Origin of the sequence: Pseudonocardia thermophila (assembly GCF_900142365.1) — a bacterium.
In the GTDB taxonomy this organism is placed as follows: Bacteria; Actinomycetota; Actinomycetes; order Mycobacteriales; family Pseudonocardiaceae; genus Pseudonocardia; species Pseudonocardia thermophila.
This window is the reverse complement of the sequence record NZ_FRAP01000002.1, coordinates 1-113,407: the sequence shown is the minus strand read 5'-3', so window position 1 is coordinate 113,407 and position 113,407 is coordinate 1. Positions and strand designations below refer to the sequence as shown.

At 72.9% G+C, this 113,407-nt stretch carries 101 protein-coding genes and 1 pseudogene (1 of these 102 cut by a window edge); 48 read left to right on the top strand and 54 right to left on the bottom strand.

Annotated features, from left to right (window positions below):
• Nucleotides 1-280, bottom strand: partial view of an alpha-ketoacid dehydrogenase subunit beta gene (locus tag BUE41_RS02795; protein WP_073455255.1) — the 5' portion only. 704 nt of this gene lie to the left of the window's left edge; only the first 280 of its 984 coding nucleotides appear in the window; the start codon lies at nt 278-280; its stop codon lies off the left edge, out of view.
• A gap of 13 nt (nt 281-293) precedes the next feature.
• A complete protein-coding gene (locus BUE41_RS02790; protein ID WP_073455254.1) occupies nt 294-1,349 on the bottom strand; it encodes a thiamine pyrophosphate-dependent enzyme in 1,056 nt (351 codons plus the stop codon).
• Nucleotides 1,350-1,582: 233 nt separating this feature from the next.
• Here BUE41_RS02790 and BUE41_RS02785 point away from each other — a divergent pair, with 233 nt between their 5' ends.
• Nucleotides 1,583-2,026, top strand: coding sequence for a PPOX class F420-dependent oxidoreductase (locus BUE41_RS02785; RefSeq protein WP_073455253.1), 444 nt, complete (start codon nt 1,583-1,585; stop codon nt 2,024-2,026).
• Nucleotides 2,027-2,030: 4 nt separating this feature from the next.
• Here BUE41_RS02785 and BUE41_RS02780 read toward each other — a convergent pair whose 3' ends face one another.
• The 6 genes from BUE41_RS02780 to BUE41_RS02755 form a co-directional block, all read right to left on the bottom strand.
• The gene (locus tag BUE41_RS02780) at nt 2,031-3,269 is read right to left on the bottom strand and encodes an alpha/beta hydrolase (RefSeq protein ID WP_073455252.1); all 1,239 of its coding nucleotides are present in this window, start codon (nt 3,267-3,269) and stop codon (nt 2,031-2,033) included.
• Complete coding sequence (locus BUE41_RS02775; protein WP_073455251.1) at nt 3,266-3,514, bottom strand: hypothetical protein; 249 nt, start codon at nt 3,512-3,514, stop codon at nt 3,266-3,268. The genes BUE41_RS02780 and BUE41_RS02775 overlap by 4 nt, the downstream gene beginning before the upstream one ends.
• A complete protein-coding gene (locus BUE41_RS02770) occupies nt 3,511-4,137 on the bottom strand; it encodes a VOC family protein (RefSeq protein ID WP_073455250.1) in 627 nt (208 codons plus the stop codon). Before BUE41_RS02770 ends, BUE41_RS02775 begins: the two co-directional genes overlap by 4 nt.
• Before the next feature lie 484 nt (nt 4,138-4,621).
• Nucleotides 4,622-5,326 carry a TetR-type transcription factor C-terminal domain-containing protein gene (locus BUE41_RS02765; RefSeq protein WP_073455249.1) on the bottom strand — a complete coding sequence of 235 codons (705 nt, stop codon included), beginning with the start codon at nt 5,324-5,326 and terminating at the stop codon, nt 4,622-4,624.
• 43 nt (nt 5,327-5,369) lie between these two features.
• Nucleotides 5,370-7,004, bottom strand: a complete 1,635-nt coding sequence (locus BUE41_RS02760) for a (2,3-dihydroxybenzoyl)adenylate synthase (protein ID WP_073455248.1) — start codon at nt 7,002-7,004, stop codon at nt 5,370-5,372.
• Nucleotides 7,001-8,485, bottom strand: a complete 1,485-nt coding sequence (locus tag BUE41_RS02755) for an FAD-dependent monooxygenase (RefSeq protein ID WP_073455247.1) — start codon at nt 8,483-8,485, stop codon at nt 7,001-7,003. The genes BUE41_RS02760 and BUE41_RS02755 overlap by 4 nt, the downstream gene beginning before the upstream one ends.
• A gap of 100 nt (nt 8,486-8,585) precedes the next feature.
• Between BUE41_RS02755 and BUE41_RS02750 the strand changes: the two genes are divergently transcribed.
• Together BUE41_RS02750 and BUE41_RS02745 are read left to right on the top strand one after the other, a co-directional pair.
• On the top strand, nt 8,586-10,688 hold the full coding sequence (locus tag BUE41_RS02750; RefSeq protein ID WP_073455246.1) for a hydantoinase/oxoprolinase family protein: 2,103 nt from the start codon (nt 8,586-8,588) through the stop codon (nt 10,686-10,688).
• A complete protein-coding gene (locus tag BUE41_RS02745) occupies nt 10,685-12,976 on the top strand; it encodes a hydantoinase B/oxoprolinase family protein (RefSeq protein WP_073455245.1) in 2,292 nt (763 codons plus the stop codon). The genes BUE41_RS02750 and BUE41_RS02745 overlap by 4 nt, the downstream gene beginning before the upstream one ends.
• Before the next feature lie 36 nt (nt 12,977-13,012).
• Here the strand turns inward: BUE41_RS02745 and BUE41_RS02740 are convergent, their stop codons facing one another.
• A complete protein-coding gene (locus BUE41_RS02740; protein WP_073455244.1) occupies nt 13,013-13,660 on the bottom strand; it encodes a cytidylate kinase-like family protein in 648 nt (215 codons plus the stop codon).
• Between the two features lie 373 nt (nt 13,661-14,033).
• On the opposite strand from BUE41_RS02740, the gene BUE41_RS02735 reads away from it, so the two are divergent.
• Nucleotides 14,034-14,690 (top strand): LuxR C-terminal-related transcriptional regulator, encoded by a 657-nt coding sequence (locus BUE41_RS02735; protein ID WP_200803754.1) that lies wholly within the window; start codon nt 14,034-14,036, stop codon nt 14,688-14,690.
• Between the two features lie 97 nt (nt 14,691-14,787).
• Nucleotides 14,788-15,195, top strand: coding sequence for a response regulator (locus tag BUE41_RS02730; RefSeq protein WP_073455242.1), 408 nt, complete (start codon nt 14,788-14,790; stop codon nt 15,193-15,195).
• A gap of 3 nt (nt 15,196-15,198) precedes the next feature.
• Here BUE41_RS02730 and BUE41_RS02725 read toward each other — a convergent pair whose 3' ends face one another.
• The 6 genes from BUE41_RS02725 to BUE41_RS02700 form a co-directional block, all read right to left on the bottom strand.
• Nucleotides 15,199-17,523, bottom strand: a complete 2,325-nt coding sequence (locus tag BUE41_RS02725; protein ID WP_073455241.1) for a hypothetical protein — start codon at nt 17,521-17,523, stop codon at nt 15,199-15,201.
• A complete protein-coding gene (locus tag BUE41_RS02720) occupies nt 17,520-19,094 on the bottom strand; it encodes a sensor histidine kinase (RefSeq protein ID WP_073455240.1) in 1,575 nt (524 codons plus the stop codon). The genes BUE41_RS02725 and BUE41_RS02720 overlap by 4 nt, the downstream gene beginning before the upstream one ends.
• A complete protein-coding gene (locus tag BUE41_RS02715; protein ID WP_073455239.1) occupies nt 19,091-19,819 on the bottom strand; it encodes an ABC transporter ATP-binding protein in 729 nt (242 codons plus the stop codon). The genes BUE41_RS02720 and BUE41_RS02715 overlap by 4 nt, the downstream gene beginning before the upstream one ends.
• 143 nt (nt 19,820-19,962) lie before the next feature.
• On the bottom strand, nt 19,963-20,880 hold the full coding sequence (locus BUE41_RS02710; protein ID WP_073455238.1) for a DUF4333 domain-containing protein: 918 nt from the start codon (nt 20,878-20,880) through the stop codon (nt 19,963-19,965).
• Nucleotides 20,881-21,004: 124 nt separating this feature from the next.
• Entirely contained in the window at nt 21,005-21,229 is a 225-nt protein-coding gene (locus BUE41_RS02705) for a hypothetical protein (protein ID WP_073455237.1), read from the bottom strand.
• Between the two features lie 84 nt (nt 21,230-21,313).
• The gene (locus BUE41_RS02700; protein WP_073455236.1) at nt 21,314-21,766 is read right to left on the bottom strand and encodes an MSMEG_6728 family protein; all 453 of its coding nucleotides are present in this window, start codon (nt 21,764-21,766) and stop codon (nt 21,314-21,316) included.
• A 54-nt stretch (nt 21,767-21,820) separates the two neighbouring features.
• Here BUE41_RS02700 and BUE41_RS02695 point away from each other — a divergent pair, with 54 nt between their 5' ends.
• The 7 genes from BUE41_RS02695 (at nt 21,821) to BUE41_RS02670 (ending at nt 32,199) form a co-directional block, all read left to right on the top strand.
• The gene (locus BUE41_RS02695; RefSeq protein ID WP_073455235.1) at nt 21,821-22,852 is read left to right on the top strand and encodes an LLM class F420-dependent oxidoreductase; all 1,032 of its coding nucleotides are present in this window, start codon (nt 21,821-21,823) and stop codon (nt 22,850-22,852) included.
• Nucleotides 22,853-23,006: 154 nt separating this feature from the next.
• Entirely contained in the window at nt 23,007-23,786 is a 780-nt protein-coding gene (locus tag BUE41_RS02690) for a hypothetical protein (RefSeq protein ID WP_143171938.1), read from the top strand.
• A 315-nt stretch (nt 23,787-24,101) separates the two neighbouring features.
• Nucleotides 24,102-27,788 (top strand): multifunctional oxoglutarate decarboxylase/oxoglutarate dehydrogenase thiamine pyrophosphate-binding subunit/dihydrolipoyllysine-residue succinyltransferase subunit, encoded by a 3,687-nt coding sequence (locus tag BUE41_RS02685; RefSeq protein ID WP_143171937.1) that lies wholly within the window; start codon nt 24,102-24,104, stop codon nt 27,786-27,788.
• 81 nt (nt 27,789-27,869) lie between these two features.
• Nucleotides 27,870-28,046 carry a DUF6104 family protein gene (locus BUE41_RS31105; protein WP_200803738.1) on the top strand — a complete coding sequence of 59 codons (177 nt, stop codon included), beginning with the start codon at nt 27,870-27,872 and terminating at the stop codon, nt 28,044-28,046.
• 22 nt (nt 28,047-28,068) lie between these two features.
• Nucleotides 28,069-29,520 (top strand): MocR-like pyridoxine biosynthesis transcription factor PdxR, encoded by a 1,452-nt coding sequence (pdxR, locus tag BUE41_RS02680; RefSeq protein WP_073455233.1) that lies wholly within the window; start codon nt 28,069-28,071, stop codon nt 29,518-29,520.
• A 213-nt stretch (nt 29,521-29,733) separates the two neighbouring features.
• Nucleotides 29,734-31,149, top strand: coding sequence for an amidohydrolase family protein (locus BUE41_RS02675; RefSeq protein WP_073455232.1), 1,416 nt, complete (start codon nt 29,734-29,736; stop codon nt 31,147-31,149).
• 42 nt (nt 31,150-31,191) lie between these two features.
• Entirely contained in the window at nt 31,192-32,199 is a 1,008-nt protein-coding gene (locus BUE41_RS02670; RefSeq protein ID WP_073455231.1) for an LLM class flavin-dependent oxidoreductase, read from the top strand.
• Nucleotides 32,200-32,285: 86 nt separating this feature from the next.
• Here BUE41_RS02670 and BUE41_RS02665 read toward each other — a convergent pair whose 3' ends face one another.
• Genes BUE41_RS02665 through BUE41_RS02650 form a run of 4 tightly spaced genes read right to left on the bottom strand, consistent with a single transcriptional unit; the run spans nt 32,286 to nt 37,009 of the window.
• Nucleotides 32,286-33,368 (bottom strand): ABC transporter permease, encoded by a 1,083-nt coding sequence (locus BUE41_RS02665; RefSeq protein WP_073455230.1) that lies wholly within the window; start codon nt 33,366-33,368, stop codon nt 32,286-32,288.
• Nucleotides 33,365-34,450 carry an ABC transporter permease gene (locus tag BUE41_RS02660; protein ID WP_073455229.1) on the bottom strand — a complete coding sequence of 362 codons (1,086 nt, stop codon included), beginning with the start codon at nt 34,448-34,450 and terminating at the stop codon, nt 33,365-33,367. The genes BUE41_RS02665 and BUE41_RS02660 overlap by 4 nt, the downstream gene beginning before the upstream one ends.
• Nucleotides 34,447-35,988, bottom strand: coding sequence for an ABC transporter ATP-binding protein (locus tag BUE41_RS02655; RefSeq protein WP_200803737.1), 1,542 nt, complete (start codon nt 35,986-35,988; stop codon nt 34,447-34,449). Before BUE41_RS02655 ends, BUE41_RS02660 begins: the two co-directional genes overlap by 4 nt.
• A gap of 1 nt (nt 35,989) precedes the next feature.
• On the bottom strand, nt 35,990-37,009 hold the full coding sequence (locus BUE41_RS02650) for a BMP family protein (RefSeq protein ID WP_143171935.1): 1,020 nt from the start codon (nt 37,007-37,009) through the stop codon (nt 35,990-35,992).
• A 235-nt stretch (nt 37,010-37,244) separates the two neighbouring features.
• On the opposite strand from BUE41_RS02650, the gene BUE41_RS02645 reads away from it, so the two are divergent.
• The 4 genes from BUE41_RS02645 (at nt 37,245) to BUE41_RS02630 (ending at nt 41,803) form a co-directional block, all read left to right on the top strand.
• Complete coding sequence (locus BUE41_RS02645; protein ID WP_073455227.1) at nt 37,245-38,432, top strand: M20 family metallopeptidase; 1,188 nt, start codon at nt 37,245-37,247, stop codon at nt 38,430-38,432.
• A complete protein-coding gene (locus BUE41_RS02640; RefSeq protein WP_073455226.1) occupies nt 38,429-39,547 on the top strand; it encodes a pyridoxal phosphate-dependent aminotransferase in 1,119 nt (372 codons plus the stop codon). Before BUE41_RS02645 ends, BUE41_RS02640 begins: the two co-directional genes overlap by 4 nt.
• Entirely contained in the window at nt 39,511-41,022 is a 1,512-nt protein-coding gene (locus BUE41_RS02635) for an amidase (protein ID WP_073455225.1), read from the top strand. The genes BUE41_RS02640 and BUE41_RS02635 overlap by 37 nt, the downstream gene beginning before the upstream one ends.
• A 70-nt stretch (nt 41,023-41,092) precedes the next feature.
• Nucleotides 41,093-41,803: a GntR family transcriptional regulator gene (locus BUE41_RS02630; protein WP_084754277.1), complete on the top strand. Its 711-nt coding sequence runs from the start codon at nt 41,093-41,095 to the stop codon at nt 41,801-41,803.
• A 20-nt stretch (nt 41,804-41,823) separates the two neighbouring features.
• On the opposite strand, the gene BUE41_RS02625 is transcribed toward BUE41_RS02630, so the two are convergent.
• The 7 genes from BUE41_RS02625 to BUE41_RS02595 all read right to left on the bottom strand — a co-directional run bounded on the left by BUE41_RS02625 (nt 41,824) and on the right by BUE41_RS02595 (nt 47,803).
• Nucleotides 41,824-42,486: a TetR/AcrR family transcriptional regulator gene (locus BUE41_RS02625; RefSeq protein WP_073455224.1), complete on the bottom strand. Its 663-nt coding sequence runs from the start codon at nt 42,484-42,486 to the stop codon at nt 41,824-41,826.
• Nucleotides 42,487-42,510: 24 nt separating this feature from the next.
• Nucleotides 42,511-43,332, bottom strand: coding sequence for a dioxygenase family protein (locus BUE41_RS02620; RefSeq protein WP_073455526.1), 822 nt, complete (start codon nt 43,330-43,332; stop codon nt 42,511-42,513).
• Nucleotides 43,333-43,337: 5 nt separating this feature from the next.
• On the bottom strand, nt 43,338-43,685 hold the full coding sequence (locus tag BUE41_RS02615) for a putative quinol monooxygenase (RefSeq protein ID WP_073455223.1): 348 nt from the start codon (nt 43,683-43,685) through the stop codon (nt 43,338-43,340).
• A 35-nt stretch (nt 43,686-43,720) separates the two neighbouring features.
• Nucleotides 43,721-44,509: an enoyl-CoA hydratase/isomerase family protein gene (locus BUE41_RS02610; protein ID WP_073455525.1), complete on the bottom strand. Its 789-nt coding sequence runs from the start codon at nt 44,507-44,509 to the stop codon at nt 43,721-43,723.
• Nucleotides 44,510-44,520: 11 nt separating this feature from the next.
• Nucleotides 44,521-46,263 carry a CocE/NonD family hydrolase gene (locus BUE41_RS02605; protein ID WP_073455222.1) on the bottom strand — a complete coding sequence of 581 codons (1,743 nt, stop codon included), beginning with the start codon at nt 46,261-46,263 and terminating at the stop codon, nt 44,521-44,523.
• 22 nt (nt 46,264-46,285) lie between these two features.
• On the bottom strand, nt 46,286-47,131 hold the full coding sequence (locus BUE41_RS02600; RefSeq protein ID WP_073455221.1) for a mycofactocin-coupled SDR family oxidoreductase: 846 nt from the start codon (nt 47,129-47,131) through the stop codon (nt 46,286-46,288).
• 417 nt (nt 47,132-47,548) lie between these two features.
• Nucleotides 47,549-47,803: a hypothetical protein gene (locus BUE41_RS02595; RefSeq protein ID WP_073455220.1), complete on the bottom strand. Its 255-nt coding sequence runs from the start codon at nt 47,801-47,803 to the stop codon at nt 47,549-47,551.
• 869 nt (nt 47,804-48,672) lie between these two features.
• On the opposite strand from BUE41_RS02595, the gene BUE41_RS02590 reads away from it, so the two are divergent.
• The 9 genes from BUE41_RS02590 to BUE41_RS02550 all read left to right on the top strand — a co-directional run bounded on the left by BUE41_RS02590 (nt 48,673) and on the right by BUE41_RS02550 (nt 56,673).
• Entirely contained in the window at nt 48,673-48,993 is a 321-nt protein-coding gene (locus BUE41_RS02590; protein WP_073455219.1) for a hypothetical protein, read from the top strand.
• Between the two features lie 100 nt (nt 48,994-49,093).
• Nucleotides 49,094-49,858, top strand: coding sequence for an SDR family NAD(P)-dependent oxidoreductase (locus BUE41_RS02585; RefSeq protein WP_073455218.1), 765 nt, complete (start codon nt 49,094-49,096; stop codon nt 49,856-49,858).
• Nucleotides 49,855-50,619, top strand: coding sequence for a crotonase/enoyl-CoA hydratase family protein (locus BUE41_RS02580; protein WP_073455217.1), 765 nt, complete (start codon nt 49,855-49,857; stop codon nt 50,617-50,619). The genes BUE41_RS02585 and BUE41_RS02580 overlap by 4 nt, the downstream gene beginning before the upstream one ends.
• 9 nt (nt 50,620-50,628) lie before the next feature.
• Complete coding sequence (locus BUE41_RS02575; protein WP_073455216.1) at nt 50,629-51,807, top strand: thiolase family protein; 1,179 nt, start codon at nt 50,629-50,631, stop codon at nt 51,805-51,807.
• A gap of 19 nt (nt 51,808-51,826) precedes the next feature.
• Nucleotides 51,827-52,609 (top strand): enoyl-CoA hydratase/isomerase family protein, encoded by a 783-nt coding sequence (locus tag BUE41_RS02570; RefSeq protein ID WP_073455215.1) that lies wholly within the window; start codon nt 51,827-51,829, stop codon nt 52,607-52,609.
• Complete coding sequence (locus BUE41_RS02565) at nt 52,606-53,715, top strand: acyl-CoA dehydrogenase family protein (RefSeq protein WP_073455214.1); 1,110 nt, start codon at nt 52,606-52,608, stop codon at nt 53,713-53,715. Before BUE41_RS02570 ends, BUE41_RS02565 begins: the two co-directional genes overlap by 4 nt.
• Nucleotides 53,712-54,584, top strand: coding sequence for an acyl-CoA dehydrogenase family protein (locus BUE41_RS02560; protein WP_073455213.1), 873 nt, complete (start codon nt 53,712-53,714; stop codon nt 54,582-54,584). The genes BUE41_RS02565 and BUE41_RS02560 overlap by 4 nt, the downstream gene beginning before the upstream one ends.
• Nucleotides 54,581-56,137, top strand: coding sequence for a class I adenylate-forming enzyme family protein (locus tag BUE41_RS02555; RefSeq protein ID WP_084754276.1), 1,557 nt, complete (start codon nt 54,581-54,583; stop codon nt 56,135-56,137). The genes BUE41_RS02560 and BUE41_RS02555 overlap by 4 nt, the downstream gene beginning before the upstream one ends.
• The gene (locus BUE41_RS02550; RefSeq protein WP_073455212.1) at nt 56,134-56,673 is read left to right on the top strand and encodes a cupin domain-containing protein; all 540 of its coding nucleotides are present in this window, start codon (nt 56,134-56,136) and stop codon (nt 56,671-56,673) included. Before BUE41_RS02555 ends, BUE41_RS02550 begins: the two co-directional genes overlap by 4 nt.
• Before the next feature lie 83 nt (nt 56,674-56,756).
• Here BUE41_RS02550 and BUE41_RS02545 read toward each other — a convergent pair whose 3' ends face one another.
• Genes BUE41_RS02545 through BUE41_RS02525 form a run of 5 tightly spaced genes read right to left on the bottom strand, consistent with a single transcriptional unit; the run spans nt 56,757 to nt 59,700 of the window.
• Nucleotides 56,757-57,596: a LysR family transcriptional regulator gene (locus BUE41_RS02545; protein WP_073455211.1), complete on the bottom strand. Its 840-nt coding sequence runs from the start codon at nt 57,594-57,596 to the stop codon at nt 56,757-56,759.
• A gap of 4 nt (nt 57,597-57,600) precedes the next feature.
• Nucleotides 57,601-58,497, bottom strand: coding sequence for a LysR family transcriptional regulator (locus BUE41_RS02540; protein WP_073455210.1), 897 nt, complete (start codon nt 58,495-58,497; stop codon nt 57,601-57,603).
• A 4-nt stretch (nt 58,498-58,501) separates the two neighbouring features.
• Nucleotides 58,502-58,834, bottom strand: coding sequence for an NIPSNAP family protein (locus tag BUE41_RS02535; RefSeq protein ID WP_200803736.1), 333 nt, complete (start codon nt 58,832-58,834; stop codon nt 58,502-58,504).
• Nucleotides 58,831-59,247 (bottom strand): nuclear transport factor 2 family protein, encoded by a 417-nt coding sequence (locus tag BUE41_RS02530; protein WP_073455209.1) that lies wholly within the window; start codon nt 59,245-59,247, stop codon nt 58,831-58,833. Before BUE41_RS02530 ends, BUE41_RS02535 begins: the two co-directional genes overlap by 4 nt.
• Before the next feature lie 15 nt (nt 59,248-59,262).
• Entirely contained in the window at nt 59,263-59,700 is a 438-nt protein-coding gene (locus BUE41_RS02525; protein WP_073455208.1) for a nuclear transport factor 2 family protein, read from the bottom strand.
• A 192-nt stretch (nt 59,701-59,892) separates the two neighbouring features.
• Between BUE41_RS02525 and BUE41_RS02520 the strand changes: the two genes are divergently transcribed.
• Genes BUE41_RS02520 through BUE41_RS02510 form a run of 3 tightly spaced genes read left to right on the top strand, consistent with a single transcriptional unit; the run spans nt 59,893 to nt 62,512 of the window.
• A complete protein-coding gene (locus BUE41_RS02520; RefSeq protein WP_073455207.1) occupies nt 59,893-60,588 on the top strand; it encodes an ABC transporter ATP-binding protein in 696 nt (231 codons plus the stop codon).
• An 11-nt stretch (nt 60,589-60,599) separates the two neighbouring features.
• Nucleotides 60,600-61,472, top strand: a complete 873-nt coding sequence (locus BUE41_RS02515; RefSeq protein ID WP_073455206.1) for a TIGR03619 family F420-dependent LLM class oxidoreductase — start codon at nt 60,600-60,602, stop codon at nt 61,470-61,472.
• 5 nt (nt 61,473-61,477) lie between these two features.
• Nucleotides 61,478-62,512, top strand: a complete 1,035-nt coding sequence (locus tag BUE41_RS02510; RefSeq protein WP_073455205.1) for a phosphotransferase — start codon at nt 61,478-61,480, stop codon at nt 62,510-62,512.
• Between the two features lie 228 nt (nt 62,513-62,740).
• Here BUE41_RS02510 and BUE41_RS30640 read toward each other — a convergent pair whose 3' ends face one another.
• The 11 genes from BUE41_RS30640 to BUE41_RS02460 form a co-directional block, all read right to left on the bottom strand.
• Nucleotides 62,741-63,019: a hypothetical protein gene (locus BUE41_RS30640; protein WP_073455204.1), complete on the bottom strand. Its 279-nt coding sequence runs from the start codon at nt 63,017-63,019 to the stop codon at nt 62,741-62,743.
• Between the two features lie 88 nt (nt 63,020-63,107).
• Nucleotides 63,108-63,251, bottom strand: coding sequence for a hypothetical protein (locus tag BUE41_RS30635; RefSeq protein WP_159444848.1), 144 nt, complete (start codon nt 63,249-63,251; stop codon nt 63,108-63,110).
• Between the two features lie 150 nt (nt 63,252-63,401).
• Nucleotides 63,402-64,577, bottom strand: a complete 1,176-nt coding sequence (locus BUE41_RS02500) for an acyl-CoA dehydrogenase family protein (protein WP_327194729.1) — start codon at nt 64,575-64,577, stop codon at nt 63,402-63,404.
• Nucleotides 64,574-66,088: a class I adenylate-forming enzyme family protein gene (locus BUE41_RS02495; protein WP_073455203.1), complete on the bottom strand. Its 1,515-nt coding sequence runs from the start codon at nt 66,086-66,088 to the stop codon at nt 64,574-64,576. The genes BUE41_RS02500 and BUE41_RS02495 overlap by 4 nt, the downstream gene beginning before the upstream one ends.
• Nucleotides 66,085-67,716, bottom strand: a complete 1,632-nt coding sequence (locus tag BUE41_RS02490) for an FAD-dependent monooxygenase (protein WP_073455202.1) — start codon at nt 67,714-67,716, stop codon at nt 66,085-66,087. Before BUE41_RS02490 ends, BUE41_RS02495 begins: the two co-directional genes overlap by 4 nt.
• Nucleotides 67,713-68,633 (bottom strand): alpha/beta hydrolase fold domain-containing protein, encoded by a 921-nt coding sequence (locus BUE41_RS02485; RefSeq protein WP_073455201.1) that lies wholly within the window; start codon nt 68,631-68,633, stop codon nt 67,713-67,715. Before BUE41_RS02485 ends, BUE41_RS02490 begins: the two co-directional genes overlap by 4 nt.
• A complete protein-coding gene (locus BUE41_RS02480; RefSeq protein WP_073455200.1) occupies nt 68,630-69,538 on the bottom strand; it encodes an enoyl-CoA hydratase in 909 nt (302 codons plus the stop codon). Before BUE41_RS02480 ends, BUE41_RS02485 begins: the two co-directional genes overlap by 4 nt.
• Nucleotides 69,535-72,237: a branched-chain amino acid ABC transporter permease/ATP-binding protein gene (locus BUE41_RS02475; RefSeq protein WP_073455199.1), complete on the bottom strand. Its 2,703-nt coding sequence runs from the start codon at nt 72,235-72,237 to the stop codon at nt 69,535-69,537. The genes BUE41_RS02480 and BUE41_RS02475 overlap by 4 nt, the downstream gene beginning before the upstream one ends.
• Nucleotides 72,238-72,267: 30 nt before the next feature.
• The gene (locus BUE41_RS02470; protein WP_073455198.1) at nt 72,268-73,485 is read right to left on the bottom strand and encodes an ABC transporter substrate-binding protein; all 1,218 of its coding nucleotides are present in this window, start codon (nt 73,483-73,485) and stop codon (nt 72,268-72,270) included.
• 77 nt (nt 73,486-73,562) lie between these two features.
• Nucleotides 73,563-74,729: a CaiB/BaiF CoA transferase family protein gene (locus BUE41_RS02465; RefSeq protein WP_073455197.1), complete on the bottom strand. Its 1,167-nt coding sequence runs from the start codon at nt 74,727-74,729 to the stop codon at nt 73,563-73,565.
• Nucleotides 74,726-76,900, bottom strand: coding sequence for an acyl-CoA dehydrogenase family protein (locus BUE41_RS02460; protein WP_073455196.1), 2,175 nt, complete (start codon nt 76,898-76,900; stop codon nt 74,726-74,728). The genes BUE41_RS02465 and BUE41_RS02460 overlap by 4 nt, the downstream gene beginning before the upstream one ends.
• Before the next feature lie 104 nt (nt 76,901-77,004).
• On the opposite strand from BUE41_RS02460, the gene BUE41_RS31100 reads away from it, so the two are divergent.
• The 3 genes from BUE41_RS31100 to BUE41_RS02445 all read left to right on the top strand — a co-directional run bounded on the left by BUE41_RS31100 (nt 77,005) and on the right by BUE41_RS02445 (nt 79,701).
• The gene (locus BUE41_RS31100) at nt 77,005-77,934 is read left to right on the top strand and encodes an acyl-CoA-like ligand-binding transcription factor (protein WP_200803735.1); all 930 of its coding nucleotides are present in this window, start codon (nt 77,005-77,007) and stop codon (nt 77,932-77,934) included.
• The gene (locus BUE41_RS02450) at nt 77,931-78,710 is read left to right on the top strand and encodes an enoyl-CoA hydratase/isomerase family protein (protein WP_073455195.1); all 780 of its coding nucleotides are present in this window, start codon (nt 77,931-77,933) and stop codon (nt 78,708-78,710) included. Before BUE41_RS31100 ends, BUE41_RS02450 begins: the two co-directional genes overlap by 4 nt.
• A 73-nt stretch (nt 78,711-78,783) precedes the next feature.
• Nucleotides 78,784-79,701 (top strand): zinc-binding dehydrogenase, encoded by a 918-nt coding sequence (locus BUE41_RS02445; RefSeq protein WP_200803734.1) that lies wholly within the window; start codon nt 78,784-78,786, stop codon nt 79,699-79,701.
• Here the strand turns inward: BUE41_RS02445 and BUE41_RS02440 are convergent.
• Nucleotides 79,691-80,623, bottom strand: a complete 933-nt coding sequence (locus BUE41_RS02440; protein ID WP_073455519.1) for an alpha/beta fold hydrolase — start codon at nt 80,621-80,623, stop codon at nt 79,691-79,693. The two genes, BUE41_RS02445 and BUE41_RS02440, sit on opposite strands and share 11 nt — an antisense overlap.
• A 152-nt stretch (nt 80,624-80,775) precedes the next feature.
• Between BUE41_RS02440 and BUE41_RS02435 the strand changes: the two genes are divergently transcribed.
• The 3 genes from BUE41_RS02435 (at nt 80,776) to BUE41_RS02425 (ending at nt 84,172) form a co-directional block, all read left to right on the top strand.
• Nucleotides 80,776-81,492: a tyrosine-protein phosphatase gene (locus tag BUE41_RS02435; RefSeq protein WP_159444847.1), complete on the top strand. Its 717-nt coding sequence runs from the start codon at nt 80,776-80,778 to the stop codon at nt 81,490-81,492.
• Nucleotides 81,493-81,541: 49 nt separating this feature from the next.
• Complete coding sequence (locus BUE41_RS02430) at nt 81,542-82,381, top strand: metallophosphoesterase family protein (RefSeq protein WP_073455193.1); 840 nt, start codon at nt 81,542-81,544, stop codon at nt 82,379-82,381.
• Between the two features lie 804 nt (nt 82,382-83,185).
• Nucleotides 83,186-84,172 (top strand): alpha/beta hydrolase, encoded by a 987-nt coding sequence (locus BUE41_RS02425; protein ID WP_073455192.1) that lies wholly within the window; start codon nt 83,186-83,188, stop codon nt 84,170-84,172.
• A 584-nt stretch (nt 84,173-84,756) separates the two neighbouring features.
• Here BUE41_RS02425 and BUE41_RS29435 read toward each other — a convergent pair.
• Nucleotides 84,757-85,695, bottom strand: coding sequence for a MarR family winged helix-turn-helix transcriptional regulator (locus BUE41_RS29435; RefSeq protein ID WP_084754268.1), 939 nt, complete (start codon nt 85,693-85,695; stop codon nt 84,757-84,759).
• Between the two features lie 226 nt (nt 85,696-85,921).
• On the opposite strand from BUE41_RS29435, the gene BUE41_RS02410 reads away from it, so the two are divergent.
• Nucleotides 85,922-86,710, top strand: coding sequence for a FadR/GntR family transcriptional regulator (locus BUE41_RS02410; RefSeq protein WP_073455190.1), 789 nt, complete (start codon nt 85,922-85,924; stop codon nt 86,708-86,710).
• Between the two features lie 11 nt (nt 86,711-86,721).
• Here BUE41_RS02410 and BUE41_RS02405 read toward each other — a convergent pair whose 3' ends face one another.
• From BUE41_RS02405 to BUE41_RS02370, 8 genes are all read right to left on the bottom strand, one after another.
• Nucleotides 86,722-87,324, bottom strand: coding sequence for an NADPH-dependent FMN reductase (locus BUE41_RS02405; RefSeq protein WP_200803733.1), 603 nt, complete (start codon nt 87,322-87,324; stop codon nt 86,722-86,724).
• Nucleotides 87,321-88,784 carry an aldehyde dehydrogenase family protein gene (locus BUE41_RS02400; RefSeq protein ID WP_073455189.1) on the bottom strand — a complete coding sequence of 488 codons (1,464 nt, stop codon included), beginning with the start codon at nt 88,782-88,784 and terminating at the stop codon, nt 87,321-87,323. The genes BUE41_RS02405 and BUE41_RS02400 overlap by 4 nt, the downstream gene beginning before the upstream one ends.
• 34 nt (nt 88,785-88,818) lie before the next feature.
• Complete coding sequence (locus BUE41_RS02395) at nt 88,819-89,790, bottom strand: quinone oxidoreductase family protein (protein WP_073455188.1); 972 nt, start codon at nt 89,788-89,790, stop codon at nt 88,819-88,821.
• 106 nt (nt 89,791-89,896) lie between these two features.
• On the bottom strand, nt 89,897-90,505 hold the full coding sequence (locus tag BUE41_RS02390) for a nuclear transport factor 2 family protein (RefSeq protein WP_073455187.1): 609 nt from the start codon (nt 90,503-90,505) through the stop codon (nt 89,897-89,899).
• 13 nt (nt 90,506-90,518) lie between these two features.
• The gene (locus tag BUE41_RS02385; RefSeq protein WP_084754266.1) at nt 90,519-91,595 is read right to left on the bottom strand and encodes an MBL fold metallo-hydrolase; all 1,077 of its coding nucleotides are present in this window, start codon (nt 91,593-91,595) and stop codon (nt 90,519-90,521) included.
• 56 nt (nt 91,596-91,651) lie between these two features.
• Nucleotides 91,652-92,695, bottom strand: coding sequence for an NAD(P)-dependent alcohol dehydrogenase (locus BUE41_RS02380; protein WP_234996920.1), 1,044 nt, complete (start codon nt 92,693-92,695; stop codon nt 91,652-91,654).
• Between the two features lie 403 nt (nt 92,696-93,098).
• On the bottom strand, nt 93,099-94,553 hold the full coding sequence (locus tag BUE41_RS02375; RefSeq protein ID WP_200803732.1) for an MFS transporter: 1,455 nt from the start codon (nt 94,551-94,553) through the stop codon (nt 93,099-93,101).
• A gap of 174 nt (nt 94,554-94,727) precedes the next feature.
• Nucleotides 94,728-96,134, bottom strand: a complete 1,407-nt coding sequence (locus BUE41_RS02370) for a M14 family zinc carboxypeptidase (protein WP_073455185.1) — start codon at nt 96,132-96,134, stop codon at nt 94,728-94,730.
• Nucleotides 96,135-96,221: 87 nt separating this feature from the next.
• Between BUE41_RS02370 and BUE41_RS02365 the strand changes: the two genes are divergently transcribed.
• Nucleotides 96,222-96,857 (top strand): TetR/AcrR family transcriptional regulator, encoded by a 636-nt coding sequence (locus BUE41_RS02365; protein WP_073455184.1) that lies wholly within the window; start codon nt 96,222-96,224, stop codon nt 96,855-96,857.
• Nucleotides 96,858-96,970: 113 nt separating this feature from the next.
• On the opposite strand, the gene BUE41_RS02360 is transcribed toward BUE41_RS02365, so the two are convergent.
• Nucleotides 96,971-98,128 (bottom strand): MFS transporter, encoded by a 1,158-nt coding sequence (locus BUE41_RS02360; protein ID WP_073455515.1) that lies wholly within the window; start codon nt 98,126-98,128, stop codon nt 96,971-96,973.
• Nucleotides 98,129-98,335: 207 nt separating this feature from the next.
• On the opposite strand from BUE41_RS02360, the gene BUE41_RS02355 reads away from it, so the two are divergent.
• From BUE41_RS02355 to narI, 4 genes are read left to right on the top strand one after another with little or no spacing between them, the layout of a single operon-like run.
• On the top strand, nt 98,336-102,028 hold the full coding sequence (locus BUE41_RS02355; protein ID WP_073455183.1) for a nitrate reductase subunit alpha: 3,693 nt from the start codon (nt 98,336-98,338) through the stop codon (nt 102,026-102,028).
• Between the two features lie 2 nt (nt 102,029-102,030).
• Entirely contained in the window at nt 102,031-103,686 is a 1,656-nt protein-coding gene (gene narH / locus BUE41_RS02350) for a nitrate reductase subunit beta (RefSeq protein ID WP_073455182.1), read from the top strand.
• On the top strand, nt 103,683-104,303 hold the full coding sequence (gene narJ / locus BUE41_RS02345) for a nitrate reductase molybdenum cofactor assembly chaperone (RefSeq protein ID WP_073455181.1): 621 nt from the start codon (nt 103,683-103,685) through the stop codon (nt 104,301-104,303). Before narH ends, narJ begins: the two co-directional genes overlap by 4 nt.
• Nucleotides 104,300-105,034, top strand: a complete 735-nt coding sequence (gene narI, locus BUE41_RS02340) for a respiratory nitrate reductase subunit gamma (RefSeq protein ID WP_073455180.1) — start codon at nt 104,300-104,302, stop codon at nt 105,032-105,034. Before narJ ends, narI begins: the two co-directional genes overlap by 4 nt.
• Nucleotides 105,035-105,073: 39 nt before the next feature.
• Here the strand turns inward: narI and BUE41_RS02335 are convergent, their stop codons facing one another.
• Nucleotides 105,074-105,976, bottom strand: a complete 903-nt coding sequence (locus BUE41_RS02335) for a LysR family transcriptional regulator (RefSeq protein WP_073455179.1) — start codon at nt 105,974-105,976, stop codon at nt 105,074-105,076.
• Between the two features lie 116 nt (nt 105,977-106,092).
• Here BUE41_RS02335 and BUE41_RS02330 point away from each other — a divergent pair, with 116 nt between their 5' ends.
• The 8 genes and pseudogenes from BUE41_RS02330 (at nt 106,093) to BUE41_RS02290 (ending at nt 113,248) form a co-directional block, all read left to right on the top strand.
• Nucleotides 106,093-106,599 carry a VOC family protein gene (locus BUE41_RS02330; protein ID WP_073455178.1) on the top strand — a complete coding sequence of 169 codons (507 nt, stop codon included), beginning with the start codon at nt 106,093-106,095 and terminating at the stop codon, nt 106,597-106,599.
• Nucleotides 106,596-107,024 (top strand): VOC family protein, encoded by a 429-nt coding sequence (locus tag BUE41_RS02325; RefSeq protein WP_073455177.1) that lies wholly within the window; start codon nt 106,596-106,598, stop codon nt 107,022-107,024. The genes BUE41_RS02330 and BUE41_RS02325 overlap by 4 nt, the downstream gene beginning before the upstream one ends.
• Nucleotides 107,025-107,214: 190 nt before the next feature.
• Nucleotides 107,215-108,417: a sugar ABC transporter substrate-binding protein gene (locus BUE41_RS02320; RefSeq protein ID WP_073455176.1), complete on the top strand. Its 1,203-nt coding sequence runs from the start codon at nt 107,215-107,217 to the stop codon at nt 108,415-108,417.
• 1 nt (nt 108,418) lies between these two features.
• Nucleotides 108,419-109,918, top strand: coding sequence for a sugar ABC transporter ATP-binding protein (locus tag BUE41_RS02315; protein ID WP_073455175.1), 1,500 nt, complete (start codon nt 108,419-108,421; stop codon nt 109,916-109,918).
• A gap of 33 nt (nt 109,919-109,951) precedes the next feature.
• A pseudogene (locus tag BUE41_RS31640) lies at nt 109,952-111,031 on the top strand (ABC transporter permease).
• The gene (locus tag BUE41_RS02300) at nt 111,019-111,360 is read left to right on the top strand and encodes a putative quinol monooxygenase (protein ID WP_073455172.1); all 342 of its coding nucleotides are present in this window, start codon (nt 111,019-111,021) and stop codon (nt 111,358-111,360) included. The pseudogene BUE41_RS31640 and the gene BUE41_RS02300 overlap by 13 nt, the downstream one beginning before the upstream one ends.
• 7 nt (nt 111,361-111,367) lie before the next feature.
• Nucleotides 111,368-112,363: an NADPH:quinone reductase gene (locus tag BUE41_RS02295; RefSeq protein WP_234996919.1), complete on the top strand. Its 996-nt coding sequence runs from the start codon at nt 111,368-111,370 to the stop codon at nt 112,361-112,363.
• Nucleotides 112,364-112,456: 93 nt separating this feature from the next.
• On the top strand, nt 112,457-113,248 hold the full coding sequence (locus BUE41_RS02290) for an SDR family NAD(P)-dependent oxidoreductase (protein ID WP_073455171.1): 792 nt from the start codon (nt 112,457-112,459) through the stop codon (nt 113,246-113,248).
• Nucleotides 113,249-113,407: the final 159 nt, after the last annotated feature.

Sequence of the window (113,407 nt, the reverse complement as noted above, 5' to 3'; positions counted from 1 at the left end):
TCTGGCTGAACGCGGGGTAGACGAACCCGTCGAACTGGATCTCGCAGATCGGCCGGTAGCCGCGCAGGGCCAGCCCGATCGCGGTACCGACGATGCTCGCCTCGGCCAGCGGGGTGTCGATGACGCGATCACTGCCGAAGTCCTTCTGCAGGCCGTCGGTCACGCGGAACACACCGCCGAGACCGCCGACGTCCTGTCCCATGACGATGACCTTCGGGTCGTCCTCCAGCGCGCGGCGCAGGCCGGTGTTGATCGCCTTCGAGAGGGTGAGCTCGGGCATGTCGGGTTCCCCGTCAGTCGGCGTAGGAGACGACGAGGGCCTCGTGGCGGCGGCGTTCCTCGGCCAGCAGCGGGCTCTGCTGGGCGAGCACGGCCGAGAACATGCCGGTCATGTCGACCGGCCCGAACTCGCGGCAGACCCGCCGGGTCTCCTCGGCCAGCGCATCGCTCTCGCGGGCGATCTGCGCGCGGAGCTCCTCGTCGATCCAGCCCTGCGCGACCATCAGCGACTCCAGCCGGGCGATGGGGTCGCGGGCCTGCCAGCTGTCGAGCTCGCTCGCGGTGCGGTAGCGGGTGGGGTCGTCGGACGTGCTGTGCCCGGCCATCCGGTAGGTGACGGCCTCGATCAGCGCCGGGCCGCCGCCCGCGCGGATCTGCTCGGCGACCGCCCGGGTGACCGCGTGCACGGCCAGGACGTCGTTGCCGTCGACGACGTGGGCGTCCAGTCCGAAGCCGCGCGCCCGCTGGTGCAGCGGGGCGCGCATCTGGATGTGGGTGGGCGTCGAGATCGCCCAGTGGTTGTTCTGGCAGAAGAACAGCAGGGGCACGCCGGCGGCTGCGGCCCAGTTGAACGCCTCGTTGGCCTCGCCCTCGCTGCTCGCGCCGTCGCCGAAGTAGACGGCGACGATCTCGTCGGTGCCGTCGCGCTGCACGCCCATCGCGTAGCCGGTGGCGTGCGGGAGCTGGGCGGCCAGCACGAGCGTGTAGATGTGGAAGCGGTAGCGGGCCGGGTCCCAGCCCGAGAGCGCGTTGCCCCGCCACTGCACGAGCAGCTCGGCCGGGGTGAGGCCGCGGCACAGCGCCGCCGCCTGCTCGCGGTAGCTGGGGAAGACGTAATCGGTGTCGCGCAGGGCGAGGATCGAGCCGACCTGGGCGGCCTCCTGCCCGCGCGACTGCAACCACAACCCGAGCTCGCCCTGGCGCTGCAGCGCGAGCGCCTCGTCGTCGAAGCGGCGGGCGAGGACCATGCGCCGGTAGAAGTCCCGGCACAGCTGCGGCGTGACCTCCAGGGGCCACGCCGGGTCGGGGGTGAACGTTCCGTCGGGACTGAGCAGCTGCACGGGTTCCATGCGGTTCCTCCACAGACACGGGCGGCGCCGTCGGATCGCGACGGCGCCGTCCCGAGACCGGTGCGCTCAGCGTGTGCGAGCGCCGAACGAACGTAACACGGAACCAGCTCTGGGCAAACGATCGATCGATCTGAGTGCTGATTATCGGACAACCGATCGATGAACGACCGTCAGCCGGACGTCCGAGATCATCCCGCGAAATAAGCCGGGCCCCAGCTGGAGTTGGCTGGGGCATGACGCAGACCACGCCCGAGACGACGTTCGACCCGCGCGCCCTGCTCGCCGAGGCGAAGATCGGCGTCCTCGCGACGATCAAGGCGGACGGCCGCCCGCAGCTCTCCCCCGTCACGCCGGCGTACGACCCGGAGGCGAACGTCATCCGCGTATCGATGACGGAGGGCCGGGCCAAGACGCGCAACCTGCGCCGCGATCCGCGCGCCACGCTGGAGGTCACCAGCCCCGACGGCTGGGCGTGGGCGACCGTCGAGGGCACGGCGACGCTCATCGGCCCGGGCACGGATCCGCACGGGCCGGAGGTGGAGGCGCTCGTCGAGTACTACCGCAAGGCGGCGGGTGAGCACCCCGACTGGGAGGAGTACCGGTCGGTGATGGTGGCCGACCGGCGCGTGCTCATGGAGATGACGATCGACCACATCTACGGCGAGCGGATCCGCTAGGTGATCAGCGGATCGGGGCGAGCTCGACGCGGTCGGCGAGCCAGCGCACGATCTCGGCCGCGGCGAGCTCGTTCCCGGTCGGCTCCCCCTCGGCGATCGCGCCGCCGAAGTGCAGCCCCCGCACGGTGGCGGTGGTGAGGTCTCGGGAACCCAGCGCGGCGATCATGGCGCGGGTGTCGGCCGGGAACGCCGCCTGGTCGCCGGTCAGCTCGATGAACAGCGTCGGCACGGTGACCCCGGGTGCGCAGCGGACGAAGTCGGCGTTCGACGACAGGCCCGACCACGTCGAGAGCCACGCCTCCGGAGTGGTGAGCCGGCCGAAGCCGACCAGGCCGTAGTCGATGAGGTCGGGGCGCTTGCCGAACAGCGACCCGTAGGGGCGCTCGCTGGGGTCGATGGACAGGTCGACGGTGCGCGGATCGGCGTCGGTCCGGTGAACCGTGATGATCTTCGGGGCGAGCGCGCGGCGGCGGTCCTCGGCGGACCCGGTCCGCTTGAACGCGGCGCGCGCCTCGGCCGCCCGGGCCAGGTGAGCACGGGCGATCGCGTCGATGCGGGCGACCCGGGCGCGCTGCGCGGCCCGGTAGCGCTGCAGGAACTCGGCGGAGTACGACGAGCTGACCGGGGGCTCGGCGAACCCGTTGGCGGGGTCGTACAGGTTCAGCTCCGGCACGACCGAGAGCGGGTCGGATTCGTCGGCGACGGCCGGGTCTATGCACGCGAGCAGCAGCTTGCCCTGCCCGAGGTGGGGGGCGAGGAAGATCGCGGCGTCGGCAGAGGGCAGGTCCGCCTCGCGCAGCTGCGTCGGCCGCCCGCCGGGGGTGGTGGCGATCCTGCGTTGCGCAGGCAGCCCGGCCTGTTCCAGGTAGAACGCGTAGAGCGGGCCGCCTCCGGAGTGGCCGAGGGTGACGAGGGTGTCGAACCGCTCGCGCAGGAACACCATCCCGGCCGCGACGTCGAGCAGCGCCTGCTCGTGGACGAGGTTGAGGTCGTTGTTGACCGATCGGGTGTGCTGGGTCCACACCGCGGCCCCGGCGAGCAGCAGCGGCGCCACCATCGGGTGGTGGGTGAGGTCCTGCCGCGGGTGCGCGAGGCACACGACCGTGCGCGCGCCGGGCGGCACCGACAGCACGCCGCGCACGGTCGCGCCGTCGGCGGTGGTCAGCTCGTGCACCGTCGTGACGGCCTCGGCGGGCCGCTCCCCCGCCACGATGTAGCGCCCGGCGCCCAGCCCCGTCGTCATGCCGGCTCCACCCGCAGCGCGTCCTTGTCGTGCTGCACGATCCGCGAGTCCCGGGCCACGCCGGCCACCGCGGAGTACCAGACCGCGTGCCGGCAGCCGGTGGCGCGCCGGTCGACGACGATGGGACCGGCGCTGCGGATCTCGAAGTACGGCCCGACCCGGCCCACCGAGACCTGCGGGTCCTGGGCGGCGACCACCGGTACGGTCGCGTTCTCCGGGACGTCCAGCACGTAGAGCGTCGTCATCGCGCCGGCTCCCAGCTCGCGGCCCGCTCCACGATCAGCTCGGCCTTGCGCGCCAGCAGCTTGCCGAACGTCGGCTCCGGCCCGGCCACGACGTCGAGCAGCGCGTCGATCGTCAGGTTCGCGTCGAGATCCTCCTGCGGCGTGATCGGCCGCATCGCCCGGGTCATCTCGAACATGTAGCCGTTCGGGTCGTGGGTGTAGATCGACTCGATCGTCTCGTGCTTGACCTGCATCTCGCACGGCCACTCGCTCGCATCGAGCCGGCGGCGGTACTCCAGCAGGTCCTCCTCGGAGTCCACGTGGATCGCGAGGTGGCGGGACCGGATGAACCAGTCCGGCACGTGCTCCCCGAACCGGGAGTGCACGTCCCCCTTCGGCCCGCCGCCGATCGATCCCCGATCGAGGCCGAAGTAGTAGAAGAACGCGATCCGGTCGCCGTTGCCGATGTCGAAGAAGAAGTGGATGAAGTCGGGGTGGTCCTGCGGGCCCCAGCCGGCCGCGCAGATCGAGTGCACGACGGGGAAGCCGAGCACGTCGCGGTAGAAGCGCACGGTGGCCGCGGGGTCGAAGGTCGGGAAGGCGACGTGGTCGACACCCCGCACGCGGTGGTCCAGTTCGCTCATGACCCCACCGTAAGCGGGTTCAACACCAACGTCAAGACTTCTACAGTCTAGTCACTTCCGGTGGCGCCGAAGGCAACGAACGGCACTTTCGTGCACTCGGAGTGGACGAAAGGACCGTTCGTTGCGCCCGGGTGGGGTGGGGTGAGGCGGGGGCGAGGGACGAGGTGAGGCGGGGTGGGCCCGGCCGGGCGGCAACCAGCACTGTTCCGGTTGCCGCCCGGTCGGCGGTGCGGCGTCTCCAGAGGGCGCCCGGCGACGGTGGAGCCGGCCCGAGAGCACCACCGGAGGGAGGACCGGGGTCCAGGGGCGCGCCCCTGGCGGGGTTCGGCGAGCGCCCCGGGCGCACAGTCTCCGCGCAGCGCCCCGGGCGCACAGACCCCGACAGAGCCGGGCAGCACCCCGGCCCCCTACGATCACCTCGAGATCATCGGTCCCGCGTCGCCGACCCGTGGAAACCCACCTCGACGCGATCGTGGAGCCGCGGTCACAGATCCAGGATCCGCTCCAGATGATCGAGGTCCTGCCGCAGCATCTTGATCGCCGCGGCCGGCCCCTCCCCGTCCAGCACGTGTCCGTCCGGTCGCTGAAGCGCCCCGACGGCCATGTCGGCGAGCTGTTCGATCACCGCTTCCGGGGTGTCACGACCGCCGGGGTGGAACCACCACGCCACCCAGTTGCACATGCCCAGCACGCCCAGCGCCGCGATCCGCGCGTCGACGGGGCGGAACAACCCGGCGCGGATGCCGTCGTCGATGACTCCGGCGATCACCTTCAGGATGGCGCGGCGGGTCTGGTCGTAGGCGGCGGTGAGCTCCTCGGGCAGCTCGGCCTCCGAGCGGATGAGCAGCCGGAACCGCTCGGGCTGCGCGGTCCGCCGAGCGACGATGATCCGGACGACGCCGCGCAGCTTCTGCACCGGGTCCAGGCCCGCGCGGGCGACGAGGCCGCTCAGCTCGTCGAGCGGGCCGTTGGTGACCTCGGTGACCAGCTTGGCGAGCAGCTCGTCCTTGCTCTTGACGTAGTAGTAGAGCGCGGGCCGGGTGATGCCCATGGCGTCGGCGATGTCCTGCAGACTCGTCCCGGCGAAGCCCCGTTCGGCGAACAACCGGGTGGCGTGCTCGTAGAGCTCGTTCTCCACCAGTTCCCGGCGCGCGGTGCTCGACCGGCCGCGGGCATCAGCGCTGCTCATGCCGCCGATGGTAGGCCGCCGCCCGCCACCGGCCCGGCGCGCGTCAGCAGGCACCGGCCCGCTGCAGCCGCTCCTGCTCCACCTTGTCGGCGATGTCGGCGGCGAGCCGCTTCTTGTCGGTCTTCCCGACGGGGGTGCGCGGGATCTCGGGCACGTGCTCGAGCCGCTCGGGCCACTTGAACTTCGCCACGCCCAACGCGGCGAAGTGCTCCTGCACTTCGGACAGGGTGAGCTGCGGCCCGTCGACGACGAGGTAGGCGCAGGTGCGCTCACCCAGCCGCGGATCCGGCATCGGTACCGCGGCCGCACCCCGGACGCGGGGATGCCGCAGCAGCAGCTGCTCCACCTCCTCGGCGTTGACCTTCTCTCCGCCGCGGTTGATCAGGTCCTTGATGCGGCCCTCGATCGAGACGTGCCGCTCGCCGTCGATCAGCCGGATCGCGGCCAGGTCGCCGGTGCGGTAGAAGCCGTCGCTGGTGAACGCCCGCGCGTTGTGCTCCGGCGCGTCGAAGTAGCCGCGCAGCGTGTACGGGCCGCGGCAGACCAGCTCACCCACCTCGCCGTCGGGCACCTCGTCCTCGGTGCCCGGTTCGAGGATGCGGATCTCGTCGTGGGACGACAGCGGGGTGCCCACCGTGGTGGCGCGGGCGAGGCGCGGCGCGCCGGGGCGGGTGGTGAGGAACATCCCCTCCCCCATGCCGAACAGCTGCCCCGACCAGACACCGCGCCGCTCCAGGTCGGCGAACAGCTCCGGCGGCACTTTCGCCCCGGACAGCACGACCTGGTCGATCGATTCAGCGGCAGCGTCGAACGCGGGATGGGCGATCGCGCGGAAGTGGCCGTGCCCGAGCAGGACGTGCGTCGCCCGTTCCCTGGCCAGCAGCGGCAGCGAGACGTCCAGGTCGGCGGTGCCCAGCACCAGGCAGGCACCCGCGCTGTGCGGCGCGTGCACGGCGCAGACGATCCCGGCGTTGTGGATGATCGGGATCAGGTGCGCGACGCGGGTCTGGGGCGTCCAGCCCCACGAGCGTGCGTACTCGGCCGCGTTGTACCAGTACTCCGCGTGCAGCCGCGGGATCACCTTCGGCACACCGGTGGTGCCGCCGGAGAGCTGGAACACCGCGATCCCGTCGGGATCGAGGTCGGCCTGGATCGCGTCGACGGTCCGCCGCGCGACCGCTGGATCGACGCCGTGCTCGAGTTCGGCCAGCTCGTCGAGGACGAACAGCTCGCGCAGGGTCGGGTGGCCCGCGCGCTGCTCCCGGGCGAACTCGACGAGATCCTGCTCCACGAGGTGCCCGACGGCGCCGACCCGCCGGCTGATCTCGCCGATCTCGTGCCCGCGGTGCGCGGCCAGCGTGCACACCGGCACCAGGCCCGCCTTGAGCACGCCGTACCAGGCGACGACGGTGGCGAGCCGGTTGGTCACCTGGAACAGCACCGGATCGCCGGGGGCGAGCCCGCGCGCGGCGAGCGCGGCGGCGAGCCGGTCGGTCCGCTCGTCGAGCTCGCGGTAGGTGAGCCGGCCGTCCAGGGCGATCACCGCGGGCCGGTCGGGGTGGGCGCGCGCGACGGCGTGGAACTCGTCGGCGATCGTGCGGGTACCCCACAGCCCGGCCCGGCGGTACTCGGTGACGAGCCCGGGCGGGTACCCGACGAGTCGCGCGTCCTTCGTCATGCCTCCTCCTCGCTGAGCAGCACGCGGTCGCAGCGACCGCTGACCAGGCCCGCCGCGAGATCGTCGCGCAGTGCGGCGGGCGCCTCCACCTCGACGAGCGACCCGGTCTCGATCCGCAGCCGCTCGCCGAGGTCGAGCCGGGTCAGCACCGCCCCGCGCTCGGCGGGCCCGGTGAGCCGCACGGCCCGCCCGCCGACCCCGGCGAGCACGGCGTCACCGTCGGGCCCCCACGGATCACGCAGGTCGACGTGGACGGGTTCGGCGGGGAACGCCGCGCGCTGCCGGGCGAGCACCCATTCGGTGACGGCGGCGGGATCGGCCGGTCCGGGTTCACCGGCGTACGTGCGCAGCGCGGCCCGCACGACGTCGGGGCTGGTGCCGGCGAACCGCGGCAGCGGCACGTTCCCGGCCCGCGACATGTACGCCACCATCAGCTGCGCGGCCGGCAGGTGCCGCCGCAGCGGGAACGATTCCCACCACAGCGCGCTGCGCCGCGCCAGCTCCTGCAGCCGCTCGACGGCCGGGCGGCGCACGCGCTCGTACTCGGCGAACGCCGAGGCGCGGTCCGGCGCCGTCCGCAGCGCGTCGACCAGCGCGATCGCATCCTCCATCGCCAGTTTGGTGCCGGAGCCGATCGAGTAGTGCGCAGTGTGCGCGGCGTCGCCGAGCAGCACGGTGCGCCCGGCGGACCAGCGCTCGCAGGTGACCGTGCGGAAGCGCAGCCAGCGGGTGCGGTTGCCGATCAGCCGCCGCCCGCCCAGCTGCTCGGCGAACGCCCGTTCCAGGTAGCGCAGCGACACCTCGTCGGACGCCTCCGGCGCCACGTCGATCTCGGCGAACCCGGCGCGCCGCCAGGTGGTCTCGTCGGTCTCGACGAGGAACGTGCTGCGCTCGGCCGAGTACGGGTAGGCGTGCGTCACGAGCACCCCGTGCTCGGTGGTGACCGGTGCGAACAGCGCGTCGGGGAGCGCGAACTCGGTGCCGGCCCACAGGTACAGCCCGCGCCCGGTGGTGACCCGGCCGCCGAACGGCCCGTTCTCCCGGGTGGCGCTGGACACCCCGTCCGCGGCGATCACCAGGTCGGCGTCGAGCTCGTCGGCGCTGCGGCGGGCGCCGAACTCCAGCGCCACCCCGGCCTTCTCCGCGTGCCGCTGCAGGATGGCGAGCAGCTCGGTGCGGGCGATGCCGATCAGCCGGTCGTTGCGCACCCGCACGACGTCGGCCGCGGAGCCGTCGCTGCCGGTCATCCGCATGTCGTGGCGGCGGCCGGCGGCGAGCACGTCGCGCAGGCTGTCGGGATCGGCGGCCGCGAGCTTGCGCTGGGTGCCGGCGGCCAGGCCCACCCCGAACCCGAACGTGCTGTCCGGGTCGCCCTGCTCGTGCACGGTGACCTCGCACGCCGGATCGGTCAGCTTGAGCAGCCGCGCGGCGTAGAGCCCGCCGGGCCCACCGCCCAGCACCGCGACCCTGCGCACCCGCATTCGCGTCCTCCCTCGTCGACGACAGCAGCTTGACCACTATCGCACATGTTGAATAGTCTACGCATCCGTCAGACCGCCGCGACGCGAAGGAGCGTTGGCAATGGCCTATGTCATCGGTGTGGACGTGGGCGGGACGTTCACCGATGCCGTTCTCGACGACGACGCGGGCACCGTCCTCGCGGCGAAGTCACCGTCGACCCCGCCCGACTACTCCCGCGGCGTGCTGGACGTCCTGCAGCTGCTCGCCGAGCAGCTGGACAAGCCGCTCCCGCAGATGCTCGCGGAGACCCACCACATCGCCCACGGCACGACCTCCTCGCTGAACGCCCTGGTCATGGGAAACGTGCCGCCGGTCGGGTTCCTGACCACCCAGGGCCACCGGGACTCGATCTTCATCATGAACGTCGAGGGCCGCTACCTCGGTCGGTCGCCGCACGAGCTGCAGAACGTCCTCGGCCAGTCCAAGCAGCACACCCTGCTGCCCAAGCGACGCGCGCTGGAGGTCACCGAGCGGATCGACCGCGACGGCAACGTGATCGTCCCGCTCGACGAGGACGCCGCCCGCGCGGCCATCCGCACCCTGCTCGGCGAGGGCGTGCGCGCGATCGCGGTGTCGCTGCTGTGGTCGTTCCGCAACCCGGCGCACGAGCAGCGGCTGCGGGAGCTGATCCACGAGGCCGACCCGGACGTCTTCGTCGCCCTGTCCAGCGAGGTCAGCCCGCGTATCCGCGAGTTCGCCCGCAACGCCACCACGATCATGAGCACGCAGATCGGGCCGGGCCTGCGCGACTACCTCGGCAACCTGGAGTCGACGCTGCGGGAGAACGGCCTGGCCGGGCCGCTCCTGGTCATGCAGTCCAACGGCGGCGCCGTGGCCGCGCGGGAGGCGCCGGCCACCGCGATCACCACCGTCGGCTCGGTGCTCACCGGCGGCGTGGTCGGCTCCGTCGCCCTCGGCCGCCAGCTCGGCCACCGCAACATCATCTCCACCGACGTCGGCGGCACCACGTTCCTCGCCGGTCTGATCGTGGACGGCGAACCGGTCCGCGAGACCACCACGGTGATCAACCACCACCCGATCAACGTGCCCACGCTGCGCGTCGACGCGATCGGCTCCGGCGGCGGCGCGATCGCGTGGCTCGATCCCGGCGGCAACCTGCGGATCGGCCCGCGCAGCGCGCAGGCGGTGCCCGGCCCCGCCTGCTACGGCAACGGCGGCACCGAGCCGACCAACACCGACGCCAACCTCGTGCTCGGCATCCTCCCCGAGCGCGGCCTGCTCGGCGGGCGCAAGCCGCTCTCGCTCGACCTGGCCCGCCAGGCCATCGAGGCCCAGATCGCCAAACCGCTCGGCCTCACCGTCGAGGAGGCAGCCGCGGCCATCTACGCGGTGCAGAACGCGCAGACCGGCGACCTGCTGCGCAAGACGGTCGTCGAGGCCGGGCACGATCCGCGCGACTTCGTCGTGTACGCGTTCGGCGGGGCCGGTCCGGCCCACTGCGCGCGCTACGCAGCCGAGGTCGGCTGCTCCGAGGTCGTCGTGCCGCTGGGGCCGGTGGCGAGCGCGTTCTCCGCGTTCGGGCTGGCTTCGTCGGACATCGTGCTGGCCGCGGAGCTGTCCGATCCGACGTTCGTGCCGTTCGATCCCGCGCGGGCCGAGCGCACCTTCGCCGAGCTGGAGGAGCGGGTCCGCGACGGCCTCGCCCGCCAGGGCCTGACGTTCGAAGCGGTCGAGCTGCACCGCGAGATCGACATGCGGTACACGATGCAGCTCGCCGAGGTCACCGCCCCGGTGGCGAACGGACCGCTCGACGCCGCCGCGATCGAGGCGGCGGCCGCCGCGTTCGAACGCCGCTACGCCCAGATGTTCGGCGAGGGCACCGGCTTCCGCGAAGCCGGCATCCAGGCGATCACGTTCCGAGTCCGCGGCATCGGGGTGCTGCCCTTCAGCCCCGCGCTGCCCGAGGTGCCGGCCGCGACCGGCGCCGCCGTCCCCGCCACGACCCGGCCGGTCTGCCTGGACGCCGCCACCGGCTACGTCGACACCCCGGTCTACGACTACCGCGAGCTGCGCGCCGGGCATGTGCTGGCCGGGCCCGCGATCGTCGAGGTCCCCACGACCACCGTGGTGATCCCCGCCGGCAGCACCGGCACCGTCGACCACCTGGGCAACCTCACCATCGTCACCGGGAGCGCACGATGACCATGCCGATCCCCGGCTCGGAGGTCTTCTCCAGCCGCCCCGTCGACCCGGACGAGCTGGCCCGCACGCTGCCCCCGTCGCTGCCCGTGCACACCGTGACCCAGGAGCAGGTCGACGCGCTCGACCCGCTCACCTACGAGGTGGTGCGCCACCGGCTGTGGTCGGTGACCGACGAGATGGGCGAGGCGCTCAAGCGCATGTCCGGCTCCCCCATCGTCACCGACGCGAACGACTTCGACTTCGCGATCTCCGACGAGCTCGGCCAGGAGGTGCAGGTCGGGCTGTACAACACGATGCTCGTCGGCGCGGTCGACCTGGCGATCTACTGGACGCTCAGGCACCGCTCGACGAACCCGGGCATCGAGCCGGGCGACATGTTCCTGTGCAACGACCCGTGGGTGGGCGGCGGGCTGCACCAGAACGACGTGATCGTCTACCAGCCCGTCTTCCACGACGGGAAGCTGTTCGCCTGGACCAGCGCGATCGCCCACCAGCCCGACCTGGGCGGCGTCGGTCTCGGCTCGTTCTCCCCTGCTGCCCAGGACGTCTTCTCCGAGTCGCTGCCCACCCCGCCGGTGAAGGTGGTGCGGGGTGGGGTGCTGCAGCGCGACGTCGCCGACCTGTGGGTGCGCCGCTCGCGCGTGCCGATGCTGATCGGGCTCGACCTGCGGGCCAAGATCGGCGCCAACAACGTCGGCGCGGAGCGGCTGCACGCGCTGATCGAGCAGTACGGCGCCGACACCGTCAAGGCCGTGATGAAGCGGATGATGAACGACGCCGAGGCGCGGCTGCGGACCAAGCTGCGCGCGCTGCCCGACGGATCGTGGTCGGCCACCGGCTACCAGGACCAGAGCCACGAGGGCGACCGCGGCCTGCACAAGATCACGGTCACCACGATCAAGCGCGGCGACCACCTCACCTTCGACTTCACCGGCACCGACCCCCAGGCCGGCGTCATCAACTGCACCTACGCCGGTATGCGCGGCGGGGTGATGCTCGCGCTGCTGCCCATCCTGGCCAACGACATCCCGTGGTCGGCGGGCGGGCTGATGCGCTGCTTCGACCTCGTCACCGAGGAGGGCACGCTCAACAACGCCACGTTCCCGGCGGCGGTGAGCCGCGGTCCGATCGGGCCGGCGTGGCTGACCGGCAGCCTGATCGCCGAGTGCCTGTCGCAGATGCTCGACCGCGACCTGGAGCTGGGCAAGAACGTGCAGGCCACCTGCTGCGGAACGTGGGACACCGCGGTCATCGCCGGCCTCGACGAACGCGGCGAGGTGCCCGCCCCGTTCCTGTCGATCATCATGGAGCCGATGGCGGGCGGGTACGGCGCACGCCCGCACGCCGACGGCATCGACACCGGCGGGCTGTTCTGCATCCCGATGGGCCGGGTGCCCGACGTCGAGATGACCGAGTTCCTCTACCCGGTGCTGACGCTGTGGCGGCGCGAGGTGCCCGACTCGGGCGGTCCCGGCCGGCACCGCGGCGGGCTCGGTGCATCGCTCGCGATCACCCCGCACGGCACCTCGATCCCGATGGGGCTGGTGCTGGCGTCGGCGGGCAAGGCGGTGGCGCAGAACGCGGGCCTGTCCGGCGGCTACCCGGGCAACAGCGGCCTGGACGTCGTGGCGCGGCAGAGCCGGATCGCGGAGCTGTTCGCGGCCGGGAAGCTGCCCACGTCGCTGGAGGAGATCAGCGACACCCTGGAGCCCGGCCAGAACTACGCGACCTCCTACCTGGCCCCTGGCGAGGTGTTCGCGATGACCTGGCAGGGCGGCGGTGGCTACGGCGACCCGCTCACCCGCGATCCCGGAGCCGTCGCTCGTGACCTGGCCGAGGAGAAGATCACCGAGGCGGCGGCCCGATCGGTCTACGGGGTCGTCGTCACCGACGGTGTGGTCGACGAAGCCGCGACGGCGGCCGAACGCGAGCGGCTGCGCGGGCAGCGGCGGGAACGCTCGCACGTGGAGGGGACGACCCGCGGCCGGGCCGACGTGTCCGCGGGCCGGCGCATCGACGACAACCTCGTCGAGCTGCCCGGCGACGGCGGCATCGCGTGCCGGCACTGCGGCGAGGTACTCGGCGACGCCGCGCGGATCACCGTTGCCCACCACGAGGGCCCGCCCACCGAAGCGGGGCCGCAGATCATCGCCGATGCAGCCGACTACGTCGACGTGCCCGTGGTGTTCCGCCAGTACTGCTGCCCTTCGTGCTGGACGGCGCTGTACTCCGCGGTGGTGCCCGCCGACCACGCGGACACCGTCGCGACCGTCGGCCGCGTCGCCTGATCCGGCTGAGCCCCGGCCCGAACCGCGGGTCGGGGCTCAGCTCGCCCCGTTCGCCGTGGCGACACCGTGCACGGCCGTCGCCCGCGCCGCGGTGACGATCAGCTCGACGCACACCGGGATCGGCAGGCGGGTGCTGTCCAGGACCATGTCGTAGTGGCAGGGCAGGGCCGGATCGGCGCGGTGGAAGTGCCGCACGTACGCCGTGCGGGCGGCGTCGTTGCGCGGCTGCGCGGCCCGCGCCTCCTCCTCCGACATGCCCTTCAGCTCGACCGCCTGGCGGATCCGCCGCTCGCGGTCGCCGTCGAGCCGCACGTGCAGCGCACCGGGGTGGTCGCGCAGCACGATCGCCCCGGCTCGGCCGAGCACGACCCCGCCGGAGGCGGCCATCCGCCGGATCGCCTTCACCGTTCCCTCGACGATCTGCTCCGGCGCCACCACCGGCGGCAGCTCGCAGCCGGCCATCCACTCGATCGACAGCGGCGCCGCCGCGGTGAGCCACCGCGAGAACCTGCTCTGCACCTGCTCGTCGTTGGCGAGGGCCTCCTCGAGCGGGATACCCAGCTCGGCCGCGACCGAGGCCGGGATCGCGCGGTCGAGGAACGGGACCCCGAGTCGCTCGGCGACCGCGGGACCCACGATCGATCCGCCGGCCCCGAAGCTGGCCGAGATGGTGACGACGTGCATGGGCAGGCAGGCTAGTGCCCGCGATCGGCCGTCTGACTCACCCGTTCGGGCTACCTGACCGCAGAAGGTGGAGGACGCGCCTCGGAGCGGGCCGGATCGCCCCCGCGGATCCGGCCCGCTCCGCCCCCGACAGCGGTCAGCGGCACACCCCTCGAGGCCGCTGCCCGTTCACTCCCGCTCCGTGCTCCCCAGCCGGACCGGGAGGTATCCGTCGTCCTGACAACGACAACTCTGCCCGTTCTCATCCCTGCGCCACGACGGTGTCACCTGGCGAGCCGGGGGTGGTGCCAGCACACCCATGGGCGGTGCGGAAACAACCGGGCCCGTGCACGGTCAACAAATGTGTGTGAGCAACTAATGTGTGCGGGTGACCATCGGAGTCGTCCTCGCCGAGGACAACGCCCTGCTGCGCCACGGACTCGTCCGCCTCATCGGCGCGGCCGACGACATCACCCTGCTCGGCTCGGCATCGGATCTGCCCGGTCTGGAGAAGCTCATCGAGGAGCACTCCCCCGACGTGGTGGTCACCGACATCCGCATGCCCCCCTCGAACTCCGACGAGGGCATCGCGGTGGCCGCCCGGTTGCGCGCCGAGCGCCCCGAGGTCGGGGTGCTGCTGCTGTCCCAGTACGCCGAGGCCGACTACGCGCTCACCCTGCTCTCGGACGGGACGGCGCGGCGCGGCTACCTGCTCAAGGAGCGGGTGGCCGACGGCGACGAGCTCGTCGACGCGATCCGGCGGGTGGCTGCCGGCGGCTCGGTCATCGACCCGACCGTCATCGAGGGCCTGGTCGCCGCCAACCGTCAGCAGCCGTCGGAACTGGACGCGCTCACCCCGCGGGAGACCGAGGTGCTGGCCGAGATGGCGCAGGGCAAGTCGAACGCGGCCATCGCGGCATCGCTGGTGCTGTCCGAGCGGGCGGTGGAGAAGCACACCAACTCGATCTTCTCCAAGCTCGGCCTGTCCGAGGAGAAGGATCTCAACCGGCGGGTCAGCGCGGTCCTCGTCTACCTGCAGAACCGGCGCTGACCTGCGCGCACCCGATCGGGGGTGGTGCCAGCTACACCCTCGATCCACCAGGAGGTCCTCCTGACGTACCCCCGGTCCGCCGGTCACACTGGAGGTCATGACCGGGGGGACGACGGTGCGGCTGATGGTCGTGGACGATCAGCGGCCGTTCCGGATGGCCGCGGCCCGGGTCGCGGCCCGCACCCCGGGGTTCGAGCTCGTCGGCCAGGCCGAGACCGGCGAGGACGCGCTCGCTGCCGCGCCGGACCTGCAGCCCGACCTGGTGCTGATGGACGTCCAGCTGCCCGGGATCAGCGGGATCGAGGCCGCCTCCCGGATGGCCGACGTCGCCCCGGCCGCCGTCGTGGTGCTCTGCTCGACGTACCGTCGCGACGATCTCCCGTTCCCCCTGGACAGCCCGGGCGTCGCCGCGTACCTGCACAAGGAGGAGCTGCGCCCGGCCGCCCTGCACGAGCTGTGGGAGCGGCTGCGCCCGCGCGGCTGCGCCGGCGCCACCTCCGGCTAGCGCTCAGCTCGTCCGCAGCGCCCGGACGACGCCGGTTCCGCGCACCAGCGGGCCCACCGCCGCCACGAGCGCCACGAGCAGCACCAGCGGCACGACGGCCGGCACCACCGCGGGCACCGCCAGCTCCGCGCCGACCCCGCTCGCGGTCGCGACCTGCCACCACAGCACCCGCGCCACCCCGATCCCCAAAGGCACCCCGATCGCGAGCGCCGGGCCCACGCTGACCAGCGCGATGACGGCGAGCGTCGCGTGCACCTGGCCCAGTGTCTCCCCGACGGCCGCGAGCACCCCGAGCTCCCGGGCGTACCGGCGGCGCGCGGCGGTCAGCTCGTACACGACCGCGGCCAGGACGAGCACGCCGAGCGCGGCGGCGAGTGCCTCCGGGAGCGACCGCAGGTCGGCGAGCACCCGGATCTCGGCCGGCACCAGGCGCGGCTCGATCTCCAGCCGGGTGCTCAACTCGCCCATCAGCTCCTCGCGCTCGCCGGGCAGCGTCGTGACCTCGGCGGAGAACAGCGCGGGCCCGGACGTGACGAGGGCAGCCTGCTCCCCCGCGAGCACGACGCCGTCGCCGAGCCGGAAGCGGGTGTCGGCGCGCGGCGGTACGACGATGCCGGTGACCGTGAGCGAGTCGACGCCCCCGCCGGGCCGGTCCACCGAGATCGTGTCGCCGATCCGGACGCCCTCCGCAGCCGCGATCCGCGGCCCGATCGCGATCTCCCCGAGGCGGATCGGCAGCCGGCCGCTGGTCACCGTGACCTCGACCGGCCCCTTGTAGGAGAACGCGACCACGGCGGGGACCGTGCGTCCGCCGGTCAGCTGCACCGTCGAGGAGCGGATGACGGTGACGGCGGTGGTGCGCGGATCGGCGGCGAGCCGCTCGATGTCGATCAGTCGCGCGTCGGCCACGGAGAAGTCGGCGATCTCACCGAACCGTGCCGGATCGGTCACCACCCGCTCCAGGCTCGCCCCGAACACCGCCGCGGCCACGACCCCGGCGATCGCGGCGGCCGAGCCGGCGACGGTCAGCACGGCGGGCCGGGCGCCGAGCGCCATGCGGATACCGACCAGCAGCGCGGGCCAGCGCCGCGCCCAGGCCATCGGGAACGGTCTGCGCACCGGCGGCACGCGGCTACCGGTGTGCCGGGCGACCGCCGCGGCCACGGCCACGCCGCCGAGGAACAGCAGCGCGATCACCGGGCCGACGATCCCCAGCACCGGCCACGCCACGCGGAACCCCGGGGTGGGCTCGAAGCGGGCCTGGCTGCCCAGCGGCGCCAGCGCCCCGGCCGCGATCCCGCCGGCCAGGGTGAGGGCCAGGACGAGCAGCGCAGCGGGCGCCGCGGTGAGCACGCGCGCGGTGACGCGTTCGGTCATCGTCATGCCGAGGGCGTGCTCGATCTGCTGCGCCGACCGGCCGGCCGCGTGGTGGCGCAGCAGGCCCTGGCTCACGACGAACCCGCCCGCGGCGGCGACGACCAGCGCGAACGCCGCCAGCCCCAGCACGATCGCCACCTCGGCGGCCTGCACGGTGGGATCGAGCTCGCTGGTGGGCAGCTGCACGCCGGCCGGCATGTACCGCGCGGCGATGGATCGCGGTGCGGCCGCGGCCGCGGCCGAGTAGGCCTCGGCGAACCGCTGCGCCCCGGCCGGTCCCGCGGTGCGCACGAAGATCGCGTACGCCGACGCCGTGCCGGCGTAGGTGCGGGCGAACTCCTCGGACGCCCACAGGTGCGAGAGCGCGCCGTCCCACGCCGGCATCCGGCCCACGCCGACCACGCGCAGGGTGACCGCGGGCCCGTCGGGGGTGCCGAACCCGACGTCGAAGCGGGCGATCTGCGGCAGCGTGAGCAGCTCCAGCCGCAGCTCGTCGCCGATCGCGATCCCGTACCGCTCCGCCACCGGCTCGCTGACCAGCACCTCGTCGACGGCCTGCGGGGCCCGCCCGGTGACGACGACCGGGCGCACGAGGTCGCCGGGGCGGTCGGCGCCCGCCCCGAGCGTGACGTAGGTGAGCGCGGGCCGCGCCATGCGCGCCACCCAGCTGCTCGTGGTCCAGGCCTGCTCGACACCGGGCAGCCGCGGGACGGCCTCCGCCAGCCCGGCCTGGTCGGCGGGCACCAGCACGCGGGCGTCGTCCAGCCCGGCTGCCTCGACCAGCCGCGGGTAAGCGGTGGCGGTGCGCTCAGCGAGCACCACGGAGCCGGCTACGACCGCGCCGACGATCCCGGCGAGGAACGCGATGAGCAGCAGCCCGCGGCCGCGGCGGCGCTCGGCCCGCGCGACCGCCCGCACGGCGGGCCAGCCGAAGGCGTCCGGAGCGGTCACCGGGTCACCGGTGCGGGCGTGGACAACGGCACGGTCCCGATGACCGAGGTGCCCCGGCCGGGCGCGGAGCGGATCTCCAGCTCGCCGCCGAGCGCGCCGACACGGTCGGACATGTTCTGCAGGCCGTGCCCGGTGCGGCCGGCGGCGTCGAAGCCCGGCCCGTCGTCGGCGACGCAGAACGTCAGCCGCGGGCCCGGCTCGAGCTCCAGCTGGATCGTCACGGTCGAGCCGGGCGCGTGCTTGGCCGCGTTCTGCAGCGCCTCCACGCAGCAGAAGTAGACGGCGGCGCGCACCGGTTCGCTCAGATCGCCCAGCTCACCCGCGGTGACCGTCACGTCGAGCGGGGTCCGCTTGGCCGCGGCCCGCAGCGCCTCGACCACACCCGCGTCGCGCAGCAGCGGCGGGTAGATGCCGTGGGCGAGATCGCGCAGCGCCGCGATCGCTTCGCGCACGCCCTCGTCGAGCTCGTCGAGCAGCTCGGTGTCGGCGCCCGGGGTGCCCTCGGTGGAGTCGCGCAGCAGCTTCAGGCCCACGGCGAGCGCGACGAGGTGCTGCTGCGCGCCGTCGTGCAGGTCGCGCTCGATGCGGCGGCGCTCCGCGTCGGCGGTGGTGACCAGCCGGGTCCGGGAGGCCTGCAGGGCGGCGTTGCTGCGTCGCAGGTCCTCCAGCGTGGCCTTGAGCGCGGCGTCGAGGGCGCGGTTGCGCAGCACGATGCCCAGTCGCCGGGCGACCTCGCCGAGCGCCCGCTCCTCGACCGCGCTGAACGCGCCGGTGTCGGCCGCCCGCTCGACCTCGATCAACCCGAGGACCCGCCCGCCGTACACGGCGGGGGCGATGCGCAGCTGCGGCGCCTGCGGCTGCGGCACGTCGGGCAGCATCTTCGGCAGCCAGGCCCGCAGCCAGCCGTTCCCGGCCACCCCGGCCCGGGACAGCACGCGCAGGTCGGTGTCGTCGAGCCGGTCGACGCTGCGCGGTGCGGTCGCGGGCACCACGACCTGCTGGTCCAGCACCCCCGCGGCCTCGTCGTCGGTCCACCACAGCCGCACCACGGACGCGTTCAGGTCGCGGCGCAGCGACTCCGCGAGCTGGCGCAGCAGCTCGGCCGCCGGGATGCCGTCGGCGGAGCGGTCGCCGAAGTCGGCGAGCAGCTCGTCGGGGGTGCGCCGGACGCCCGCCACCAGCGCGCGGGCGGAGCGGGCGGCGCGCCGGCCGAGCGGCCCGGCGATCGTCGCGACGAACAGCAGGCCGACCAGGGCCGCGTTGACCAGGTCGATCTGCACCCCGGTCGGGATGCGGCCGAACAGCAGCAAGACCAGCAGCAGCCCGATGTCGACGGCGAGTGCGATCCCCGCGAAGTCGGCGGCGGCGACCAGGATCGTCGTGCTGGCCCGGCAGGCGGGGACGCTGTACCCGGCGGCGACGGCCAGCACGATCGGCAGCGCGCACAGCGGCAGCACCACGGTCCAGGGCGGGCCGGCGCCCAGCGGGGCCGCGGCGAGCGCGACCGAGCCGATCGCCGCGGCCACGACCACGCCGGCGAGCAGCAGCGTGCGGCGGGCCGTGCGGGTCACGCCGGCCCCGCTGCGGTGAGGGCCTCGGCTTCCTCGTCGACGATGCGGCCGTCGCGCAGCTGCACCCGCCGACCCGCGGCCGCGGCGACCTCGGCGCTGTGGGTGACGACGAGGATCGTCTGCCCGGCCGCGTTGATCCGCGCCAGCACGTCCAGGACGTCGGCGGTGCCCGCCGAGTCCAGCGCGCCGGTCGGCTCGTCGGCGAGCAGCAGCGTGGGCCGGTTGACCAGGGCCCGCGCGATCGCGACCCGCTGACGCTGCCCACCGGAGAGCGTCGCGGGCAGCTCGCCGGACTTGTCGAGCAGGCCGAGCCGATCGAGCAGCTCCCGGGCCCGCTCGGTCGCCGCCGCGGGGGATGCGCCCGCGACCAGCGCCGGCAGGGCGACGTTCTCCAGGGCCGTCATGTGGTCGATGAGGTTGAAGAACTGGAAGACCAGCCCGATGTGCCGGCGGCGCATCCGGGCCAGCCGGGCGGAGGACAGCCCGTCGAGGGTGGTGCCGGCGAGCGCGATCGTGCCCTCGTCCGCCGTCTCCAGCCCAGCGACCAGGTGCAGCAGCGTCGACTTCCCACTGCCCGACGGCCCGGTCAGCGCCACGAACTCACCCGTGCCCACGACCAGGTCGACGCCGCGCAGCGCGCGCACCGGGGCCGAGCGGGCGTCGTAGGTCTTGCGCAGGCCGTGGACCTCCAGCGCAGGTGGGGCGGCTGCGGGCGGGCGGGGCATCGATGTGTGCTCGGGCAACAAGCGGGACACGTTACCGGGCACTCAGGCTGGCATCAGGCACGGATCAGACATACACGGCGATGTGCACGGCGACGGCGCAGGCCCCGTGATCGGGACCTGCGCCGGATGGAATCGGTGCGGGGTCACTGCACCTGGTAGCTGAGCATGCCGTTCTGGTCGACGGTCACCAGGACCGGCGCGTTGCGAGCCGGGTTGGCCGCGTTCGCCGCGCCGCAGCGGATCGGCTGGCCGGGGGCGTTGACGATCACCGTCTGCCCGTCGGCGCCGCAGACCGCCACGATCTCCTCGCCGACGTCGCGGGTCAGCTGGGCGGCCAGCTCGTCGGAGACCTCCTTGACCAGCAGCACGCGGTCGTGGGCGATGTTGAGCCCGCCCTCACCGTCGGTCTGCGTGATCGTGTAGTTGATCGGCTGCCCCTGCAGGGTGGCCGTGCAGGTGAACGCGGCGCCCTTCTCGAACGGGACGTCGGCCGGGCACTGGATGTTCGTCGGCTCGACGGCGACCTCGTTCACGGTGACGCGGGCGATCTCCTTCTGCAGCGACACCGGGTCGAGCACCGGGCGCCGGTAGTTGATCGTGACGTTCCCGTCGTCGTCGTTCTGCGTGATCGTGTAGGTGACCTCGATGCCCTTCAGGGTCGCCGTGCAGGTGAAGGTGCGGCCCTTCTCGAACGGCACGTCCGACGGGCACTGGATGTTCGTCGGGGTCGCGTCGTCGGTCTCCTGCGTGATGCGGGTGATCTCCCTGGCGACCGTGTCGGGGTCGATGTGGCGCGGGGCCAGCAGCAGCCAGGCGCCGGCGCCGACCACGAGCAGGCCGAGCACGGACGCGATCACGATCGCGACGATCAGCCCGGTGCGGCGACCCCCACCACCACCGGGAGGAGCCGGGACCGGCGGCGGCATCGCCCCGGGCGGACCGGCGTACCCACCGAGGCCGGCCGGCGGCTCGTAGCGGTGGGGCCCCGGCCCGTACGGGGCGTTCTGCGGGTGCGCCACGGTCGGGTCCATGCTGCCCGGGAACGCGCGGTCGACGCTCATCGTTCACTCCAAGGTCGGGTGTCCTGGAGGAAGTCTCGTCGAGCACGGCGCGCGCTGAACACGATGGCTCCAGGTGGAGCCGGAGTGGTGCTGCCACCACCCCCCGGACCGCGCTGGCGCGGGGTCAGCGGGTTCGGCGGCTGCGCACGCTGAGCAGGACGAGCCCGCAGGCCACCCCGAACGCGATCGTCGGGATCGGGCCGAGCATGAGCGCGACGATCGCCCCGAGGGCGGCAGCGGCGTCCCAGCCCGCCGGCAGCCACCGCGTGGCGGCCGGCGCGTTCGTGCTGGTCACGTCGCCGCGCGCGCCCCCGTCGGGGCTGCCGTGCGTGCTGTCGATCCTGTCCATCCGGCCCGTCCTCCCGCTGCCCGTCCTCTGCCGGGTACCCCGCCGCGGGAGGGTCCACACCCGACCCCGGTGTGATCCCTGCGGTCAGCGCGGCCAGTGGTAGCCGGCGCCCGGGCCCACGACGTCCGGGAACAGCGGACCGTAGTGCTCGGGGTCCTTCAGCACCAGCGCCTCCCGGTGGCTGCGGTGCACGCGCTCGTCGCCGAGCCAGCCCGGCAGGAGCCCGGCCACGGCGAGCTCGGCCTGGGTGCGCGGCGGGCCGTACCCGGCGGCCGCGAGATCGGTGGTGATCGTCGCGGCGCAGGTGTCGGCCCCGCCGCGGGCGGTCCACTCGGCGCACATCGCCAGCCCGTACGCGGCGACGGCCTCGGGGTGGCCGCGCCACATCGCCACCGCCGGGTGGTGCTGCCAGCCGTATCCGGGCCAGGTCAGCGCCCGCAGGATCTGCAGCGCCTCGACGCGCTGCTTGCCCAGCCGCCGCCGGTCGAGCACGGCCGCGCTGGCGGCGAAGTCGGGATGGGGCAGGAACGTCTGCACGTACCCCCGCGTACCCGGGTTGACTCACCGGTAACTTCCGGCTAGAGACATCACATGCTCCTCTCGACGATCCTCCAGTACGGCGACGACCCGATCCGCAACGCGGACGCGGTGATCGAGTGGGAGAAGGCCGGGCTGGACGTCGTCTGGGTACCCGAGGCGTACAGCTTCGACGCGGTCACGCTCATGGGCTACCTGGCCGCGAAGACCGAGCGGGTCCAGATCGCCTCGGGCATCCTGCCCATCTACACCCGCACCCCGACGCTGCTGGCGATGACCGCGGCCGGGCTGGACGCGCTCTCGGGCGGGCGCGCGATCCTCGGCCTGGGCGCGTCCGGCCCGCAGGTGATCGAGGGCTTCCACGGCGTGCCGTACGACAAGCCGATCGGCCGCACCCGCGAGATCATCGAGATCTGCCGCAAGGTGTGGCGGCGCGAGCGGGTGGAGCACGAGGGCATCTACCGGATCCCCCTGCCGCCCGACCAGGGCACGGGCTTGGGCAAGCCGCTGAAGCTGATCAACCACCCGCGCCGGGCCGACATCCCGATCTGGGTGGCGTCGCTGGGCGACAAGAACGTCGAGATGACCGCCGAGCTGGCCAACGGCTGGCTGCCGCACACCCTGGTGCCGGAGAAGATCCAGGCCGTCTTCGGCGACGTGCTGGCGAGGGGCCTGGCCAAGCGCGCACCCGAGCTGGGCCCGCTGCAGATCACCGGCGGAGGCATCCTCGCCACCGAGGAGGAGATGCTCGAGCCGGCCCGCAAGGCGGCGCGCGCGATGTTCGCGCTCTACATCGGCGGCATGGGCGCGCGCGGGCGCAACTTCTACAACACGATCTTCGCCCGCCAGGGCTACGCCGACGAGGCCGAGCTCGTGCAGGACCTCTACCTCGACGGGAAGAAGGAAGAGGCCGCTGCGGCGCTGCCGGCCGAGTTCATCGACCAGGCCACGCTCATCGGCCCGGAGGGGCACGTGAAGGAGCGGATCGCCGCGCTGCAGGAGGCGGGCGTGACCCACCTGCACGTCACCCCGGTGTCGGCAGACCCGGTCCGGCTCATGGGCCGGGTCAAGGAGTGGATCTCCTGAAGCGGCACCGGATCGCCGTCCCCGATCACCGTCCCTGATCGCATCTCCTCGTCGTCGTGCTGGCTGACGGTGACGATGGGGCCCGGGTTGACCACGCTCCGCATCCAGTCACACTCTGAGGTGGACTGCGTCCGACACGGAAGTGGAGCGTGCGTTGCCCGACCTCGCCATCGAGGCGTCCGATAGACCGCTGCGGCCGGACCAGTACTTGTACGTCGAGACCCACGCGTGGTGGATGGGGACGTTCGGGCGGCACACCCACCTGACCGAGCACCGGGTCCGGCAGTGGATCCCCGCCCGCAGTGACCGGGTGTGGCTGATGGAGCGCGAGCTCACCGGCGCGCAGAAGTGGTTGATCGGTTCAGCCGAGCAGGCCGCCGCGGACGGGTTCGAGCTGCGCGACGTCGGCCCCGTCGGTCGGTTCGTCGCCCCGCACGGCCGGTTCGACCTCAACGGGGAGCAGGACGAGCAGCCGCCGTGCGCGCCCGCCCCGCCGCGGCGCGGCAACTGGCAGTCACCGACGCCGGCGTTCTTCGCCGACCTGCCGCGCGATCCCGAGCTGCTGCGCAAGCAGCTGGTCGACGAGAACCCGGGCAGCTGGTTCGGCCCCTTCGCGGCCGCGGTGAACGTGCTGCGCACCGGGCTCGTCCCGGCGCCGCTGCGGACCGCGCTGTACGCGGCGCTGCTGGGGCTGCCCGACGTCACCCGCCAGGACGGCGTGTGCAACCTCGACGGGCAGGAGTGCATCGCGGTCGTGCACGACGCCGGGCGCACCCGCACGGAGCTGTTCATCTCGCCGGAGGACGGCCAGTTCGCCGGGGAGCGCGACACCCTGCGCGCCGACTCGCGGTTCGGCCTGCCCGCCGGGACCGTGATCAGCACCACGGCCGTCACCACTGCGACCGTCGACGAGATGGGTCAGCGACCCGCCTGACCTGCTCCGGCGGACGCCCGTCCGCTCGTGCGACGCACCACGGCCCAGCGGATCTTCGCAGGTAGCGACCGTGTCAGGCAGTCACCGCCGCGTCACCCGGTCGGCGCAAGCAGAGGGGTCCGTCCAGGATGTGGCACGGATTTCCGCGAGGGCTAACCTGGTGACCAGTCCCCTCGGCGATGACGATGCGATCCGATCAAGGCGGTCCTCAGCGTGTCCACCAGTAGTACCTCATCCGGTTCGGCAGCCGGCGGCGAAACCGCGAATACCTTCGGCGGCGATCAGTTCGGCACCAACGAGTGGCTCGTCGAGGAGATGTACCAGCGTTTCCTCGAGGACCCCGACGCCGTCGATCCCGCATGGCACGAGTTCTTCGCCGACTACCGGCCCGGTGCCGAGCCCGCCGCCAACGGCGCGGGCCAGACCACGGAGCCCACCACGTCCACGGCACAGTCCACCGCACAGACCACGAAGCAGTCCTCCGCCGAGACGCCGACCACGCGACCTGCCGCAGGTAACGGTGCGGCGCGGGCCACCGCGCCCACCGCCGAGCGCCCGCGTCCGGCCACGCCGTCGGCGCCCACCGCGGCCAAGCCCACCGCGGGCGCCGCGTCGCAGGCCGCCAAGCCCGCCGTCGCCGACGCCGGGGGCACCGCGACCCCGCTGCGCGGCGCGGCGAGCGCCGTGGTCAAGAACATGAACGCGTCGCTCTCGGTGCCCACCGCCACGAGCGTGCGCGCGGTCCCGGCGAAGCTGCTCGCCGACAACCGCGTGGTGATCAACAACCAGCTGAAGCGCACCCGCGGCGGCAAGATCAGCTTCACCCACATCATCGGGTACGCGGTCGTCAAGGCGCTGGTCGACTTCCCGGTGATGAACCGGCACTACGCCGAGATCGACGGCAAGCCCTCCGTCGTCCAGCCCGAGCACGTCAACCTCGGCCTGGCCATCGACCTGCCGGGCAAGAACGGACAGCGCTCGCTGGTGGTCGTGTCGATCAAGGCGTGCGAGAACATGAGCTTCGCCCAGTTCTGGGCGGCCTACGAGGAGATGGTGCGCAAGGCGCGGTCGGGCAACCTGACCGCGGAGGACTTCGCCGGCACCACCATCAGCCTCACCAACCCGGGCACCCTCGGCACCAACCACTCGGTGCCGCGCCTGATGAGCGGCCAGGGCGCGATCATCGGCGTCGGCGCGATGGAGTACCCGGCCGAGTTCCAGGGCGCCAGCGACGAGCGGCTGGCCGAGCTGGGCGTCAGCAAGATCATCACACTGACCTCCACCTACGACCACCGGGTCATCCAGGGCGCCGAGTCCGGCGACTTCCTGCGCCGCATCCACGGGCTGCTGCTCGGCGAGGACGGCTTCTACGACGAGATCTTCCGCTCGCTGCGCGTCCCGTACGAGCCGGTCCGCTGGGTGCGCGACATCCCGGAGGGCCCGGTCGACAAGACCGCGCGGGTGCTCGAGCTCATCGACGCCTACCGCACGCGCGGCCACCTCATGGCCGACACGGATCCGCTGAACTACCGCCAGCGGCGCCACCCTGACCTCGACGTCCTCTCCCACGGCCTCACGCTGTGGGACCTGGACCGCGAGTTCGCCGTCGGCGGGTTCGCCGGCAAGCAGCGGATGAAGCTGCGCGACGTCCTCGGCGTGCTGCGTGACTCGTACTGCCGCACGATCGGCGTCGAGTACATGCACATCTCCGACCCCGAGCAGCGCCGGTGGCTGCAGGAGCGGATCGAGGCCCCGCACGAGAAGCCCAGCCCGGCCGAGCAGAAGTACATCCTGTCGAAGCTCAACGCGGCCGAGGCGTTCGAGACCTTCCTGCAGACCAAGTACGTCGGCCAGAAGCGGTTCTCGCTGGAGGGCGGCGAGACCGTCATCCCGCTGCTCGACGCCATCCTCGACACGGCGGCCGCGCACGAGCTCGACGAGGTCGTGATCGGTATGCCGCACCGCGGCCGGCTCAACGTGCTGGCCAACATCGTCGGCAAGCCGATCAGCCAGATCTTCCGCGAGTTCGAGGGCAACCTCGACCCGGGCCAGGCGCACGGCTCCGGCGACGTGAAGTACCACCTGGGCGCGGAGGGCAAGTACTTCCGCATGTTCGGCGACGGCGAGACCGTCGTGTCGCTGGCGTCGAACCCGTCGCACCTGGAGGCCGTCGACCCGGTCCTCGAGGGCATCGTGCGGGCCAAGCAGGACCTGATCGACAAGGGCGACGGCGCGTTCACCGTGCTGCCGCTGATGATGCACGGCGACGCGGCGTTCGCCGGTCAGGGTGTGGTCGCCGAGACGCTGAACCTGGCGAAGCTGCGCGGCTACCGCACCGGCGGCACCGTCCACGTCGTGGTGAACAACCAGGTCGGGTTCACCACCGCGCCCGAGCACTCCCGCTCGTCGCAGTACAGCACCGACGTGGCGAAGATGATCGACGCGCCGGTGTTCCACGTGAACGGCGACGACCCCGAGGCGTGCGTCTGGGTGGCCAAGCTGGCCGTCGAGTACCGCCAGCGCTGGCACAACGACGTCGTCATCGACATGGTCTGCTACCGCCGCCGCGGCCACAACGAGGGCGACGACCCCTCGATGACGCAGCCGTTGATGTACGACATCATCGACTCGAAGCGCAGCGTCCGGAAGATCTACACCGAGTCGCTGATCGGCCGGGGCGACATCACGCTGGAGGAGGCCGAGCACGCGCTGCGCGACTTCTCCAACCAGCTCGAGCACGTCTTCAACGAGGTCCGGGAGCTGGAGAAGACCCCGCCGCGGCCGAGCCCGTCGGTGGAGCAGAAGCAGTCGGTCCCGCCGGACCTGGACACGTCGGTGCCGCTGGAGGTCATCCACCGCGTCGGGGACGTGCACGTGGAGCTGCCCGAGGGCTTCACCGTGCACCAGCGGGTCAGGCCGGTGCTGGAGCGCCGCTACAAGGCCTCCCGCGAGGGCAACATCGACTGGGCGTTCGCCGAGCTGATCGCCCTGGGCTCGCTGGCCATGGACGGCAAGGACGTCCGCATCGCCGGCCAGGACACCCGCCGCGGCACGTTCGTCCAGCGCCACTCGGTGCTGATCGACCGCAGGACCGGCGAGGAGTACATCCCGCTGCGCCACCTGTCGCCGAACCAGGGCCGGTTCATGCCCTACGACTCGGCGCTGTCGGAGTTCGCCGCGCTCGGCTTCGAGTACGGCTACTCGGTGGCGAACCCGGACGCGTTCGTGGCCTGGGAGGCGCAGTTCGGCGACTTCGTCAACGGCGCCCAGTCGATCATCGACGAGTTCATCTCGTCCGGTGAGGCGAAGTGGGGCCAGACCTCCGACGTCGTGCTGCTGCTGCCGCACGGCCTGGAGGGCCAGGGCCCGGACCACAGCTCCGGCCGCATCGAGCGGTTCCTGCAGCTGTGCGCGGAGGGCTCGATGACCGTCACGGTGCCCACCGAGCCGGCCAACTACTTCCACCTGCTGCGCCGGCACGCGCTCGACGGCATCCAGCGCCCGCTCGTGGTGTTCACGCCGAAGTGGATGCTGCGGGCCAAGCAGGCGGTCAGCCAGCTGCCCGACTTCACCGGCGGCCGGTTCCGCCCGGTGATCGACGACCCGCGCTACCGCGACCTGGACAAGCCCGCGTCGGACGTCCGCCAGATCAACCTCTGCACTGGCAAGATCTACTACGAGCTCGCCATGGCGCGGGAGAAGAAGCAGATCAACGACGTGGCGCTCGTGCGGCTCGAGCAGCTCTACCCGCTGCCCGACCGCCAGCTCGCGGCCGTGCTCGACCGGTACCCGAACGCGGAGGACATCCGCTGGGTGCAGGAGGAGCCCGCTAACCAGGGCGCCTGGCCGTACCTCGGCCTGGAGCTGCCGCAGAAGCTGCCGCGGCTGGTCGGCATGAAGCGCGTCTCGCGCCGGCGGATGGCCGCCCCGGCCGTCGGGTCGTCGAAGGTGCACGAGGTCGAGCAGGCCGAGGTCATCGAGGCCGCGTTCGCCCGCGACTGAGTTCTTCACCCACGAACGGCACTTCCGTCAGCAACCACTGCTGACGGAAGTGCCGTTCGTCGTCCTCGCTAGCCTGGGGTCGTGTACTTCACCGACCGCGGCATCGAGGAGCTGGTCGCCCGGCGGGGCGAGGAGGAAGTGACGATCGAGTGGCTCGCCGACCGGCTGCGCGCCTTCGTCGACGCCAACCCCGCCTTCGAGGACGCGGTCGAGCGGCTCGCCAGCTTCCTCGCCCGGGACGACGAGTTCGACGAGTGAACGACCCAGGAGCTGACGGACGCTGAACCCCGCCCCCGGCTCGGACTTCCTCGAGCTCGACATCGCTGCCGCTCCGCCCGGTGGCCGCGCCGAGTGGCTCGCCACCGCCCTCCGCGCGGCCATCGCGGACGGGCGGCTCCCCGTCGGCACCCGGCTCCCCCCGACCCGCCGTCTCGCCGCCGAGCTGAACGTCGCCCGCGGGACCGTCACCGAGGCCTACCGGCGGCTCACCGACGACGGCCACATCGAGGGCCGCGGCCGCGCCGGGACGGTGGTCGTCGCCGCGCCCGCCGCGCCGCCGCGGGCGGCCCCGCCCACCCCCGTCCGCCCGGCGCTGGACGCCCCGAGCGATGCGATCTTCGACGAGATGCGCGCCGTCCCGGCACGCGTCGACTTCACCCCCGGTGTCCCCGATCTCGCGGCCTTCCCGCGGGCGGCGTGGCTGCGCGCCGAACGCGCCGTCCTCGACGCGCTGGTCCCGACCGACCTCGGCTACGGCGAACCGGCCGGCCACCCGGTGCTGCGCCGCGCGGTGGCCCAGCGCCTGGGCCGCACCCGCGGTATACGGGTCGATCCGGCGGACGTCGTCGTGGTGGCCGGCGTGGCCCAGGCCCTCGCCCTGCTCGCCCAGGTGCTGCGCGACCGCGGCATCGACGCCGTCGCCGTCGAGGACCCCGGCTCGCTGGGCACTCGTCAACAGCTCCAGGCGTGGGGCCTGGCCACCCCACCCGTCCCCGTCGACGGGCGCGGCGCCCGCATCGACGCCCTACGTGCCCTGGGTGCCCCCGCCGTGCTGCTCACCCCAGCCCACCAGTTCCCCACCGGCGTCGTCCTCGACGGTCGGCGCCGCCGCGAGCTCATGGCCTGGGCGGCCGGCGGCGGCCTCGTCGTCGAGGACGACTACGACGCCGAGCACCGCTACGACCGCACCCCGGTCGCCGCGCTCGCCGGCATGCTGCCCGAGCAGGTCTGCTACACCGGCAGCGTCTCGAAGCTCCTCGCCCCGGCGCTGCGGATGGGCTGGCTCGTCGTGCCACCCCGGCTCCGCGACGTCGTCGTGACCGCGCGTCGCCGCGCCGACCTCGGCGGCCCCGCCATCTCGCAGCTCGTCCTCGCCCACCTCATGGACTCCGGTGAGCTGGACCGCACCCTCCGCCACGTCCGCACCCGCCACCGCCGCCGACGCGACGCCATGATCGCCGCACTGCGCGAACACCTGCCCACCGCGGTCGTCCACGGCGCGGCCGCCGGCCTGCACCTCACCGTCACCTTCCCCGGCACCCACCTCTCCGACGTCGATCTCGCCCGCGCGGCGCTCGAGCGCGGGGTGAAGGTCCAGCCGCTGTCCTGGCACTGCCAGCAGCCCCGGGAACCCGGCCTGGTCCTCGGCTACGCCGCCGCGCCCACGGCGGTGATCCGCGACGGTGTGGCAGCGCTAGGGGAGCTGCTCAGCGGGTACTCCTCCGCAAGATGAGATCTCAGGATCGCAAGCTTGGCCGATCTGCCCGTAACAATCTCCAATCCGTCCCCGTAGATACGATCTGAACTGCTGTTACATGCTCTTAACCGCGCTCTCTCATCGATCCGTGAGAGGCCGATCTGGGCCCATCAGCATCATCCTCTTGACAGCTGACACCGATCTGGGCGAGGTTTGCGATCTCAACTTCGTACGCCCGAAGGAGACCTCATGCCCGACTCCACCGGGAGCGCCGTTCCCTGCGACCTGCTCGTCACGGCCGCCTGGGTGATCACGGTGGACGCCGACCGCCGGATCCTGCGCGACGGCGCCGTCGCCATCACCGGTGAGACCATCATCGCTGTCGGCAAGACCGCCGACCTGGAGCGCACCTACGATCCCGCGCGACGCATCGATCGCCCGGACGGCGTCGTGCTGCCCGGGATGACGAACGGACACCGGCACCTGCTGTGCTGCGCCAAGGGGGCCATGCCCGAGGGCGGGACCACGCTGGAATCGCTGCGGCGCTTCATCTACCCGTCGTTCTCCTCGCTCGAGCCCGAGGACATGTACGTCTACGCCCGGCACGCGACGGCGGAGATGATCCGCAACGGCACGACGCTGTTCGAGGAGCCGGGCTGCAACCACATCGACGCGGTGCTGGAGGCGATCGCGGAGTCCGGCATCCGCGCGCGCATCGGCCTGTGGACGTGGGACCAGCGCGGCGCGGGCGGCGCGGAAGGTCTGCCCGACTGGCTCAAGCTCGACACGCCGGCGGCGATCCGGCGCCTGGAGGAGGGTTTGGCGAAGGTCCAGGCGTTCGGCAATCCGCGGATCCGGCCCGCGGTGTGCATCGAAGGCGTCACGACGTGCTCCGACGAATTGAGCGTCGCCGCGGCCCGGCTGGCCGAGGAGTCCCGCACGCTGGCCGTGCAGCACAAGTCGACGAGCGAGCGCGAGGTCGCGCTGGAGCTGAAGGTGTTCGGAGAGCGACCGGTCAAGCACACCGCGACCATCGGTGCGCTCAACGAGTACACGCTGCTCAACCACGTCACGAGCCTCGATGACGACGACGTGAAGGCGATCGCCGACAACGGCGCCACGATCTCCTGGAACCCGAGCACCGCGCTGAAGCTCGCCAAGGGCACCACCCAGCACAGCAAGTTCCCTGAGCTGATCGCGGCGGGCGTGCGCGTGGGCCTGGGCACCGACGCGGAGAACTGCTCCAACCACCAGGACGTCTGCCGCGCGATCTACCTGGCCGCGCTGCTCCCGCGCGACGCGCGCGAGGATCCCACCGCGGTCAGCGCCGAGACGGCGGTCGAGCTGGGCACCCTCGGCGGCGCCCGGGCCCTGCGCTTCGACGACGTGACCGGCTCCTTGGAGGCCGGCAAGCAGGCCGACCTGGTCATCTTCGACACCAACGACTACGACTGGCGGCCGCTGCACAACCCGATCGCCAACCTCGCCTACGGGGTGACCGGCCACTCCGTCGAGACGGTCCTCATCGGCGGCAAGGTCGTGCTGGAGAACAAGCGCAGCACGATCTTCGACGAGGACGCGCTGCGCGAGGAGATCGAGGCCACCGACCGAAAAATCCTCAAGAAGATCGGGATCGACCCCGCACCCGCGTGGCCGGTCCTCTGATCTCCGACTCCGATCCCGTATCGACGAAGGGCTCCCTAAGCCATGTACGGCGCTGTCTGCCTCCAGCCGGTCTATCCGCCGGACCAGTTCGTCTCGATGGTCCGCCACGTCGAGGACCTCGGGCTGGGTGATCTGTGGCTGACCGACTCCTCCCTGCACTCACGGTACTGCTACTCGTACCTGACGCTGGCCGCGGTCAACACCAGCCGCGTCCGGCTCGGCACGGCCGTCACGAACCCGGTCACGCGGCACCCGGCGATGGCCGCAGTCGGCGCCGCGACCCTCGACGAGATCTCCGGCGGCCGGGCGGTGTTCGGGATCGGGGCGGGCGACCGACCACTCGATGCGCTCGGGCTCAAGCCGGCCCGACTGGGGCTGCTGGAGGACGCGATCCTCGCCGCACGCCGACTCTGGTCGGGCGAGCACGTCGACATGCAGGCCCGCGGCTTCACGCTCGCCGACGCGCATCTGCGCTTTCCCGCCCGTCCCGACATCCCCGTCTACATCTCGGCGAGCGGGCCGATGACGCTGGAGCTGGCCGGGCGGATCGCCGACGGCGTGATCCTGCTGGCTGGGCTGCACCCGGACGGGCTCTCGTACGCACTCGAGCACATCGACCGCGGGGTCGACCAGGCGGGCCGCGGCGCCCGCCCGAAGATCACCGTGTTCGCCTACGGCGCGATCGACGAGGACGAGGAGGTCGCGCTAGCCGCGGGCCGCACGATCGCCGCGTGGTTCCCGATGACGGCGCCGGTGTACTGCGAGTTGGCCGGTCTGTCCCCGGAGCTGGTGGCGCAGGTGCGCGCGGCCTACTCGGGCGGGGAGTTCCAGGAGGCCGCCGCGGCGGCCGAGCTGCTGCCCGACGACTTCGTGCGACGGATGTCGCTGTCCGGAAACCGGGCCGCCACCCGCGAGCACATTCGCACGCTGGACAAGCTGGGCATCGACAGCATGGCCGTCTTCCCCCTCGGGGGCGACGCGACCAGCAGGGTGGCGACGATCACGGCGTTCGCCGAGTGCCTGCGGGAGGAGGGCCATCTCCCCGCCTGAGGCACACCCGACGAGGCCCCGCAGCGCACGTGCGCTGCGGGGCCTCGTCTTCGGGGCCTCCTTCTGGGGGCCGCCTCTTCTGTGGCTCAGTTCCGGGCCGGGAGCGGGAGACCGATCATCGCTGGTGCCCGGACCCGCCGTGAGGCGGAGGCGAGCGCCACGAGGCTCAGCACGTACGGCAGGCTCAGCCAGAACTGCGACGGCAGCGCGAACCCCGGCACCAGCACCGCGCCGAGCACGCCGACCACGATGCAGAGCACCGCACCCAGCAGCACCCAGCGCAGCGGCGAGCCGGACCGGCGGGCCCGCAGCGCGCCGAAGCCGGCGATCAGCACCCCCACGACGGCCAGGGCGATCCACACCTCGCGTGGCACTTCGCCCATCGACTGCAGCCGCAGCTGCAGGGCGTCGGTGAACCCGAAGACCGCGCAGGCGGCGATCACTCCGTACGGCCGCCACTGCCCGAACACGACCGCGGCGAGCGCGAGGAACCCGCGGCCGGCGGTCATGTGCTCGGCGAACAGCCCGACCTGCCCGACCGACAGGAACGCCCCGCCCAACCCGGCGAACGCACCGGCGGTGAGCACCGCACCCCACTGGACGCGGACGACGTCGCACCCGGTGGCGTCGAGCACCTCCGGTTTCTCCCCCGCCGACCGGATCCGCAGGCCGAGCTGCGTCCGGTAGAGCAGGTACGCGACGACCGGCCCGATCACGTACGCGAGGTAGACCAGCGGCAGCTGGTTGAACACCACCGGGCCGACGACCGGTATGTCCGACAGCAGCGGCACCGGGTAGGTCTCCATGCGGACCGTCGTCGGCTGGGTCCCCTGGAACTGCAGCCGGTACAGGAACATCGTCACCCCGGCGGCGAGCAGGTTCAGCGCCACACCGACGACGATCTGGTCGCCGCGCAGCGTCACCGAGACGAACGCCATCACGACCGCGAGCAGCACCCCCACCACGATTCCCGCGGCCAGGCCGAGACCGACGCTGCCGGTCGCCCAGGCCGCGAGGAACGCGGCGTAGGCGCCGGCGAGCATCATCCCCTCCAGCCCGATGTTGATCACGCCGGCGCGCTCGGAGACCAGCTCACCGAGTGCGGCCAGCAGCAGCGGGACGGACAGTCGGATCGCGGCGGCGAACAGCGCGATGTCGAACGGGTTCACGAGCGGGCTCCCTCCGCGACGGGCGCGGGCACTTCGCTGCTCCCCGCTGTGCGGCGGCGTGGCCGGCGGCGCTCGGCGTACCAGGCGGTGCCCGTGACCAGCAGGATCACGACGGCCTGGGTGGCGGTGACCAGGCCGTTGGAGATCCCGAGCCGCGCCTCCAGCAGCCCGCCGCCCTGGCGCAGCGCCGCGAGCAGCAGCGCTGCCGGGATGCAGCCCAGCGGCGAGTTGCGGGCCAGGAGCGCGACGACGATGCCGTCGAACCCGTAGTTCGCAGAGAACCCGGGCGCGAGGTTACCCGCGGGCGAGGCCACCACCAGCGACGATCCGGCGACTCCGGCGATCGCGGCCGACGCGCACAGCGCGCCGACCCCGATCAGCTGCGTCCGGGTGCCGGTCGCCTGAGCAGCCGCGGGGTTCGCCCCGGTGAGGCGCAGCCGGTAGCCGACGACCGTGCGGCGCAGCATGTAGGCGACCGCCAGCACCAGGACGATCACGAGCAGGATGTCCGCGCGCAGCGTCGTGCGCGGGATCAGGATCGGCCAGCGCGCGGTGTCCGCGACCGGCGCGCTCTGTCCGAGCGTGCCGGTCGGCTCCTCCATCGGCCCGTTGGCCAGCCACGACACCAACTGCGTCACGATGAACGTGAGCAGCAGCGTGGCGATGAAGTCGTTCACCCCGCGGCGGGCCCACAGCCACGCGGCGACCGCGCCGAGCGCCGCGCCGCCCACCGCCCCGGCGAGCACCGCGAGCGGCAGATGGATCACTGTCGGCAGGCCGGTCAGGTACAGGCCAACAGCAGCCGACGCCGTGCCGCCCGCGAGGATCTGCCCCTCCAGCCCGACGTTGAGCCGTCCGGCGCGGATGGCGATCACCCAGCCCACGGCGGCGAGCACGAGCGGAACGAACTTCGTCAGCGTGGCGCCGAACTGCGCCGGGCTGCCGAAGACGCCGTCCCACATGGCGGCCGCCGCTTTGTCCAGTGGGACCCCCGTCAGGGCGATGACCACGAGCGACGCCGCCAGCGCGACCACGACCGCCAGCACGCTGACCGCGGCGCCGCGCAGTGCCTGCCGACTCACGCGACCACGTCCTCTCCTTGCTCGACTCCGGCGGCCATCAACTCGCCGATCCGGTCGCGGGTCGCCTCCGCGGCGTCGAGCACGGCGACGATCCGCCCGGCCGACATCACCGCGATCCGGTCGGACAGCGCGAGCACCTCATCCAGCTCGGCCGAGATCAGCACGGTGGCGCCGCCGCCGGTCTTGTGCGCGTTGATCCGCCCGTGCACGAACTCGATCGCGCCGACGTCGAGACCGCGGGTCGGCTGAGCCGCGATAAGCAGGTCGGGTTCGCCGGACAGCTCGCGCGCGAGCACGATCTTCTGCTGGTTGCCGCCCGACAGCCGCTCCACCGGAGTGTCGAGGCCGGGCGTGCGCACGTCGAACCGCTCGACGAGCTCGGCGCAGCGCCGGCGGATCCGGCCGGGCCGCAGCACCCCGTGCCGGCTGAACTCCTCCTGGCCGATGACCCGCATCATCAGGTTGTCGATCACCGAGAGCGACAGGGCGAGCCCGTCGGTGTGCCGGTCCTCGGCGATGACGCCCACCCGTCCCGGGCCGGCGGTGCGGGAGGTGACGCGCACGGTGCCCGCCGTCGGGGTGCGGACGCCGGCTAGCAGGTCAGCCAACTCACTCTGCCCGTTGCCCTCGACGCCGGCGACGCCGAGCACCTCCCCGCCGCGCACGACGAGATCGATGGGGCCCAGGTCGCGGTCGCCGCGGTAGCTGGCCAGGGTCAGCCCGGAGACCTCCAGGATGACCGGGCCGGGGTCGATCCGCGGACGTTCTGAGCGCAGCACGACGTCGCGGCCGACCATGAGCCGGGCCAACTCCTCGGGGCGGGTCTCCCCGACCTGCACGGTCGCCACGACGCGACCGCTGCGCATGACCGTGCAGCGATCGGCCACCGCGGCGATCTCACCGAGCTTGTGCGTGATCAGCACGATCGCGAGCCCGGCCGCAGCGAGCTCCTTGAGGACCACCGCCAGGCGGTCCCACTCCACCGGCGAGAGCACCGCGCTCGGCTCGTCCAGCAGCAGCACCCGGGCGTCGCCGAGCAGGCACTTGAGGATCTCGATGCGCTGCCGTTCGCCGACCGGAAGCTGCTCGACCGGGACGTCGGGGCGCACAGGCATGCCGTGGCGCTCGCTCAGCTCCATCAGTCGGGCCCGGGTGGCAGCCGCGTCGAACCGGCGCCCCGCGGCCCTGCCCTGGGCGAGCGCGACGTTCTCCGTCGCGGTCATGTCCGGCACGAGCATGAAGTGCTGGTGCACGACCCCAATCCCGGCCGCGCGGGCTGCCAGCGGATCGCCCGGGGGAAGCGGGCGACCATCGACGAGCACCTCACCCGCATCCGGCCGCACCAGCCCGGAGAGGATCTTGACCAAGGTGGACTTGCCCGCGCCGTTCTCCCCCAGCAGAGCGAGGATCTCGCCGGGGCGGACCTCCAGGTCGATCCCGTCGTTGGCGAGCAGGTCCCCGTAGGCCTTGGACACGCCGCGGACCGACAGCGCCGCGGATGCAGCGCTGTCGGTCGGGCGAGCGGTGGGTACCGCCACGTCACCCGCCCTCGGGCATCGTGATCACCCCAGCGTTGATCTTGCTCGTGGTCTCGTCGACGACGGCCTGGTACTTCTCGTAACCGGGGCACAGCCGCAGCGCCTGGACATTCGGGTCGTCGAGGGCGTAGAAGCGCGGCTCGGCCGGCAGCGTGCCCGCCTTGTAGTCCTCCATGATGTGCTGAACCATGATCCGCGTGTCCTGGAACGCGTAGCCGAGCAGGTTCGGCGACTCGTCGCAGCGGTTCGTGGTCGGGTTGAACACCTTGACCGGCTTACCGGACTCCTCGACCGCGTCGAGCACGCCCGGCAGGCCCGCGTCCTGGAAGGCGTAGATGACGTCGGCGCCGTTGGCGATCTGCGCTGCGGTCGCCTCCTTGGCCTTGGCGGCGTCGCTGAGCGAACCGACCGTCGTGGAGGCGACCTTGATGTCCGGGTTCACCGACTTCGCACCCGCCTCGAAGTCGATCGAGGACTGCGAGTTCGGCGGGATGTCGGTTCCGCCGACGTAGCCGATGGAGCCGGTCTTGGTCTCCTGCGCCGCGATCACCCCGGCCACGTAGGCCGGCACGCCCTGACGGGTCGCGTAGGTGTGCAGGTTCGGGATACCGGGCTGGACGACGCCCGACATGACGAACGTGACGTCGGGGAACTGGGGCGCGACCGTGTTGCCGGCCGACACGAGCGAGCTGCCCCCCGCGATGATCAGCTCGTTGTCGGCGGCGAGGTTGGTCAGCGCGTCGATCGCGGCCTGGGGCGAGGTGACGTTGTCGACCACCGACACCGTCATCCCCTCCTTCTCCGCCACGGCCTGCACGCCGTCCAAATAAGACTGGTAGAACGCGCGGTCGTTGCGCGGACCGGCCAGCACCACGCCGACCTTCGTGGGCGCGGCGGACGTACCCGGCGCGGCGGCCGACGAGCCGCCGCTCTCGCTGCCGCACGCGCTCAGCACCAGGACCGCTGCAGCCGACGCGGCCAGTGCACCGCGCCGGGCGAACCGGGAGGTCGATCGGATCATCTGGTTCTCCTCCACCTGCGATCGGATGTCAGCCCGGGGTGACTGAGATCTCGAGATCGCATCTTGGTTGAAGGATCGTCTCGGTCACCCTGCCATGACGTCAAGGGATCGTCGTCGGCTTTACCTGTGCGCAACATGTAATCGAGTCATCGCAGGTACTGACACATGCCATCGAGCTTGACAACCGCGAGACCGCTCCGTCAGATTTGAGATCTCAAACTGAAGTGGGAGTGCAATGGAGAAGTCAGCCGCGGTCGCGAAGGCCCTCTTGTTCATCGACGAGGACCGGGTGGTGTCCCTCGTGCGCGAGGTCTGCCGGATCCCGAGCGTGCTCGGGGACGAGTTGGCGTTCGCCAAGTTTCTCGTCGGCGTGATGACGGACTCGGACTTCAGCGACGTCCGCCTCCAGGAGGTCCTGCCCGACCGGCCCAACGCCGTCGGCGAGCTGGACTTCGGCCCCGGTCGGCGCGTCGTGCTCACCGGGCACCTCGACACCAAGCCCGCCTCGATCGGATGGACCGAGGCCGCGCCGTTCAGCGGAGATCTCATCGACGGCTACGTCTACGGCCACGGGATCATGGACATGAAGGCGGCGCTGGTGTGCCAGATCGTCGCCGCCGAGGCCGTCCGCGCTTCCGGGGTACCGATCTCCGGCCGACTCGCCTTCGCCGGGGTCAGCGACCACATGGGCGATCAGACGGGCTCCATCCGCTACTTCGACGAGTACACGGCGGATCTGTGCGTACTGGGCGAACTGTCGGACAACGAGATCTACCTCGGCCACCGCGGTCGCTACTACTTCGACATCACCGCGCAGGGCCGCTCGGCCCACACCTGCCACAAGCCGCTCGCGATCAACGCCAACGTGCTCGCCGCGAAGGCGATCATCGAGCTGGACGCCTCCCGGCTCACGCCCGAGCTCGAGCCGTGGGTGCGCGAACTGTTCGGCGAGGAGACCTACATGGCGCCCGGGCGGGTCTACGGCGGTCTGCCGCCGGGCGGTCCGTCGATGATCCCCGACGAGTGCGTGATCCGCGTCGACTGCCGCCCGCAGCCCGGGGTGTCGGTCGAGACGGTGCGGGCAGAGGTGGAGCGCTGCCTGGAGAACGTCCGGCGCGCCGATCCGCGCTTCACCGCCAAGGTGGAGCTGGCCGACGTCAAGTCCGGATACGTCGCGGACCCGCAGAGCGAGGTCGTGCAGACGATGATGGAGGCCGTGCGGCTGGTCCGCGGCGGTGAGCCGCAGTTGCGCGCCGCGGGCTGGCTCGGCGACACCGCGAGCTTCGGCGACAAGATCCCGACCGTGATCTTCGGGCCGGGCGGGGAGCCGGTCTACTGCCCCAACGAGAAGCTCTCCGTCGCCGACATCGTGGAGGCAACCCGCGTGTACACGGCATTCTCCGTGCTGGCGCTGCTCAAATGACCGCGACCTCGACCACGGCGACGGCCGCGCCGTCCTTCGAGCACCTGCTGGCCCGGCCCGGCCTGGTCTGGATGGGCCAGAACACCACGCACCTGGAGCCGCCCACCGAGGTGGTCGCGGCGCTGGAGGAGAGCGTCCGCCGCCGGGAGTTCCAGCTGTACGCACCGGCGCTGGGCTTCGCCCGGCTGCGCGAGCTGATCGTCGCCGACCTGGGACTCGACGGAGCGGACGCGTGGATCACCGACGGCGCCGTCGGCGGACTGCACCACATCTGCACGGCACTCGCCGGCTCGATCTCCCGCGTCGTCACGACCGATCCGGGATGGCCGTGGCCCGAGCGGTTCGCCGGGCTCTCGGGCGTGCCGACGACGACGATCGACATCTACTCGGCGGAACAGGGGTACCGCATCACCGCCGCGCAGATCGCCGAGGTCATCGAACCCGGTTCGCTGATCTACCTGATCGATCCACTGAACCCGCTGGGCAGCCGCTACGAGCGCAGTGACCTGGCCGCCATCACCGAGGTGGCGCGCGAGACCGGGTCGCTCCTGGTGCACGACTGCACATACCGGCACTTCGCCGACGGCCACACCCTGGCCGCCGAGCTGTACCCGGAGGGCACCTTCACCACCTACTCGTTCTCGAAGTGGCTCGGGCTGGCCGGGCTGCGGGTTGGCGCGGTGGTCGCCGCGCCGGAACTGCTCACCAAGCTCACCGCCGTGCCGGCGAACCCCCTCGGCGCGAGCATCACCGCGCAACGCGCGGCGATCGCCGGGCTCGAGGTGAAGGACGCGTGGCTCGCGCGGGTCCGCGCCACGAACCGGCGCAACCAGGAGACGGTGCGAGCCGCGGTGGAGTCGAGCGGACTGGGCCGGCTGGTCGTGTGGCCGTCGCACGGCAACTTCGTCGCCGTCGACATCGACGGCAGCGGCTGGACCGCCGACGCGCTGTGCGCGGCGATGCTGGACCGCGACGTCTTCATCCGCCCGGGCACTTACCAGTCGCCGCACTTCGGGACGCGATTCGTCAAGATCAGTACCTCGGTGCCCGAGGAGTGGGGCGATCGCTTCGCCGCCGCGTGGACGGACCTGCCCGACCCGGTGGGGGCGCGCTGATGGGCTACGCCGAGCTGACCGCCGACGAGTACCGCGCAGCGAGCGCGCTCGACCTCGGCCGCCGGGTCGCCGCAGGTGAGCTCTCCCCCGTGCACCTCGCGGAACTGGCGCTCGAGCTCGCCGCGCAGGCCGAGCCGGTGATCAACGCCTACGCCGCACTGCTACCGGAGCGGGCGCGGGCAACTGCCGCCGCACGGGAGGCCGAGGTGCGGGCCGGCACCGTGCGCAGCCCACTGCACGGCGTGCCGATCGCGGTGAAAGACAACATGCTCGAGGAGGGCGTGCCGGCGGGGAAGGGTTCGCTGACCAGCTCGGACGAGCCCGCACCCGCGTCGTCGCCCATGGTCGGGCGGCTGCTTGACGCCGGCGCCGTGGTCATCGGGCGCACCACCACACCCGAGTTCGGCTGGAAGGCCACCGGCATCTCGCCGCGCACCGGCATCACCCGCAACCCGTGGGACCCGCAGCGCAACCCCGGAGGCTCGAGCGCGGGCTCCGGCGCCACCGTCGGCAGCGGTGCCGTGCCGATCGCCACCGGCACCGACGCGGGCGGCTCGGTCCGCATCCCCGCGGCGTTCTGCGGTGTGGTCGGGCTCAAGCCGACGCTAGGCGCGATCCCGGTCTGGCCCAGCACCGTCAACGAGAACCTCTCGCACGCCGGTGTGCTCACTCGCGATGTGCGCGACGCCCGGGCGGTGCTCGCGCTGACCCGCGGCCCCGATCCGCGAGACCCGCAGTCGTACTGGTCCCGACCTCCGGCGGGCGACGGCGAGCGGCGGCTGCGCGTCGGGATCGTCCGCGCACCCTTCGGCATCGATCCCGAGGAGGACGTCGCCGCAGCGGTCGGTCGGGCCCTGGACGCCCTCGTCGCCGCGGGCGGCGCTGACTACGCCGAGACGACGCTCCCGACCGAGCTGCCACGCGCAGTGTTCGAGGTGCTGTGGGTGACCGGCCGCGGACTGGGCTTCCGCGATCTCGCCCGGGAGCACGCCGACGTGATGGACCCTGGACTGGTCCGGCTCGGCCCGCTCGCCGAGGCCTACGACCTGCCGGCGTTCTACGCGGCGATGACCGCGCGCCGCGAGTTCAACTTCGCCATGGCGCACGTCCTCGACGAGTGGGACCTGCTCGTCATGCCGACGATGCCGATCACCGCGTTCGCCGCGGACGCCGAGGTCCCGCCGGGCGGCGAGGCCGATGCCCCGCTGCCGTGGATCACGTGGACGCCCTACACCTACCCGTTCAACATCACCGGGCAGCCCGCGATCACCCTCCCGACCGGTCTCGGCCGCGGCGGGATGCCCGTCGGGGCGCAGATCGTCGGCCCGTGGGCGCACGACGAACGGGTGCTCGAGTTCGCCGTCCACGCGCAGCGAGTGCTCGCCTCGACGAACGAACGGACGGTCGCCCCGACGGCGCAGATGCCGACCAGCACAATGCAGGTTGACCATCCCCGGGCCCGCCGTGACCGGTAGGGCCCGCAGCGGGTCGTCCCGTCGAGTGCGGGGCGCCAGAACCCGAGTCGCAGCGGAGGAACCGACGCTCATGCCGAGGCCGACCAGCGAGACCGCCGCACCGAATCTGCGACTCACCCCGCCCGAGGGCGACGACGCCCACCTGCAGATCAAGGAGATGGTCTACCGGCGCCTGGTCCGGGCGATCGTGGAGCTGGAGCTGAAGCCCGGCCAGCAGCTGCGCGAACGCCAGCTCGCCGAGAAGATGGGGGTCAGCAAGACCCCGATCCGCGAGGCCCTCGTGCGGCTGGAGAAGGAGGGACTGGTCACCGTCGCGCCGTACCGCGGCGCGATCGTCCGCGGCTACACCCACTCCGACATCCGTGAGATCTACGAGCTGCGCGAGCTCCTCGAGGGCTTCTGCGCCCGCCGCGCGGCCATGCAGATCTCCGAGGCCGACGAGGCCGAGCTGCGGACCAACGTCCGGCGCAGCCGCGAACTGCTGGAGAGCGGCGACACCGCCGAGATCCCCGCGCTGTTCGACGAGTTCGACCGGATCCTCTACCGGCAGGCCGCCGGCCACCGCATCGGCGACCTCCTCGTCGAGCTCGACCTGCACCTCGAACGGCTCGGCAACCTCACCGTCGGCGTTCCCGGCCGCCTCGACGCCTCCGTGCGCCAGCACCAGGAGATCGTCACCGCGATCATCAAGCGCGACCCGGCCGGCGCCGAGGCCGCGTGCCGGGAGCACATCCGCAGCGTCTTCGCCGACCTGCTCACCGCGCTGCCCGAGACCGGCTGAGCTGCCGGCGCACAGACGCATCAGCCTGCGGTGCGCACGCGCTGCGCGGCGGCGAACACCATCGCGTCGACGAGGCTCCAGTACTCGTCGGCGACCTCCAGCCGATCGGCCGCGATGCCGCTCGTGAGCTGCATCTCCGGGCCGAACTCGGACAAGGTGACGGTCAGGCTGACCATCATGTAGTGGAAGAGCATCGGCTCGACCCGAGGCAGCTTCCCCTGCTCCTGGGCCGCGGTGATCTGCGGGAGCAGCCGATCCAGCAGCGGGCGCAGCACCGTGTCGGCGACCCAGCGCAGCCGCGGGTTGTTGCTGGAGGTCTCCTGCCGCATGAAGCGGTGGAATTCCGGATACGTGACGGTGTGGGCGAAGAGCGCCCGGTACTCGGCGCGCAGCCGTTCCAGCGGATCGGGATCGGTGTTCTGCTCGGCGTGCGCGTCCCATTCGTCGCGGATCTGCGCGAACGTGTGCTCGGCCACCGCCTGCCAGAGCAGGTCCTTCGTCGGGTAATGGTAGGTGATCAACGGATGCTGGATACCCGCGCGTTCGGCGATGCTGCGGATGCTCGCCGCCTCGAAACCCTTTTCGGCGAACTCCGCGAACGCCGCGGTGAGGATGGCGGTGCGCGTCTCCCGCGATCGCTGCTGCTCCGCGCGCCGGCGAGGCGATGCGCTCCTCGATCCCATGCCCGACGCTAACACGCCGGCTGCTCAGGCATCCTTCGCCAGGCGGAAGTCGTACGCGACCACGTATCCCTGATCCTGCGGCTGCGGACGCACGACGAGCGACGGCTTCACCCCGTACACCGCGTCGCTTTCCAGATAATCGTCGCCGGCGAGGAAAAGGTGGGTGACGAGCGTCCGACACCCGGGAGCACTGAGCCGGAAATGGATGTGCGCCGGTCGATACGGGTGGCGACCGATGCGCTGCAGCAACTGACCGACCGGGCCGTCGTCGGGAATCGGGTAGCTGGTCGGCACCACCGTGCGGAACGCGTACTCGCCCTGTGGACCGGTGCGGAAGGTGCCGCGCAGGTGTCCCGCCGGCTGCTCGGGGTCCTGCACGTCGTAGAGCTGGTTGCTCGCCGCCTGCCAGACCTCCACGATCGCGCTCTCGACCGGCGCACCGGCCGCGTCCAGGACCCGGCCGCGCACCGCGAGCGGCGCACTGGGCTCCTCCCGCAGCAGGATCGACGCGCCCGCGCCCAGATCGCGCTGCCGTCCGGTGTAGAACGGGCCGAGCACGGTCGACTCGGTGGCCTCCGTCCCGTCGTTGGTGACCGCGTCGACCAGCATCGACACCCCGAGCACGTCGGAGAGCAGGACGAACTCCTGCCGCTCGGGGGTGCACATCCGGCCGGTGCGGGTCAGGAACTCGATCACGGCCGCCCATTCGTCCTGAGTGAGCCCGGTTTCCCGGACGAACGCGTGCAGATGGCGGACGGCGTGCCCGAGCAGGTCGCGCAGCCGGTCGTCGGCGGGCCGGATCTGGGCGACGACCTGCTCGGTCAGCTCCGGGAGAACGGTGCGCACGAAGGTCACTCCTGCGGTGCGGAGCCGCTCGCCTCGTACGTCGCGAGCGGCGGGGTGAGGAAGACGATGCGGCGGTCGGCCTTGAGCATCGACGAGAGCGTGGCCTCGTACTCGGCTCGGTACGGCCGCGCGAGCTGGTCGAGCAGGTCGGCGCCGGAGCACGCCCACGCCTCCCGCAGGACCAGGGTGTCCGGGTCGTGCAGGTCCTCGTGGACGGATGCGCTGACGAACGCGGGCTCCTGGACGATGTGGCCGGCGATCGCGGCGAGCTTCGCCCGGAACTCCTCGCGCGCCTCCGGCTTCACCGGCAAGAACACGATCAACTCGGTCGTCGGGGTCTGGGTGGTGGTCATCGCTGTCCCCTCGTCGTGGCTCGGACCTGGGATCACTACGCGCCGACGAACTCGATCTCGGCGGGTTCCTCGTCGGCGTCGAACGCCTTGGCGGTGTTGGCGAAGCCGCGCCGGACGTCCTCGCCGTCGTACAGCTCCATGGCCACGTCGAGCATCAGCTCGTCGGTGGCCGCGACACCGCCGCTCGACCAGGCCTTCAGCAGGGTCCGGGTGGCGGCGTACGAGCGGGTCGGGCCGACCGCGAGGCGGCGCACCAGCGCGTCGGCCTCGGCGTCGAGCTGCGGTTCGGGGACGACGTGCGTGGCGATGCCGAACTCCCCCGCGCGGGTGCCCGGGATCGGCTCGCCGAGCGTGGCGAACAGGTGGGCCCGCGCCCGACCCGCACGTTCGGCCAGGCGCTGGAGCGCGCCCGCGATCGGCAGCATCCCGGTGGTGACCTCGACGCAGCGGAAGACGGCGGTGTCGGCGGCGACGAGGAAGTCGCACGCGAGCGCGAGCTCGAACCCGCCGCCGAAGGCGAGGCCGCGCACGACGGCCACGGTGGGCACCCGCAGCGCCTCGATGGCTCGGTAGGACGTGTTCACGTCGCGGACGAAGGTGCGGAACCAGTTGACATCCTTGCCCGGCCACTCACGGACCTCGCCGCCGAGGCTGAAGTTCGGCCCCTCGGCGACGACCGCGAGCACCCGGATGCTGCTCTCCCCCGCGGTGCGCACGGCGGCGCGCAGGTGCCGCGCGTACTGCGAGTCGATGCGGTTGTAGGGCGGATTGGCCAGCACGATCCGGCCGATGCTGCCCTGTTGCTCGAAGCGGACGGTGGACATGCGGTGCTCCTTCATGCGGCGGGTCGACCGCGCTGGGGGATGACGGGCAGCAGCAGGTGGGAGGGCCGGTCGGCGTCGTGGTAGACGCGGTGCGTGACGGTCTGGCTGCTCGTCACGTGGTAGGGGATGTACTCGACCCCGGTCATGGCGCCGGTCCCGGTCGGGACGTCCATGCTGGTGATCTCCAGGCAGATCCGGTGCCCGGCCTTGAACGTGTTCGCGGTGGCCAGGACGTGGATCCGGTACTCGACGACTTCGCCCGGTACGACCGGGGCGATCGCGTCGCGGGTGAGCTTGTGGAACGGCTCCCACGGCGTGGACCGCTCCTCGTCCAGCGCCCGGTAGGAGGCCTTGAGCCAGCCGCGGGTCAGCTCCCGCTCAGGCAGATCGGCCGGGATGTCGCGTTCGCCCTCGCGGGCGGTGCGCACGGAGACGTCCGGGCCGACGTCCTTCAGCACGATGATCCAGTTGGTGTCGGACTCGTCGATCTCGGCGTACAGCGTGAGGCTGATCGGGCCGACCACCGTCACGTCGTGCGGCAGCGGCTCGGTCAGGTAGCGCAGGCGCTCCACCGTCGTCGTCCGGGTGAGCGGCATCTGCGTGAAGACGTCCGGCTGGCGCGCCGCCTCCCCTGTCTCGGCTGCCGGGCGCGGCGGCTGCGTGGTGAGCGTTCCCCAATCCGCGAGGTAGAACGGCGTCCACTCCGTCTCCGGCAGCGGCCAGTCCTCGCCGGTGCGCCACTCGTTGCTGCCCATCAGCCAGTAGCGGACCGGGGGCTCGTCCATGATCCCGGTGTCGACGCCCTTCAGCCAGTGGTCGTACCAGCGCAGGATCTCGTCGTGGTACTGGTGGAACGGCCGCTCCACGTGCGCCGGCCCGGTGAAGATCAGCTTCTTCGGCGCCTCGACGTTGCGGAAGTAGTGCTGGGCGCCCAGCCAGTGCAGCTTGTACGTGTACGCGTAGGCGCCCGATCCCGTGTAGAACGGCACCCTGATCTTCGTGAACATCTCCTCGGCCTGTTCGAGGACCCCGTCCTCCTCCCAGGGGTGGGTCAAGGCGTGGTACATGACCCACGTGCGCTGCCCCTTCTGGGGCAAGATGTTGTAGAGGTTGATGAACGGCTTGTAGTCGGGGTTCGCCATCGCCTCGCGCCAGAGCTTCTCCTCGTCGCCCGGTAGCTCCCCGGGCCGGTCGCGGGGCTCGTGCACGGTGCTGAACACGTCGAGCAGGTACGGGAACGTGTGCAGCACACCCCCGGGATGGAAGTCGCGGAACCCGAACATGCCGCCGTACGCGCTGCACGCGTCGTAGGGGAAGATCGCCTTCAGCGCCGGGTGGCCCTGAGCGGCCGCGCGCCACTGCTCCCCCGCGTAGCCGGAGATGCCGACCATCCCGACGTTGCCGTCGCACCACGGCTGCCGGGTGATCCACTCGATCATGTCGTAGTGGTCGGTGTCCTCCTCGCCGTAGTGGCCCTCGGACTTCGCCGATCCGCGCGGCTGCGCGATCACGTGCACGTACCCGTTGGCCACGAACCGGCGCGTGTCCCCCGCCTCGATCGGCCCGAACCACAGCGGCGCGAACGCGGGCTGCGGCGGGATCGCGTCGAAGACGTCCGGTCCCTGGATGTCCTTGTTGTGCAGCGAGCAGGCGTAGAGCACCGGGTAGCGGCCCGGCTCGTCCGGCCGGTAGACGTCGACGGCCAGCCGCGTCCCGTCGCGCATGGCGACCGAGAGGTCGCGTTCCTCGATCATCGGCGAGCTCCTTCGGTCGCGATCACTTCTTGAGCAGCCAGCCGGCGTCGACGGGCAGCGCCACGCCGGTGATGAACCGCGCCTCGTCCGAGGCCAGGAAGAGCACCGCGTTGCTGACGTCGACGGGATCGATGAACGGCGTCGGCAGCACGTTCAGCGACTGGTGCGGCCCGTCCGGGGCAACTGCGTCCTCCGCCGTCGGGTTCTCCAGATCGGGCATGAACAGCCGCCACGCCCAGGGGTTCTGCACCATCGGCGAGTCCACGGTGCTCGGGTTGACCGTGTTGACCCGGATCGACTCCGGGCCCAGCTCCACGGCGAGGTTGCGCATCAACCCGACGACCGCGTGCTTCGCCGCCGCGTAGTGCGTCGTCGTGGGGATCGGCGCGAGCCCGCCCACCGAGCTGATGATGATCACCGAACCGCCGCGCCCACCTGCCCGGATGTGCGGGACTGCGGCCCGAACCGTGTTGACGACCCCGCCGTAGCAGACGTCGGTGACGACCCTCCATTCCTCGTCCGGGACGTCCAGCCCGGTCGTCGCCGCCGAGATGACGCCGGCGTTGGCCACCACCGTGTCCAGCCGCCCGAACTGCGCCACTCCGTCGGCCACGACGTCGGCCAGGGCCGCAGCGTCCCGCACGTCCGCCTTCCGCAGCACGGCCTTGCCGCCCGCGGCTGCGATCAGCGCCGCCGTCTCAGCGAGGTCCTGCTCCGTCGCGAGGTCGTACGGCAGCGCCGCGATGTTCGCGCAGATGTCGACGCCGATGACGGCGGCACCCTCCTCGGCCATGCGCACCGCATGACTGCGCCCCTGACCGCGCGCGATCCCCGTGATGAAGACGACCTTCCCGTCCAGCCTGCCCATCCCCACTCCTGTGTGCGTCGTGGACCGATTCGCGGGCAGCCCGGAGACAGGTGTGGACACCCGCGCGTGATCGACGGCAGTGCCCCGTCGATCAGGCGCCGCGCGTCGTGGAACTCGAAGGAGGAACTCGAAGGCGTCGCCGGGCCCTCACCGGCGACCGCCCGTTAATTTTTACGGTCGTAAAGTATCGCGGGCCGTCCGGGGATGCAAGGGCGTCACGCAGATCGGGGGCGCGGCCTCGCCCAGACCGTCGGCTGATGCCGATCTCCGCGACGTGGTTGTGCAGTGCGCGCTTCCCCTGGCCGTTGTCGATGCTGGTGGGGCCGCCGCCGGTGCGGCCGATGTGGCGGTCGATGCGCTGGATCGGGGCGTCGCAGTACGAGGCGGTGCAGCGGTCGTCGTCGCGAGCTCGGATGATCATGGCCAAGCGTCCGCGGAATCCGCGGCGGGGTCGATCCGGGCGGCGACGTCGACCAGGGCCAGGACCTCGAGGTTCACGTCCCGGGCACGGGCCTGGCCGGTGAGGCGTTCGACGAGCGTGTCGGCCATGATCTGGCCGCCGCTACGGGCGACCGGCTCGGGTGCGCACCACAGGTCCTTGACCGCGTCGTCGAGCGCGGCGCAGCAGGCGACGCCCTCCTTCATCGGCAGCCGAGCAGTCAGGGTGACCATGCCGTCCTCGCGAGACGGCCTCACCGCCACCCACCGGGTTCGTGCGCGCGGCCGCGACCTGGGCATGTTCGTCGCTGTCGAGGTGTTCGGCGGCCTTGGCGATCGCGGCGGGCGCTCGCCGAGCAGCCCGGCGGCGTACAGCGAGCGGAGTGGTCGAGCCCGTCGTGCAGATCCCGGGAGAGACGCGCACCTGCTTGCCGGCCGCGGTGGACGAGACCTGCAGCGCGAGTGCGGCCTCACACGTCACGATCTTGTTCAGGCCGTCGGGGTCGGCGAGCCCGCGGGAAATCCGGTGTGCCACCCCTTGGTGACATGCGGTGGCGATTTCGGCGTGTTCGGCGTTGATCTCGGCGATCAGGGACGCGAACCCGGGCGAATCGGGGATTGCGTCGGTCGGTGTCCATGTTCGGAGTGGTCCATGTTCGGAGTGCGGGAACGCGCACCGACAAATCCGGCGAGCGTGGATGCGGTGGAGCAGAGCTGCAGGGAAGTGACTGTGGTGCTACCTCCTGGCGGGAAGTGGCTTTCCCGCCACGAACACCTCCACCCGAACCTCGCCCTCAGGCCGCGCAAGCGGCAGGAGCAAAGAGCTGAGCGGAGCGAAGGCTCCACCCACAGAGCTCCACCCGAGTCAGGACCAGGGGCTCCGGGGACGGAGTCCCCCGGAGTGGGCCGCAGAGCCCGACCTCAAACCTCCCGCGAATGATGCAGGTGATGGGGCGATGTGAGCCGCAGCTGAGATCTCCTCCACCCGATCCCGTCAGGCCGATGCTGCCCAGCGGGCGTAGCGATGACATCACCGGAAACCGCCGCATCCGCCCACGTGCGCCGAACGTGCCCCGGCCCCGTTCGGCGATCAGCAGCGCTTCGTGCACGAGTTCGCCGGCCGCGTCGTCGATCCCGACCTGGCCCGCGGTCAGGTGCTCGGCGGTGCGGCGCAGGGCCTGGGCATCGCCGTCGAGCAGGCGCGCACGCGCGGCGAGCGGTTCGTCGAGCAGAGCCCGTACGGCCGGGCCCGCTCGGGGCGGAGGGCTCGGCGCGGGCCCCGTCGTGGGCGTCCCCGCTGCGGTGGCGAACGCGGTCGCCGACGCGCCGGCGTGCGGCCCACCCGGCTGCCGCTCGACCCGGAGACCGTGTGGCGCCTGGCCCGCTCCCGCCACCCCGCACCCGTGCGCGACCTGGATCGATAGCCGGACGAAGAGGCGGCGGCACAGCCAGGTATTGGACGGTGATCGCCTCCCGGGGCTTCACTCGCCGTGTCGGACACGGCATCCCGCGAGGAGGCGAACCATGCAGCTGGCGCAGTCCGCAGTGGCGGTCACCGGTGGCGCGTCCGGACTGGGCCGGGCCGCGGCCGAACGGCTCGCCGCCGCAGGCGCCCGGGTGACGATCGTGGACCTGCCCAGCTCCCGGGGCGCCGAGGTGGCCGCCGAGATCGGTGCCTGCTTCGTCCCCGCCGACGTCACCGAGGCGGACCAGCTCGCGGCCGCGTTCGCCGAGGCGGCGGAGCACTCGCCGCTGCGGGCCGTGGTGCACGCCGCCGGCCGCGGAGCGCGCATCCGGCTGGTGTCCAAGTCCGGTGAGCCCGGCGATCTCACCGCGTTCGAGGAGGTCGTACGGCTCAACGTCGTCGGCAGCTACAACGCGCTGCGGCTGGGCCCGGCCGAGATGGTCAAGCACCCCGCTCCCGAGGGCGAGGAGCGCGGCGCGGTCGTGCTCACCGCGTCGGTCGCCGCGTACGAGGGGCAGATCGGGCAGATCGCCTACTCCGCGGCCAAGGCGGCCGTCGTCGGGATGACGATCACCGCTGCGCGCGATCTTGCCAGCTCAGCGGTGCGGGTCTGCACGATCGTGCCGGGCATCTTCGACACCCCGCTGGTCCGCACGGTGCTGCGGCCGGACATCCAGGAAGCGCTGGAGTCGGCGGTGCCGTACCCGAAGCGGATGGGCCGGCCCGCGGAGTACGGCGCGCTCGCCCAGCACATCCTCGAGAACCCGTACCTGAACGGCGAGTGCATCCGACTCGACGGCGCGATCCGGATGGCGCCCCGATGACCGAGCCCGTGCTGGTGCGCGAAGCCGGTCCGGTCCTCGTGGTCACGCTCAACCGCCCGGCTGTCCGCAACGCGATCGATCTGCGCATGGCCGAGGCGCTCTCCCGCGCCATGGACGAGCTGGACGCCCGGGACGACCTGCGGGCCGGCGTGATCACCGGCGCGGGTGGGCACTTCTCGGCGGGCATGGACCTCAGGGCGTTCGCCCGCGGGGAGCGGCCGGTCGTGCCCGGCAAGGGCTTCGCCGGGATCGTCGCCAGGCCGCCCGACACTCCGCTGGTCGCCGCGATCGAGGGGTACGCGCTGGCCGGCGGGTTCGAGATCGCGCTCTGCGCCGACGTGCTCGTCGCCGCGCGAGACGCCCGGTTCGGTCTGCCGGAGGTGCGCCGCGGGCTGATCGCGTCCGGTGGGGCGCTGATGCGGTTGCCGCGGCGGATCCCGCACCACGCGGCGATGGAGCTGATCCTGACCGGCGCCACCGTCGACGCCGCGTGGGCGCACCGGTACGGGCTGGTCACGCGGCTCGTCGAGCCCGGAACGGCGCTCGACGCCGCGCTGGCGCTGGCGACCGAGATCGCCGGGAACGGCCCGCTCGCGCTGCGGGCGTCCAAGCAGATCGTGCGCCGGTCCGCCGATTGGCCGCAGGACGAGCAGTTCGCCCACCAGCGGGAGTGGAGCGAGCCCGTAGCCACCTCCGCCGACGCCCGCGAAGGCGCCCGCGCCTTCGCGGAGAAGCGAGCCCCCGAGTGGACCGGAACCTGAGGAGCAGACATGCGGGATGCGGTGATCGCCGGCGCGGTGCGGACCCCGGTCGGCAGACGCGGCGGCGGACTGTCCGGTGTGCACCCGGTCGATCTGTCCGCGGCCGTCCTCGACGCCCTGGCCACGCGCACGGGCATCGATCCCGGCGTCGTCGAGGACGTCGTGTGGGGCTGCGTCACCCAGACCGGTGAGCAGGCGAGCAACGTCGGGCGGCTCTCCGCGCTCGCAGCCGGCTGGCCCGAGACCGTCCCCGGCACCACGGTGGACCGCGCCTGCGGCTCCTCCCAGCAGGCCCTGCACTTCGCCGCCGCGGCCGTGATCGCGGGCCAGGCGGACGTCGTCGTGGCCGGCGGGGTGGAGTCGATGAGCCGGGTCCCGATGGGCTCGACGCGCCGCAACGGACCCGGCCGACCGTACGGGCCGCGGCTGCGCGCCCGCTACCCCGACGTGCTCGGCGCGGAGGGCGAGTTCCAGCAGGGCATCGCCGCGGAGATCCTGGCCGACCGGTGGGGCCTGAGCCGCCAGCAGCTCGACGAGTACGCGCTGGCCTCGCACCAGCGCGCCACCGCGGCCCGCGCCGCCGGCGCGTTCGCCGACGAGATCGCCCCGGTGACCGTGCCGACCCCGGAGGGACCGGTCGTCGTCGACCGCGACGAGGGCGTCCGCCCGGACACCTCCGCGGAGGCGCTGGCCCGGCTGCGGCCGGTGTTCCGGGAGGACGGGCGGATCACCGCCGGCAACTCCTCGCAGATCTCCGACGGCGCCGCCGCCCTGCTGATCACCACGTCGGAGCGGGCGAAGGCGCTCGGTCTGCGCCCGCTCGCCCGCTTCCACGCGTTCGCCGCCGTCGGAGTCGACCCGGTCTCCATACTGTCCGGACCGATCCCGGCCACCGCGGCCGTGCTGCGCCGGGCCGGGCTCACGCTCACCGACATCGGCGCGTTCGAGATCAACGAGGCGTTCGCGTCCGTGCCGCTCGGGTGGCTCGCCGAGACCGGGGCCGATCCGAAGCTCACCAACCCGCTGGGCGGGGCGATCGCGCTGGGCCACCCGCTCGGCGCGTCCGGCGCCCGGCTGATGACCACGCTCGTCCACCACATGCGGGCCAACGGGATCCGCTGGGGGCTGCAGTCCATGTGCGAGGGCGGCGGGATGGCCAACGCCACCGTCGTCGAAGCACTCGCCTGAGCAGTGCAGGAGACCAACCGTGCAGCAGTTCGAGGACCTCACGATCGAGGTCGGCGCCGACGGCGTCGCCACGCTCACGCTGAACCGCCCGGACCGGCTCAACGCCGTTTCCCCGCGGATGCACCAGGAGCTGGTCGCGGTGTGGCCGGCCCTGGAACGCACGCCCGGGGTGCGCTCGGTCGTGCTGACCGGCGCGGGCCGCGGCTTCTGCGCGGGTGGCGACATGGACATGAGCCAGGCCGCGGTCGACGACCCCGGCTACCGGGAGCAGGTCGTCGCGGAGGCCCGCGCGATCGTGCGCGCGATGGTCGAGTTCCCGATCCCGGTCGTCGCAGCGGTCAACGGGCCCGCGGTCGGGCTCGGGTTCAGCCTCGCCCTGTTCTCCGACGTCGTGCTGGTCGCCGACACCGCCCACGTGTCCGATCCGCACGTCAGCGTGGGGCTGGTCGCCGCGGACGGCGGCGTGCTCGCGTGGCCGCTGATGACCAGCCTGCTCACCGCCAAGGAGTACCTGCTGACCGGGCGGCGGATCCCGGCCGCGCGAGCGGTCGAGCTGGGGCTGGCCAACCGCGTCGTGCCCGCCGCAGAGCTGCTCGCCGAGGCGCACGCGCTCGCCGCCGAGATCGCCGCACAGCCCCGCCAGGCGGTGCGGGACACCAAGCGGGCGCTCAACATCCACCTGGGCAACGCCGTCGCCGCCGTCATGGACTTCGCCTTCGCCGCGGAGAGCCACTCGTTCAGCGAACCGGACGTCGCCGCGACCATCGCCCGCTTCGCCGAGAAGGCCGGCCGGTCACGATGAACCCCGCCGCCTTCCGGGAGTCCGTCACCGCGTGGCTGGCCGGCCACGCCGACGAGCTGGAACCGTTCCGCGCCCGCCCGTTCACCGTGCTCGCCGAGCACGTGGAGCGGCTGCGGCCGTTCCACCGCCGCCTCTACGACGCCGGGTTCACCCGCGCCGGCTGGCCGGCCGACAGCGGCGGCAGCGGCGGCAGCGCGCTGCTGCGCGGCGTGCTCTACGACGAGATCCTCGCCGCCGGGTACGACCTGCCGCGCGGGTTCGAGTTCGCCGAGATCATCGTGCCGACGCTGTTCGACTTCGCCCCGCACTTGGCCCGCCGCCACCTGCCGGCGATCCTGCGCGGTGATCTGCTCATGTGCCAGGGCTTCTCCGAGCCGGGTTCGGGCAGCGACCTCGGCTCGCTCACCACCCGGGCGGTGCCCGACAGGGACGGGTTCCGGGTCACCGGGCAGAAGACCTGGATCGGCAACGGCGCGGTCGCCGACTGGTGCCTGCTGCTCGCACGCACCGGTGACCGCGCGTCTCGCCACCGCGGCCTGACGATGCTGTGGATCGACATGACCTCACCCGGGCTGTCGACCCGCCCGATCGCGATGGCCGACGGCACCGACGAGCTGGCCGAGCTGTACCTCGACGACGTCGCGGTGCCGGCCGAGCACGTCGTCGGCGGGGTCGGCCAGGGGTGGGCGGTCGCGATGCACCTGCTGCAGTTCGAGCGCAGCACCTGGGCGTGGCAGCGCCAAGCCCACCTGCTCGCCACCCTGTCCACGGCGGCGCGCGAGGGCGCCCGGCCCGCAGCGCTCGGCACCGCGTTCCTCGACGCGCTGGCCCTGCGCGCCCTCTCCCTGGAGGCGCTGCTCACCACCGCCGCCGGCCACCCGCTCGGGCCGGCGTCGTCGGTCACCAAGCTGGTGCTGTCCACCGCCGAGAGGAGCGCTCTCGACGCGCGCCTGTCCGCCGGCGACCCGATCCTCACCGATCCCGCCGGGCACCACGCCGCTGAGTGGTTCCACGCCCGCTCCACCAGCGTGTTCGGCGGCGCCGCCGAGATCCAGCGGGACCTGGTCGCCGATCGGGTCCTCGGACTGCCGAGGGGGTCGGCGTGACCGCCGCGGCCGCCGTCCGGGACACCGCCCGCGGCCTGCTCGCCGACGAGGAGCTGGCGGACCTGCGCCGGGAGCTCGTCGAGCTGGGCTTCGGCGAGCTGGTCGCCGAGGATCCGCGGGAGGCGATCGCGCTCTGGTTCACCGAGCAGGGCCGCGCCGGGCGGATCACCGGCGCCCTCGACCTGCTGGTGGACGACGCCGGGGCCGATCCGGTGCTGTACCCGCTCTGCGCCGACCGCGGGGTGGTGCTCGATCCGCCGCCCACGCTGACCCGGGTCCACGTCCCCGGGGTCGGCCGCGCCGAGGTCGGGCAGGTGCGGCCCGCGGGCGGGTTCGCCCGCGAGCTGCCCGTCGCGCTCGTCGAGCCGCGGGCAGACCTCCCCGACCTGGCTGAGCCGCTGCTCTCCCGGCTGCGCACCGCGCTGGCCTGGGAGCTGATCGGCGCCGCCGAGCGGATCGCCGAGCTGACCGTCGAGTACGTGGGCCTGCGCGAGCAGTTCGGCAGCCCGATCGGCACCCGCCAGGCCGTGCGGCACCGGCTGGCCGACGTGCGCGTCGCCCTGGAGGGCGCCCGCGTCGTCGCCGCCCGGACGCCGCTCGACGACTCGGTGCTCGCCGCCGCCGCGAAGGCGCTGGCCGGGCGGGCCGCGCTGCTGGCCTGCGACTGGGCGCTGCAGTTCCACGGAGCCATCGGCTTCACCCGGGAGCACCGGCTGCCCCACCACGTGCGCCAGGTGCGGTTCCTCGACGGGCTGCTCGGCTCCGCGGCGACGCTCACGACGCAGCTCGGCACCCGCATCGCGGCCGAACCCGCCGTGACCGGCGCGGTGCGCGACGTCCTCGGCCCCGCGGCGGAGGCACTGCCATGACCGGCCACCCGCCGATCAGCTACCCCGACCGGCCGCTGCACCACTTCCTGGAGGACGCCGCGGACGCCGCCCCGGAACGGGCCGCGGTCTCCGACGACGACCGCACCCTGTCCTTCCGGGAGGTCGACCAGGCGGCCAACGCGCTCGCGCACGCGCTCGGCGCGGCCGGGATCGGCCCCGGTGACCGGGTGGCGGTCGCGCTGCCCACCGGGATCGACCTGGTCGTGACGCTGTTCGCGGTGTCCAAGGCGGGCGCCGCCGCGGTCCTGACCAACCCGCGCTGGACCGCCGACGAGATGCGCGGCGCGCTCACCACGACCACGCCGCGCGGCCTGATCGCGCACGAGCCGCTGCCGCTCGCCCCGACCGCGCTGCCGCCGCTGCTGCTGCACGCCGGCGGTCGGGTCGCCACCGGCTGGCGCCCGCTCGTCGACGCCGCCGCCGGGCAGCCGCGCACCCGCCCCGCGGTGCCGGTCGCCGCCTGGGGGCCGCTGGAGGCCGTGCTGCCGTTCAGCTCGGGCACCACGGGCCTGCCCAAGGCGGCCGTGCACACCCACTCGACGATCGTCCCGGCCACCCTCCAGTGGGTGGTCGCGGGTGCGATGCGCCCGTCCGACCGGATGCTGCTGTTCCTGCCCGGCTTCCACGTCTACGGCGTGATCACCGCGGCCGGGGCGTTCGCCGCGCGGGCTCATCTGCGCCTGCAGGAGCGGTTCGACGTCGCCGCCGTCCTCGACTGCATCGAGCAGGAGGCGATCACCCTCACCTTCGGCGCCGCCCCGGTCGCGCTCGCCCTCGACGGGGTTCCGGACCTGGAGAAGCGGGACCTGTCCAGCCTCCGCTACGTCTCGTGGGGCGCGACCCCGATGGACGTCGCGCTCGCCCGCCGCGTTTCGCACAGGTCCGGCATCCGCTGGCTGCACGCCTACGGCGCCACCGAGGCCCCGCTGCTGTTCTGCAACCCCGCGGCGGCGCCACCGCACACGTGGCGGCTGGACTGCCCCGGCCTGCCGGTCTCCGACACCCAGGTGCGCATCGTCGATCTCGCCACCCGGGAGCCGTGCGGCCCGGGTGAGCCGGGCGAGGTGCTGGTCCGCGGCCCGCAGGTGTTCCGCGGCTACCTCCCGCCCGTCCCCGAGCAGGAGGTGTTCGAGGACGGCTGGCTGCGCACCGGCGACGTCGGCCTGCTCGACGAGTCCGGCGCGCTGCACCTCGTCGAGCGGGCCAAGGAGATGATCAAGGTCAACGCGTTCCAGGTCGCCCCGGCCGAGCTCGAACGGCTGCTGATGAGCCACCCCGCGGTCGCCGACTGCGGAGTGTTCGGGGTGCCGGATCCGCGTACCGGCGAGACCCCCGTCGCCGCCGTCGTGCTGCGCGAGGACACCGCGCCCGAGGACCTCCTCGCCTGGGTGGGCGAGCGGGTCGCGACCTACAAGCGGATCACCGCCGTCCACCGCACCGCCACCATCCCCCGCACGCCCAGCGGCAAGCTCCTGCGCCGCGAGCTGCGGGCCGGCTGGCTGGCCGACCACGCAAGGGAAGGATCCCGATGAGGTACCTGAAGATGGACGACCCCGAGTTCTGGGAGAACGAGGGCGTCTTCAAGGCCATCACGTTCGCGGGCAAGATCCGCACCACCGAACCCGCGGAGCCGGTCGTCGAGGACGAGCACGCGTCCCGCTCGTCGTACTTCGTGCTGGGCGATCTCGACGACCCGGCCGCCCCGGTGGCCACGGTGCTGCGGATGCCGCCGCTGTACGCGCTGCCGCACCACTCGCACCCGACCGACATCTTCATGCTGGTCCTGCGCGGCAGCCTCTACGTGCCGGGCGCGAAGCTGGGCCCGGGCGACGGGCTCACCGCCAAGGCGCACGAGCTGTACGGGCCGGAGCTGGCCGGGCCGGAAGGCTGCGTCCGGGTGGAGTTCTTCGCCACCCGCGACGGCGCGACGAACGTCGAGTACGTCACCCCGGACGGGGAGCGGCGCGTGCACGACTACCTGCGCGACGGGCAGTCGCCGTGGCGGACCGGGATGGAGGACGTCCCGGCGCTGATGACCGAGTTGCTGGCCGATCTCCGCGTCACCTGAGGCAGCGACCGCCGCACCCGCGAGCGGCCATCGGCGACCAGCGAGGGTGCCGAGCGCGGGTGCGGCCCATCGAACACCGGCCGCTACCAATCGCGGCCACCCGGGGTCTCCAGCCGCCTGCGCAGCAGCCTGAGGAACTCCCGGGCGGCCGCGCCGGTCGACGGGGCCCGGTAGGTCACGACGACCGAGCAGGCCAGCCGCGGATCCGTCGTGAAGGGAATGCCCGCCGCGCCGAGGCGCTCGCACACCGCCAGTGGCAGCACGGCGGCGCCGACACCCGCTCGGACCAGCGACTCCAACCGGTCCGAGCGGGCCACCGCCGCTGGGGTCGCGGGGCCGCCGGGGAGCCGGTCGAGCAGCACGCGCGAGGCGCTGCCCGCGGGCCCGGCCAGCACCGGATCCGGCACCTCCCCAGCGAGCCCGAACCGCCGGGTCGCGACGGGGACGGTCACCGCGCGGCCGAACCGGCGCAGCGGGCCGGGCCGCAGCCCGAACCCGATGTCCGCCGTCCCGTGGACGACCGCGGTCCCGGGTTCGCCCTCTGGTTCGACGATCTCGACGGCGACGTCCGGCCACGTGCCCCGGTAGGCACCGACCAGCTCGGCGACCGGGGACTCGACCAGCTCGTGGGCGACGCACAGCACCAGCCGCTGGCCCGCCGGATCGCCGACGCTGCGGGCCGCATCGTCCAGCTCGTCCAGCTCGCCGGCCAGCCGGCGGGCGAGCGGGAGGAACCGGCGGCCCGCGTCGGAGAGCACCACCCGGCGACCGGCCCGGCGGAACAGCTCGGCCCCGACGACCTCCTCCAGCCCGCGCATCGCGACCGTGAGCGTCGGCTGCGAGATGTGCAGGGCCCGCGCCGCGGCCGTGTACCCGCGGTGCTCGACGATCGCGAGGAAGTAGCGCAGCTGCCGGGCGTGCATCGGATCAGGCCCCGGCCCGCCGCTCGGCGGCCCGGTCGGTCAGCAGTGCGTGCAGCAACGCGGCCCCGCCGGTCGGGGGTTCGGCGGGGCGCACCACGTAGACGGGCAGCGTGACCGCGGGGACCACGCGGCGCACCACCACCCCCGGGGCAGCGGGAGCGACCGCCTCCAACGTGGTCCACGCCATCCCCGCTCCCGCCCGCACCAGAGGGACCAGCATCGCGCGGTGGGCCGTCGCGATCCCGGCGCGGCGACGCACCCCGGCCCGCGCGAGCACCCGCTCCACCAGCCGCCGCGACACCGCGTCCTGCGTGGTGGTCACGACGTCGAGATCCGGCAGCTCGGTGACGGGCAGCGGATCGGGCAGGTCGGCGCAGGCCGGCGGGAGCACGACGCAGCACTCGTCGTGCGCCACCGGATCGAGGACCAGCTCGCGGCGATGGCTCCACCGCACGTCCCGGGCGTCCAGGTAGCCGATCCCGAGGCCGGTGCGGCCGTCGCGCACCGCGGCGAGCAGCTCCGGCGCGGTGCGGGCCTCCCGGATCTCGACGCGCAGGTCGGGGGCCTGCTGCCGGGCCCGGCGGACAGCGCGGGCCAGGTGTTCGGCCGCGCTGTCCAGCGCGGTGACCCGCACCAGCTCGGCCGCGGCCCCGGCGCGCCCCGCCGTGAGCGTCTCCATCGTCGTGGCGACCCGCCGGGCCCGGCGCAGCAGCAGGTCGGCGGCGGGCGTCGGCACCACCCCGTGCGGGGTGCGCACGAACACCTCGCCGCCGACCTCGCGCTCCAGCCGCCGCAGCTGCTGGGACACGGCCGTCGTCGTGGTGCCCAGCAGTTCAGCGGCCCCGGAGAGCGACCGCGCCTCGTCGAGCGCGAGCACCAGCTCGACCTGGGCGAAGTCCACGGCCCTAGCGGTCGCGCGAGTAGCTCGTGGGCACGAGCAGCTGGGAGTGGGTCCGCGCGACGAGCGGGCCGTGCCGGCCGTTGGTCTCCGCCCGGACCTTCTGCCACTCGGGGTCCGCGGCGAACCGCGCCCAGCCCTCCGCCCGCTCGGCGGGGGACTCCCACTCCATGAAGTAGACGAGATCACCCTCGCCGGGCCCGCAGGTGATCTCGTAGAAGCCGCGCGCACGCAGGCCGAGCCGCTCGAAGATCGGCGCGGTGTGCTCGGCGAAGCGGGCGTGCAGGTGCTCCCGGTTGTGCGGGAACAGCTCGTAGTGCCGCAGTTCCAGCAGGCTCACGACGGCGCCCCCGCCGGAACGGACATGTGCGTGTTGGTGCGCCTGCGGACCCGCCACGCCCCGGCCGGGTCGCGGACCAGCTCGTCGCGGTACTGCCCCGCGGTGGTGATGGTGTACCCCGCCTCGGCGGAGCCGGTGACGTAGAGGTAGTCGGTGATCGCGACCGCTTCGTCCCCGTTCACCTCGATGTTGGGCTCGCTGAGGATGTGCTTGCCGCGCGGCGGACCGGCGGCCCGGCGGTCGTTCAGCTCCCGGACCGCCGCCCGCCCCTCGACCCGCAGGTCCCCGGCGTGCAGGACGAAGTCCTCGGTGAGGATGCCGGTGATCCACTCCTCGTCGGCGTAGGAGTCGTCGAGCTGCATCCAGCGGGTCAGCACGCGCCGGATGGCGGCTTCGTCGGACGTCGTGGCCATGGCTCGTCGCCCTGATCAGACGATCTGCCGGGTCGGCTCGGCGGGGTCGTAGTACACCGAGAACTTGTAGATCTTGCCGTCGCGCCACCACACGTGGTCGGTGGAGCGCATCCTGAACTTCTTGCCCGTCGCCTTGACGGTGTCGCCCACCGTGCCGTCGTTGATGCTCACGGTGGTGTCGAGATCGCCCTTCAGCGTGCCGGTGATGATGAACTCGACCGCGCAGCAGTCGCCTGCGTCGATCACCCCGTGCTCGGGGTCGACCTCGAGCTTCAGATCGGAGAAGGCGTTCTGGTTGGCCACGAAGCGCGAGATGGCCTCCTCCTTGCCCTTCATCGTCCGCTCGGGGGTGATGAAGACGATGTCGTCGGCGAACAGGTCGGCCATCTTGCTGACGTCCCGGCGCTCCAGCGCCTTGTACGCCTCCGAGAAGCGGTCGAAGAGCTCGCTCATTGGGTTCCACCTATCCCTCGGTTCGCGCGCCATCGCACGAGATGCGGAGGTCAGGCTAGGAGAATCTGATTGCTGCAGTCAAGCGATAGTTTCTATCAGTATTTCCCTGGGAGCGGGTTGACACACGCTGACCTGCACCCGTAGCTTTGCGCCTCGATCTCAGTTGAGAGTCGATATCAGATTGGCGTCACCGTGGCAGAGCAGCTGGTGGTGGAGGGTCTGCGGGCCGGATACGGCCGCATCGAGATCGTGCACGGCATCGATCTGCGCGTCGAGCCCGGTGAGGTGGTGGCGCTGCTCGGGCCCAACGGGGCCGGCAAGACCACCGCGCTGCTGACGATCACCGAGCACCTGCACCCGTTCGGAGGGCAGGTCCGCATCGGCGGCACGCGGCTCACCGGCGGCCCGCACCGCATTGCCCGGGCCGGGATCGGGCTGGTCGCGGAGCGCTCGGTGTTCGCGTCGCTGACCGCCGAAGCCAACCTCGCGCTCGGCGTGGGTGGAGTCGCCGCAGCCGTGGAGCTGTTCCCCGAGCTCGGCCCGCTGCTCCCCCGCCGCGCAGGCATGCTCTCCGGTGGCGAGCAGCAGATCCTCGCCCTGGCCAGGGCGCTGGCCGCCCGGCCCCGCTTCCTACTGCTCGACGAGGTCTCGGCCGGGCTCGCCCCGCTCGTCGTGGAGCGGCTGTTCGGGGCGGCGCGGCAGGCCGCGCGCGAGCGCGGCGTCGGGATCCTGCTGGTCGAGCAGCAGGTCCGCCGGGCCCTGACCGTCGCCGACCGAGGCTACGTCCTGCAGCGCGGCGTCGTCGTGGCCGAGGGTCCGGCCGCCGAACTGCGGGCGGCCTTCGAGCACACCGCGAGCACGGGCACGGGCGCGCTCTACCCGTCCTGAGAGGACCGACGATGAAGTTCGGCACCACGATCATGGGCCTGTCGCTGCGGAAGCTGCCCGAGCTGGCCGCGGCGTACGAGGAGAACGGGTTCGAGTCGGTGTGGATGCCGGAGCACCTGGTGTTCCCGGCCGATCCGCCCACCACCTATCCGTACAGCCCGGACGGCCATCCGCCGTTCCAGCCGCGCACCCCCGTCTACGACGTGTGGGTCCTCTTCGGCTTCCTGGCCGCAGCGACCAGCCGGATCCGGTTCGCGACCAACGTCTACGTGCTGCCGCTGCGCCACCCGCTGCAGACGGCCCGCTCGGTGGTCACCCTGGACCGGGTGACCCGCGGCCGGGTCACGCTCGGGGTGGGGGTCGGCTGGCTCGCCGACGAGTTCACCTACCTGGGCCTGCCGTTCGCTGACCGCGGCCGGCGCACCGACGCCGCGATCGACGCGATCCGCCGGCTGTGGCGCGAGGAGCGGATCGAGGTCCACGACGAGTTCTTCGACTTCGGCCCGGTCGCGTTCGAACCGAAACCGATCCGCCCGGAGGGCATCCCGATCGAGGTCGGCGGGGTCAGCCGGCGCGCGTTGCGCCGGGCGGGCGCCCGCGGCGACGGCTGGATCGAGGTCGGCTGCACGGACGTGGCCGAGGTGAAGGAGAAGCTCGACGTCGTCATGGAGGCCCGGCGGGCGGCCGGGCGGACCGGCCCGTTCGAGGTGACGCTGTGCGGCGAGCTGGCCTTCCGGCCCGATCTGTACGCCGAGCTGGCCGATCTCGGCGTGACCCGGGTGGTCGTCGATCCGCGGCGCGACCTGGGTGAACGCCTGGAGCTGGGCGCGACGGTCGACTGGGCCAAGCGGTTCGCCGACGACGTGATCTCCCGTCACACGTGACACCCGTGGAGCTGCCGGGCGAGCTGGCCGGCGTCACCGCGGAGTGGCTGAGCGCGGCGCTCTCGCAGGACCGGCCCGGTACCCGGGTCGCGACCGTCCGCCGCGGCGCGCCGACGGTGCGGTTCGCCGCCGGGGTGCCGCTCGCGGTGACGTACGCAGCCAACCCGGCCGGGCTGCCCGAGGCGCTGTACCTGAAGACCACCCTGGGCCTGGACGTGGGCCGTCTGCGGGCCGCCGCGGCCCGGGAGACCCGCTTCTACACCGAGTTCGCCCGCACCGTGCCGGTGCGGGTCCCGGAGTGCTTCTTCGCGGCCACCGACGACCGCACCGGCCATTCGGTGCTGGTGCTGGCCGATCTGTCCGGCGCCGCCCGGTTCGGCGATCCGCGCCGCCCGCTCGGGGTCGCCGAGCTGCGCGACGGGCTGGCTCAGCTCGCGCTCCTGCACGCCGCCTGGTGGGACGCACCGCCGGCCGGCGTCGAGCCGTACCCGGGGGACCTGCGGCCGGTCGTGCTCGGTCTGCTCGCCGGGGACGGGTGGCGGCGCGCCCTCGACCGGCCCGCCGGATCGCTGGTGCCACAACCACTGCGCAGCCCTGCGCTCGTGGTCGAGGCGACGGAGCGGATGTGGCGGTTGCAGGACGGGCAGGCGGTCACTGTGCTGCACGGCGATCCGCACCTGGGCAACACCTACACCGGCGTCGACGGGCGCCTCGGCTTCCTGGACTGGCAGGCGCTCTCGGCCGGCCCGTACGCCTACGACGTGACGCGCTACCTCGTGGGGAGCGCGAGCGTGGCCGTCCGCCGCCGCTACGAGCGCGAGCTGCTGCTCGGCTACCTGGAGGCGCTGCGCCGCCGCGGGGTGGCCCAGCCGCCCACGCCCACCGAGGCGTGGACGGCCTACCGGCGCAACGTCCTGCACGGGCTGCGCTTCCTCTGCACGCCGCCCGGCACGTACCCCGAGGCAGCGATCGAGGCCTACGTGCGCCGGTGCGTGGCCGCCGCGGAGGACCTGCAGGCGCTGGCCGCGCTCGGCCTGTGAACGCCGGGACCCGCCACGACCTGCACGGTGGACGGTGCGGCGCACCGATCGGCCCGGCTCAGGTCGGCGGCTCAGGTCGGCGGCTCAGATCGGCGGCTCAGATCAGCAGAGCCATTCCCAGGAGGGGACGGGGTGCATCGTCTGGTTCCACCGGCCCGAGTAGGCACGCGCACGGGACCGTGATCGTGATCGCCCGCCGCTCCGGACCGGTCTTCTCGTACGCCCCGGTCACGATCGGCGGCCCGCCGTCCGCGGGCGGCTCCTCGAAGGCTGCCTCCAGCAGTGCTCCGCGCGGGTCGCGCCGTTCACGTCGACCCAGTCGGTGATCTCGACCCCTCGCTGGTTCCCCGGCACGCACCCGTCCACGATCCGCGTGGTGGCGTGGCCGTGGATGGCGGCGGTCACGGGATCGCACTGCACCTGCGCCTCGGCCCGGTCGGACGCGGCGGCGTTCGTCGAGCGCGTCTCGATCCACCGCTGCACACTGCCGCTCGCCAGCACGTCCACGGCGTGGGTGACCTCCTCGACCAGCGCGTCCCCCTTCGGCGAGCACGAGCGACTCCTGCGGCCCCTGGAAGTCCGGCCCCACCCACCGCTAGGTCACCGTGGTACCACCCGCCTCGACCCGGTTCAGCCAGATCCGCCCGGCGAACGTACGAGACCGTGCCTCACCCTCGACCCGCACCGGGCCCGCGTCGACCACCGCGCCGTTGTGCGTCCACACGTACGCCACCCGCATCGGACGACTGGTCCTGATCACGCCGGTGGCCGTGATCGGCTCCGCCGGCGGACAGTTCTGATCGCCTCGTCGAGGGTCTCGACGGACGGCGAATCGCAAGTCCGATGTGGATCGGGTCGACGCCGCGGAGGGCCCGTGCCGGCCTGACCGTCAGTAGGAGCGCGGCAACCGCAGCACGTTGTGCGCGATGTAGTTCAGCGCCATCTCCTGGCTGACCGGAGCCAGCCGCAGAAGCCGCGCCTCCCGGAAGTAGCGCTCCACGTGGTACTCGCGGGCGTAGCCGAACCCACCGTGGGTCTGCACGGCGCGGTCAGCGGCGAAGAACCCGGCATCGGCGCACAGGAACTTCGCCGTGTTCGCCTCCCGCCCGCAGGGCCGACCGGCGTCGTAGAGCCGGGCGGCGCGGCGGGCCATCAGCCGGGCGGCGTCGAGCCGGGCAGCGGCCTCGGCGAGCGGGAACGAGATCCCCTGGTTGGCGCCGATCGGCCGGCCGAACACGTCGCGTTCCTTCGCGTAGCGGACGGCGGCGTCGAGCGCGGCCCGGCCGATCCCGATCGCCTCGTGCGCGAGCAGGATCCGCTCCGGGTTGAGCCCGTCGAGCAGGTACTCGAAGCCCCGGCCCTCCTCGCCGACCCGGGCCCGTTCCGGCACCGGCAGGTCGTCGATGAACAGCTCGTACGACGACACGGCGTTGCGGCCCATCTTCGGGATCGCCCGCATCTCGACGTGTGCCGGATCGAGATCGGCCAGGAACAGCGTCAGCCCGTCGGTGGGCTTGGCCACCTCCTCGCGCGGGGTGGTCCGGGTGAGCAGCAGGACCTTCTCCGACTGACCCGCCTTGGTGATCCACACCTTGCGGCCGGACACCACGTAGTCGGTGCCGCGGCGGCGGGCGAAGGTGGTGATGCGGGTGGTGTCGGTGCCGGCGTCGGGCTCGGTGACGCCGAAGCAGACGTGCAGGTCACCGGCCGCGGCGCGGGGCAGCACCTCGGCCTTCAGCTCGGCGGAGCCGTGCTTGGCCACCACGTTGAGGCCGAAGATCGTCAGGTGCATGGTGCTGCACCCGTTCATCCCGGCCCCGGATGCGGCGACCTCCTCGAGCACGAGCGCGGCCTCCAGCACGCCGAGCCCGCCGCCGCCGTACTCCGTGGGGATCGCGACGCCGAGCCAGCCGGCCTTCGCGAACGCCTCGTAGAACTCCCACGGGAAGGCGTCGCGCAGATCGTGGTCGGCCCAGTACTCGGGAGGGAATTTCGCCGCCAGCTCGGCGACGGCGCGCTGCAGGTCGCGCTGGGTGTCGGTGAGGTCGTCGGGCAGGGCGGTCACCGGGCCATCATCTCCTCGCTCGCCAGGTAGTCCGACTTCAGCCCGCGCTTGTCCGGTTTGCCGGTGGGCAGCCAGCCGATCTCGTCCTCGGCGCGGACCACGTAGCGGGCCGGCCGCTTGTACGGCGCCAGCTCGCGACGAGCCAGCTCGGCCACCGCGTCGAGGTCGATCTCCCGGCCCGGAGCGGGCACGAGCACCGCCACCACCGCCTCCCCGACCTGCGGGTCCGGCACCCCGAAGACCAGAGCGTGCCGCACGGCGTCGGCGGACTCCAGCACGACCTCGATCTCGCGCGGGGACACGTTCGCCCCGCGCGTCTTGACCATCTCCGTGTAGCGGCCGAGGAACTCCAGCCCCCACTCGCGGCGGGCCACCCGGTCGCCGGTGTGCAGCCAGCCGTCCGGGTCGAACGTGTCCTCCCGCTCCTTCTTGTAGTAGCCCTGCAGGGCGGCGAAGCCGCGCACGCACAGCTCGCCCTCCTGGTCCGGCCCGAGCTCCTGCCCGGTCTCCGGGTCGATCACCTTCGTCTCGATGCCGAACCAGTTGCCCATCGTCTCGCTCATCCCGCGGTGGCGGACCGGCCCGGGCACCGGGGTGCCGAGCACCCGGTCGAGGTAGGCCCGGTCTCGCCGAGCGTACGACGGCGCGGTGCGCAGCGCCTGCACCAGCGACGGCCACGCCCACACCCGGTCGACCCGCTCCCGCTCCAGCACGTCGAGCACGGCCTCGGGCTCGAACCGCTCGACGCAGCACACCGTCCAGCCGTTCTGCAGCGCCTGGCCGAGGGTCAGCGAGCCGCCGACCCAGAAGAACGGGAAGCCGCAGAAGACCGTGCGCACCTCGCCGGTGAGCCCGACCAGGTCGAACGCGAACCGGGTCGCCTGCGGGCTGGAGTTGCGCACGAGCGCGCCGTGGCTGTGCACCACGCCCTTCGGCAGCGCCTCCGACCCGGACGTGTAGGTGACCTGGGCGAGATCGGCCGGGGTGACCTGCTCCTCGACCGCTGCGACCAGCTCGTCCGCGGACGGCTCACCTGCGCCGAGACCGGCTCGGATCTCCACTCGGCGCAGGTACGGCAGCTGCGGGCTCGGCAGGCTCGCCGGGACGGCCTCGGCGATCAGCGCACGGACGTCGCGGCCGAGGATCTGCGGTGCCGCCAGCAGCACGGCGACGTCGCCGAGGTGCAGCATCGTGCGCAGCTCGGCGGCCGTCGCCAGCGTGCTGAACGGCATGACCAGCGCGCCGATGCGCAGGGCGGCGAGCCAGGCGACGACGAAGTCGGCGCCGTAGTTGTGGAACAGCCCGACCCGGGTGCCTTTGCCGACGCCGTCCGCGAGCAGCTGCGCGGCGAGCACGCGCGAGCGGCGCTCGGCCTCGGCGAAGGTGAGCCGCTCCTCCCCGACGACCAGCAGGTCGCGGTCGCCGAACTCGGCGGCGGCCCAGCGCAGCACCCCGGGGATCGTGGCGGGGTAGGGCAGCTCGGGCCGCGGCCGGCGCGCGTGCCAGCTCATGCGCCACCGCCGAGCACCGCGAGCAGCGCCTCCTTCACGCCCGCCTCCTTGTCGGCCAGGTCGGCGGGCGGACGCCAGGCCACGTGCCCGTCCGGGCGGACGAGCACGGCTCCCGCCGCGCCCATGCCGACCGGAAGCGTCATCCACGGCAGGCTGCGCACCACCAGCGGTAGGTCACCGGCGGCGACCAGCCGCTCCCCCGCTGCCCGCCACTCGTCCGCCTCCGGCCCGCAGACCAGCACGAAGTCGGTGTCGAACCAGTCGATGGTGGACGTCTCCTCCTCGGGGTCCAGCCACATGTGCGGGAAGCGGGCCCCGGGCCGGTCGGTGGGCCAGTACCGCCGGCGGTCGACCGGCGGGACGGGGCTGCCGTCGTCGACGATCGCGCCGTCGGTGTAGACGTAGCCCATCGCCATGGCCTCGGAGTGGGTGTGCCGCTCGACCTCGAGCAGCGACTCCCGCCAGCGGGCGACGTCCTGCTCGCGGTCGCGGTGCGCGGCGGGGATCTGGACCTGCAGGCGGTGGTGGTTCTCGACCGACCACTCCATGATGTCGCGGGCCACCGGCCGCCGTTCGGTGTCGTAGGTGTCGAGCAACCGGTCCGGCGCCCAGCCGCGCAGCACGGCGGCGAGCTTCCAACCGAGGTTGACCACGTCGCCCAGGCCGGTGTTGAGGCCCAGCCCGCCGGTGGGCGGGATGCAGTGCGCGGCGTCACCGGCGAGGATCACCGGGCCGTGCCGCAGCTGCACGGGCACCTCGGCGCGCATCCGCCAGCGCAGCGCGCTGACCAGCTCGACGTCCAGATCCGGGATGCCCCAGTGCGCCCTGGTCACCTCGACCAGCTGCGACTCGGTGAGCAGCGGCTGGTCGGGGTGGTCGAGCCGCTGCAGGTACAGCCAGCGATCTGCCTTGCTGTCGCTGGCGAGGATCGTGCCGCCGGGGATCGCGGGATCGGTCGGGAACAGGATGAACGAGGCCGTCCGCCGGGCGATCGGCAGGTGGCTGGCGTCGGCCCGGTAGAAGTAGCTGGCCATGTGCTCGAGCGTCCCGGGGCCGACCATCTCGACGCCGAGCCGGTCGCGGATGCCGCTGGCGGCGCCGTCGCAGGCGACGAGGAACCGGGCCCGGACCTCGCAAGCCTCCCCCGTCGCGAGATCGGTGACGACCGCGCGCACGCCGTCGGCGGTGGTCTCGAAGGACTCCATCGACGAGCCGCGCCGCAGCACGGTGTGCTGGTTGCCCGCGACCGCGTCGCTCAGCACCCGCTCGACGACGTCCTGCGCGACGTTGCACTTCGCGACCGGGCTGTGGACGCTCGGCTCGGGGCTGGTCACGCCGAGGACGCGGCCGGTGACGCTCTCGCAGTAGTGCTGCACCCATCCGACGGCCATCGTGTCGTGCTCGGCGTCCGGCTGCAGGCTGCCCGCCCGGATGCGGTCGTCCAGCCCCCACAGGCGGAAGGTCTCCATCGAGCGGGCGGTGAGCCCGCGGGCCTTCGGGTGCCGGGTCGGCTCGGTCTGCCGCTCGACCACGACGTGGTCGATGCCGAACCGGTCGAGCTGGACCGCGAGGGCGAGCCCGACCGGGCCACCGCCGACGATCAGGACGGGAGTCTCGGTGTACGTCATGCAAGATCCAGGTGAGTGCGCAGGTGCAGGGCGATCCGGGCAGCGGCCGCGGCCGCCTCGGGCGTGTCGGGGCAGCTGTGCGGGAACGTGTGCGGGGCCTCCTCGACGACGGACAGGGTGACCGCCCGGCCGGCTGCCGCGAACGCGCCCGCGGTGCGGACGGCGTCGGCGAGCAGCAGCTCCGCGGTGCCGACCTCGATGTGCGTTGCGGGCAGGTCGTGGAACCGGCCGAAGATCGGCGAGACGCCGGGATCGCGCGGATCGGTGCCACCCGCGTAGTTGCGGGCGAGCTCGGCGAGGTAGCCGGGATCGGTCATCGGGTCCGGGCCCCGCTCGTCCGGCCCCGCGCGGGGCGCCGGGTCGCGCGCTGCCGGGGCCCGGGCGAGATCGACCCACGGGGAGATCAGGACGGCCGCCCGGGGCAGCGGCAGCCCGCGGTCGCGGATCCGCATGAGCAGTGCCAGCGCCAGGCCGCCGCCGGCGGACGCTCCGCCGACGGCGGCCGGTGGTTCACCGGTCCGCGACAGCTCCAGGGTGTAGGCAACCTCGGCGTCGTCGAGCGCCGCCGGGTAGGGCGCCTCGGGCGCGAGCCGGTAGGCCGGGGCGAAGAACGCCAGCCCGGTCGCGGCGGCGAGCCGGGCGGTGAATCCCCGGCACAGCTGCGGCGTGCCCGCGCCGTAGCCGCCGGAGTGCAGGTAGAGCACGGTGCCCACCGGCCGCGCCGGCCGCACGATCTCCGAACCCGGCCGCCCGGGACCGGGCACCGCCTCGATCCCGGCGGGCAGAGGGGCAGCGACGGCGGCCGCCGTCCCCGCGGCGGCGAGCGCGCGGTGCGTCGCGAGGTCGGCCACCGGCGGCCGGGAGCGCACGTCCGCGACCACCCGGGCCAGCGCCGCGCTCGGCAGGACCCGCGTCATCGCTCGTCCCCCCGCACGAGCGTGCGGCTGCGCTGCACGACCGGTGGGGCCTCCCGCCAGTCCGGCACCCCGTCGGCGGGGGTGGCCATCGGCAGCCGGTCGTCGTGCAGCGCAGCCCAGTGGGCGTGGTTGACCTGGTGGAGCGCGAACGCGCCGTTGAGCGCGGTGAGGAAGCCGGTGGCGTCCTGCGCCTGGTTGACCGACTCCTTCACCAGCAGCGCGGTGACCGTCGGCACGGCCGCGATGCGGCGGGCGAACTCCAGGGTCAGCTCGTCGATCTCCGCGTCGGGGAAGACGCGGGCGACCATCCCGATCCGGTAGGCCTCCTCGGCGTCCAGCGAGTCGCCGGTGAGCAGCAGCTCCTTGGCCCGCCGCGGCCCGAGCTCGAAGGGGTGGGCGAAGTACTCCGCCCCGCACAGCCCCAGCCGGGTCGCGACGACGTCGGCGAACCGGGTCGTCTCGCTCGCGGTGATCAGGTCGCACGCCCACGCGAGCATCAGTCCGCCCGCGTAAACCGGTCCCTGGGTCTGCGCGATGGTGATCTTGCGCAGGTTCCGCCAGCGCAGCGTGTTCTGGAAGAAGTGGTGCCACTCCTGCAGGTAGCGGAACTCGGCACCGGAGCGGGTGCCGCCGTTCTCGTTGTAGGTGGGATGACGGCCGGGCCCGTCGCCGCGCTCGGCGACCGCGCGCGGTGAGGCGAGGTCGTGGCCGCTGGAGAACACCCCGCCGGCCCCGGCGAGGATCACCACGCGCACCTGGTCGTCGGCCTCCGCGGCGAGCATCGCGGAGTGCAGCTCGGCGATGAGGCCGCGGTTCTGGGCGTTGCGGACCTCGGGCCGGTTGAGCACGATCCGCACGATGCGGCCGTCGTCGTAGGACTCGTGGCGCAGGAACTCGTACGTCATTCGGCTCCTCCCACCACGGCGGGCTGCACCGGGCTGTCGGAGCCCAGGTAGACCTCCACCACCCGCGGATGCGACAGCACCTCGGCGGGCGAGCCCTCGCAGATCACCTCGCCCAGGGCGAGCGCCACGATCCGGTCGCTGGCCTCGGCGACGAGCCGGACGTCGTGCTCCACCAGCAGCACGCCCAGGCCGCGCTGCTCGGCCAGGTGCCGGATCAGCCGGACGATCTCGGCGCGCGCCTCGTCGTCGAGCCCGGAGGCCGGTTCGTCGAGCAGCACGATGCTCGGATCGGTGGCCAGGGTGCGGGCCACCCCGACCAGCCCGCGCTGCCCAGCGGGCAGGTGCTCGGGCGCGACGTCGAGCACTCCGGTGAGGTCGAGCTCGGTGAGCGCGGTGCGGGCCACCTCGGGCAGCGCGATCGCCCGCGGCCGGACGAGGTCGAGCAGGTAGCAGCGGCGGTCCCGGGACTCGGCGGCGACCCGCACGTTGTCCAGCACGGACAGGTCGTCGAACAGCTCCAGCGACTGGAAGGTCCGCCCGATGCCCGCGCGGGTCCGCTGCCGCGGGGAGAGCCCCGCCAGCGACGTGTCGCCGAGGCTGATGCGCCCCGTCGAGGGGACCAGCCCGCAGACCGCGTCGATGATCGTGGTCTTGCCGGCGCCGTTCGGCCCGATCAGCCCGACCACCTCACCCGGCCGCACCTGCAGCGACACCCCGCGCACGGCGACCACCCCGCCGAACCGCACCGTGAGGTCCTCGACCCGCAGGGTGGGCCGCTCCGCGCGGGCCGCCGGGTGGGCGGTCGGGGGGCGCTCGGCACCGGCCCGGCGCGGGCGCAGGAACCGGACCTCGTCCAGCGCGTGCCCGGCGACCTCGGCGAACGTGCGCGCCACCCCGTCCGGGTAGAAGACGAGGTTGACCAGCACGACGACGCCGCTGATGAGGATCACCGCGTCGGTCCACGACTCCCCGACCCGGCTCAGCAGCTCCGCGACCACCCCGCCGGCGCCGGCCAGCCCGGCGACGATCGCGCCGCCGACGTAGCCGATGCCGCCGATCATGGCCTGGATGAGCAGCGTGACCGAGCCGAGCGTCGTGTAGTCGGCGACGTCGAGCCGCGGGAACTGGAACGCGGCGAGCGCCCCGGCGAACCCGCCGAACGCGGCGCCCAGGCCGAACGCGTACAGCTTGGCGCCGAGCACACCGACCCCGGAGCAGGCGGCCGCCCGCTCGCTCGCCCGCACCGCGAGCAGCCGCCGTCCGGTGGGCCCGCGGCGCAGGTTCGCCAGCGCGAGCGCGGCGAGCAGGAACGCCACCCCGGCCAGCGCGGCGTAGCGCACCGGATGGGCGAGGTAGTCGAACGAGAACCCGAGCACGTCCGGCTCGCCGACCGTGAGCCCGGTGAAACCGCCGCCCAGCCCGGGGTTGCGCAGCACCAGCGCCTCGATGGCGAGGCCCAGCCCGATCGTGACGACGGCGAGCTGCAGGCCGCGGGTGCGCAGTGCCGGCAGCGCCACCACCAGTCCGACGACCACCGCCACGGCGGTGCCGAACAGCACCGCCAGCGGGAACGGGAGGCCGAGCCGGGCCGAGCCGTTCGCGGCGGCGAGCGCACCGACGCCGCCGATCGTCAGCTGGGCGAGCGAGACCTGCCCCGCGTACCCGGTGACGAGGACGACCGAGAGCGCGAGGATCCCGGTCAGCGCGCTGTTGGTGAGCGCGAGCCGCCAGTCCCCGCTCGCCCCCGCGAGGACCAGCCCACCGGCGATCACGACGCCGACGAGCGCAGCGGGCCGCAGCGCCCCGGTGCCGACGCGCACCGCCCGGGCGCTCACCTCGCCGCGGGCCGGCAGCACCCGCCCGCGCAGCACGACCATCGCGATGATCACCAGGAAGGGCACCGACTGGGACAGGCCCGGCACGTCCCAGAAGCGGACGATCTCGCTCTGCAGCACCCCGATCCCGAGGCCGCCCACGAGCGTCCACCAGTAGGAGGAGAACCGCCCGACCAGCGCCGCGGCCAGGCCGGGGATCACCGACAGCACCAGCGCCGTGACCGACAGGCCGGTGATCGGAGCGAGCAGCACCCCGGCGAGCCCCGCCAGCACTGCGCCGAGCACCCAGTTCAGGGTCGCGATCCGCGCCGGCGAATGGCCGAGCGCGGCCAGCGCCGCGGGGTTCTCCGCGACCGCCGAGGTGGCCGTGCCGAACCGGGTGCGGCCGTGGACGAACCACAGCGCCGCGGTCAGCGCGACTCCGATCGCCAGCAGGCACAGCCGGTCCGCGCCGACGACGATGCCGCCGCCGAGCGGAACCGGGTCGGTGGGCAGGATCCCGACCATCGGCACCGCGCTGTCGCCCCACAAGACCACGCCGACGCCCTCGATCAGGGTCAGCAGGCCGAGCGTGGCGATCAGCTTGACCAGCGCCGAGCGCTCCCGCAGCCGGTCGAGCACGAGCAGCTGCATCGCTGCCCCGATCGCCGCGGCGACCGCCAGCGCCGCGGCGAGGGCGAGCGGGGCCGGCACCCCCCAGTCGTCGCGGACCAGCTTGAACGTCTGGGCCGCGACGAGCGCGATGCCGCCCTGGGCGAAGTTGAGCAGCCCGGATCCGCGGTGGATCAGGACGATCCCCTGCCCCATCAGGACGTAGGCGGCGCCCACGCCGAGACCGAGCAGGGCGAACTGGAGCAGGTCCATGGAGGTCCTCGGGATCGGGTAGGACGACGGTCAGCCGACGGGGCGCCCGGTGTAGGCGTCGACGAAGCGGGCCTCGATCGGCACGAACTGCCCGCCCTGCAGCCGGGTGTGGACCACGGCGGTGTTGAACAGCCGGGTCACGCCGGGCACCGCCGAGGACGGCTGGTCGAACCGGATCGGCGGGACGAGTCCCAGGTCGAACTCGGTGCCGGAGTCGAGGGCCTTGCGCAGTGACTCCGGGGTCACCTCGGTGGCGCCGGCAGCGGCCTTCGCGAACAGCTGCACGCCCAGGTAGCCGGCGACGGCGAAGTCGTTCTTCGGCGCCTTCGGGTCCACCGCGTCCATGGCGGCGATGAACGCGTCGACGGCGGTGTTGCCCTTGGTGGTCGCCGGCAGGTAACCGGCGGGCGCGAGGATGCCCTCGATGCGGTCACCGAGGCTGCTGATCACCGATGCGTCGACCGAGTTGGCGTCGCTGCCGATCAGCCGGGCGCCCGGGCTCGCCGGGTCGACGGCCGTCATGAACGGGACGAGCTGGGCGGCCTGCAGCGCGATGCCGAACCCGTCGCCGGAGGTGGCCTTCGCAGCGACCGCGGACAGGTCGGTCGCGTCCGGCGGGACGGTGATCAGCGAGACCTCCAGCCCGGGGAAGTGCGGCAGGACCGGCTCCCACAGCGCGGCGAGCGCGCCGCCCTCGGCCGCGGACTCCGGCGCGACGAAGTACAGCTTCCGCCCGCCCCGACCGGCCAGCTGGCTGATCTCGCCGGCGAGCAGCGTGGCGCTGCCCCCGTTGACGTTGTAGGCCACCGGGCTGGTCAGCTCGACGGACTGGGTGAACGGCGCGAGCACGGGGATGCCCGCCCGCTCCAGGACCGCGATGTAGTCGCCCTTGAAGTCGAACGCGCCGACGACCGCGACGACCCCCTCCTCGACGGCCTTCTGGGCGCACTGCGTGGCCTCGTTGGGGTCGCCCTTGGTGTCGCAGGACAGCACCTCGATCCGGGAGCCGGCCACGCCCCCGGCGTCGTTGACCGCCTTCGCCGCGGCCTGCGCCCCGGTCGCGATCTCGGGGAACGGCGTGGGCAGCGCCGCCGAGGCGGTGAACGGCCCGATGGCCATCACCCGGTGGGTACCGGCATCGGTGCTCTCGCCGCTCGGCTCCCCGCCGCCGCAGGCCGAGAGCCCGAGGACGGCGAGCGCAGCCAGTGCGGCGGTCACGGTGGTGCCGAGAGGGCTGCGTCTGGCCATGGATCTACCTCCGTCGTTGGGGGTGGGACCGGGACGAACTGGCTGCCGCACAGCCTCAGCTATTCTGATAGTGACTGTCAAGTGTTAGAAACATTCGTTATTGTGTAGCTGTCGACGACCCCGGCGGCGCGCAGGGCCGCGATGCGGGCGGCGTCGTAGCCCAGCTCGCGCAGGACGGCGTCGGTGTCCGCCCCGTTCGGGGGCGACGGGCGGACCGGCGGGGGCGGGGTGCGGCCGAACCGCGGCGCGGGGGCGGGCTGCACCACGCCGGCGACCTCGACGAACACGCCGCGGGCGCGGTTGTGCGGATGCTGCGGGGCCTCGGAGAGGGCGAGCACCGGGGCGACGCACGCGTCGCGATCGGCGAACACCGCGGCCCACTCGTCGCGGGTCCGGGTGGCGATCACCTCGGCCAGCGCCTGCTTCAGCGCGGGCCAACGGGACCGGTCGTGCTGCGGCCACTGCGCGGGATCGAGGCCGAACCCGCGCAGCATCTCCGTGTAGAACTTCGGCTCGATCGCCCCGACGGCGAGGTAGCCGCCGTCGGCGGTCTCGTAGACCTCGTAGTAGGGGCTGCCGGTGTCGAGCTCGTTGGTCCCGCGCTCCTCGCGCCATTCGCCGAGCGCGCGCAGGCCGTGGATCATCGCGGTCAGCGACGCGACCCCGTCGATCATCGCGGCGTCGACGACCTGGCCCTCGCCGGAACGGGTGCGCTCGTGCAGCGCCGCCAGCACCCCGACGACGAGGAACAGCGCGCCGCCGGCGAAGTCGGCCACCAGGTTGAGCGGTGGCGCGGGCCGCTCCTCCGCCCGGCCGAGCGGGTGCAGCCCGCCGGCGACGGCGAGGTAGTCGATGTCGTGCCCGGCGCGCGGGGCGAGCGGACCCTCCCGGCCCCATCCGGTGACGCGGCCGTAGACCAGGCGCGGATTGACCGCGAGGCAGTCGTCCGGGCCGATGCCCAGCCGTTCGGCGACCCCCGGCCGGAACGGCTCCAGCAGCACGTCGGCGGTGCGCGCCAGGTCGAGCACCAGCTCGCGGGCACCGGGCGCCTTGAGGTCCACGGCGAGCGAGCGCCGGTTGCGCCGCAGCACGTTGCCGGGTGCGCTCACCCGCGGCGGGGCGTCGAGCCGGTCGATGCGCAGGACCTCGGCGCTGAGATCGGCGAGCAGCATCCCGGCGTACGGGCCGGGACCGATGCCGGCGATCTCGACGACCCGCAGGCCGGCCAGCGGTCCGCCGCTCATCGCGGATCGCGGGGCAGCCCGAGCAGGCGCTCGGCGACCAGGTTCTTGACGATCTCGGTGGTGCCGCCGCCGATGGCGGTCATCTGGCTCTTCACGAAGCTGCGCGCCGCCGCGGCACCGGCCCCGTCGGCGAGCGCGACCTGCGGGCCGAGCAGCCGGACGGCCAGCTCGGCGCTGCGGCGGGTGACCGCGGAGCGCACCAGCTTCGTGATCGCGCCCTCCCTCCCGGGCGGGGCGCCGGCGACGGCCCGGGTCGCGGCGCGCACCCCGAGCAGGTCCATCGCCTGCCGCTCGGCGAGCAGCGCCCCGATCTCGGCGTCGGCGCGGTCGTGGCCGAGGGCGCGGCGCGCGCCGAGCAGATCGACGACACCGCCGCCGAACTGCGCGGTGGCGCCGACGGTGACCCGCTCGTTGCCGAGCGTGGAGCGGGCGACGGCCCAGCCGCCGCCGACCGGGCCCACGACGTCCTCGTGCGGCACGAAGTAGCCGTCGAGGAACACTTCGCCGAAGCCGTACTCGTCGCTGGCCTCACGCAGCGGCCGGACCTCGACCCCCTCCCCGTCGAGGTCCACGACCACCATGGTGATGCCGGCCTGCTTCGGCCCGTCGGACGAGGTCCGCACGGTCGCGAGGCCGCGGTTGCACGTGGTGGCGCGACTGGTCCACACCTTCTGCCCGTACAGCCGCCAGCCACCCTCGACCGGCACGGCGCGGGTGGCGATCGCGGCCGCGTCGCTGCCGGCACCGGGCTCGCTGAACATCTGGCACCAGCGCAGCTCCCCGCGCACCGAGGGGCCGATCCAGCGCTCCAGCTGCTCGGGAGTGCCGTGCTGGACGAGGGTGGGGATCACCCACGCGCCGACGCCGTAGTCAGGCCGGGCGAGCCCGGCCAGTTCCGCGTCGGCGGCGAGCTGGGCCGCCGGGCCGTACCCGCGGCCCCACGGCGGCGGCAGCTGCGGCAGCGCGTAGCCCGCGGCGACGAGGCCGGCGCGCTGCTCGTCCGGGGAGCGGCCGGCGAGCCGGCGGGCCAGCTCGCGGGCCTCCGCGCGGACCGGCTCGACCTCGTCCGGGAGATCGACGTGGACGCGGAACGCCGTCCCGGACAGGCGAAGCCGCACCACGTCGGCCGCGGCGGCCGCGGGCGGGACCAGCGCCTGCAGCGCGAGCGCCCGCCGCAGCAGCAGATGGGCGTCGTGCTCCCAGGTGAACCCGATCGCCCCGTGGACGTGCAGCGACGTCTCGGCCGCCGCCAGCGCCCGGGGCAGTGCGACCGCTGCGGCCGTCGCCGCGGCCAGCTCCGCCTCCGGACCGGGGCCCGCCGTCAGCGCCCGGGCCGCGTCCCACGCGACGGCCAGCGCCAGCTCGGCGTCGACGACCAGGTCCGCACACAGGTGCTTGACCGCCTGGAACGCGCCGATGGGTCGGCCGAACTGCTCACGGATGCGGGCGTACTCGACGGCGGCGGTGAGCGCGGCGTCGGCGATCCCCGCGGCCTGCACGGCGGCGAGCGTGCGCAGGACGGCGAGCGCGTGCGGCCGCCGGCCGGGGAGCACGCTGGCGGGCACGTCCTGGAGCCGGGCCGCGAGGAGCGGCTGGGTCCGGTCGACGCCGGTGGCCGCCGCGAGCTCCAGTCCGGGTTCCGCGGCGCCGACCAGCACGAGGTCGTCGCCGACGGCGAGCAGGAGCTGGGCGGCCTCGGCGGAACCCAGCACGACGCCGGCGTCCCCGCTGACGGTGCCTCCGTCCCGGACGAGGGCACCCCCGAGACCGAGGCCGGCGGTCAGGGAGCCATCGGCGAGGCCCTCCAGCAGCTCCGGCCACCGGCCGGGCTCCTCTGCCAGCACGGCCGACGCCACCAGGGTGGGCAGGGCCGGGCCGGGCGCCACCACACGGGCGAGCTCGAACAGCACGACCGCGGTCTGCACGAGACCGGCGCCCGACCCCCCGGCGGGCTCCGGCACGTGCAGTCCCCACCAGCCCTGGTCGGCACAGGTGCGCCACCAGGCGCTCTCCCGCTCGGTGGCGTCGGGGGCCAGGTCGACGACCGCCCGCGCCGCGGCCGCCGCGCCGCGGTCCACGACGACCCTCCGGACGACCTCCTGGAGCGCGGTGTCGTCGGTGTCGAGCGAGAAGGCCGGCGCGGATCCGGGCGAGAACGTCGTCGTCGTCACGCGGGCGACACTACGCCCATAGTGACTGTCTCTGTCAATAAAATGTTACTCTCAAATCATAAGCTGAATCAGCGGCGCAACTCGGAGCGACTATCGTGCTGGTCATGGCTGCACGACCCACCACAGAGCCCGGGACCGCTCCGCGTCGCCTGGTGCGCCTCGAAGCGGTCCTCCGCTCGATCCGGGGCGTCGATCCGGAGACGATCTGCAGCGAGCTCGGAGTCACCCCGGAGGAGCTGGAGAACTGGCGCGACGAGTTCGTCAGGGCGGGCCTGTCGGGGTTCGACGCCGCCGATCCCGAGCCGGATCCGGCCGAGGAGCCGCAGGCCGCGCCGAAGAGCGCCCCGGCCAGGACAGCACCGGAGAAGAAGCCCGAGCCGGAGAAGGACAGGGCGGGCACCAGCTGGCGAGAGCAGGCGGGCCGCCGGGCGGCCAGCAGGCTGCGGCCGGCCGACCCGAACACGGGCGGGCTGCGGGAGCGCAAGAAGGCCCGCACGCGGGCGCTGATCCGCGAGCAGGCGATGCGCCTGTTCCACGAGCAGGGCTACGCGGAGACGACCGTCAACCAGATCGCCGAGGCGGCCGAGGTCTCGCCGAGCACGTTCTTCCGCTACTTCAACACCAAGGAGGACGTGGTCTTCGCCGACGACGCCGAGTCGCGGCTGCCGGACACGTTCGAGGCGATCCCGCCCGACGTCGGCCCGGTGCGGGCCGTGTTCCGCGGCCTGCTCGACGCGATGGCCTCCACCTCGGACGCCGAGTCCGTGCGCCAGCAGGTGCTGCTGTGCCTGTCGGTGCCGGAGCTGCGAGCGGTGCTGTTCGACAACCTCACCCAGCTGATGAACGAGATCGCGGAGCTGGTCGCGAAGCGGGTGGGGCGCGATCCGGGCGACTTCGAGGTGCGCACGTTCGCCGCCGCCGTGCAGGGCGTCTGGTACTCGGTGCTGTTCGACTGGGCCGAGGACCCGGGGATCGATCTCGAGGAGGCGATGATGAAGGCTGCCGACCAGCTGGAACACGGACTGACGCTGTGACCGTCGACTACGCGTTCGATCCCGGCTCGGGCATCGCCACGCTGCGGCTGAACCGCCCGGAGGCGGGGAACGCGCTCGATCTGCCGACGGCCGAGGCGCTGGGGCGAGCCGTGCGAGCGGCGGCCGCCGAGCCGGGGCTGCGCGCGGTCCACCTCACCGCCGCCGGCCCACGGTTCTGCGTGGGCGGCGACGTGCGCGCGTTCGCCGCGCAGCCGGCCGGGGCGACGGCCTACATCGGCGCCGTCGCCGAGCACCTGCACCGCGCGGTGCTCGGTCTCGCGGGGCTGCCGGCACCCGTGCTCACCAGCGTGCGCGGCAGCGCGGCCGGGGCCGGGTTCGCGCTGGCCATGGCCGGTGACGTCGTGCTCTGCTCCTCCGACGCCCGGTTCGTGCTCGCCTACGCCGGGGTCGGGCTCACCCCGGACGGCGGCGCCAGCTGGTTCCTGTCCCGACTGGTCGGCTACCGGCGGGCCGCGGAGCTGACCATGCTGAACCCGGTCGTCGACGCCGAACAGGCACTGGCGTGGGGGCTGGTCACACGGGTGCACGACGATCTCGACGCCGCGGCCGCCGCCGAGCTGGAGCGGCTGGCCGCGGGCCCGTCGCGCGCGCTCGCCCGCACCCGGGCGCTGCTGCACGGGGGCCCGGGCAACGACCTCGCCACGCACCTGGACCTGGAGCGCCACGCACTGCTCTCGTCGACGTGGACCGCCGACGGCGCCGAGGGCATCCGGGCCTTCGCCGAGCGTCGCCCCGCCCGGTTCACGGGAATCTGACTCAAACTGGAAGTCACTCTCAAATAGTGCTAGCTTTCGTCTCGACCGTCACGTGATCGAGTAGGGAGCACCCGTGCCGAACCAGGCCCTCGTCGCCGATCCCGACGCCCCCGGCGCGATCCGGCTCACGACCGTCGCCGACCCGCAGCCCGGACCGGACCAGGTGGTCGTCGAGGTCGCGCACGCGTCGGCGAACTACGGAGAGCTGCGCTACCTGCGCTACCAGGCCCCCGGCATGGTGCTGGGCTTCGACGCCGCCGGCACCGTCGTGCATGCGGCCGCCGACGGCTCCGGCCCGGCCGTGGGCTCGCGAGTGGTTGCGTTCGGCCCCGGCGCGTGGGCGCGCCGGGTCGCGTTCGGGGTGCACAACGTCGCCGTCGTGCCCGACGAGGTCGATCTCGTCGACGCGGCAGCCCTGCCGATGGTCGGCCTGACCGCCCTGCGGGTGCTGCGCTCGCTCGGCTCGGTGCTCGGGCGCCGCCTGCTGGTCACGGGCGCCTCCGGCGGCGTCGGCCGCTGCGCGGTGCAGCTGGCCGCGCTGAGCGGAGCGTCGGTGGTCGCCGTCAGCGGCGACCCGGACAACGCCCCGGCCCTGCGTGCGCTCGGCGCGGAGGAGGTCGTGACCTCCGTCGACGCGGTCGAGGGCCAGGTCGACGGCGTGCTGGAGACCGTCGGCGGCCCGACGCTGATGGCGGCGTGGCACAAGCTCGCCCCGGGCGGGCAGCTGCACAGCATCGGTTGGGCGTCGAACGAGCCGGTCACGCTGGAGACCAACGCGTTCTTCGCGCTGGGCCGGTCGAAGACCCTGCACAGCGCTGGCGACGTCACCGATCCGGCCCCGGACCTGGCACTGCTCGTGTCGCTGGTGCAGAAGGGCAGGCTGTCGCCGGAGATCGGTTGGCGCGGCCCGTGGACCGAGGTCGCCACCGCCGCCGATGCGCTGTTCGACCGGCGCATCCCCGGCAAGATCGTGCTGGACGTCAAGGACTGAGCGCCGCCCGGACGATGTCGGCCAGCTCCAGCGGGGCGTCGCTCTGCACCGCGTGCCCGGCGCCCGCGACGACCCGCACCTGGGCGTCGGGCCGCCGCCGGACGAACTCCGCGGCGTCCTCGTCGGGGACGAACGCGGACGCCCCGCCGCGCACCAGCGTCAGCGGGCACGTCGTGGCGGCGAGATCAGCCCACAGCGGGGAGAAGTCGCGCGGCCCGGCGTTGCGGTCGTAGCGCCAGGCCCAGCGGCCGTCGGGCAGGCGGCGGGTGTTGTGCACGACCCCGCGGCGGATGCTCGCCCGCGACCGGTGCGGCGCGGCGGCTGCGGTGCGCTCGACGATCTCCTCGAAGGTCGCGAAGGTGCGCCGGCCACGGGTGAGCGCGGTCGTGCCCTGTTGCTGCTGCGTCATCGATCGATGCCGCAGGTGGGCGGACGGGGTGACGTCGACGATCACCGCCCGGCGCACCAGGTCCGGGTGCCGCGCCGCGATCCGGATCGCGGTGAGACCGCCCAGCGACATGCCGACCACCAGCTCCGCCCCCGGCGCCCACTCGCGCAGCACCGGCGCGACCGCCTCCGCCGAGGCCCTCGGCATGTAGTCGCGGTCCTCGCGCCAGTCGGAGTGGCCGTGCCCGGGCAGATCGACCGCCAGCGCGGGCTCGCCCAGCGCGAGCAGGACCGTGTCCCACGTGTGCGCGTTCTGCCCGCCGCCGTGCAGGAAGACGATCCGCGGCGGCGCCGTGCCCCACAGCAGCGCGCTCACCCGACGGCCGTCGACCTCGCTGCTCACGCGGCGGACGGCGGGCGGGCCGGGCCAGGCGATCCCGGCCTCCTCGGCGTTCTCGTGGAGCAGGGCGAACTCGCCGTCACGGGCAGTGTCGCCGGCAGAGTCACGGGCAGGGTCGTGGGCAGAGTCGATCATCCTGCCTCCCTTCGCGACGAACCTCTCATCGATCACGGGTGGCCGCGGGTGTGACATCGCTCTCGCGCCGGACGCGACTCGACCGCTCCCGGTCGCCCGGCGTTCACCTGCTCGGGGCGTCGGGCGTCACCTTCGTCGCCGTGAATGAGGGCGTGACGCTCTCTGTCCCGCACCGCCGGATCACCGTCGGTGCCACCGCCAACCTGCGCGACATCGGCGACTACCCGGCGGGGAGCACCCGCACCCAGTGGGGACGGTTGTTCCGCTCCGACGCACCCCGCACCGTCGACGGCCTCACCGCCCTGGGTCTGCGGACCGTGATCGACCTGCGCGACGACGCCGAGCTCGACGCGCAGCCGACCGGCCTGCACGCGATCGTCCCGGCCGTCCTGCACCGCCCGCTGCGCCCGCGCCCCCTGGTGACCGCGGACGTGCTCGGTGCGCCCGACCGGCTCGCCGAGCTGTACATCGGCATGCTGCGCCACCGCGGCCCGCAGCTCGCGCGCATCGTCACCGATCTCGCCCGCCCGGGCGCGCTGCCCGCGCTGGTGCACTGCGCGGCCGGGAAAGACCGGACCGGCGTGGTGGTCGCGCTCGTCCTCTCCGCGATCGGCGTGCCCGACGACGTGGTGGTCGCTGATTACGCGCTGACCGGCGACCACCTCACGCCCGCGTTCTTCGCGACCCTTCCCGCGGCGTCCGCCGCCACCGACGAAGGCGTGGAGACGCTTCGCGGCGCCCGCCCCGAGTCGATGGCCGCGATGCTGCGCTTCCTCGCCGACGAGCACCGCGGCGCCCGCGCCTACCTCATCCGGCACGGGACGCCGGCCGAGGCGATCGAGCACCTCCGCACCGCACTCACCCACTGAGCCATCGAGCCCACTGGCCATCGAGCCCACTGAGCCATCGAGGAGCCGCATGAAGATCGCGCAGATCTCCGACACCCACCTCACCGCCGCCGACGGCCCGACCGTCGACGGGTTCCGGCTGCTCGCCCACCACCTCAACACCGAGGTGCGCCCCGATCTGGTCGTGCACACCGGCGACATCCAGTTCCTCCACCCCGACGTGGCCGAGGACCGCGCCCGTTCCCGCGAGCTGCTCGACCTGATCGAGGCGCCGCTCCTGGTCGTTCCCGGCAACCACGACGTCGGCATGCCCGGGCTGGGCGCCTGGGCGGGCCTGGTCACCACCGACGAGCGGGTCGCCGCCCACGAGGCCGTGTTCGGGCCCGACCACTGGCGCCACGACTCCGACGAGGCCACCCTCCTCGGCATCGACAGCGAGCTGCTCGGCTCCGGTCTGCAGCGCGAGGCCGACCAGTGGCGCTGGCTCGAGCAGACCGTCGGCGAGCTGCGGCCCGGCGTGCCGGTGCTGCTGTTCCTGCACAAGCCGGTCTGGCAGGTCACCGAGGAGCCGGTCGGCTACCAGACCGACATCGGGCCGGTCGCCCGCGACCGCCTGCTCGCCCTGCTGGCCCGCACCGAGCTGCGCGCCGTCGGCTGCGGGCACCTGCACCGCTACCGCGCCGTGCCGCGCGGCACGGTGATCGAGGTGTGGGCGCCGGCCACCGCGTACCTGTCCGCCGAGGACGACCGGATCGAGGGTCGGCACGAGCTGGGCTTCGTCGAGTGGGTCGTCGCGGAGGGCGCGGTCAGCGCCGAGTTCCGCACGGTGCCGGGAATGCCTCAGCTGCACTCCGCCGACGTGCCCGCGATCGCCGAGACGATCGAGGCCATGACGGGCGCCGGCGTCTAGCGCCAGCACTTCGCGACGGCCAGTCGCGGATTCGGGCTCGCGCTGCAGACCTCGCCCACCGAAGCCGATGAACGGATCCGCGTCGCCCGGGATCTGCAGGACGGACTCGACTACGTCCGCTCGCCGCACGCCGCCGGGAAGATCGACGAGAAGCAGGTCACCGCGACCGCCGACGCCACCGAACTCTTCGATTCCGACGAGCGCACCCGGGTTCGATCAGAAGATGGCCGACAACGGCATCGAGTCACTGCCGGTGGGGGCGGGTGCGCAACCTCGCCAACCGCGGCCAGACGGCGCCGGGCGTCAAGACCCCGAGCGCACAACCTCGCCCGGCCCAGCGCGGTTGATCTACCCCTCCACCTCCCGCATCATGGCCGCGATCTGCAGAATTCGGGTGGTAGCGCCTCGGTGCTGCTAGGACCCGGCCTACGCGCACGTCGCCGTGCCACTGCGGTGGCTCCTCCGATCCCCCACCCCTGACCCCGCCATCTCACCCGCCGGCACCCAGCCTCGAGACCGTGACGCATCAGCAGTTAACGTCGCACGTAACGGCCGCCGATTATCGTCCTTCGCGGCGTATTCTGCCTTCATTCCCGACGAATACACCATCGGGTACCTCGCGGAAATGTTCCCGAAACCTCCGCGCAGCACACTCGTTGGCTCCAGCATTCATCCGACGCGCGGTGTTCGCGCGATAGAAATGCCGGCTTCGGCCCGGATCGCCGCAGAGTCCATTGCAGCGCCAGGCCGGTCAGATGAGGAGGACGGATGCGGGAACCACGTCGTAGAGCCGTCGCCCGTGGCGTGGCAGTGCTGGGTGCGGTGCTGTCGTGCTGCGTTGCCGCACCAGCCGTCGCGGCGGCCGCCGACACCCCGACCGGCTGCACGGAGCAGCGACTACCGGTTCAGGTCGCGGGTCGCCAGTACACGGTCGCGGGCACGCTGTGCGTCCCGGAGGGTGAGGTCCGCGGCATCCAGGTCCTCGCGCACGGCGGGACCTACACACGGCAGTACTGGGACTGGCCGATCAACTCCGACCAGCTCTCGTACGTGGAGCACGCTCTGGCTGACGGCTACGCCACCTTCGCCTACGACCGTCTGGGGGTGGGCGAGACCGACCGCCCCTTCGGCCTGACCACGACCGTTTCCCACGGCGCAGATGCGTTGCACCAGGTGATCAGCTGGGCCTCGTCGCTGTACGACGACGTCACCGTGGTCAGCCACTCACTCGGATCGGCCATCGCCGTCAACGAGGCGGGCCGTTACGACGATGCCGACAGGCTGGTGGTCACCGGCCTGCTGCACGTGCCGTTCAGCGCGCGGACCCCTGTCTCGTTCGCGACCGACATCACCTACCCGGCCTGTCTGGATCCCGTGACCAAGGGCTACGGATGCGATTACCTGACGTCCCGCCCGGGAGCGAGAGGAGATCTCGTGTACTCCGACACCGCGGACCCGGCCGTGATCGAGTACGACGAGGCGCACAAGTCCGCCATGGCCGCCGGCCAACTGGCCAGTGGCATCACCGAGCTGGCACCGGGAACGGCGCCCGCCTCACGGATCAGGATCCCGGTCCTGCTCGCGATGGGCGGGAAGGACTTCTTCTGCGGCGCCCTGCTGCAACCGTGCACCGAAGCCTCGATCCGGGAGAGCGAGTCGCGCTACTACGCCAACGCGGCCAGCTTCGACGTCTACGTGGAACCCACCTCCGGCCACAACCTCGCGCTGCACCCGACGGCCCCGCAGACCGAGGACGCGATCGACGCCTGGATCCGTTCCCAGCAGAAGTAGGGCAGGCCACGCCTCGGCGAGCGGCCCCTGACTCCCGGCTGCGGTCAGGGGCCGGCGTCGCAGATCGGTGAGTTGGTCACTGCGCAAGGCCCGGGTTCGCACGTACCCAGCCCCATGTCGGTCGGCGCCGAGGACGAAGCGCAGTCAGCCTCGCCACCAGGGAGGCAGCTGGTGCGCACAGACCCCGCGCTGGCGCGTCGAACATCCTGGGTCCAGGCGCGGCTCCGGTTTCCTCTCCAGATCAGAACCGCTCCCCGACCGCGCGCCCGTACCGCGTGACGGGACCGGCGTGACGTTCACCGCTCGTGCTTGCGCCGTGGGCCGTGATCTCGCCCGAGCGCTCGGCCCGGGTGGTGCTCATGCGCGAGCACGGGTCCGTCGCGGTCGGCACCGACCTGGCCAACACCGTGCGGCTGTGCGTGTACCTGGCGCGCAACGCCCGGGCGCTCACGGCAGCGCGGCAGCTCGGGCCGGTGGAGCCGCTGTCCGCGGGCGAGATCGCCGCCCGCCGCCGCACCCTGCTCCGGACGGGCCGGAGGTACAGCACAGCTGGCAGCTGGAGCCGCCCGGGCCGGGGCGACCGACTACGTGGCGTGATCCGGATCGTCGGCGTAGGCGAGGGCGTGGCAGCCCTTCATGAACGCCTTGCGCTGAGCGGGCGACAGCGGCGCGAGCAGGCGCTCCTGCACCCGCAGGACGGCCGGCGTGAGGTGCAGCAGCTCGTCGCGGACGGCGTCGGTGAGCCGCAGGACGCGCCTGCGCGCGTCCGCCCCGTCGCGTTCCCGGGCGACCCAGCCGCGCCGCACGAGCCGCTGCGCGACGTCGGCCATGCTCGACTTGTCCAGCGACGCGAGCTCGCCCGCCGTGCTCTGGTCGATCCCTTCCGGGTGTGCCCAGAGCGCGCTGAGCACCGCGTACTGCGGCGCGGTGAGGGTGCGCCCGACCTCGATCCCCCACGCCACCGTGTGCACCTGCTGGGCCCTGCGGATGAGGTGCCCCGGTGCGTCGCGGAGGGGCAGCACGGCCCTCTGCGGGGATTCCGGCGGCGGGACGTCCCCGGCGTAGGCGACCAGGCGCAGCGCGTCGACGAAGGACTTGCGCTGCCTCGCCGGCACCGCCTCCAGCAGCTGCTCCTGCACCAGCTGCGCGCGCCGCGTCACCTCGGTCAGTGCCGCCCGCGCGAGCGGAGTCAGGCGCAGGACCTTGCGCCGTCCGTCGTCGGGATCGCGGGCGAGCAGCAGCCAGCCCCGCCCCTCCAGCCGCGCCACGACGTCGGCCGTGCTCGACTTGTCCAGGGACGCGCGCTCACCGGCCGTGCGCTGGTCGATGCCCTCGCCCACGGCGATCGCGCTGATCAGCGCGTACTGCGGGCCCGTCACATCCAGATCGTCGGCGAACTGCCTGGTCCACAGCGTGGTGTGCCGCTGCTGGGCGCGGCGGATGAGGTGCCCGGCGGCCTCGTGCAGCCGCAGCATCGGCCCGGCCTCTTCGGCCCGGTGCCTGTTGTCGATCAGCTCGGTCACCGGCGGCTTCCTCGGCGCAGGGTGATGGTCCGCACAGGGACGATCATACTGCCCGGTAGGGCGCTGGGAGCGCCTGCAACGCATCGAGTTCTCGGTCCGCACACGTCGTGAGCCAGCGCTTCCGTTCGGGTGCAGTCTCCCCGCTCCCGGCCGGGACGGCCACCCAGGCTGCGCAACCGCACGGATAGCATCGGCCGCGGGCCCCACCGATGATCGAGGAGTGTCGATGACGCGTCGCGTGCCGTCGAAGGCGGAGCGCGCCGCGGCCGTCCGCCGGGAGAAGGAGGAGCACTACCGGCGGAGCTTCCACGTGGAGCCGGTCAGCCGGATCGCGGACCGCGTCGCCGAGCAGGTGCGCGACTACATCGTCGAGAACGACCTGGAGATCGGCGCCCGACTCCCGTCGGAGCGCAAGCTCGCCGAGCTCGTCGGCAGCTCCCGCCCCACGGTGAGCCAGGCGCTGCGCAGCCTGGCTGTGACCGGCCTCATCGAGATCCGGCCGGGATCCGGCGCCTACGTCCTGCGCAAGCCGACCACGGCCGTCGGCACCGGCGTGCAGATGATGATCGAGCTCGAGCCCGACAGCATCGACGAGGCCGTCGAGATGCGGCACCTGCTCGAGCTCGCCGCCGCGGACCTGATCACCGCGAAGCCGCAGCTGCAGGTGACCGGGATCGAGGAGGCGCTGCAGCGGCTGCGGGCTGCCCGGGGCAGCGCATCGGAGTGGATCGCGGCCGACACCAACTTCCACGTCGCCTACGTCCGGCTCGCCGGGAACCGCTACCTGACCAGCGTCTTCGAGAGCGTCCACGACATCGTGGTGACCAAGGCGTACGAGCGGTGGATCGTCGCCGGTGAGGCGCCACCGTGGCTCACCGGCGAGGAGTTCGGCGCCCAGATCGCGCTGCACGAGCCGATCGCCCGTGCGCTGCAGGACCGCGACCACGCAGAGCTGGTCACGGCCCTGCAGCGCCATCAGGAGGCCCTCGAGGAGCACATGGGCGTTCGCCGCTGAGCGGGGCGTGCTCAGGCAGCCGTCTCCGCCGCTGCGGCCAGCCGCAGCGGCCGCAGCGCCCGCTCGACACGGGCCAGCTCGTCGAACATGGCCGTCGCCGCAGCTTGCATGACCCCGTTCGGGACCAGTGCCGACTCCTCGTCGAGGAAGTCCCGGACGAACGGGATGGACACCGCTTCGTTCAGCGGAACCATCTTGAGGGTGGTCACCACCTGCTTGATCATCTGAGCGGCCCGGGTGCCCGCCGAGACACCGCCGTAGCTGACCAGGCCGACCGGCTTGTACTGCCACTCGTGGTGCAGGTAGTCGATCGCGTTCTTCAGCTCGGCGTTGTAGCCGTAGTTGTACTCGGGCATCACGAACACGAAGGCGTCCGCCTCGGCCACCTTCTCGCTCCAGTCCCGCGTGTGCTGGTGGACGTAGCGCCGCAGCCGCGGGTGGTGGGGCTCGTTCATGAACGGCAGGTTGACCTCGGCCAGGTCCACCAGCTCGACGGCGAAGCCGCCGTGCCGGCGGGCCTCCTCCTCGACCCAGCGGGCGACGGGCAAGCCGACCCGGCCGGGGCGCGTGCTCGCGAGGATGATCTTCAGATCCGGCGACGTCGGACCGGTCACTGCAGGGTGCTCCCAGGTCGAAGGGCGATGTGCTTGTACTCGGTGAAGTCCTCCAGCGCCGCCAGCCCGTTCAGCCGGCCCTGGCCGCTGTGCTTGTAGCCGCCCTCCTCGAACTCGTCGTAGATCATGGCCCAGTCGTTGATCCAGACGGTGCCGGCCTCCAGCTGCCGGGCGACCCGCAGCGGCTGGTCCACGTCGCGGCTCCAGACGCTGGCGGCCAGGCCGTAGACGCTGTCGTTGGCCAGCGCGACGGCCTCGGCCTCGGTGTCGAAGACCTGCATCGTCAGGACCGGGCCGAAGACCTCGTTCTGCACGATGGGCAGCTTCGGGTCGTCCACCTCGAGCAGGGTCGGCCGGTAGAACGCACCGCTCGCGAGCGGGCCGTCGGTCACCGGGCCGCCCCGGACGACCGGTCGCGCACCGGCCGCGATCGCGTCCTCGACCAGGCCGTCGACACGGGCCACGTTCGCCTTGTCGATCAGCGGGCCCATGTCGCTCGCCGGGTCCGCGGCCGGGCCCGGCACGACCGCCTCCAACCGCTTGGCGAGGGTCTCGCGGACCTCGTCAGCGATCGAGCGGTGCACCAGCAGGCGGCTCCCGGTCATGCAGAACTGGCCGGCGAAGGTGGTGAGGGCCTTCTCCAGCACCGGCAGGGCCTCGGCGAGGTCGGCCGACTCGAACAGGATCATCGGGGTCTTGCCGCCGAGCTCCAGCCCGAAGCGCTTGAGCTGGGCGGCGCCGACCGCGGAGATGGCCTTCCCGGTGGCCGTGCTCCCGGTGAAGCTGATCGCGGGCACGTCGGGCGACTCGATCAGCGCCGAGGCCGCCTCCCGGTCGGCGGTGACGATGTTCAGCACGCCGCGCGGGAGCCCCTCGGTCTCGGCGATCACCTCGGTGAACAGCCGGTTGATCTGCGCGGTCTGCTCCGGCAGCTTCACCACGACCGTGCAGCCGGCCGCCAGCGCCGGCGCCAGCGAGCGGATGGTCAGGATGACCGGCGAGTTCCACGGGGTGATGACGCCCGCCACCCCGACGGGCTCGCGCACCACCATCGAGTACCGGCCGGGCTTGACCTCGGCCGCCCGGCCGAAGTCGGCCAGGGCCAGCGCCGCGTTGTAGCGCAGCTTGGGGGCGACCATGTCGATCTCCAGGGTCGCCTCGGCCTTGACCTTGCCGTTGTCCAGCGACAGCAGGTCGATGAGCTCGTCACGGCGGGCCTCGATGCGGTCGGCCATCCGGTTGAGCACCGCCGCCCGCAGCTGGCGGTCGTAGCGCCAGTCGGTCTCGCGGAACGCGCGGCGGGCGACCTGGATCGCCCGCTCGACGTCCGCCCGGGTCGCCTTGGCGTAGGTGCCGATGCGCTCACCCGTGGCGGGATCGAAGCTGTCGTCGTGGACCTCGGAGTCGGTCCAGGCACCGTCGATCCAGTTCAGCGCGACGGTGCCGGTCGTAGTGGACATAGTTGGTCCGTTCCTCAGGAGGTTGGTGCAGGCTTCAGGGCACGAGGACGACCTTGGCGCCGTCCGTGCCGGCGGCGACGGCCTTGTAGGCGCTGCTCGCCTCGTCGAACGGGAACACCACGGTCCGGGGCGCGTGCAGCACGCCGGCCTCGAAGCCGCGCCGCAGGACGTCCAGGACGTCGGCGGCCTTGGTCAGTGACAGGTCGAGCGTGTTGACCCCGAACAGGGCGCGCTCGTTGCGGTAGAAGTCGAGGATGTTGATCGGCGCCAGGAGGGTGCCGAGGCTCGCGATGACGGTCGCCCGCCCGCCGTGGCGCAGTGCGCTGCTGACCGAGTCGAGCAGGTCCCCGCCGACGGTGTCCAGCGCCGCGTCGACGCCGACGCCGCCGGTCGCCTCGCGCACGGCCTCCACCAGGTCGGACGACGTCGTGTCGACGGTCAGGTCGGCCAGCAGGTCGTCGGCGAGCCGGCGGTCGGCACCGATGACCGTGGCCCCGCGCCAGTGCGCGATGTCGGTGGCCGCCCGGCCGACCGTGCCGGACGCCCCGGTGACCAGGACGGTCTCCCCGGCCTGGAGGTTCGCCCGCTCGGCGAGGGCCAGGTACGCGACCGAGTGGCTGACGCCGACGGCGGCGGCCTGCTCGAAGAACAGGTTGGCCGGCTTGGGGCGCACCGTGTGCTCCGGCACCACGAGGTACTCGGCCTGGGTGCCGTCCCGGGTGACGCCGAGCCCGCCGCTCGTGCCCCAGACCTCCAGGCCGCGCAGGTGATCCGGCCCGTCGACGACGACTCCGGCGTAGTCCCGGCCCGCGGTCCGGGGCGGGGCCACGGCCGGCTGCTTCACGGCGGACTGCACCCGCCCGGCGAGGTTCGCGACGTCCACCGGGTTCACCGCGGCCGCGCGTACCTCGACCAGCACCTCGCCGGGTCCGGGCCGCGGCGTCTCGACGTCCTCGACGACGAGCGCGTCCGGCCCGCCGTACGCGACGATTCTGACCGCACGCATGGGTTTCCTCTCTTCGTGGGATCGATCGAAAGGCCGGTGCACCCGTGCCACCCCCACACGGGCCCGGGTGCACCGGCCGGGTGTGCCCGCCCCGGCGGGCGGGCGCTCAGGACCAGTGGTCGAGCGTGTCGACCTTCCCGGCGAGCCAGTCGCGGCCCAGCGCGTAGAGCGCCTCGGTCCGCGGACCGGTCGTGCCGGGCATGTCGGTCTTGACCTGGTAGCCGACCTTGGTCTGCAGGTAGGCGAGGTGCCGGTAGCCGACGGGGAAGCGGGCGAGCAGCTCGGGATCCAGCTCCACCGTCGCGCCGGGCTGCACCGGGTCGATGCGGTCGCGCTCGTAGATGGGCTGCCGCAGGACCATCCCCCACCGGCCGTCCCGCTTGGCGAAGAAGTCGAAGAACCGGCCGGTGCAGACGACGTCGCACTCGACGCCCTCGACCAGGTCGCGCTGGGCGATGGTCATCTTCGTCTGCGCGATCGCTCGGTCCCCGGCCACCTCGACGGTGGTGCCGCCGTGCGAGTGCAGGATGCTGATCCCCCGCTCCCAGCCTTCGCGGGAGGCCTGGATGAACTCGTCCGCGGTCCCCTGCCACCAGGTGGCCAGCACCCGGCCGTCGGGGTGGAAGACCGTGCGGAACCGCTCCCAGTCACCGGCGTCCCGGTAGAGGATCCAGTTGTCGACGAGGGTGCGGATCTCCTCGGTGTCCGAATTCATGTCCTTCCGCCCGTCAGATGAAGAACTTGTCGGACGTCGGGGTGCCGTCGCGGCGCAGGTAGCCGTTGTGCGTCCGCTCGAGGCGGGTCTTCTCCAGCATCGAGAACGCGTTGTGCTTGGTGAGGACGTCCGCGCCGTTCAGCCGCTCCTCCCAGCGCTGCCCGTTGGACGTGACCCGCTCGAGCATCTTCTTGGTCACGTAGTTGACCAGCGCCGCGAAGTAGTTCTCCTCGACGGCTCGGAACGCCGCCTTGTACGGGCCGTCCATGCCGGCGTGGAAGTACTCCATCGGGATGGTCTCCAGCGCCTCCCGGGAGAAGCGGACGAGGTCGTCGATGTACTCGACACCCTCCTCGACGTCCGCCCGGTTGCCGAGCCGGGACACGTGCCCGCTGACCACCGTGTCGAAGTCGTACTCGAGCACCTGGTGGTGCGCCTGCTCCCAGCCGGCCAGGTTCTCCGAGGAGTCGCAGTCGCGGAAAGTCACCCAGGCCGGGCTGGCGATGTCGATGGCGGCGAGCACCTTCTGCCGGGGCAGGTAGGTGAAGATGTTGCCCTCGGTGTGGTTCTGGCCCTTGTAGGACAGCTCGATCGGCACGCCGCCCACCTCCAGGGTGGCGTCGGTGGCGAACGTCTCGGTCGGCAGCGGGCGGTACTCGTCGGGGAACCGCGCGAGCAGATCACGGGTCCGCTCGTGGGCGACGATCGTGATGCCCGGGTCGAAGATGCGGGCAGCACCGATGTGGTCGGCGTGCCAGTGGCTGTAGATCAGGTGCGTGACCGGCTCCTTCGTGACCGACTCGATGGCCGACAGGAGCCGCTCACCGATGGCCGGCGGCGCGTCGAGCACGACCACGCCCGAGCCCGTGACGACGAACATGCAGTCGTACCACCCGACCGACACCCAGTAGACGCCGTCGCGGATCTCCTCGACGTGGTAGCCCTTCTCGAGCCGGTCCGGCGTGAAGAGGATCCCGTACGAGCGCTCCGGCGGCGGGGCGAAGTCCGTCAGCTTGATGAACGAGGCTCCCTTGGGGCCCAGGTCGTCCACCAGCCATTCGGGCTTGCTTCCGTTGCCTGCAGCAGTCATGTTTCTCTCGCTTCCGTTTTCCGTGATCCGGAATGCAGATCTCCGCGGTCCGGGATTCAGTCCGATTCGCCCATCAGCAGCACGGGCTTGATGACCTCGCCGCGCGCCGTGTCCTCGAACGCCTGGTTGATGTCGGCGAAGTCGTAGGTGCGGACGAGGCGGTCGAAGGGGAAGAGTCCCGCACGGTAAAGCTCCGCCAGCTTGGGGATGAACGTCTGCGGAACGGAATCGCCCTGCGCGATTCCGCGCAGCACGCGGCCGCCGTTCAACAGGGTGTTCATGTCGATCGGCGCCGTGGTCCCGGCCGGCGCTCCGCCGATCAGCGCGGCGACGCCCATCGGACGCAGCACCTCGACCGCGAGCGCCAGCATCCGCGGGATCGCGGTGATCTCCAGGACGTGGTCGAACCCGCTGGGCCGGATCTGCCGCAACCGGGTGGCGGTGTCCTCGGTCCGCCCGTTGACCGTGTGGGTGGCCCCCAGCTCGGCGGCCAGGGCCAGCCGAGAGTCGTTCACGTCGACGGCGACGATGGTCGTCGCACCGACCGCCTTCGCCGCCATCACCGCGGCCAGGCCGACCGAGCCGGTGCCGAACACCGCGATCGACTCGCCCGCACCGACCTGCAGGGAGTTCATCACCGCGCCCGCCCCGGTCTGCATCCCGCAGCCGAGCGGGCCCGCGAGCCACAGCGGCATGTCGTCGGGGAGCCGCACCGTGTTCCGCTCGTTCGCGAGGGCGAACCGGGCGAACGAGGACTGGCCGAAGAAGTGGCCGTGGACGCCGTCGCCGTAGGCGTTGCTGCCGTCCAGCCGCGCCGCGCCGAACGCGAGCGGGAAGCCGTACTCGCAGTTCGCCGGGGCACCGGCACGGCAGGATGCGCACCGTCCGCACGAGGGGAAGGTCAGCGCGACGTGGTCACCGGGTGCCACGTCCCGCACGGCGGAGCCCACCTTCTCGACGATTCCGGCGCCCTCGTGACCGAGGATCACCGGCATGGGGATCGGGTATTCCTGGTTACGCGCGTGCGCGTCGGTCTGACAGACCCCGGTGGCGACGATCCGGACCAGCACCTCGTCCGGCCGGGGATCCTCGACGCTCACCGTCCGGAACTGAAAGGGTTCTCCTTTCCCTTCGACGACGGCGGCTTCCACTTCAAGCGCTGCGGACGGCATTGTTCGGCCTTCCTCCTTGGTTCGTTCGTCCATCGGTGCGCGGTTCGACCGGCGTCGGGGCATGCGGCACTGCACCGTCGGCGGTGTCCGCGTCCGATTCCCCGAGGACGCGGCGGACCGACCGCTGTGCCCGGTCACCCGGCCACCTGCACCGCGTTCGGCTATGTGGCATAGCCACCTATCCGCTTTGAAAATTCCCGATGGGCACGTGTGTCGCTCGCCACTGCCCCACCGAGGCCCGTGGCGGCACCCCGTACCACGGCGAGCATGTCGTCCACCGGTGTGGCAGCGCGACGCACGCCGCTTCGCGCTCGACGTGCGCCGCGCTCGTTCAGGACCGGCCGGTCAGGCTTCGAGGATCCTGACCGCAGCCGCGTGGATCGACGCGCTCCTGCGCCCCGGCAGCGCCCGGCTGAGGAGGAGGGCCACCACGGCGAGCACCGCCGCGACGGCGAAGACGCTGCTGAAGGCCGACCAGCTCGGCACCGCGACGTCGGGGAGCAGATCCCCGGCCAGGATGCCGCCGCTGACCTGGCCGCCCAGGGTGGATCCCACGCTCCTGATAGACGAAGGCCGCACCCGCCACGCTCGCGACCCTGGACACCGGGACCGCGGTGACGACGGTGTTCATGGCCTGGGTGACGCCGATGCCGAGGCCGAATCCCACCAGCATCGCCGAAGCCGCGAGTGCACCGGGTTCGCCGCGGGCGACGAGCAGCGTGGCGCAGGAGGCGACGATCGCCCCACCCGCCAGTGCCATCACGCCGCGCGCGCTCAGCAGGCGCTCCAGGCGCCCGGTCAGGGGCGCGGCGACGGTGCCGACGATCCCCATCGGCAGCAGGATCAGACCGGCCGTGGTCGCGCTCTCCTCGAGGCCGTACCCAGTGCTTGCCGGCGCGGCGACGATGGTGGAGATGGTCAGCTGCGTCGCCGTGACGACGAAGCCGGTGACGAACACGATCAGGCAGACCGCGGCGACGGTCGGCCTGGCGAGCAGCCGCATGCTCACCAACGGCTCGATGGTCCGCAGCTCGAGCAGGACGAAGGTCGCCAGCATCACCGTCGCGATCACCCCGAGCCCGAGGACCTCCGCGGAGAGCCAGCCCCAGACCGGGGCCTGGGTGAGACCGATCAGCAGGGCGAGCAGGCCGACGGACAGGACCACCGCACCGAGCCGGTCGACCCGGCCCCGAGCGGTGGGCGGGCACGACGGCACCGCCCACCACGTGCCCACGGTGATCACCACGAGCAGGACGAACGGGATGCCGTACAGCCACCGGTGCGACCCCAGTGCCTCCAGCAGCGGGCCGGCCACGACGAAGCCGACGGCGGAACCCACCGCCGACGCTCCGACGACGAGGCCGTTGCCGCTCTTGACGCGGGCGGGCGGCTGGGTGTCGCGGATGATCCCCAGACTCAAGGGCACCAGGCCGAGCCCGACACCCTGCAGGACCTGACCGACCGCCAGGACGGTGACCGAGGTCGCCGCCCCGGCCACCAGCGTGCCCAGGGAGACGATCAGCAGAACGACGAAGAGGACGGACCGCTTGTCCCGCACTTCGGCGAGCCTGCCCACGAGCGGCGTGGTCACCGCCGCCGCCAGCAGCAGGCCGGTGAAGACCCAGGCGATGGACGCGGGCGAGGCCCCGACGGCCTGTTGGATGACCGGCAGAGCCGGGACCAGCATCGCCTCCAGCAGGGAGTACCCGGCGGTGGCCGCGACGAGCAGGACCAACGTGGATCGGCCGCGGGCCGGCACGCCGCGCGGCTGGGAGTGAGCACCCATGGAAGGACCTTTCGGGAGGTGTTGCGAGTTCCGCACGGCGTCGTGCTTGTGAGGGACTTGCCGATCCGCGACGTCGCGGCCTTACGAGAGGGCCTTGCAGAAGGGTCTTGCGAGAGGGTCTTGCGGGAAGGCTCTGCGGGAGGCTGTTGCGGGAGGAGGACCCGAGGACGGCTGTTACGAGGCGGCCTTCACCAACCGGGTCTGGCGGGCCGGCGCGGTCGCGATGACCACGGGCGGCGGGGCGGAGCGGCGGCCGACGTGCTCAGCGGCCGCGAGGATCGTCGCGACCTGCGCCACGACCGCGGGACGGACGTCGACGGGCTTGTCGGGCAGGACGACCTCGGCGTCGCGGAGCCAAGCGTGGAAGAGCTGCTCCGCCTCGGCACGGGCGCGGCGGATCCCGTCGCGGACGTTGCCGCAGGCTGTCTCCGCGTCGAGCATGCGCAGCGCCGTGGCCACCGCGCGCAGGCGCAGCGTGTGCGGGAGGCCCTCGAACGAGCTCTCCTCGGCCACCGACGCCGGGCGCCGGGATGCGGACGCTTCGGCGATGACGCCCCACCCGGCGATCACAGCGTCCGCCGTGCGCCGCATGTCCGACAACGAGCGCCGGAAGGGGGTGTCGAGGCGCAGATCGTCGTCGGCGAGCGCCAGCACGTGCCCCAGGTGGTGGATCGACAGGTCCAGGATGTGCAGGCTGTCGGCGACGACGTCGGCGTAGCTGCGACCGCTCGCACCAGTGCTGGCGGCGCGCGGGTCCGGCCAGAGGGGCGTCTCCGTCACCACGGTGACGGTGCCGTGGCGACGGGCGTACTCCCCGCTGCTCGCTCCGGTCACAGCCACCGCGGCCCCGGCTGCGCTCGCCAGCTCCGCAGCGGTGGGCATACGGAGCACCCCGGGCCGGATCGCCCCGGTCGGGGCTTGGAACACCGCGTTGTGCAGCGGCAGGCCCGCCCAGTCGGCGGCCTCGGCCAGGCGGTCGGCCAGTTCGGGGTCGTCGCTGGTGGTGTAGTGGAACACCCCGCCGTACTCACTGTTGTGCAGCGCGCACTGGACCTCGGGCCGCACCTCGTCGATCACCCGGGCGAGCGCCACCGTCTCCGGCAGCATCCGATCGAAGTACCCGGGTTCGCGCAGGTGCGGGAACGTCCACTCGACCTGCTCGGCGGTCGCGGGCCGGTAGAACCCGCGCAGGTACCGCTCGCGCCCGTCCGGGCGGACGTACCAGGACTCGTTCAGCCGGGCCGCGTCGGGATCGACGCACGGGACGAGGTGCCAGCGGAAGCCGAGGCGCTCCCGCAGCCGGTCCTCGGCGCACAGCAGCCAGGCCAGCTCACGTACGGCCAGGAAGCCGACCGGCTCGTTCGCATGCGGACCGCCGAAGACCAGCGCATCGCACTCGCCGTCGCCGACGGTGGCCATGCGGATCGGTTCGCCCAGCCGCGATGTGCCGATCCGGCGCACCCGTACCAGGTCGGGGTAGCGCTGGGCCAGGCGGTCCAGCTCGGCCTGCATCTCGTCGACCGTGGGGAAGCGGTCGAGCGCGGGGATGTGCGCCAGGGCGGCGCGGAGGTCACTGGACATCGCCCGGAGCTCCATTCCGTATAGGCACTATTGGAATAGTGACACTATGAAATCTGTGATCACAAGAGGGTCGGCGGGAGGACGCGGATGCCCGGCAGGCGAGCAGAGCGACGACGACGCAACGCCGAGGCACTGATCCGGGCCGCGGACCGGCTCTTCACCGAGCACGGCTACCGGGCCGTGCGCATCGAGGAGATCGCCGAGGCGGCCGGCATGACCACCGGCGCGATCTACTCGATCTTCGGCTCCAAGCGCGCGCTGCTGCGGGCGGTCCTCGGCAGCCGGATCGACCGGATCGCCGACGACACCCGGGCGGCGCGAGCCGACGAGCAGTTGAGCGCCGTGGAGGTCGTCGCGGCGTACGCGCGCGCCCACTGCCGGCTCGTCGCGGCGGACTGCCTGCGCGCGCTGCGGCTGGAGATCGAAGCGCTCGCCCTGTGGCTGCAGGGCGGATGGCGGACCGAAGAGCTCGCTGCCCAGGCCGAACGGTCCGGGCTGGCCACGGCCCTGACAGGCCGCCGGGTCGGCACCGGCGCGGACCGCCGGCTGACCGCCGCCGAGGCGGCGACGCTGGCCACCGCCGAGACGGCGCTGTTCACCGGCCTCGCCCGGACGTGCGCGCTCGCCCGGATCGCACCGGACCCCGATCTGTGGGCACGCGCCGCGATCGCCCTCGCCACCGTCGTCGACGGGGCCCTCGACGCCGCGCCGCCGGACGCCTGAGCGCAGCCCCGAAACCCACGGACGGCACTCTCGTGAGCAACGGTGCTCACGAAAGTGCCGTCCGTAGGAGTTCGAGGCGGAGCACCTCGGCTCGGCCGGGCCCGGCGCCCGAGTCAGGCCGCGCTCGCCGCCGCGCTGCGCCGCACCGCCGTCGCGGTGGCCGCCCCGGCCACGACCGCCGTGACCGCGAGGAGCAGGAACCCGATCAGGTAGCTACCGGTCGTGCCGACGACCAGCCCCATGACCAGCGGCGGGAAGAACCCGCCCAGGCCGCCCGCCGCGCCGACGACACCGGTGACGGAACCGACCCGCTCGGCCGGGACCATGCGCGTGACGAGGGCGAACACGGCCCCGGTGCCGGCACCGAGGGCAGCGGCCATCCCGAGGAAGGCCGCGGTGGCCCCGGGCACGAGCGGCAGCTCGAGCCCGGCGACGAGGGCGAGCAGCGCGGTGACCCCGAACGCCGTGACGAGCACGCGGACCGGGTCGAAGTGGTCCGACAGCCAACCCCCGACGGGCCGCGTGGCGACGGCGAGGACGACGAAGCCCGCGGTGCGCAGGGCAGCGTCGGCGCGGTCCAGCTGGTAGGCGCTCACCAGGTAGGTCGGCAGGTACACGCTGAAGGCGACGAAGCCGCCGAACGCCACGGCGTAGAGGAACGACAGCTGCCAGGTCGCGGCCAGCCGCAGGGTGGTGCGCAGTCGGTCCACCATGCTGCCGGTGGCGATGGGCCGGTCGGGGCGGTCGCGCAGCAGCAGCCAGGCGATCGCCGAGTAGCCGACGAGCACGACCGCGACCAGGTCGAAGGGGAAGCTCGGGCGCACCGCCGTGGTCAGCTGCACGGTGGTGAACGCGGAGATCGCGGTGCCGCCCATCCCGGCCCCGAAGATCCCCAGCGCGAGGCCGCGGCGAGCCGGCGGGAACCAGGCGTTCACGAACGGCACGCCGATCGCGAACGTCGTACCGCCCAGGCCGAGGAAGAAGCCGCCGATCAGGTAGGCCGCCAGCGAGTCGGCGAAGTGGCCGAGGTAGACCACGGGCAGAACGGTCAGCAGCGCGACCGCCGGGAACATCCGCCGGGCGCCGAGCCGGTCGGTCAGCGCACCCACCGGGATGCGCCCCAGCGACCCGACGACGACCGGCACCGCGACCAGCAGCGACTGCTCGAAGGAGCTGAGCTGCAGCTGGTCCCGCAGGGTCGCGCCGAGCGGCGAGAGCAGCGCCCACGCCCAGAACGTCAGCGCGAACCCGATCGTCGCGACCGCCAGCATCACGCCGGGCCGTGCCTGCTCTCCTGCGTTCACGGCGGCCCCCGCCTCGGCCGATGGAGCGTCTGGTCAGCGCCGGTCAGGATCCCGCGGCATCGACCTGCGCGGAACGGGCCGTTGGTCCCTTCCTGAAGGCCTCTCGGCCGGATCGGCAGCGGCGCGGAGCTGGGACGATTCCGCTTCCGCGGAATCGGCTGGACGGAGAGCCAGATGAGCCCGGAGGCCAGCGACGGCAGGAAACCCGGAACGGACGGTCCGGCGGCGGACGCGCTGCTGCGCACCGGCCGGTTCTTCACCCGCGCGGAGACGACGGACGATCTGCGGGCGGTGTTCAAGGAGGGCGGCCGCGAGGGCGACGTCTTCTACCGGGACCGCTGGAGCCACGACAAGATCGTCCGCTCGACGCACGGTGTGAACTGCACGGGCTCGTGCTCGTGGAAGGTCTACGTCAAGGACGGGATCATCACCTGGGAGACCCAGGAGACCGACTACCCGTCGGTCGGGCCGGAGTCCCCGGAGTACGAGCCGCGCGGCTGCCCGCGGGGAGCGGCGTTCTCCTGGTACACCTACTCCCCCACCCGGGTCCGCTACCCGTACGCGCGCGGCGTGCTCGTCGAGATGTACCGGGAGGCGAAGGAACGCCTCGGCGATCCCGTCGCGGCGTGGGCCGAGATCACCGGCGACCCGGCGAAGCGCCGTCGCTATCAGTCCGCCCGCGGCAAGGGCGGGCACGTGCGCGTCACCTGGGACGAGGCCGTCGAGATCGTCGCCGCCGCGCACGTGCACACGATCAAGACCTACGGGCCGGACCGGATCGCCGGCTTCTCCCCGATCCCGGCGATGTCGATGGTGTCGCACGCCGTGGGCTCGCGGTTCATCGAGCTGATCGGTGGCGCGATGACCTCGTTCTACGACTGGTACGCCGACCTGCCGGTGGCGTCGCCGCAGGTGTTCGGCGACCAGACCGACGTGCCGGAGTCCGGGGACTGGTGGAACGCCACGTACCTGATCATGTGGGGCTCGAACGTCCCGGTGACCCGCACACCGGACGCGCACTGGATGGCCGAGGCCCGCTACCGCGGCCAGAAGGTCGTCGTGGTCTCCCCCGACTACGCCGACAACACGAAGTTCGCCGACACCTGGCTCCCCGCGCAGCCCGGCACCGACGGCGCGCTGGCGATGGCCATGGGCCACGTCGTGCTGAAGGAGTTCTTCGTCGACCGGCGGGTGCCGTTCTTCGTCGACTACGCGCAGCGGTTCACCGACCTGCCGTTCCTGGTCACCCTGCGGGAACGGGACGGGGCGTACGTGCCGGGGAAGTTCCTGACCGCCGCTGACCTCGGCGACGACGGCGAGGGCGCGCAGTGGAAGACCGTGTTGCTCGACGGCCGCACCGGCGACCCGGTGGTGCCGAACGGTTCGCTCGGCTTCCGCCACACCGGCTCCGGTGCCGGCCGCTGGAACCTCGATCTCGGCGACATCGCCCCGCAGCTCACCCTGCTGGACGGGCAGGCGGTCGAGGTCCTGCTGCCCCGCTTCGACGGCGCCGACGGGCTGCTGCGCCGCGGCGTGCCCGTGCGGCGGATCGCCGGCCGGCTCGTCACGACCGTCTTCGACCTGGTGCTGGCCCAGTACGGGGTGCACCGCGAGGGCCTGCCCGGGGCGTGGCCGGCCGGCTACGACGACGCCGGCGAGCCCTACACCCCGGCCTGGCAGGAGGCGATCACGTCCGTCCCGGCCGCGCAGGTCGTGCGGGTGGCCAGGGAGCTGGCGGGCAACGCCGAGGAGTCCGGCGGCCGAACCATGATCATCATGGGTGCGGGGATCTGCCAGTGGTTCCACGGCGACGCCACGTACCGCGCGGTGCTCGCGCTGCTGATGCTCACCGGCTCGATGGGCCGCAACGGCGGCGGCTGGGCGCACTACGTGGGGCAGGAGAAGTGCCGGCCGGTCACCGGGTGGGCGACGCTGGCGATGGCGACCGACTGGCAGCGCCCGCCGCGGCAGATGATCGGCACCGCGTACTGGTACACGCACACCGACCAGTGGCGCTACGACGGCTACCGCGCCGACGCGCTCACCTCGCCGCTGGCCGAGGGGAAGCTCGCCGGCCTGCACACGATGGACACCGTCGCGCTGTCCGCCCGGCTGGGCTGGATGCCGTCGTACCCGCAGTTCGACCGCAATCCCCTCGACGTCGCCGACGAGGCGGTGGCCTCCGGCCAGGACCCCGCGCAGTACGTCGCGGAGCAGCTCGTCCGGGGTGAGCTGCGGTTCGCGGTCGAGGACCCGGACGCACCGGCGAACTGGCCGCGGTGCCTGACCCTGTGGCGGGCCAATCTGCTCGGCTCCTCGGCCAAGGGCGACGAGTACTTCCTCCGGCACCTGCTCGGCACCCACCACAACCTGCAGGCCGAGCAGACAGCGCCGGACCGCCGTCCCCGGGACGTGGTCTGGCGCGGCGCCGAGCCACCGGAGGGCAAGCTCGACCTGCTGCTCTCGCTGGACTTCCGGATGACCAGCTCGACGCTGCTGTCCGACGTCGTGCTGCCCGCCGCCACGTGGTACGAGAAGCACGACCTGAACACGACGGACATGCACCCGTTCGTCCACGCGTTCAGCCCGGCGATCGATCCGCCGTTCCAGGCCCGCACCGACTTCGCCGCGTTCCACGCGATCGCGCAGCGGTTCTCCGAGCTCGCCCGCGCGCATCTCGGGGTGCGCCGGGACGTCGTCGCGGTGCCGCTGCAGCACGACACCCCCGGCGAGACGGCGCAGCCGGGCGGACGGGTGCTCGACTGGCGGCCCGGCGAGTGCGCGCCGGTGCCGGGCCGGACGATGCCGGACTTCGTCGTCGTCGAGCGGGACTACCCGGCGGTCGCCGAGAAGCTGGCCGCGCTCGGGCCGCTGGTGGATCGGCTCGGCGTGACGACGAAGGCCGTCACCTACCACCCCGACGAGGAGGTCGCCCACCTCGCGGCGAAGAACGGGGTGATGCTCGGCGGGGCCGCCGACGGTCGGCCCGCCCTCGACACCGACGCGAAACTGGCCGAGGCGATCCTCGCGCTCTCCGCGACGACCAACGGCCGGCTGGCCGTGCAGGGGTTCGCCGAGCTCGAGCGACGCACCGGCACGCGCCTGACGGACCTGGCCGCAGGCAGCGAGGAGAAGCGGATCTCGTTCGCCGACACCCAGGCCCGGCCCGTGCCGGTGATCACCAGCCCGGAGTGGTCGGGCAGCGAGACCGGCGGGCGGCGGTACGCGCCGTTCACGGTCAACGTCGAGCGCGGCAAGCCGTGGCACACCCTGACCGGGCGGATGCACTTCCTGCTCGACCACGACTGGATGCACGAGCTCGGCGAAGCGCTGCCGATCTACCGAGCGCCGCTGGACATGGCGACGCTGTTCGGCGAGGGCCGGCCCGGCGACGTCGCCGACGACGGCGCGTCGGTGACCGTCCGCTACCTCACCCCGCACTCGAAGTGGTCCATCCACTCCGAGTACCAGGACAACCTGTTCATGCTGTCGCTCTCCCGCGGCGGCCCGGTCGTCTGGATGAGCGTGCCGGACGCGACCGCGATCGGGGTGCGTGACAACGACTGGGTGGAGGCCGTCAACCGCAACGGCGTGATGGTGCTGCGCGCCGTGGTCAGCCACCGCGTCCCGGCGGGCACCGTCCTCGTCCACCACGCCCAGGAGCGCGTGGTGAACGTCCCGCTGTCGGAGGCCACCGGTCGCCGCGGCGGCATCCACAACTCGATCACCCGCATCCTCGTCAAACCGACGCACCTGATCGGCGGCTACGCCCAGCTGTCGTTCGCCTTCAACTACCTCGGCCCGACCGGCAACCAGCGCGACGAGGTCACCGTGATCCGTCGCCGCCGCCAGAACGTGGAGTACTGACCATGCGTGTGATGGCCCAGCTCGGCATGGTCATGAACCTCGACAAGTGCATCGGCTGCCACACCTGCTCGGTCACCTGCAAGCAGGCGTGGACCAACCGCAGCGGCATCGAGTACGCGTGGTTCAACAACGTCGAGACTCGGCCCGGGCAGGGCTATCCGCGCCGCTTCGCCGACCAGGAGCGGTGGCGCGGCGGCTGGGTGCGCAACCGCCGAGGGCGGCTGCAGCTGAAGGCCGGTGGCCGGTTCCGCAAGCTGTTGACGATCTTCGCGAACCCGGTGCTGCCCAACATCCGCGACTACTACGAGCCGTGGACCTACGACTACGAGACCCTCACCGAGGCCCCGCTCGGCGACGACTTCCCGGTCGCGCAGCCCCGGTCGCTGCTCTCCGGCGAGCCGATGTCGGTGGAGTGGGGTGCGAACTGGGACGACGATCTCGGCGGCGCGCCCGAGCACGGCCCGCGCGACCCGATCGTCGAGAAGATCCGCGCCGAGTCGGAGGAGAAGGTCCGGTTCGAGTACGAGCGGGCGTTCATGTTCTACTTGCCGCGGATCTGCGAGCACTGCCTCAACCCGGCCTGCGTGGCGTCGTGCCCGTCCGGGGCGATGTACAAGCGCACCGAGGACGGGATCGTGCTCGTCGACCAGGACCGCTGCCGCGGCTGGCGGATGTGCGTGACCGGCTGCCCGTACAAGAAGGTCTACTTCAACCACCGCACGGGCAAGGCCGAGAAGTGCACGTTCTGCTATCCCCGCGTCGAGGTGGGGCTGCCGACGGTGTGCTCGGAGACGTGCGTGGGCCGGCTGCGCTACCTGGGCCTCGTCCTCTACGACGCCGACCGGGTCACCGCGGCCGCCTCCGCTCCCGATGAGCGCGATCTCTACGAGGCGCAGCTGGACCTGCTGCTCGACCCGGCCGATCCCGAGGTGATCGCGGCAGCCCGGCGGGAGGGCATCGCCGAGGACTGGCTGGAGCACGCCCGCCGCTCCCCCGTCTACCAGCTCGCGAAGGTCTTCCGGGTGGCGCTGCCGCTGCACCCGGAGTTCCGCACGATGCCGATGGTCTGGTACGTGCCGCCGCTGTCCCCGGTGGTGGACCGGCTCGTCGAGACCGGGCACGACGGGGAGTCCGCGGCGAGCCTCTTCGGCGCCATCGAGGCGCTGCGCATCCCGGTGGAGTACCTCGCCGAGCTGTTCACCGCCGGTGATCCCGCGCCGGTGACGGCGGTGCTGCGCAAGCTCGCCGCGATGCGGTCGTTCATGCGCGACGTGACGCTCGGGCGGGAACCCGACGAGGCGATCCCGGCGTCGGTCGGCATGGACACCGAGCGGATCGTGGCGATGTACCGGCTGCTCGCGCTGGCGAAGTACGACGAGCGCTACGTCGTCCCGACCGCGTACGAGGGCGAGGCGCAGCAGCTGGAGGAGATCGGTTGCAGCCTCGACGTCGACGGCGGGCCGGGTATGGGCGGCCCGTTCGGCGAGGCGTCCGGGCGTCCGGTCCCGGTGTCGGTGGAGACCTTCCACGCCCTGCGCACCCGCCAGACCAGCGACGCCGTCGCCGACATCGGCGATCGGGTCAACCTGCTCAACTGGGACGGCAAGGGCCGCCCGCCCGGGCTCTTCCCGCCGCGCAGGACGGAGGAGCGCCGGTGACCGCCCGCGGGTCGGCGGTCGTGCTGCAGGCCGCGGCGGTGTGCCTGCAGTACCCGGATGACGAGGTGCTGGCGATGCTTCCGCTCGTCCACCGCGCGGTCGACGAGCTGGACCCCGGCCGGCCGCGGGAGCGGCTCGGGTCGTTCCTGGGCTTCGCCACCCGGACGGCCCCCGCCGCGCTCGCCGAGCACTACGTGGAGACGTTCGACCGGCGCCGCCGCTGCTGTCCGTACCTCACCTGGTGGACCGAGGGCGAGACCCGCCGCCGCGGCGTCGCCCTCGCCGGCCTCAAGGCCCGCTACCGAGCGGCCGGGTTCACCCTGACCGGCGCCGAGCTGCCCGACTTCCTGCCGGTGGTGTGCGAGTACGCCGCCACCGTCGACCTCGCCGACGGGCTGGCCCTGCTGCAGGCGCACCGGGCCGGGCTGGAGCTGCTCCGGCTCGCCCTGACCGACGCCGGCACACCGTACGCCGGCCCCGTCGAGGCGGTGTGCGCGCTGTTGCCGGGCCCGTCGCCCACCGACGTCGCGGCCGCCCGCCGCCTCGCCCGCACCGGCCCGCCCCGCGAGCAGGTCGGCCTCGATCTCGCCCCGTTCACCCCGGGAGGATCCCCGTGACCGTGTGGGACGTGCTGCTCTGGGGCGTGCTGCCCTACGTCATGATCGCCGTGCTCGTGCTGGGCACGGTGTGGCGCTACCGGTACGACAAGTTCGGGTGGACCACCCGCTCCTCGCAGCTGTACGAGTCGCGGCTGCTGCGCATCGGCAGTCCGGTGTTCCACTTCGGCCTGCTCGTGGTGGTGATCGGGCACGTCATCGGCCTGGTCATCCCGCAGAGCTGGACCGATGCCGTCGGCCTGTCCGAGACGGCCTACCACGTGCAGGCCGTGGTGCTCGGCGGGATCGCGGGCGTCTGCACGCTCACCGGCATCACGATCCTGATCTACCGGCGCCGCACCACCGGCCCGGTGTTCTCCGCGACCACCCGCAACGACAAGGCCATGTACGTGGTCCTCGTGGCCGCCCTCGTCGCTGGGCTGGCCACGACGCTGCTCGGCGCGATCGGCGGAGTGGAGCACAACTACCGGGAATCGGTGTCGCCGTGGTTCCGCTCGCTGTTCGTGCTGCAGCCCGACATCGCGTCGATGGCGCGGGCGAGCGTGGAGTTCAAGATCCACACACTGATCGGGATGGTGCTGTTCACGATCTGGCCGTTCACGCGCCTCGTCCACGCGTTCACGGCGCCGCTGCACTACCTCTTCCGCCCGTACATCGTCTACCGCTCCCGGGACGCGGGGCCGGCGAGCCGGCCGGCGCGACGGGGATGGGAGAGCATCGAGCGTCGCTGAGGTCAGGGCCTTCGTCGGCGAGGCTCGTGCTGCACCTGGTCAGCCCGGGACGAACGCGTTCGCGGGGCGGGCTGCCGCGCGGGGGTCCCAGAGCTCGTCGAGGAACGCGGAGGCGACCGGGGACCAGGTCATCCGGGTGTAAGCCGCCAGCTCGCGAGCCAGCGGCCGCCGGAGGCGCCGGACGAGGTGACGCAGGTCCCCCGGGATCACGTTGTCCGGCAGCAGGGTCGGGCCCAGCCCGCACGCGGCGAACCGGGCGAGCGCCTCGACCTGGGCGCTGCGGACCGCGGGCTGCGGGACGAAACCCGCGTCCCGGCAGGCGGCCACGACGAGCGGGGCCATGCCGGCGCTCGGATCGGGCAGGACCCACCGCCGGTCCGCGAGGTCGGAGAGCTCGACGCGCCCGGTCGTGCGCAGCAGCGGATCACCTTCGGGCAGCAGCACGACGAACTCCTCCCAGCCGAGCGAGGTGACGGGCCCGTCCCAGGTGCGGGGCTTCGGGCCGATCGCGATGTCGGACACACCGCTGCGCACGTCGTCCTCCAGCTGCTCGCGGTGCACGTACTCGCGCAGCGAGACGAGGATCCCGGGGTGACGGGTGCGCAGCGCACGGATCGAGTCCGGCAGGAGACCGATCGCGATCGAGAAGAGCGTGGCGATCTCCAGCTCGCCGCCGGTGAGGTCGTGGGTCATCCGCGCTGAGCGCCGGGCCCGTTCCGCGGACAGGACCGTGGCGCGCGCGTCCGGCAGGAAGGCCCGCCCGGACGGGGTGAGCCGGACCCCGCGCGGCAGCCGCTCGAGGAGGGGCCCACCGAGCTCCTTCTCCAGGGCCGCCAGCTGCTTCGACAGCGACGGCTGGGCGACGTAGAGCCGCTGCGCCGCACGCGTGAAGCTGCCTTCCTCGACGACCGTCACGAAGTACTGCAGCTGACGCAGGTTCACGGCCGCAGCATAGGTATAGCCACAGGCTATGAGAATTGGAAGTACAGATATTGGACGGAATGTTGCGCCTACCGCCACGCTTGCGTCCGGTTCCGCCGTTCGAGGAGGAGTGGCAGGTGTACATCAACCACGTGGCGCTGCCGGTCGACGACGTCGACCGCGCCAGTGAGTTCTACGTCGACTGGTTCGGCGCGCGGGTGATCCCGTCCCCGCGGTTCCCCGTTCCGGTCGCCTGGATCCTGCTGGGCAAGGTCCAGGTCCACCTCGTCCAGCACCCGGGTCCCGCGTCGCGCGCGTACCACTTCGCGGTCGCCGTCGAGGACGCGGCGCAGTTCGAGGCGCTCTACCACCGGGCGGACCGAGCCGGCCTGCTCGACCGCGAGACCTTCCCGCACCACATCTACGAGCTGCCCAACGGCGACGTGCAGACGTGGCTGCGCGACCCGTGGGGCAACGTCGTCGAGGTCGACCACCCGAGCATCGCCGACCTGTCCCCCGAGGTCGCCGCACAGGCGCGGCGGTGGGCCGAGGACGACGAGCTCACCGACTGGAACCGCCGCGCGTCGTTGTTCCGGCCGGAGCAGGCCGGGCTGGCGCTCGAGCCGGCCGGGCCGGGCCGATGACCGCGCCGATCGGGTCCCTGCACCACGTGGGCATCGTCGTGCGCCACCTCGAGACCACCGCGGCGTTCGTGGGCGACGCGCTCGGGTTCCCGGTCGCCCGGCAGCTCGACTCGCCCGAGCTCGGTCTGCGGATGGTGTTCTACGCCTGCGGGCCCGCGCTGGTGGAGCTCGTCGAGTTCGCCGACCCCGCCGTCGCGGCCGCCCGGCTCGGTGATCGGCCGGCCGTGCTCGACCACGTCGCCCTGCAGGTCGCCGACCTGCAGGACACGCACGAGGCGCTCGCCCGGCACGGCGTCGAGCTGATGCGGGCCACGCCGCTGGTCACCCCGCTGGGCCGCACCACGTTCACCGACCCGGCCAGCTCGGCCGGGGTGATCTGGCAACTGCTCGAGCTCGCCGGTACCGACGCGCAGGCGAGCACGTGATCCAGGGGCCGGTGAGCGGCCGCAGCCGCCGTCGGCCACCACCCGATCCTCACCGTCACGGGACGGTAGCCACTCAGGAGTTCCACCCGCAGCAGGAGTCCCGGTGCCGTCGACTCCGTCAGGGCGCAGCGCCGCATCCCGGCCGCTCGCCCCGGCGAGGCACGGGGACCGACGAGAGGAGGAGCCAGCGATGCTGCTGGCCACCCGATCCGTACGGCGCACCCGGCGCGGGGGCGTGACGGCAGCGCTGGTCGCGGCCGTGCTCGCCGCCTGCGCGCCGGCGTCGGGCGGACCCCAGGAGCGCGAACCCGCCGACAGCCCGGCCGCCGTCGCCTACGTCGCCGAGGCCGATCGGATCACCGACGCCGCCCGCACCGGGCTCGTCTACGCGCCCACCAACGACTACACCCCGCCCGACCAGCTGCAGGTCATGACGACCTGGCCCGGCCCCACCGAGTCCCCCGCCGTCCCGGCGGGCCGGACCATCGCCTTCGTCTCGTGCGGGGCGACGGTCTGCAACGAGACGGCGGAAGCGGGCGCGCAGATCGCCGAGCGCGCCGGGTTCCGGGCGTCGCTGGTGAACATCAACGGCACCGCCGACATCCAGAACCTCAACCAGGCGATGGCCAGCGCCATCGCGCTGCGGCCCGACGCCATCGTCGGGGTGTGCCTCACGGCCACCCAGATCGCCGACAAGCTCGAGCAGGCGCGGGCCGCAGGGATCCTCACGGTCTCCACCTGCGACCCGACCCCCGCGGGTGGGAGCGGCCGGTTCGACGCCGCCGCCGACTACGCGAACGGCCTGTCGGCGGAGCTGCTCGGCTGGGGGATCGTGTCGACCACCCGCGGCGACGCGAACGTCGTCGCGATCAAGGACGAGGCGTTCCCCGCGGTGGTGCGCAAGATCGGCAACCTCGTGCGGGTCCTCGAGGACTGCCCGTCCTGCACGGTCACGACGGTGACCTGGCAGATCACCGACGCCGCGAACTCAGCGAAGGCCGCGAACATCCTCACCGGCATCATCAATGCGAACCCGGACATGAACGCACTGGTCCTGCCGTACTCGGTCGGCATCCAGTCGGCGGTGCAGGCGGTGGCCAGCTCGGGCCGCGACATCAAGATCTACGCGGACGACCTCGACGCCGTCAACCTCCAGCTGCTGCGCGACGGCGCCGTCGAGATGGTGAGCTCCGTCGATCCCCGGCTCGCCATGTACCAGTGCATCGACCAGGTCATCCGCGGCCTCGGCGGCGACGCCTACGTCGAGCCCGCCCGGCTGCCCTACCTCGCGCACCTGTACACCCGCGAGGACCTGCCGGCGACGGGGGTCGGCGCGTTCGCGCGGTACTTCGACTACGACGCCGTCTACCGCGATCTGTGGAAGCGGCCCTGACATGGCCGCCAGCACCGCCCCGGCGCCCGCACCCCCGCTGCTGGAGATCCGCGGCCTGCGGAAGGTCTACGGCGGCACCGCAGCGCTGGCCGACGTCGACCTGACCGTCCACCACGGGGAGATCCACGCCCTGCTCGGCGAGAACGGCGCTGGCAAGTCCACCCTCGTGCGCATCCTCGCCGCGGTCGAGCACGAGGACGCGGGTGTGATCAGCCTCGGCGGCGAACCGCTCCCGGCACGCCGGACGACGCGGGCGATGTCCGAGCGCGGCGTCGTCTTCATCCACCAGGACCTCGGACTCGTGCCGTCGATGTCGGTCGCGGAGAACATCGCGCAGTACGCCGGCTACCCGACCGGCCGGCTGGGCATCCGCTGGCCGGACACCCGGCGCCGGGCCCGGGCCGCACTCGCCCGGCTCGACATCGAGCTGGCCCCGGACCAGCCGGTCGCCGAGTTGTCGATCGCCGAACAGGCGATGGTCGCCGTCGTCCGGGCGCTGGCCCGCGACGCGCGCCTGATCGTCCTGGACGAACCGACGGCGAGCCTCGCCGCCGCAGAGGCGAACCGGCTGTTCGCGGCGTTGCGCGCGCTCCGCACGTCGGGGGTCGGGTGCCTCGTGGTCAGCCATCGGCTCGACGAGGTCCTCGCCCACTGCGACCGCGTCACCGTCCTGCGCAACGGGACGCTGATCGACACGCGGCCCACGACCGGGCTGACCGCCCGCGCGTTGGTCACGATGATCGTCGGACACGCTCCTGGCCCGCTCCCGGGGAAGCGCGGCCTGCCCGGCGGCCGTCCGCGACTGCGCCTCGACGGGTTCTCCGGTCCGGGGTTCGGCCCGCTGAGCCTGCAGGTCGCGCGCGGGGAGATCGTCGCGGTCACCGGCTTCGCCGACGCCGGGCACCTCGCGCTCGTGGACGCCCTCTACGGGGCCCGGACCGCGCACGGCGGCGTCGTCGAGCTCGACGGGGCGCCCTACCTGCCCTCGACGCCCGCGCACGCGATCGCGCAGGGCATCCAGCAGGTCCCGAGCGACCGGGAGGCGCTCGGGCTCGCCGGCACCCTCTCGGCGCGGGAGAACCTCTTCCTGAACCCGCGGCGCGGGCTGACCCCCATCGACCTGCGCCGGGAACGGCGTGCGGCCGCTCGGCTGATGGAGGAGTTCGACGTGCGGCCGCGCCGGTGCGACGCCCAGGTGTCGATCTTCAGCGGCGGCAACGCGCAGAAGCTCCTGCTCGCTCGCACGCTCGCGGCCCGACCACGGCTGCTGCTGCTCGCCGAGCCGACCGCCGGCGTGGACGTCGGAGCGCGCGCAGCCATCTACGCCAAGGTGCGCGAAGCCTGCGGGGACGGCACGTCCGTGCTCATGGCGAGCTCGGACTTCAACGAGGTGGCCGAGATCGCCGATCGGGCCGTCGTACTGCACCGCGGTCGCGTCTCGAAGGTGCTGGAGGGCGACGTCACCGTCGCCTCGGTGACAGGAGCTGCCCATGGGAGTTGAGACCGCCCGACCCGCGGCGCTCCGCCGGCCGAGGTGGGTCGGCCGGGGGCATCGCCCGAAGGCACCAGCCGGCTCGCGCGCTACGGACTGGTGCTCATCCTGATCGGCCTCGTCGTCGGCTTCTCGCTGGCCCGGCCGAGCAGCTTCGCGACGGTGGAGAACTACCGCGCCATCCTGAACAACCAGGCCGTGGTCGTGCTGCTGGCGCCCGCAGCGACGCTGCCGCTGATCGTCGGCGAGTTCGACCTGTCCGTCGCGAGCGTCCTCGGCGTGGCCCAGGCGCTCGTGACCGGGCTGTGCGCTCTGCAGGGCCTGCCGGTCGGCGCGGCCGTGGCGCTGGCCGTCCTCATCGGCGGCCTGCTGGGGCTGATCAACGGGGTGGTGATCGTCAAGCTCGAGATCAACGCCTTCGTCACCACGCTCGCCAGCGGCACGGTCATGGGTGGCCTGGTCGTCTGGTACACCGGCGGAGCCCCCGTCTACGAGGGCGTTCCGGCCTCGTAGACCCGGCTCGCGCGGGGTCACCTGCTCGGGATCCCGCTGCCGGTCGTCTACGTCGTGCTCATCACCGCACTGCTGTGGTTCGTCCTCGCGCGGCTCCCGGTGGGACGCCGGCTGTACGCCGTCGGGGGTAACCGGAGAGCGGCCCGGCTGAGCGGTATCCCGGCCGACCGGCTCGTCATCGCCACGTTCGTGGGGTCGGGCGTGCTCGCGGCGATCTCCGGCGTGGTCCTCGGCAGCCAGCTCGGCTCGGTGGTACCGGGCGGCGAGGGCGCGTACCTGCTCCCGGCGTTCGCGGGCGCGTTCTTGGGGGCGACCGCGATCGAGCCGGGGCGGTTCAACCCGATCGGCACGGTCATCGCGGCGTACGCGCTGTCCGTCGCGGTCTCGGGCCTCCAGCAGCTCGGCGCACCGTTCTGGATCCAGCCGGTGTTCAACGGCGCGATCCTCGTCGTCGCCGTCGGGCTCTCCGGCTACGCAGCGCGGGTGAAGGCCGCCAGAGCACGGGCCCGCCAGCTCGCCCGCATCGACAGCGCTCACCGACCCCAGCCACCGGGCGAGGAGCCCGGACCCGCACACCCGAGGAACGAGGAGAACAGATGTCGGAGTTGATCCTGATCGTGTCACTGGTGGCCAAGCCCGAGAAGCAGCAGGAGGCCGAGCAGTTCCTCCTCGACCTGCTCCCGCCGACCCACGCGGAGGACGGTTGCCTGCTCTACGCCCTGCACCGCGAGGTGGAGGACCCGACGCGGATCTGGTTCGTCGAGCGGTGGGCCTCCCGTGCGCTCCTGGACGCCCACCTGCACAGCGAGCACATCCAGAAAGCGCTCGCCGGGGTGAGCGAGTACTTCACCGAGGGCCCGGACATCCGGTTCTGCGAGGCGATCCCGGGCGGCGACCCGGACAAGGGCTCGATCGCCGGGCACGCGGCCGGAGCGTGATCACGGCATGGACCTGCCCGATTCGATGTGGGCGGCTCGCTACCCCACGTCCGGCCCCGACGCCGGGGTCATCCGGGTCGAGCGCGTGCCGCGGCCCGATCCGGGCCCGGGCGAGGTGCTCGTCGCGGTAGCGGTGTCCGGGGTCAACCCGACCGACTGGAAGGCGCGGTCCAACCGGACCGGCACCGGATCCTCGTGGGTGACGCCCAACCAGGACGGGGCCGGGCGGATCGTCGCGGTCGGGCGAGGGGTTCCCGCGCAGCGCGTCGGGGAACGGGTCTGGGTGTGGCAGGCGGCCTGGAACCGGGCCGGTGGTACGGCGGCGGAGTACGTCGCCGTACCCGCCGACCAGGCGGTGGCCCTGCCGTCGTCGGCGTCGTACGACCTCGGAGCGGGTCTCGGCATCCCGGCCATGACGGCCTATCACTGCCTCTTCCACCCCGGTCCGCTCCTCCCGGGCGACCGCGTGCTCGTGCACGGCGGGGCGGGTGCGGTGGGCCACGCCGCCATCGAGCTCGCCCGCCACCGCGGGGCCGAGGTCGCCGCGACGGTGAGCAACGCCTACAAGGCGAAGCTGGCCGCGGCGGCCGGTGCCGACCTCGTCATCGACTACCGGACCGAGGACGTCGCCGCGGCCGTGCGGCGCTGGGCGCCCGCAGGGGTCGCCCGGATCGTCGAGGTCGATCTCGCCCGCAACCTGACGACGGACAGCGCCGTCGTCGCGCCGGGCGGGGCCATCGCGGTCTACGCACGGACCGAGCAGCCCGTCCTGCCGCCGTGGGACCTGATGGTCGCCAACGCACGTGTCGACTTCGTCCTCGTCTACACGATCGACGAGGACGCCGAGCGCGCCGCGGTCGAGGGGGTGACGACGGCCGTCCGGGACGGAGCGCTCACCCCGCTGCCCGGTGCGCGGTTCTCGCTCGCCGAGGCCGCCGCCGCGCACGACGCGGTCCAGGCGGGCCACACCGGGAAGGTGCTCATCGACGTCGGGACCGCGTGACCGCACGGGCCGGACGTGCGTGGCCGCTCACCGATCGCGAGCGGCCACGGACGAGGATCGCGGTGTTCGCGCAGATCGAGAGAAGGGGGACCGATGGCGGGGACGGAGGAGTCCGTCGTCGTGACCGGTGGCGGTCAGGGCGTCGGCAGGGCGATCGTGGAGCACCTGCTCGAGCTCGGCCGCCGCGTGATGATCGTCGAGCTGCGCGCCGACGGCCTCGGCTGGGCCGATGAGCACATCGCGGTCGGGCGGATCGGTGTCGTGCCGGGTGATGCCGGCGCGGACGACGTGGCCCGCACCGCGGCCGAGCGCGCCGCGGCGCTGGGGCGGCTCACCGGATGGGTCAACAACGCGGCGGTGTTCCCGGACGCGTGGCTGCACGAGGCCGGTGGGGCGGCGGTCGCCGAGCTGGTGCGGATGAACCTGCAGCCGGCGCTGGCCGGGGCCGCGGCGGCGGTGGCGGCGTTCCGAGCCGCCGGGACGGGTGGTGCGATCGTCAACGTGTCGTCGCACCAGGCGCAGCGGTCGGTGCGCGGCGCGCTGCCGTACGCGGTGGCGAAGGCGGCGATCGAGGGGCTGACCCGGTCGCTGGCGGTCGACTACGGCCCGTGGGGCATCCGGGTCAATGCGGTGGCGCTCGGGTCGATCGTCACCGATCGGCTGGCGCGGCTGCGGGTCGGTCAGCCTGAGGAGGTGCGGCGGGCCACGGACGCGCAGCTGGCCGAGCTGCATCCGCTCGGGCGCGCCGGAGAGGCCGCGGAGGTCGCCCGGGTGGTCGCGCACCTGCTGTCGACCGACGCATCGTTCGTCAGCGGAGCGGTGATCCTGGTCGACGGCGGCCGCGCCGCGCAGGGCGCGGACCCCGAGCGCAGGCAGCCGGGCTGACGCCGGGGCACCTCGTCCGCGAGCGAGCTCCGATCCGCGGACGGGCCGCGTGCCACCCTGTGGGGAACGCGTCGGGCACCACGCGTTCGCACGTGGTGCCCGACGAGGCGCTGTCCGCTCAGCTGTTCATCTGGTTGTTGCCGTGGGCCAGGAAGTTCG

What these genes read in the sequence shown, in the direction of transcription:
- BUE41_RS02790 (WP_073455254.1), bottom strand. Translation starts at nt 1,349, where the DNA reads ATGGAACCCGTGCAGCTGCTCAGTCCCGACGGAACGTTCACCCCCGAC.
- BUE41_RS02785 (WP_073455253.1), top strand. Translation starts at nt 1,583, where the DNA reads ATGACGCAGACCACGCCCGAGACGACGTTCGACCCGCGCGCCCTGCTC.
- BUE41_RS02780 (WP_073455252.1), bottom strand. Translation starts at nt 3,269, where the DNA reads ATGACGACGGGGCTGGGCGCCGGGCGCTACATCGTGGCGGGGGAGCGG.
- BUE41_RS02775 (WP_073455251.1), bottom strand. Translation starts at nt 3,514, where the DNA reads ATGACGACGCTCTACGTGCTGGACGTCCCGGAGAACGCGACCGTACCG.
- BUE41_RS02770 (WP_073455250.1), bottom strand. Translation starts at nt 4,137, where the DNA reads ATGAGCGAACTGGACCACCGCGTGCGGGGTGTCGACCACGTCGCCTTC.
- BUE41_RS02765 (WP_073455249.1), bottom strand. Translation starts at nt 5,326, where the DNA reads ATGAGCAGCGCTGATGCCCGCGGCCGGTCGAGCACCGCGCGCCGGGAA.
- BUE41_RS02760 (WP_073455248.1), bottom strand. Translation starts at nt 7,004, where the DNA reads ATGACGAAGGACGCGCGACTCGTCGGGTACCCGCCCGGGCTCGTCACC.
- BUE41_RS02755 (WP_073455247.1), bottom strand. Translation starts at nt 8,485, where the DNA reads ATGCGGGTGCGCAGGGTCGCGGTGCTGGGCGGTGGGCCCGGCGGGCTC.
- BUE41_RS02750 (WP_073455246.1), top strand. Translation starts at nt 8,586, where the DNA reads ATGGCCTATGTCATCGGTGTGGACGTGGGCGGGACGTTCACCGATGCC.
- BUE41_RS02745 (WP_073455245.1), top strand. Translation starts at nt 10,685, where the DNA reads ATGACCATGCCGATCCCCGGCTCGGAGGTCTTCTCCAGCCGCCCCGTC.
- BUE41_RS02740 (WP_073455244.1), bottom strand. Translation starts at nt 13,660, where the DNA reads ATGCACGTCGTCACCATCTCGGCCAGCTTCGGGGCCGGCGGATCGATC.
- BUE41_RS02730 (WP_073455242.1), top strand. Translation starts at nt 14,788, where the DNA reads ATGACCGGGGGGACGACGGTGCGGCTGATGGTCGTGGACGATCAGCGG.
- BUE41_RS02715 (WP_073455239.1), bottom strand. Translation starts at nt 19,819, where the DNA reads ATGCCCCGCCCGCCCGCAGCCGCCCCACCTGCGCTGGAGGTCCACGGC.
- BUE41_RS02710 (WP_073455238.1), bottom strand. Translation starts at nt 20,880, where the DNA reads ATGAGCGTCGACCGCGCGTTCCCGGGCAGCATGGACCCGACCGTGGCG.
- BUE41_RS02705 (WP_073455237.1), bottom strand. Translation starts at nt 21,229, where the DNA reads ATGGACAGGATCGACAGCACGCACGGCAGCCCCGACGGGGGCGCGCGC.
- BUE41_RS02695 (WP_073455235.1), top strand. Translation starts at nt 21,821, where the DNA reads ATGCTCCTCTCGACGATCCTCCAGTACGGCGACGACCCGATCCGCAAC.
- BUE41_RS02685 (WP_143171937.1), top strand. Translation starts at nt 24,102, where the DNA reads ATGTACCAGCGTTTCCTCGAGGACCCCGACGCCGTCGATCCCGCATGG.
- BUE41_RS02675 (WP_073455232.1), top strand. Translation starts at nt 29,734, where the DNA reads ATGCCCGACTCCACCGGGAGCGCCGTTCCCTGCGACCTGCTCGTCACG.
- BUE41_RS02670 (WP_073455231.1), top strand. Translation starts at nt 31,192, where the DNA reads ATGTACGGCGCTGTCTGCCTCCAGCCGGTCTATCCGCCGGACCAGTTC.
- BUE41_RS02650 (WP_143171935.1), bottom strand. Translation starts at nt 37,009, where the DNA reads ATGATCCGATCGACCTCCCGGTTCGCCCGGCGCGGTGCACTGGCCGCG.
- BUE41_RS02645 (WP_073455227.1), top strand. Translation starts at nt 37,245, where the DNA reads ATGGAGAAGTCAGCCGCGGTCGCGAAGGCCCTCTTGTTCATCGACGAG.
- BUE41_RS02640 (WP_073455226.1), top strand. Translation starts at nt 38,429, where the DNA reads ATGACCGCGACCTCGACCACGGCGACGGCCGCGCCGTCCTTCGAGCAC.
- BUE41_RS02630 (WP_084754277.1), top strand. Translation starts at nt 41,093, where the DNA reads ATGCCGAGGCCGACCAGCGAGACCGCCGCACCGAATCTGCGACTCACC.
- BUE41_RS02625 (WP_073455224.1), bottom strand. Translation starts at nt 42,486, where the DNA reads ATGGGATCGAGGAGCGCATCGCCTCGCCGGCGCGCGGAGCAGCAGCGA.
- BUE41_RS02615 (WP_073455223.1), bottom strand. Translation starts at nt 43,685, where the DNA reads ATGACCACCACCCAGACCCCGACGACCGAGTTGATCGTGTTCTTGCCG.
- BUE41_RS02610 (WP_073455525.1), bottom strand. Translation starts at nt 44,509, where the DNA reads ATGTCCACCGTCCGCTTCGAGCAACAGGGCAGCATCGGCCGGATCGTG.
- BUE41_RS02605 (WP_073455222.1), bottom strand. Translation starts at nt 46,263, where the DNA reads ATGATCGAGGAACGCGACCTCTCGGTCGCCATGCGCGACGGGACGCGG.
- BUE41_RS02600 (WP_073455221.1), bottom strand. Translation starts at nt 47,131, where the DNA reads ATGGGCAGGCTGGACGGGAAGGTCGTCTTCATCACGGGGATCGCGCGC.
- BUE41_RS02595 (WP_073455220.1), bottom strand. Translation starts at nt 47,803, where the DNA reads ATGGTCACCCTGACTGCTCGGCTGCCGATGAAGGAGGGCGTCGCCTGC.
- BUE41_RS02585 (WP_073455218.1), top strand. Translation starts at nt 49,094, where the DNA reads ATGCAGCTGGCGCAGTCCGCAGTGGCGGTCACCGGTGGCGCGTCCGGA.
- BUE41_RS02580 (WP_073455217.1), top strand. Translation starts at nt 49,855, where the DNA reads ATGACCGAGCCCGTGCTGGTGCGCGAAGCCGGTCCGGTCCTCGTGGTC.
- BUE41_RS02575 (WP_073455216.1), top strand. Translation starts at nt 50,629, where the DNA reads ATGCGGGATGCGGTGATCGCCGGCGCGGTGCGGACCCCGGTCGGCAGA.
- BUE41_RS02565 (WP_073455214.1), top strand. Translation starts at nt 52,606, where the DNA reads ATGAACCCCGCCGCCTTCCGGGAGTCCGTCACCGCGTGGCTGGCCGGC.
- BUE41_RS02555 (WP_084754276.1), top strand. Translation starts at nt 54,581, where the DNA reads ATGACCGGCCACCCGCCGATCAGCTACCCCGACCGGCCGCTGCACCAC.
- BUE41_RS02550 (WP_073455212.1), top strand. Translation starts at nt 56,134, where the DNA reads ATGAGGTACCTGAAGATGGACGACCCCGAGTTCTGGGAGAACGAGGGC.
- BUE41_RS02545 (WP_073455211.1), bottom strand. Translation starts at nt 57,596, where the DNA reads ATGCACGCCCGGCAGCTGCGCTACTTCCTCGCGATCGTCGAGCACCGC.
- BUE41_RS02530 (WP_073455209.1), bottom strand. Translation starts at nt 59,247, where the DNA reads ATGGCCACGACGTCCGACGAAGCCGCCATCCGGCGCGTGCTGACCCGC.
- BUE41_RS02525 (WP_073455208.1), bottom strand. Translation starts at nt 59,700, where the DNA reads ATGAGCGAGCTCTTCGACCGCTTCTCGGAGGCGTACAAGGCGCTGGAG.
- BUE41_RS02515 (WP_073455206.1), top strand. Translation starts at nt 60,600, where the DNA reads ATGAAGTTCGGCACCACGATCATGGGCCTGTCGCTGCGGAAGCTGCCC.
- BUE41_RS30635 (WP_159444848.1), bottom strand. Translation starts at nt 63,251, where the DNA reads ATGCGGGTGGCGTACGTGTGGACGCACAACGGCGCGGTGGTCGACGCG.
- BUE41_RS02495 (WP_073455203.1), bottom strand. Translation starts at nt 66,088, where the DNA reads ATGAGCTGGCACGCGCGCCGGCCGCGGCCCGAGCTGCCCTACCCCGCC.
- BUE41_RS02490 (WP_073455202.1), bottom strand. Translation starts at nt 67,716, where the DNA reads ATGACGTACACCGAGACTCCCGTCCTGATCGTCGGCGGTGGCCCGGTC.
- BUE41_RS02485 (WP_073455201.1), bottom strand. Translation starts at nt 68,633, where the DNA reads ATGACGCGGGTCCTGCCGAGCGCGGCGCTGGCCCGGGTGGTCGCGGAC.
- BUE41_RS02480 (WP_073455200.1), bottom strand. Translation starts at nt 69,538, where the DNA reads ATGACGTACGAGTTCCTGCGCCACGAGTCCTACGACGACGGCCGCATC.
- BUE41_RS02475 (WP_073455199.1), bottom strand. Translation starts at nt 72,237, where the DNA reads ATGGACCTGCTCCAGTTCGCCCTGCTCGGTCTCGGCGTGGGCGCCGCC.
- BUE41_RS02470 (WP_073455198.1), bottom strand. Translation starts at nt 73,485, where the DNA reads ATGGCCAGACGCAGCCCTCTCGGCACCACCGTGACCGCCGCACTGGCT.
- BUE41_RS02465 (WP_073455197.1), bottom strand. Translation starts at nt 74,729, where the DNA reads ATGAGCGGCGGACCGCTGGCCGGCCTGCGGGTCGTCGAGATCGCCGGC.
- BUE41_RS31100 (WP_200803735.1), top strand. Translation starts at nt 77,005, where the DNA reads ATGGCTGCACGACCCACCACAGAGCCCGGGACCGCTCCGCGTCGCCTG.
- BUE41_RS02440 (WP_073455519.1), bottom strand. Translation starts at nt 80,623, where the DNA reads ATGATCGACTCTGCCCACGACCCTGCCCGTGACTCTGCCGGCGACACT.
- BUE41_RS02430 (WP_073455193.1), top strand. Translation starts at nt 81,542, where the DNA reads ATGAAGATCGCGCAGATCTCCGACACCCACCTCACCGCCGCCGACGGC.
- BUE41_RS02410 (WP_073455190.1), top strand. Translation starts at nt 85,922, where the DNA reads ATGACGCGTCGCGTGCCGTCGAAGGCGGAGCGCGCCGCGGCCGTCCGC.
- BUE41_RS02400 (WP_073455189.1), bottom strand. Translation starts at nt 88,784, where the DNA reads ATGTCCACTACGACCGGCACCGTCGCGCTGAACTGGATCGACGGTGCC.
- BUE41_RS02395 (WP_073455188.1), bottom strand. Translation starts at nt 89,790, where the DNA reads ATGCGTGCGGTCAGAATCGTCGCGTACGGCGGGCCGGACGCGCTCGTC.
- BUE41_RS02390 (WP_073455187.1), bottom strand. Translation starts at nt 90,505, where the DNA reads ATGAATTCGGACACCGAGGAGATCCGCACCCTCGTCGACAACTGGATC.
- BUE41_RS02385 (WP_084754266.1), bottom strand. Translation starts at nt 91,595, where the DNA reads ATGACTGCTGCAGGCAACGGAAGCAAGCCCGAATGGCTGGTGGACGAC.
- BUE41_RS02375 (WP_200803732.1), bottom strand. Translation starts at nt 94,553, where the DNA reads ATGGGTGCTCACTCCCAGCCGCGCGGCGTGCCGGCCCGCGGCCGATCC.
- BUE41_RS02370 (WP_073455185.1), bottom strand. Translation starts at nt 96,134, where the DNA reads ATGTCCAGTGACCTCCGCGCCGCCCTGGCGCACATCCCCGCGCTCGAC.
- BUE41_RS02365 (WP_073455184.1), top strand. Translation starts at nt 96,222, where the DNA reads ATGCCCGGCAGGCGAGCAGAGCGACGACGACGCAACGCCGAGGCACTG.
- BUE41_RS02360 (WP_073455515.1), bottom strand. Translation starts at nt 98,128, where the DNA reads ATGCTGGCGGTCGCGACGATCGGGTTCGCGCTGACGTTCTGGGCGTGG.
- BUE41_RS02355 (WP_073455183.1), top strand. Translation starts at nt 98,336, where the DNA reads ATGAGCCCGGAGGCCAGCGACGGCAGGAAACCCGGAACGGACGGTCCG.
- narH (WP_073455182.1), top strand. Translation starts at nt 102,031, where the DNA reads ATGCGTGTGATGGCCCAGCTCGGCATGGTCATGAACCTCGACAAGTGC.
- BUE41_RS02325 (WP_073455177.1), top strand. Translation starts at nt 106,596, where the DNA reads ATGACCGCGCCGATCGGGTCCCTGCACCACGTGGGCATCGTCGTGCGC.
- BUE41_RS02320 (WP_073455176.1), top strand. Translation starts at nt 107,215, where the DNA reads ATGCTGCTGGCCACCCGATCCGTACGGCGCACCCGGCGCGGGGGCGTG.
- BUE41_RS02315 (WP_073455175.1), top strand. Translation starts at nt 108,419, where the DNA reads ATGGCCGCCAGCACCGCCCCGGCGCCCGCACCCCCGCTGCTGGAGATC.
- BUE41_RS02300 (WP_073455172.1), top strand. Translation starts at nt 111,019, where the DNA reads ATGTCGGAGTTGATCCTGATCGTGTCACTGGTGGCCAAGCCCGAGAAG.
- BUE41_RS02295 (WP_234996919.1), top strand. Translation starts at nt 111,368, where the DNA reads ATGGACCTGCCCGATTCGATGTGGGCGGCTCGCTACCCCACGTCCGGC.
- BUE41_RS02290 (WP_073455171.1), top strand. Translation starts at nt 112,457, where the DNA reads ATGGCGGGGACGGAGGAGTCCGTCGTCGTGACCGGTGGCGGTCAGGGC.